Genomic DNA, 109,592 nt, shown 5'->3' on the forward strand with positions numbered 1-109,592 from the left:
GCCAGTCGTCGGCAAAGGTCTGCTGGTTGGCGTTCAGGCCCTTGCCGTATCCCTTGGTGCCGGTCTTGACCTCGACGAGGTAGTTTCTGCCGCGGAAGCCGCAGAGCAGGTCAACCGGCTGGTCGAGGCGGTAGACGCTGAAGCCGACGCGCTCGAGAACGGCGACTATCGCCGGCTCGGCTGCATCACGCTTGGCTTTGTGGCGTGGCATGCTCATTTCGCCCACTCCGCTGCTTGGAATGGCTCTCTGCCGGCGTAGCCGATCTTGTTGATCCGGCGCGCGTGCAGGCGCTCCGCGTAATCGGCATTCAGCCGAGCGCTGATGAGCCGGTCGGCCTCATGCTCCTTGATGTCCAAGGCAGCGGAGATGGCGATGGAATCGGGACCGAAACGGGCGTAGGCGTCGAGGAAGGTCGTCATGCGACACCTCCTGCGAACAGCGGTCCGTGATCGACAATCGTCTGCCGGCGCTTCACCTTCCATTCGGATTCCAATCGCCGGCAGGTGATGTCGGCATACTCGGGATTGAGCTCGATCAGCTGCGCAGCGCGGCCGTGGCGAAGAGCTACGAGCGCGGTGGTCCCTGCGCCGCCGAACGGATCAAGGACGACGCCCCCCTTCGGGCAACCGGCAATGATGCAGCGTTCGGCAAGCTCGGGAGGGAAGGTCGCGAAATGAGCTTCTGAAAACGCCTGCGTTGCCATTTCCCAAACGGTCAGAGGCGCAGGCTCGTAGTTGCGCAGGTAACGCCCCTCGCCGCGAGGAGTGTTCTCGATGCCGGTGTGGTTAATGTGACCAGCATGGCGTGGGGATGCAACGTCGGAAGCGCGGACCTTTTCGCGCCGTTCTGACACCGGGATTGTCTCACCAAGGGTGTGCCTCCCGTGCGTAGCTCTTCCACGCACGGCCTTCATGGGCCGATCGGCGCGTGTTCCACCGTTAGCGCGTGCACTCCCCACCTGAGCATCGATGTTCTGCGATAGCCGAACAACGGTCGCATCGGCCGGAGCTTTGCGCACTGCCTCCGCGTCATAGTATGCTCCCATCCGCATCCAGCGCGCGGCCATGCGTGACGGGTCGGTGACTAGCGGGCAGCGTTCTTCCAAGGCTGGGTAGAACGAAACCTCTCCGGTATCACGAGCGCGCCATACGTCCGCGTCCTCGCTTTTGGTGAGGAGAAAAATCTTCTCGTGCGATGTCGACGGGCGGTAGGCGCCGGAACTGTCCGGCATGGGGTTGGTCTTACCCCAAACGATCTCGGATCGAACCCACCAGCCAGCGTCCTGCAACGCGATGGCGAGACGGTTCGGGATCATGCATAAGTCTTTGGCCTTGATCGTCCCCCCGATTGTCGAGAACGGCTTATCGCGGAACGTGCGGTCGTCGAGGCCATCCGCCTTGTATTCGGCGGCAGACTTGCCGTTCGGCGTGGTCGCATAGCAATCGCCATAGTTGACCCAGCAAGTGCCGGTCGGCTTCAGGACCCGCCGCACTTCTTCGAACACACGGACCATGACCTCGATGTGTTCGGCGAGCGTCGGCTCAAGACCGATCTGGTGATCAACCTTCACCGCGCCGCACTTACCGCAAGCGGACCGGTGCGAGAGGCGAAGCTGATAGCTGTTCGTCGCCGCGCTGCCGGCAAGCGTTGATCGTTCCTCGTTGCGCCCTTCGCGCATGGTCGGCGAACGGTGGTCGCAATCAGGGTCGCCACCTTCCCATTTCGCCGTGCCATAGTCGCGAAGTCCCCAATAGGGTGGTGACGTGACGACGCAATCGACACTGTCGGAAGGGAGCTTCGCGAGGACAGCAAGGCAGTCGCCGACATGGATGGTGCAGCGTCCGTCGAGGATAGATCGGGTTTCGTGGGTCATGCCGCCGCCCCTTCCTGATTTCGCCGCTCAAGCGCCTTCAGGTACGCGGCCTTCCAGTTGCGACCTGAGTGGATGTCCGAGATCGTCCGAGGTGTGACACCGAACCTAGCGGCTATTTCTTTCCGCGGCTGTTTCCCGCGAAGGGACAGGATTTCTGAGACTTGCGCCTCAGTGAGCTTGGCCCTTCCGTTCTTCTCGCCCAACGCGAGAGTGCCGTGCAGCACCCGGTCGGCGCTGTTGTCTTTGGGCGTTTTCCAAGACAGATGTTTCTTGGCTACGCAGGCGAGATGGCCGTTGCCGCACGAGTGTGCAGCCTGATGCTCAGACGTCGGTGGAGGCCCATTGGCTGCCTCGCACACCAACCGAGAGACGAAGCAAGAGCCGACGTGGTCCTTTGCCTCCTTGCCAATGATTGCATACCCGTACTGGCTCACACCGTACGGCCATGTCAGGCAGGCATCACCGTCATAGGTGAGAACCACGTTCCGAAAATACTCTTCCGGTTCGCCCTTGCCGCTGGACTTGAGAGCCAAAGGGTCGCCATACTTTGCAAGGCGCTGGTAGTGCTTGCTGCAAAGGCCCTTTGCTTTTTTTGGCTGACGGCAGTTCTCGATGGAACAATGATTTGATCTCGCCGTCATGCTGCATCCCTCTTCGCGAGCGCTTTAAGGTATGCCGCTTTGATCTCTTCGAACCTCGCGACATCGTAGAGTTTGGTGCTGATCTCGTTTTCGGGGCGGGGCTTCTTGGAGCCGTGGCCGTGGTCTTTGAGCCAGGTCATGGCGCTGGCGATGCGGCGATCGAGCCATTGGATCATCTCGGCGGGATCGCTCATGCTGCAGCCCTCCAATCACTCGGCAGGCCATAGACATCGATGAAAGATGCGATCACTTCCGCCGCGGCTTCCGGTACGATTGCATTGCCGCCAACGCGCCAGAGATCCACTCGTCCGGGAACCCCATGAGCCAGAAGGCGAAGACCGGGTTTGGCGCGCCGCGCTTTTCCGTCGTGGCAGATGATCCATTCTGCATCAGACCAGTGAGTGCCGTTTCGACCATCACCCCCACGATGTTCTTCCCGTGTCCGCGCTCCGCGGTCGCCGGAGAGTTCATGTTGCTCCCGCCGTTGGAAGCCGTGATCGCGGGCCACGTCGATTGAGGTTCCTGCGCCATCTGCCGCGGTAATTGATCGATACGGTTCCGATCGCCCGAGCTTGTCGCCATGCCAGGACTGTCCTTCCAATCCCTCGCCGAAGGCGTCACCCAGGGTGACGCCTGATGCATCTGCGCCGGGAGCGGCTGTCCGCCCGCCGAAAATTTCTGGTTGGGGCTGCCCTTCGCACCGTCGGATGCCCGCGGCGTCGACCACGTTGCAGTTTCCGCAGATTGTTGAGATACCTCCGGGGAAGAATGGTCCGAGACGGCCGCGGCCGGCGCATGCTGGGCAAGCGCGATCACTGTCTGGAGAGACATTCCCGTTTTGCTTCTCTCCGTCTTCGCGAAGTCCGGACCCGCATTCGCCGCCTTCATCGTCGGCCATTGCGACCCAGTACTGCCTATTCCGTTGATGTGGCGCGTCGACACTGCAAGCCGGGAAATCGACCGACCGGCTGGCGTATCTTTCGCCCTCCAAATCAGAGCGGACTCCGTCGAACCAACCGTAGCCAGCCGCTCCCGCAACCTGCTCTCCCATGACGACAGCGGGCCGTCTGGCACGGATGAGGCGATAAAAGTCCGGCCACAGATGCCTTGGATCATCTGTTCCTGTGCCTTTTCCGGCCGCCGAGAACGGCTGACAGGGGCAACTTCCGGTCCAGAGGGGTTCGTTATCAGGCCATCCAGCAAGTCGAGCTGCAACGGACCAGAGACCGCCGCCAGCGAAGAAATGGCATTGCGTGAAACCAATGAGGTCATTCGGCTGAACATCCTTGATTGATCGGGTGTCGACGATGCCAGGCGCGATGACGTTCTCATCGATGAGCGCGCGCAGGATATGAGCCGCGGCCGGATCGATTTCGTTGTAGTAGGCGACCATCTAAGCGTCCCCTTCCTTCAACTCCGGGCAAATCCATTCCGCGAGAGACGAGCCGAGGCCGCGCAGCTTCTCAGCGATGATCAGCCGTTGCTTCAAGCTGAGCCAACGCACGAATACGGGCGGTTTTTTCGATGAAATCGGCATGGTCCCTCTTTGCTGCTCGCAGCAGTGCTCGTTCTTCCTTCGCGGCTTCAGCAGCCGCGTAGAGTTCCATCATCTGCCAGTGGCGAACGACGTCGGTTTCGTTGTTCCACCAAGCTTTGAGACGGCGTTCCGTCCATTGCTTCTTGGGTTCGCCCTTGTGCGGGAAGAGTTTTCGGAGGATTGCCGCAGCCTCGAAAAACATATCGCTGATCCGGCCACCGCCGCCGATCGATCTAATGAGGTAATTTGCAGTCGCAACGTCGCTCATGTGCTTGCATTTTCCCTGCTTCGTCTCGTCCAGAATTCTGGATTTCTTTTCCATGTTTTCGGTTCCCGCCTATGACACAGTGTCTTTGCTTAGGAGACACTGCAGATGAGCAGAAACCTTACTGACCAGTCCGAAGAGAGCCTGACCGCGCCAACGGTCGGCGCTCATTCGGAGGTCGAAAATCTCATTCCTTTCCGCAGAGGAACCCGGGCGCCGCACCCCGCCTCTGCCGCCGACGGCGATCCCCTGTCGCCGTCGGCCATTTCATTGGGATCCGCCGTGAATGCCGTCGTGATGAGGCTCTCGAACAAGCGGATCCGGTTGAGGGTGTCCGGTCCCGACCGGGAGGAGAAAGGCCGGGACCGGAGCTGATCGCGGTCAAGGAGGGAGGAACCCGCGATCAATCCAGGATGACGCCGCGGCGGAGGTCGGACAGGACCGCCGTCGCTATTTCGTCGTCTGTCATGGCGTTGAAATTCTTCAGAGCCGCCTCGCGCCGGAACTGCGCCTCAGCGAACCAAGCCACACCAGCCAGAAGCGGAAAGGCGAGAACCAATGTCGCGGCGAACAAGATCTGAACGGCAATCATCGTGCGCTCCTTCTGGTGAAATTCGTGCGTGGTGGCCGGCGCTCGACGTCGAGCATGACGGCTCTGTCGAATTGCTCTTCAGGAAGCTGGACACCGGTCGCGATCTCAACCGCGTAGACCTCTGCCCTGCTCGTCTCGATGTCGTGTTGGTGCTCGACGGCGTGGAGGTTCATGCGAACTCCTCGTGCTCGCGCATCGCCTTGGTGCAGGAGTGGCAATGAGTTCTTCCTACGCCCGCGCACATCTCTGGACGCTGGCAATTGGGCCGGAGCGGAGATGGCGGCTTGGTGAGGAAAGAAGGTGCAGGGACATCGACCGAGGTCAGATGCTCTACGCCGCCCTGCCGGCGCCCGTCAGTCGTTCCGGGCTCGGGCGACCGCTGACGGTCTTTATCGCCTTCGCCCCGATCCTCCGCGTCATCAGTTGCCGCGCCTTTGGCCTCAGCTTCCTCTTCGGGGTTCGTGGGGAATTTCGGTGCCTCTTCAGGCGAATTCGGTGCCCATTCTGCCACCGGGCCAGTGGGTTCAAGGTTGACGGGGCCTCCTTCGAGACCTGCGCGCTCCGCGCTGCTCTCTACATCGTCTCCTCCTTCGTTGGCGCCGACGCCAGTTGCCGCCGCCTCACGGTCGGTCTCGCGCTGGTCGCTGGGGATCTCGGATTTGGTGGGGAGGTCGACCGAAGCCGCCTCCCCGTCGCGGCGGCCCTCACGATCCGCAAGCGTCCCGGTCCCAGTCCCGGCGGGAGAGGCTTCGGCTTGCGGACCTGCCTCTGGGCATGCCTCATCGTTGTTCGAGGGCCTCTCTTGGGTTTCGTCGAGGAACTCGCCCGTCAGCGGGTCAAATTTCTCAATGTTTTCTCGTACGCGGGCGGGCGCAGGCGCATGACCGTCGTAAGCAGCGAGATAGATGTCGAAGATGGCGCCCTGCTCGGCGACCGTCTCGGAACCTTTCTTCGCGACCTTTCGCAGATGAGCAACGACGTTGCCCATGGCAGTCTTGTCGAAGCCCATGCCTTTGGCTTCCGCGTAGATGTCGCGGATGTCGTCGCCGATAACGTCCTGCTCTTGCTTGAGGCGCAGGATGCGGTCGATGAATGCTTTGATCTGACCTTCGGCGCTCATTGGGCCGGCTCCGCGGTCGGCAGGAAGTGTTCTGCCGTGATCGGCAAACCAGCTTCCTTTGCGTGGGCAATGAGCTTCAGAGCGTGCGGCGTCGGGATCATTCCCCCGGTACCGCCTTTCGATTTGGGTTGCGTCCACCGATACACGCGGGTCCTGCTGGCGCCCGTGATCTGCTGGACAGCATCGGGGCCGCCAAACCGATCAATGATCGTCGCAGCCGGTTCAAGTGTGGGAGTGGTCGCGTTCGTTTGCATGCGGTCACTATGCGATAATCGCACACATGCCGTCAAGAGTTTTATGCGATCTTCGCACACGACCGCGCATTTTCACTGTGCGAAAATGCCATATGCTTGAAGATCCTTACAAAAAGTGGGTTATCGAGAATCTCGAAAAGCCCGGCATGTCTCAAACTGGGCTGGCGAAGGTGCTCGGCGTGCATCCGTCGGCGGTCAATAAGATCGTCAGTGGGAAGCGTGGGCTGAAGTCTCACGAGGTCGCTTTGGCAGCCACGTACTTTGGCGAGGCTGCGCCGAGTTCCGAGCTCACGCCTTACAATGGCGCCCTGTCCGTCATCCCGATCATTGGCACGGTCGAAGCGGGCGCTTTCCGTGAGGTCGATGACTTCGACCAGTCGGAGCCGCGAACGCTGACACTGCCGCGCGACGATCGGTTTCCGAACGCGCGACAGATCGGCTTTGACGTCTCGGGAGACTCGATGAATGACCTGAAGCCTCGGCCGATACTGGCGGGAGACTGCGCGGTGTGCGTTGCCTATGAGGATGTCGCGGGCCAGGTCGTGCTGCGCGACGGCATGGTAGTGGTCGTCGAGCGCACCCGCGATTCCGGCCACTTCCGGGAATGGTCAGTGAAGCAGATAGAGATCTACGCCGACCGGACAGAGTTTCACCCTCGGTCCACCAATCCGAAGCACAAACCTATTGTCGTGCACCGGAACTTCGAGGCTGACGACGGCGTAAAGGTCGAGGTGATCGCCCTGGTACGCCGGATCGTCAACGAAATGCCGGGGTTCTAGGCGGCGCAGTGCCGCCTGCCCCGCAGGTCGAATTCCCGGCATGCCTGGTGGATATCAGCAACGAGCCAGCGTTTTGGCTCGTCGCATAGGCGGCTCTTGCCGTCATCCCCGACGTAACCCATCATCGGCACGACGCAGAAATCGCCCTCGTCACCGACGGGCGCGAACTGCGCAATGCGGAAGGTGTATCCGGGGAATCGGTTTTCCAGATAGTGCTTCATCCGCTCCTTAGCGGCTTCGACGAGGTGACGTTCCGCGTAGGGCGGGACAATGACAAACTCGGTGACTTCTCTCTCGATCATCGCATACCTCCACTGATCCCGAAGATTTGGCCGGCAAGCCCTTCGCAGCTGCCGCAGCGATATCGAACGCCATCGAGATAGGCGCTCTCCATCAGTTCATCCGTATCCAGCGGCGCATCGTCGACGACCGGCACCTCGATGCATTTCACGCTCTCCCGGTAACAATTCACGCACCGGATATGCAGCGTGAAGGGGACGTTCGATTTCGTAACCGCTAGACCCATTTTTGTTCTCCTTATGTTCTCATCGAAGCAGAACGAATGAACCGAGTCGAGTCGAATTTTTCGGACTGTTAATTCAAGCCGATAGCACAAATCGTGCTTTTTTCGCACAATCCATATTGACGGCAACTGTGCGATTATCGCATACTTCTTTCATCAGCAAGGCGCTGACGAGAGGAACGAAGCAAATGGCGATGGTCACCCGATACAGCATCCAAGACGAGGTTGGCCGGCTCCTGACGATCGACGGCTTCTTCTCTTACGACGACGCCGATGCAGTCGAGTTCTGGGACGAAGACGAGGCCTACGAAGAGTTGGCCACAAACCCCGAATGCCGTGGTTGCTCGGTCGAGACGCACCAGCGCCTCTCTGCTTTCCCCGATTTCACCGCAACGCCCTCGATCGAGAAGGAGGCCGCGTAATGTCCTTCAAGCCCCGCCGCGTGAAGCTGCACGAACTGTACCGCGAGATTGAAGCCCTTGGTGGCGGATCGTTCTCCGCAGAAGACGAGGCCTACAACCGGGCCATCCTAGATGCCTGCGCGATCCTGCGCGCCTCCGGTTTCTCCGAAGGGTCGTTCATCGACCAGCCTGAATACGACAACCGCGCCAGCCTCGCCCGTCGCGAATTCGCGCCTGTCATCGGAGCGGGCCTGTGATGAGGGCGCCTCTTGCATCCGACGTCAGCCTTGAACTGGCAACTCGTGCCCACGCCGGCACCAGCCATACTCCTGATCGCCGCGGCGAAAGCGAAGTCGCCGACTACGTCGCGTCTATCCAGAGCTTCAACGACAAGCTGGTCGCCGACGCTGACACCGAAGCTCGCATGAGTGAGGCGGTGGCGCAGGCCGAACGTTACCGCGAAGGGTATATCAAGCGCCTCTCTGCTTTGTGGTCGTCCCGTAGCCGCATGATATCGACGATGATCACCGGCCCCGCGAACTTCCCTGTCCGGCGCCAGGAGAAAATCTGGAACGCCTACGAGAACCGAGCGAAGGAATTCTACGCTTGGCAAGACCGCGCGCTTAAGTCGGCACTGAAGGCCATCAAGGCCGTTGGCGCCCCGGCTCCCGTCGTCGACCCCAACGCCAAGACCGGCTCGGAAAGCAAGAACATCGGCGGCGTCGAGATCGTCCAGAACTTCGATCTGGACCGCGTGCAGATCCTCTTCGAAGGGAAGCCCGACAGCGACACGATCGCGAACCTCAAGGGCTCCGGCTGGAACTGGTCGCCGCGCAACAGCGCTTGGCAGCGCAAGCTGACCACGAATGCAATCTACTCGGCTGATCGCATCGTCGCAAAGCTGGCGGCGGGTGTCCAATGACCCGCCCTATCCAATACGCGTGCGACCCGGCAGCCCGGTACTGCGAGTGCGGACGATGCAGCCTGCCGCCGGCCCGCCACATCGACCTGGACGGGCTCGCCGAGTTCAACCGCGCCACTTACGGCGTCGCCACCTTCATCATCCTCCTCGCCGCCATCCTCGCCTTCATGGCGATCGGCTTTGCGAACACCGAGGAGATCCACCGCAAAATCGTAGCCGAGAGGACCGTCTAACATGACCGCAGAAACAAGCATTTGGACTTGGTGGCAGAACGCGCTGGCGGGCAACGTCGGCCCGATGCACGAAGGCCAGCCTGAACAGGGCTATTACCGCACGCGCTTCAAGGGCGGCCAGTGGGAACCAGTGGCTATCTGGCTCGACGAGGCCGGCTCTTGGCTGGCGATGCGCGGCGAGCGAATGGTCGACGCTGGCGACGCTTGGAACTTCTGCCGCACGCACCCGGTCAGCTACGAAGCCTATCAGAAGGCTATCGAGGGCGCTGGCTGGGACGACGAGCCGCCCGCCCCGGCCGCTGGCCACAACCTGCCGACCGATCCGTTCGAAGCGTTGAACCTCGAATTCCTGTCCGAGAAAGAGCAGGCCGAGGCGTTCATGAAGACGCCGGTGAAAACGCAGGATCAGGCCGACAAGGCCGCGATTTGGGCGAAGCGCCTTACCGCGATCAAGAACCGGGCCACCGACTTGCACAAGGTCGAGAAGCAGCCGCACCTCGACGCCGGCCGCAACGTCGACAACAAGTGGCGCGGGCTCAAGGAAGATCCGGACACGCTCGCAAAGAAGCTGAAGGCGCACGTCACACCGTTCCTGCAGGAGCAGCAGCGCCTCGAATACGAGCGCCAGCAGCGCGAACGCGACGAAGCCGAACGCAAGCGCCGCGAGGCAGAAGCGCTCGCCGCCCAGGCCGACGTGAGCGACACCGCCGCGCAGGCCGAGGCAGAACGCCTGCAGCATGAAGCCAACCAGCAGGAACAGGCGGCTCAGGCCCAGAAGGCGCAGGCTGGCCGCACTGGCGCCCGCGTCTCGCTCCGGACCTTCGTCTCGGCTCGCATCGTCGACTACGACAAGGCCATCAAGGCCTTGAGCAACCATCCCGAAATGAAAGCGCTCGTCGAGACGCTCGCCAATCGCGCAATCCGCGCCGGCGTCGAGCTCGACGGTGTTGAGCGCTTCGAAGAGCAAAGGGCTGCCTGATGACCGACGCAACCACAATCTCGCTCGCCGTCGCTGCCGTGAAGTTCAAGTGGCAGAAGGACGAAAAGACCTACGATTACTTCATTCCCGAAGGGCTCACCGTGAACGTCGGCGACAAGGTCGTCGTCGAGACGGCCCGCGGTGAAACCACCGTCGAGGTCATGGCGATCAAGCCGGAATCCGAACTGGCGCAGAAGAAGATCGTTCGCGTCGTCGAGCCGGAAGCTGTCGAAGGAGAAGGCGCATGAACGCCCATATCCCAGCCCTCACGGCCGGCGGCCAGGTCATGGCTATCGTCCCCCAAACCTTCGAGGAGACGTTGCGGGTCGCGCGCGCCGTCGTCGCTTCCGGATTGGCGCCGTCGGCGCTGGTCGGCAAGCTCACCGGCGATGATGCGGCGGCCGCCGTCGCGGTCGCCATCATGTCGGGCGCCGAGCTCGGCCTGAAGCCGATGGTGAGCCTTCGCAGCTTCACTGTCATCAACGGCAAACCGGCCCTCTATGGCGACGGCCTGATCAACGTCGTCCGCATGTCGGGCAAGGTCGCGTACCTTCGCACCGGCTGCGACGAGCGCAATGGCAAGATGGTCGGCTACTGCGAGGCCAAGCGTCTCGATACCGGAGAAGACAAGCGGGTCGAGTTCTCACAGGTAGACGCGGAGCGTGCCGGCCTTTGGCAGACCGAGGCCATCGTCACCAAGTGGAACAAGTGGGACAAGAAGAACGAGCAGAAGCCGAACGATAGCCCGTGGTATCGCTTCCCTCAACGTATGTTGGCGTGGCGCGCCGCCGGCTACTGCCTGCGCGAACTGTTCGGAGACGTGCTCGGCGGCATCCGCGATGAGTTCGAGGTCCGCGAGATCGACGAAGTCGAGACGATGCGGGATATCACGCCCGAGAAGCCGGCTTTGCCGCCGAAGCCGCCGGCTCCTCCTGCCCCGCCAGCCAAGGCCGTTGAGACGGTCGAAGCTGCTCCGGTCACCGAGCAGACCGAATCCGAATTCGCCCTCGGCGATTTCCTGGAGCAGATCGAGACCGGCCTTGCCGGTGCGAAGGACGAAGTGGAGGTCGAGGAGATCTGGACCGACTTCGACGCGCCAGCCGTGCTCGAAAGCAACGGTCACGCCGACATGATCGAAGCCGCCGTTTCGATCAAACAACGCCGTCTCGCTCAACTCTCTCCGCTGAACGGGGGCTGATCATGGGCCGCGCGCTTCTGGTTCTGGCGAACGAAACGTTCCGCAGCAAGGCAATCGACTGGATCATGCGTGCGCCAGTCGACACGAGGGTAGAGTTTAAGGGACCGAAGCGCACGACGCCGCAGAACGATCGCATGTGGGCGATGCTCACCGACCTGTCGCTTCAGCTTGCCTGGCACGGCCAGCAACTCACCCCCGAAGATTGGAAGCTCGTCATGCTCGACGCGCTGCGCCGCGAGAAACACGACCAGCTTCGCCTCGTGCCGAATACCGACGGGACCGGCTTTGTCCCGCTCGGCACCTCTTCATCCGACCTCTCCAAGGAAGAGATGACCGATCTGATCGAGATCATCTTCGCCTTTGGGGCTCGTCACCACGTCATTTGGTCCGAACCGAAATCGAAGGCAGCAGCATGACCCACCCGCTTATCCCGCCTGCCCTGAAGGTCTGCGACGCTCTGCGAACGCAGTCCGAGCAGAAGCTCGCGCCTGAGGTCTTGGTTCTGGATTCCGCCAGCGTCGCGATCGTGACCGACATCGACGGCGTCGACTACGTCATGACGATGACGCGAGTTCCAAAGCAGCGCCAGCGCCCAGAGGTGAACTGATGGCCCGTCGCGAGTTCACCAAATGCTCCGTGCCAGGCTGCGACCGTCGGGTCACCGGGCAAGGCCTGTGCAATCTGCATTATCGTCGGATGAGGCGCCATGGCGATCCTCTTGGAGGTCGTCAGACATTCAAGGGAGAGCCTTTGGCCTTCCTTGAAGCGGCCCTCATCTCAAACACTGATGAATGCATTCTCTGGCCATTCAGCACGGGGAAAGGCGGCTACGGAACTATGTTCCTCGACGGGGAATACCATAACGTCCCGCGTCTCGCCCTTGAGAAATCGGAAGGCCCGCCGCCCTCTCCCGGAATGGTGGCGGCTCACAAGCCAGTCGTTTGTCACAACCGCGCGTGCATCAACCGACGTCACTTGCGGTGGGCGACCCACGCCCAAAATTCGGCGGACACGATCACCGACGGTACTCGGCTGCTCGGCGAAAAAACAAACTCGGCTCGGCTGACGGCTGAGCAGGTTCTGGAAATTCGCAAGGACGACCGACCTGCCGCAGATGTTGCGGAAGCATACGGCGTATCGCGCCGCAACATTGCCGCGATACGCGAGCGCAAGAGTTGGGGATGGCTGCATGGCTAAGCGTCGCGAATTCTCAAAGGCAGTTTACGTCCAGATCGTAAAACGCGCCATGCATCCGAAACACGGGATCGTTTGCGAGGGCTGCGGCCTCGTGCTCGGGAAAAAGGCTTGGCACGTCGATCACACGATCGCCGACGCCTTGCAGATCGATAAAAGCCGGAAGCTGACGGCCGACGACGGCAAGCTCCTCGGCGTCGAATGCTGCCACAAGCCGAAGACAGCCGAAGACGTTGCCGTGATCGCCGAGGCGAAGCGCCGAGAGGAAAAGCACCTCGGCATCAAGCGCCCGAAGCAGTCGATCAAATCGGCGGGGTTCCCGAAGTCCGAGAAGGCCGCGCGTCGGTCTCCGAAGCAGGATCTGCCCTACCGCCCGCTGTACCGCCCCGCTCTTAACGCTGGAGGGGAGAACTAAAATGGCAAACGAACAGATTTCACCATGCAGCCATTGCCGCGCGAAGAACCCGAGCGTCAAGCGTCAATCAGGTAGAGGCCGTGGCGCTATGCGCATGCCTTGGTATCGAGAGACCATTTCGTGCGGAAGCTGCAACATCAGCGTGACTGCCGGGACTCCCGGAAATGCAATCAAGTTTTGGAACCGCAGCTATCGCGCTGAGGAGGTAGCATGAACCAGATCACGAAGGAAGCAATCGAGGCCGCAGCCGACGCCTATTGGGGGCGAGACGTGCTGCACGGATCGACCGCGCTTGACCAGATGCGCATCGCCCTCGAAGCCGCCCTCCCGTTCCTCCCCATTGCAGTAGAGGGGAAGGTCAAGGCGCTGGAGTGGGTCGAAGGCGCGCCGGGGACTTACACAGAGATAGCTGAAAGCCCCTTCGGTCATTATTCCGTCTGGGAGATCAACGGGACCGCCTGCTGGTCTCCTTGGAAAGCTGGTAGCGGCTCCATCGTGGATGGAGGCTTAGCCGGTGCGAAGGCCGCCGCGCAGTCCGACTACCAGACCCGCATCCTCTCGGCTCTTGACGCAGGAGGGGAGTGAAATGGACAGCATCGAATATCGCGCGCGCCGCGACGCGCAGAAACAGGCGGAAGCCGAAGGCAAGGTTGCCGACAGCATGGAAGTGCGCAAAGCGCTCATGCAGCGATTTCACGACGGCGAAATCACGCTCGAACAGGCTCAGGCAGAGCTTGCCAAGATAAAGCGGAACGCCAAACGCAACGGACAGATCACTCGTGATCAAGCATTTACGGGAAGGCGCTGACATGTACGAATCTGTCTCTCTGCTGAAACGCATGTCAGACCTTCTGGATGATCTCTCGCCTGAGGACACCATTGGCTTCACCAACGGCGCGAGGTGGATTGACGTTGCGACCGTGGAAGAAATCCGCAAGGCCGCCTATCCCTCCTCCCCCGGCAAGGACGGCGGGCAGGAGGTGGAGGCGGTCGTCAAGCCGCTGGCATGGAAGCCGGAAAGCACTGACGAAGCAGGTTACTCATCCACGATCGCTAAGACACCGTTCGGCTTCATGTACGACGTGTGGCGGATCAAGGAAGGCGCATTGTGGAACGGCGTCGGACTGCCGAAGGTTGACGGAGAACCGCCGAAATTCGACAGCCGAGAAGCTGCGATATCCGCTGCCAACGAAGACTATGCCGCTCGCGTCCTCGATCTGGTCGACACCCAGCCCGCCAGTACGGCGCTGGTCGAGAGGCTGACGAAGGCGCTGCAACAGATCGCCGATGCCCGTTGCGACCACGATATGGGCTTCGATCGTGAAATCGGCCCGCTCGGTTGCTCACTCGGCGACAAATGCGTTTGCGTCGGCCTGTGCACGATTGCCAGTCGTGCCCTTCTGGAGCTTTGACATGAAAATCGAAATCGAAGGAAAGCTTTCGGACGATCCGCGTTCGGCCATTCTCGCGATCGAGGGCGTGACGCGCTCACTCTGCCAGCAGACGGGCAAAGACCCGGCGGAAGGCGTCATGATGCTGCTGACGGCAGCCGTGCATATGTCCAACACGTATTCAGCCAGCCCGATCGACGAAACGGTCACGGCGATGGCGACCGCACTCGGTTATGCCGTCGTTGCCGCTGACGACATGTTCAAGCTGCGCGCTGCCACGCAGGAGCCCCGCCAATGAAGCCAACACCGACACCCGAGAGGATCGAGCAGATCGCCAAGATCATCGACAAATCAGCATGGCAGGCGATTGAAGACGGTCGGGATGCTTTGCCGCATAGCCTGTGGGGCATCCGTCGTGATGGAGCGCGTCGGACAGCCGCCGAGGTTATCGCCGCCCTCTCCGTGCCAGCAGCGGCGGTAGTGGGGGAGCAAGTCGAATGGCTGAAGGCGCGGCTGGCTTGGTTTCATCTTCCGCCGGGTAAGCGAGACCACGACACCCGCGAGAAGTGGCTGATCCAGTGCGGTATGCCCGAGGCTAACGCCGCCCCTTCCGCGCCCGATGGCTGGCAGCCCGAAGGCGTACTGAAATTCGGCTTTGACCGGATCAGCGAGGAGATCACCGCCGGCAGGAAGCAGAACGCGCTGACTTACCTGTCTTGCGCTTTCGCTGAGTTTTCCAGCCGCCAGAATGAACTGCGCCGGCTCGGCGCCCAGATGTCCAATGTCCTCTACAACCTCGCTCAGAGTGCCGATTTGCCGACCGCAACCCGGGAAGCGATGAAGGAACTCACGAGCCAGTGGGACGCCGCCCCTGGAGGCAAGCCATGACGGATCTTGTCGAACGCCTGCACAGATACCGCCCGATCGATGAATGGGGAGCCGGTGTGCATCACACGATCTGTGACGAAGCCGCCGCCCGCATCTCTCAGCAGGACGCCGAGATAGAACGGTTGCGGCGGGAGGTGGCCGAACTTCGCGAGATATCGGTCGATAAGGCGCGTGCCTGGGATGCGCTTAACGCCACATTTGAGCGCGGGCGCCGCAAAGGGTTGAGCGAAGCGGCAGGGATCGCGGAACTTGACGCCGATTGGTCGGCCTTCGGCAAAAAGGACATCGAGCCTTGGGATACCGGCCCTGACGCTGTTCGCGACTATCGGCTCGGGATTGTCGCCGGCAGAGCAATTGCTGCTGCGATCCGCGCCAAAGCCGAGGATACGCGGACATGACCGGTTTCGGCTTCATCGCATCCCTCCTCCTCATCTGGGCCTGGCTTGAGCCGGAAAAGGTCGGCCGCTGGCTCGCCCGCGTGAAATCCGGCGCCGCGGCCGCCCGCCAAGAACAAGGAGCCGAACAATGACGGCACCCATGCTACTCGACAGCGAGCAAGCTGCCGAACTCCTCAACGTCTCTACCCGGACCTTGCGCGAATTTGTGAAGGCTGGCGATATAGCCTACGTGCCGCTCGGCGCCGGCAGGTCGAAACCGCGCCTCGGCTTTACCATGGACGACATCAACGAATTCATAAAAAGCCGGAGAACCCGCGAGTGTCCGTCTACAAGCCGCAAAACACCCCGTATTATCACTTCGACTTCCAAGTTGCAGGTGTACGATATTATGGATCTACGGGCACAGCGAACCGCCGCGAAGCAGAAGCCCGCGAGAAGGTAGAGAAGGACAAGGCCAAGGCGGCTGCGAAGGCCGCCAAGCACGCCAACGGCGCCGGCCCTCTCACCGTGGGCATAGCCACTGCCCGATACTGGACCGAGATCGGCCAGCACCACGCCAACAGCGAAACCACCTGGACCGACATCAACCGCCTCGTCGATTACTTCGGCGCGGCGAAGCTCATGTCGGCGATCGGCGACGACGATATCGCTAAGCTCGTCCAGTGGCGACGAGCCCAGACAGCATGGGGCAAGGCGGAGACGAAGGACGGCGAGCCTATGCGGCTCGTGTCGGCCGCGACCGTCAACCGATCGACGACGCTCGTCATCAAGAAGATTTTCACCAGGGCGAAACGCACCTGGCGCTACGACCTCCCGCTCGAGCCGAACTGGCGCGACCATTGGCTCAAAGAGCCGATCGAGCGGGTCCGCGAACTGAAGCAGACCGAAAGCTCGTCGCTCTACCTCGCAACCAGGAACGACTATCAGCCGATATTCGATTTCGAGCGCGCTACAGGCCTGCGCCTGCGAGAGTGTATCCTGAAATGGTCCGAGGTGGATTGGCAGACGGGATGGATCACCAAGCTCGGGAAGAACGACCGGCCGGTTAGAACGGCGATCACAAGCGAAATTCGGGAAATCCTGCTGCCCCTGCGCGGGCACCATCCCGAATTCGTCTTCACCTACCAGGCGGCACGCACGCGCACCGGCAAGGCTTCATACAAAGGGGATGGGGAAGGAAGGAAGAAAGGCGACCGGTACCCGATCACCTATAGCGGGCTGAAGACGCAATGGAAGCGTATTCGCGGCAAAGCCGGCGTCGAGGACTTCCGATTCCATGACTTTCGGCATGATCTGGCGACCAAGCTTTTGCGCCAGACCGGGAACCTGAAGACGGTGCAAAAGGCACTCAGCCATCGCGATATCAAGACGACGACACGCTACGCGCACGTGCTCGACGAGGAGGTCGCTGACGCCCTCGAATCGCTATCGAAGCAGCGGCGCAAACAAAGGAAGAACAAATGACCGGGGCGCTTCGGGACTTTTTCGGGACTATCCGTTCCCGAACCAGCGTTTTGAGCGCGATATGTTCCGGTTCTCGCCTCTCGCCGATTGGCGGTAGCGGGCCAAGATCATTGAAAATAAAGGAGAAAATGGTCGGAGCGGCGGGATTCGAACCCACGACCCCTTGACCCCCAGTCAAGTGCGCTACCGGGCTGCGCTACGCTCCGAACCGAGGAAACCCCTATATAACCAACGCTTAGAGCGCAAGCGGGAAAATGCGGCCTGGATCGAAAAAGGAACAAACGGCGTGGAAAAGTATGCTTGGGAGCCGAAAGTCCGACAGGACATTCGGCAAATTCACGGCATGGCATCGCCCCCCGCGACGCGACTGCGGACAGAGAAAGCCCCCACCATCCGCGCGCCACTGGATGCCTGCAAGGTCCGATGCTGCGTGGCGACGAAAACACCGACCGCACGTCCGGCTACGGAACCTTCACCAAAACGAGATCCCGTCGCTCGAAACTTGCTGCCTAACGCAACGTGAGCTTGCCATCATGGATGAATTGAGGGACAGTTTGATACTGGCCCTTGAGGCCTGGAGCGTCTCCCCTTCTAGGAGAAAACCATGCCTCTTAAGTCCCTTATGGCCCTCACCGCGCTTGCGCTTCTCACGCTCTCCGGCTGTGCGACCTCGGGTTCGACCAACACGACCTATGCGCAGTGGACGGGCCCCTACCCTGAGCCTGACGTCTCCGCGGCGAGCCCCGGCGGCTTCCGCATCTCCTACTGACGCTTTTTCAAACGCTGTTGAAGATGGTCGCGCGAACGTCCTGCGGATAGGCGCGCATATGCTCCTCGCCGTCGGGTAGCGCGCCGACGGCACAGACGCCGTCTTGGTGATCGTATAAAAGATAATTGCGCCGAGACGGCTCGGCCGACATTCAGTCGGCCGTCCGAAAACGGTCTTGATCGATCCTCCGGAATGGCTTTCTCAGCGCACCTGGTCGAGCAACCGCTTGCACTCCAGGAGGTCATAGAGCGCCTCCTGTAGCAGGGCGCGATCTTCCTTGCCCACGGACGAGGATTTTCCAAGAGAGATCTCGGGCACGTCGTCACTGCTGCCGCCGAAGGAGAAGAAGCGGCGGCTCGCGGGCGCCTTGGCGCGGCCAACGATCTGATCCTCCTCGGAAAGACCAGCCTTCGGCGGTGCCGGCTCTTCGTTGCTGGAGGCCGCAAGCGCCTCGACGGTCGCGAGATCGCCGCTCGCAATCGCCGCGACGAACTTGTTGCCGTTGGTCTTCAGGAGCTTCTGAACGCCCTTGATCGTGTAGCCGTGATCATAGAGCAGATGCCGGATGCCCTTCAAAAGGTCGACATCCTCCGGCCGGTAGTACCGCCGGCCACCGCCGCGCTTCATCGGCTTGATCTGCTGGAAGCGGGTTTCCCAGAAACGCAGGACATGCTGCGGCAGGTCGAGATCGTCAGCGACCTCGCTGATGGTGCGAAAAGCGTCCGGGCTCTTTTCCATATCGTTCCCAATCCATGCCATGCGACTCAGGCTCGAAAGCCGACAATGAGCCGATACCGTGCCAATGATGGCACGAATCGGCTCCATTTCAACGGCTTATGGATGGGTTTTCAACCACATTTGTGGCTGTCGTCTGGCGTTCACGAAACGGGAGACACCGGTTTCTGCTTGGCCCTGCGGCCGAGATGCGCCTTCAGCACGCGCTGCTTCAGGACGTTCGACGCCTTGAAGGTCATCACACGCCGGGGCGAAATCGGCACTTCCTCGCCGGTTTTCGGGTTTCTCCCGATACGTTCGTTCTTGTCGCGGACCTGGAAGGTCGCGAAAGAGGACAGCTTCACACTCTCGCCACGCACGATTGCGTTGCATATTTCGTCAATGACGGTTTCCACCAGCTCGGCAGACTCTGTCCTCGACAGACCCACCTTGCGAAAAACCGACTCAGCCAAGTCCGCCCGTGTTACTGTTTTTCCGCTCATCTTCCCCCACCAACGTCTGGTACGCCGATCAGCGTCCGAAGACTATTGCCCTTGCCTTTTGCGGTCAAGCGCCTGTTGCTTAAGCAATTTCTTTACCAGCGGAGGAGCACGGAGCCCCAGGTGAAGCCACCGCCCATGGCCTCGAGCAGGACAAGGTCACCCTTCTTGATCCGGCCATCACCCGCCGCCGCATTCAATGCCAGCGGAATGGAGGCTGCGGAGGTGTTGCCATGCAGATCGACGGTCACCACAACCTTGTCGAGAGGGATACCAAGCTTCTTGGCGGAACCGTCGATGATGCGGCGGTTGGCCTGGTGTGGGACCAGCCAATCCAGATCTTCGGCCGTCGTCCCGGTCGCCTCGAAGGCGGCCTCGATGACGTCGGTGATCATGCCGACCGCATGCTTGAAGACTTCGCGGCCTTCCATCTTCAGATGGCCGACCGTTCCCGTGGTCGACGGGCCGCCGTCGACATAGAGCTTGTCGCGATGCGCGCCATCGGAGCGAAGCTTCGCCGTCAGCACGCCGCGGTCGGCATTGGTGCCCTCGCCTTCCTGGGCTTCCAGGATGATGGCGCCGGCGCCATCGCCAAAGAGCACGCAGGTCGTGCGGTCGGTCCAATCGAGAATGCGTGAGAATGTCTCCGCGCCGATCACCAGCACGCGCTTGGCAAGCCCGCCGCGGATATAGGCATCCGCCGTGGTGACCGCGTAGACGAAGCCCGAGCAGACGGCCTGCATGTCGAAGGCCGCGCCATGGCGCATGCCGAGACGATCCTGGATATTGACGGCCGTTGCCGGGAACGTGTTGTCCGGGGTGGAGGTCGCCAGGATGATCAGGTCGATGTCATCAGGCGTAAGTCCGGCGTTGGCGAGCGCGGCGCGTGCCGCACCTTCGCCGAGCGAAGCCGTGGTTTCACCCTCGCCCGCGATGTAACGCTGCCGGATGCCGGTGCGCTGCACGATCCACTCATCGGACGTATCGACCTTGGATTCCAGCTCCTGATTGGTGACCACGCGTTTCGGCAAAGCCGCGCCGAAACCGCGAACGACGGAACGGATCATCTATTCAAACCTCATCATTCATGCCGGCGGAAAGGGCCTGTGGCGGCTCGCCGCCATGGTACTTCGCCAGATCGAGCTCGATCTTCGCCTTCAGGCCATTCTTCACCATGTCGTAGCCGACATCGATCGCGGCCGCAAAACCTTCGGCATCCGCACCACCATGGCTCTTGATCACGACGCCATTGAGGCCAAGGAACACGCCGCCATTGACCTTGCGCGGGTCCATCTTCTCCCGCAGGCGGTCGAAGGCGCCCTTGGCCAGGATATAGCCGAGCTTGGCAAGAAGCGTGCGCGACATGGCAGCGCGCAGATATTCGGCGATCTGGCGCGCGGTGCCTTCGGCAGCCTTCAGCGCAATATTGCCGGAAAAACCTTCCGTGACGACGACGTCGACGGTTCCGCGACCGATGTCGTCGCCCTCGACGAAGCCGTAATAGTCGAAGCCGTCGATATTGGCTTCACGGATCAGGCGGCCGGCTTCCTTGACCTCTTCCTGTCCCTTGATCTCCTCGACGCCGACATTCAGCAACCCAACCATCGGCCGCTCGATCTCGAACAGCGCGCGCGCCATGGCGCCGCCCATCAGCGCGAAATCCATCAGTTGCTGCGCGTCCGCACCGATCGTCGCGCCGACATCGAGCACGATGCTCTCGCCCTTCAGCGTCGGCCAGATGGCGGCGATCGCCGGCCGTTGAATTCCCTGCATGGTGCGCAGACAGAAGACCGACATGGCCATCAGCGCGCCGGTATTGCCGGCGGAGACGACCACGTCTGCCTCGCCGGCGTTGATCGCGTCGATCGCTTTCCACATGCTCGACTTGCCGCGACCACGGCGAAGCGCCTGGCTCGGCTTCTCGTCCATGGCGACTGCAATCTCGCAGTCGTAAAAGGTGCTGTTGGCCTTCAGCTTCGGATATTTTTCAAGGAGGCCCGCGCACTGCGCTTCGATGCCGAACAAAACGAACTTGATGTCCGGATGACGTTCAAGCGCTCTTGCGGCGCCGGGGATGACGACTTCAGGACCATAGTCGCCCCCCATCACGTCAAGTGAAATTCTGACCACGCGTGTCTTATCCTTTATTTCTGCCACACAACACGTGCCGCCGCGGCGCACTCAACGGAAACGCATTGACGAAACATATTGCTTCTGACGCTTGAGCCAAGCACGCGGCAGATCGCTTTGGCGGCTCTTCTGGCCGGTTTGGGGCCAAAATACTGCTTTTCCATTGCGTGACAACCGAATTGTAGATGACGCTTTCGCGACCTCAGTCCTTTTTCCAGTCCTTCAAGACCGCAAAGGGGTTCGGCTTCTTGTCATCGGCAGATGTGCTCTCGATGCGCTCGCCGAACGTCACGCCGGGCTTACGGGGATAAGGGTCGATCGCGAGCGCAACCTGCTCGCTGACGACGACGCCGGCGTCGATGGTGTCGCCGATAAAGGTATCGGGAATATCGGGGCCGTCAGGGTCGAGAACCATCTCGCCGCCATCATTGCTTGCCTGGCGGGCAAGCCGCGATCCCTCGGGCACGAAGATCGCCTCGACCAGCTCGTTGATATCGGCTTCGACCGGCTCAAGCGTGACAACACAGCTCTGCACGATGCGGGCCTTGACGTCGCCCTTGATCTTCACGCCATCCTTCTTCCAGCGCGCGATCTGCAGATCGGCCTCGAGCGACAGGACATCGTTAATGTTCCAAAGCTCGGCAAGCGCCTTGCGCTCGCGCTCATTGGCGGAGAGGTGAACGCTGACCGCGTTCGCCGAAATGTGCCCTACCTTCACCGGGTAAGAAAAGGCCGGCCGGCTTTCGTCTTTCATAATTGGATCCTTCCTCGCGCGGGCTTACCTGGCGCCCATCGCGAATGCAGCCGCCGACCGGCTGCCGGTGGCGACGCTCTTGTTTTCTATTACGCCCCAGCCGGCGGAATGTGCAACTGGCCGACTTCGACGACGTCTTCCGCGACATCGACGAGCTGCGCCTCGACCGCCAGCAGATAGCCAGCAAGCGCCACCATCGAAGGCGCGGCGTCTCCGCCATCCGGATGGAAGTTGCGCCTCAGCGCTGCCGCCAGAGCCTCGACGTCCTTCGTTTCCAGCGCCGCCGCGTACGATTCGAGCCGGCCGTAATACATGCCGGCCAGCTTCTTCATCTTCTTCGGCACGCCGGCGTCACCGACGCCGAGCTCGCGGATCGAATGATCCACGTCCTCGAAGAAGGCATCGATGATCTCCTGGGCGATTTCCTGGCCCGCCCTCGCCGAAGCGCGCGTACGGCGGAAATAGAGGATCAGCGTTGCCGAAAGCATCTCGAACCGGCCCATGACCGTGTCCGGCACATCGAGGTCGGTGTAGAGGTAAGGCTGGCGTGCGGCCGCCGTCAGCAATGCATATTGCCGCTCGACAATCGCGGTGTTGCCACTTTTTCTTTTAAACAGTCCAAAAATCATCACAAAGCTCGGGCTTGGCTTTCTCGAAATGCGCGCAAGCGCCCATGACGTTGTTGCATGACAGCCGAAGCTGGTTTACCGAAGCAGGCACGAATTGCAATGGCGGATCTGCCATCGTTTCTCCAAGGGGAGCTGTCGTTGACGAAGCGGTATTTGAGAAAAAACTTTAAGACCCTCGGCCGCGTGGCGGTCGTAGCCACAATCGCCGGTTTTACCCTTTCCGCCTGCCAGTCCGCCAATGTCGGTGAAGTTCTCCATCAGGGCTATGTGGTTGATCAGGAAACGCTAAACCTCGTTCCGGTCGGCTCCAGCCGCGAGCAGGTGCTGCTCTCGCTCGGCACGCCCTCGACGACGGCAACCTTCGACAACGAAGTGTTCTACTACATTTCGCAGACGCGCAAGCGCCCTGTCGCCTTCATGAAGCCGCAGCTGGTCGACCAGTCGATCCTGGCCGTCTATTTCGACAAGGAAGGCACCGTCAGCCAGCTGGCTCACTACACGCTGAAAGACGGCAAGGTCTTCGACATGCTGACCCGCACGACGCCGACAGGCGGCAAGGAAACAAGCTTCCTCGGCCAGCTGTTGACCGGCCCCGGTGCAGGCCAGGCCGCGGCACGCAGCCTGTTCAAGGACTTCGGCAACTAAGCCGCCCCATTCCAAGGAAAAGGCCCGCGGAACGATGTTCCGCGGGCCTTTTTGTTTGCTCGGCGATGCGATCAGGCGAGGATTGCCAGAAGCAGCAGCGCCACGATGTTGGTGATCTTGATCGCCGGGTTCACGGCCGGACCGGCCGTGTCCTTGTAGGGGTCGCCCACGGTGTCGCCGGTCACCGACGCCTTGTGGGCGTCGGAGCCCTTCAGATGGCGTTCACCGTTCTTGTCGACGAAGCCATCCTCGAAGCTCTTCTTGGCATTGTCCCAGGCGCCACCGCCCGAAGTCATCGAGATCGCCACGAAGAGGCCGTTGACGATGACACCGAGCAGAGAGGCACCGAGCGCCGCGAAGGCCGAGGCCTTCGAGCCCGAGAGCAGCAGCACGCCGAAATAGACGACGACGGGCGCCAACACCGGCAGCAGTGAAGGAATGACCATTTCACGGATCGCCGCCTTCGTCAGAAGGTCGACAGCGCGGCCATAGTCCGGCCGTTCCGTGCCTGCCATGATGCCGGGCTTCTCGCGAAACTGCCGGCGAACCTCCTCGACGATCGAGCCGGCTGCACGGCCGACGGCAGTCATCGCAATGCCGCCGAAGAGATAGGGAATGAGGCCGCCGAAGATCAGGCCGGCAACCACATAGGGGTTGGAGAGATCGAAAGAGATCTGCCCGACATCGGCGAAGTACGGATACTTGTCGCCGTTGGCGGCAAAGTAGCTGAGGTCGTTCGAGTAGGCAGCGAAGAGCACCAGCGCGCCGAGACCGGCGGAACCGATTGCGTAGCCCTTGGTGACGGCCTTGGTGGTGTTGCCAACGGCGTCAAGCGCGTCGGTGGATTTGCGCACCTCCGGCGGCAGATGCGACATCTCCGCGATACCGCCGGCATTGTCCGTCACGGGACCGAAGGCGTCCAGCGCCACGATCATGCCGGCAATGCCGAGCATGGCTGTAACGGCAATGCCGGTGCCGAAGAGGCCGGCGAGCTGGTAGGTCGCGATGATGCCGCCGACGATGACGATGGCCGGCAGCGCGGTCGATTCCAGCGAGACGGCAAGCCCCTGGATGACGTTGGTGCCGTGGCCGGTGACCGAGGCCTGGGCGATCGAATTCACCGGCCGCTTGTTGGTGCCGGTATAGTATTCCGTGATCACCACGATCAGCGCCGTGACCACCAGCCCGAGAATGCCGCAGATGAACAGGTTCCAGCCGGTGATGTCCTTGCCGGCGACGGTACCGATCGAGCCCCATCCGATGGTGAAGGACGTGGCCGCGCCGAGACCGAGGATCGACAGTACGCCAGTGACGATCAGCCCTCTGTACAGCGCTCCCATGATCGAATTGTTGGAACCCAGCTTCACGAAGAAGGTGCCGACGATCGAGGTGATGATGCAGGCGGCGCAGATTGCCAGCGGATAGACCATGACGGTTGCGAGCAACGGCGTCCCGGCAAAGAAGATGGCCGCCAACACCATGGTTGCGACGATGGAGACGGCATAGGTCTCGAACAGGTCGGCGGCCATGCCGGCGCAGTCGCCGACATTGTCGCCGACGTTGTCGGCAATGGTCGCAGGATTGCGCGGGTCGTCTTCCGGAATGCCGGCTTCGACCTTGCCGACGAGGTCGCCGCCGACGTCGGCACCCTTGGTGAAGATGCCACCGCCGAGACGGGCGAAGATCGAAATCAGCGATGCGCCGAAACCGAGCGAGACCAGGGCATCGATGACTTCGCGCGAGGCAGGCTCATGCCCCATGCCGGCCGTGAGGACGACGTAGTAGACCGAGACCCCGAGAAGGGCCAGGCCCGCAACGAGAAGGCCGGTGATTGCGCCGGATTTGAAGGCGATGTCGAGACCGGAGGCAAGGCTGACGGAAGCAGCCTGGGCCGTGCGTACATTGGCCCGCACCGAAACGTGCATGCCGATGAAACCCGCGGCACCCGAAAGGATCGCACCAATCAGAAAGCCGAAAGCGGCGGCGGGAGAAAGAAGAACCCAAGCGGCGATGAATACGACGACGCCGACAATGGCAATGGTCTTGTATTGACGCGTGAGATAGGCCTGCGCCCCTTCACGAATGTAGCCTGCGATTTCTTGCATGCGGGCGTTCCCCTGGTCGGCGGCAAGCACCGACTGTGTTGCCCAGATGGCGTAAGCCACCGCGAGCAACCCGCATGCGATAACGCCCAATAAAATGGTCATTTCGCATTACCCTCCGTTACAACCCGCGGACTCACTCCCGGCCGCAGGCCCCTCAAAACCGCGAATCACGCACCACCTCCTCAAGCAGCACCCCTCACGGCGCGGCCAGAGTGCGGTTGCAACGGGAGATCGTCAAGCCCCGAGAAACGCCACTGGCGGCGCCTCGTTCGCTTTAGATTTCAGGGGAATGGAGCGTTAGGCGGCGGCCTTGCGCGGCGCCCGCTTCAGGAGCAAGAGGAGGATAAGGCAAACGATCGTCACCGGCCACACGACCGCGTTCAGCATGTCCCAGCCATAGGCGGTGAGCACCTTGCCCGAGGCAAACGACGACAGCGCCACGGTGGTGAACAGGATGATGTCGTGGAAGGCCTGGACCTTGTCGGCTTCCTGCGGCCGGTAGCTGCTGGCGACGATCGCCGTCGAGCCGATGAAGCCGAAGTTCCAGCCGAGGCCGAGCAGCACCAGCGCACCCCAGAAGTTCCAGAGCTCGATGCCCATATGCGCGACTGCGGCGCAGGCCATCAGCAGGAGGAGGCCACAGCCGACGATGCGCTCCGCGCCAAAGCGGCTGATGAGCATGCCGGTGACGAAGCTCGGCGCAAACATCGCCAGGACGTGCCACTGGATGCCGAGCGTGGCGAGTTCGGTCGAGAAGCCGCAGCCGATCACCATGGCGACGGGCGCGCCGGTCATCATGAAGGTCATCAGCGCGTAGCTGGAAATGCCGCAGATCATGCCGGTGGCAAAGCGCTGGCTGCGGACGATCTCGCCGAGCGGACGAACGGACTGATCGTGGTGGGCACTCACCATTGCGCCCGGCTCGGGCAGCCGCAGCGGCGCGAAAAACAGGGCAGCGACGAGGCAAATCGGCATCAGGACGACGAAAGCCCCGGCAAAGGAAACCGGCGCGAACAGGTCGCCAGCGAAAATGACGATCTGCGGACCGAGAACGGCCGAAACGATGCCGCCGCCGAGGATCAGCGAAATTGCCTTGGGCTTGTAAAACGACGGCGAAGCGTCGGCAGCGGCAAAGCGCAGCTTTTGTGTAAAGCCGTTCGACGAGCCGAGCATCGCAAGTGCGAAGGCGAAGAGCCAGAAATTCTCGCGGAAGAGTGCGACGGCGGCGAGCGCCGCCCCGGCGGCCGCGATTGCGGTCCCGCTCATGAAGGCGAAACGGCGGCCGATCAGGCGCGACAATACCGCAACCAGCACAACGCCCAGCGCCATGCCGACGTTGAACGCGGTGAGCGGCGCGGTGGCCAGCGACTTGTCCTCCGCCAGCATCTGGTAGCCGGCGACACCGCCGACCGAAAAGCAGATGGGGCCGACGACGCCGAGCACGGCCTGCGCGGCGGTCAGGAGGTAAACGTTGCGGCGTGTTTCGCGAAGGGTGTTGCCCATGTCATCTGCAGCAGCCGCAACCATCGACCTTATTTCCTCGGTTCGCCGCGGACCTGTCGGGCAATGCGGTCGAGGACAGCATTGACCAGCTTGGGCTCGTCATCCGAGAAGAAGGCCTTGGCGATCTCGACATACTCCGTGACGATCACCGGAACCGGCACGTCCTTGCGCTCGAGCATCTCGAAGGTGCCCGCACGCAGGATGGCGCGCACGGTGGAATCGAGACGCGACAACGCCCAGTCGTCCTGAAGCGCCGAACCGATCAGCGGATCAAGCTTACGCTGGTCGCGCACGACACCGGCGACAATCGACCGGAACCAGGAGGGGTCGGCCTTCAGGTAGGTGTCGCCATCGACATCCTGTCCGAGGCGATGCGCTTCGTATTCAGCAACCACTTCGAGGACACCGGTGCCGCCGATGTCCATCTGATAGAGCGCCTGCACCGCGGCAAGGCGTGCTGCACCGCGCTGGTTGACCTGCTTCAGCGGTTGATCCGAGGGGGTTTTCGTCACTTTTCCGTGCCCAGTTTCTTCTTAAGTTCAATCATGGTCAGTGCCGCACGCGCAGCAAAGCCACCCTTATCGCCTTCCGACCGGCGCGCACGCGCCCAGGCCTGATCGTCGTTTTCGACCGTCAGGATACCGTTGCCGATCGCGAGGCTCTCGCTCACCGCAAGATCCATGATCGCGCGCGAGGATTCGTTCGCGACGATGTCGAAATGATAGGTTTCGCCACGAATGACCATGCCAAGGGCAACGAAACCGTCGTATTCGGTGCCGCCTTCATCGGCGCCGTCGAGCGCCATGGCGATCGCCGGCGGGATTTCGAGAGCACCCGGAACCGTTACGATATCATAGGTCGCCCCGGCTTCGTCCAGCGCATGTTTCGCTCCGTCGAGCAGAGCGTCGGCCATATCGTCATAGAAACGCGCTTCCACAATCAGGATGTGGGCTGCCGTGGTCTCTGCCATGGATCACCTGTCTTTGAGAATTCAGCGCCGGATGCGACCGGCCAAGGCGGCGGTCAAACCACGCCCGGCGTCGAATGGCAAGCAAATTCCATCGCAGACGGCCTTTTGCCGCGTCCGGCGGCCGCCAATAGCCACCATCCTAAGCTTCGCCGCTCCTCCAATTCGGTCCCACCGGAGGGCGGGCGAAGACGGCAAGCCTTACGCCTTATTCGCCCCAATACGCGGCCTCACAGCCCCTGGTGAAACCATCGCGCGATTGCGCCTAGATGGTCTCGCCGATGGATTGCAACACTAGGATGTATTCCTGTAACCATCGTCGCTAATTTTAGCGATCGCAGGTTGACGACGGGACGAACGCGCGACACGGATAGAACGTATTAGCGTTACCGCGACAACGGTGCGCCAGGGAGGACCATGTGACCGATACGAAAAAGCCGATCGTTAATCCCAAAAACCTGGAACTCGACCACTGGACTCAAGGCACTTTCTTCGAATCCCGCGACGCCGCCTTCGGCGCGCTGCTCGGCCTCAAGGATCTGGGCATCGGCTACGGTGAAGTGCCGCCGGGCAAGTCCGGCTGCCCGTTTCACAATCACCATGTCGAAGAAGAAATGTTCATTATCCTCGAGGGTGAAGGGACTTACCGCTTCGGCAGCGAGCGTTATGCGGTCGGCCCGGGCGACATTCTGGGCGCGCCCGCGGGCGGTCCTGAGACGGCACATCACCTGATCAATACCGGCACAGTGCCGCTCAAGTACCTTTCGATCTCGACCAAGGCGGCAACCGAAATCTGCGAGTACCCGGATTCGGGCAAGTTCCTCGCCAGGACGCGCGGCACCAAAGGCGAGCGGTCGTTCAGCTTCACCGGCCGACCGGAAAGCGCCGTCGACTACTGGGACGGCGAGCCCGGTGCCTGACATCATCACAGCATAGGATCGAATATGCATAGCGTTCCCATCATCGAGACCGATCGCCTTGTCCTGCGCCCCTATCGCCGTGACGATTTCCCCTCCTATTCCGCGCTGTTCGGCGATGCCGAGGTCATCCGCTACGTCGGCGGGGTGCCGTTTACGCGCGAACAGTCCTGGACCCGCTTCCTGCGCCAGGTCGGCATGTGGCACTATTTCGGCTTCGGCTTCTTTGCCATCCAGGACCGGGAGACCGGGTCCTTTCTCGGCGAGGCCGGTTTCCACGACGTGCATCGCGCCATCACGCCTTCGCTCGAAGGGACGATGGAAACGGGGTGGGCACTGTCGCCAAAAGCGCATGGGAAGGGGCTCGCGACCGAGGCCGTCAGCGCGGCGCTCAAATGGGCCGACCGCCAGTTTCCGACGTTGCGCAAGACCTGCATCATCGATATCGGCAACCACGCCTCGATCCGGGTCGCAGAGAAGCATGGCTTCAAGGAATTCTGGCGCACGACCTATCACGGCAACCATGTGATCATGTTCGAGCGCCACCAGAAGGCAGCGGCTGCGACAGGCGAAAGATGGGCTCGCGCGCACGCCGAAACATGAACAAGTTTTAATTGTTTTCCCGATGCCAATGCCTTGGAAAGGGCCACATTCCGGCCCAGTTTCCTAGTCGTTGGCACGACGCGCCCTCCCCAAGAAGGGAGCAAACGCCGACCAATCAGTCGAAACAGTCCAGCGCCTTTGCTTGTGGGTGACAACACCCGCAAACGAACCCTGCTGGCCGCCGCAACAGGCGAACCTCACCGGCCCGGAAACCCGCAAGGTTCCGCGTTCCCGTATCGGGCCGGCTTGCGCCTTGTTGTTGGCAAGCAAAGGAGCATGACCATGAACCGCATAGCCAAGCTTTCCGTCATCGCTGCTCTCTCCGCCCTCTCCTTCGGCGGTGTCTCCTACGCTGCGAGCGCAGCCATGAACTGGCCGGCCGAAATCGACCACACCGTTCGCGACTTCAAGGGCGATCATTTCAACGTCGTCGATGTGGATACGCTGAAGGAATCGAGCCAGACGCGCATGTGGATCAACGAAGCGACGCCGCAACAGATCTCGTCCCTGCACGCGGCCGTCGAAGGCAACAAGCCGCTTGCAGCCAAGCTCAAGGCGCAGAATGTCGAGATGAACAACATTGCCGGCGCCGAACAGGCGGCTGATGGCAGCCTGACCCTCTACGTGCGTTGAGTGTCAACACCTCGCGAAACCAGAACCGCCCCCGATTGGGGGCGGTGTGCATTCGGCAAAAGAGGAAATCGGCTTACTCCGGCTTTGGCGCCGGAAACTCCGCGAGGCGTGCCGCATAACGCGCCATGGTGTCGACCTCGAAGTTGACGAAATCGCCGGCCTTGCGCTCGCCCCAGGTCGTGACCTCCAGCGAATGGCGGATCAAGAGTACGTCGAACTCGGCGCCGGCCACCTTGTTGACTGTCAGCGACGTGCCGTCGAGCGCGACCGATCCCTTCGGCGCAACAAACTTTGCCAGATGCTCAGGCGCTCGCAGACGAAAACGCACGGCATCGCCTTCCGCCTCCACAGACAGAATTTCCGCCTTGTCGTCGACATGGCCGGAAACCAGGTGGCCGCCGAGTTCGTCGCCGATCTTCAGCGAGCGCTCGAGATTGATGCGCGTGCCCTTCGTCCAGCCGGCGATCGTCGTCAGGCGGAGCGCCTCTTCCCAGGCCTCGACCTCGAACCAGCGCTCGTTGCTGCCGGCGTCAGGCAAGGCCGTCACCGTCAGGCACACGCCGGAATGGGCGATGGAAGCCCCCATGTCTATCGTCTTTGGGTCGTAGCGCGTGGCGACACGCAGCTTGATGCCTTCCTTCAGCGGGGTGACGGAATCGACGGTGCCGATATCGGTAACAATGCCTGTGAACATCAGTTTTCTCTTTCGTATTCCTCGAACAAATCGTCGCCATACCGTGCCTCGGCGACGCGCCGGAAGCCTGCCGGCACGGACTTACGGTCAAATGGGGATGCAATGCCGTTTTCGCCAATGGTCCCCGGTCCGGTGTAGAGCTGGATACGGTCGACGAGGTCCGCATCGAGAAAGGCGCGTGCAGCCACAGCACCGCCTTCGACCATCAGCGAGGAGATGCCGCGGGAGGCGAGTGCCGCAAGAAGGTCGGCGATCGAACCGGCTTCGAGCACCTCGACACCGGAGGCCTCCAGGGCCGCCTTACGTGCTGCCCGGCCGTCATCGACGTCCGCATCCGCATCGCCGGAACCGTCGCTGGAGACCACGATAACGGGGACCTCCCGCGCCGTTAACACGAGCTTGGAGGAAGGCGGCAGGTCGAGCCGGCGGTCGAGAACGATGCGCAGCGGCGAGCGATGCTCAAGCCCCGGCAAGCGCACGGTCAATTCCGGATCGTCGGCGGCAGCCGTGCCGATCCCGACCAGGATCGCGTCGGTCTCCGCCCGCAGCATCTGTACTTGACCACGGGAGATGGAACCGGTGATGCGTACCTGCCCCTCGCCCTTGCGTCCGATCATGCCATCGGCCGAAACGGCAAGCTTGAGAGTCACATAGGGACGTCGGCTGACCTGGCGCATGAGGTAGGCTTCAAGCGCGTGATGCCCGTCCTCGGGGAGCACTCCGATATCGACGTTGATGCCGGCGTCGCGCAGGCGCACGACGCCGCGTCCTGCGACCCGCACGTCCGGATCGAGGATCGAGATCACCACGCGGGATATGCCGGAGGCGACGAGCGCATCGGCGCAGGGCGGCGTCTTGCCGTGATGGGAGCAAGGCTCGAGCGTCACGTAGGCGGTCGCACCCCTCGCCTTTTCGCCGGCCTCCGTCAGTGCCTGGGTTTCGGCATGGGGGCGGCCGCTTCGTGCGGTTACGGCCCGGCCGACGATAACACCGTCCCTGACGATCAGGCATGCGACCGAGGGATTAGTGGATGTCTGTCCGAGATGGTGGCGAGCCAGCCTCAGCGCCGCGGCCATGAACCTCTCGTCTTCACGGTTGGGCGCTGTCATGGCTCTATCCAGCGTGAGCTACTCGCCGGGATCGCGCGCGATCTTGGCGCTGATCTCGGTGATGACCTTCTCGAAATCCTCCGCATGGGAGAAATCGCGATAGACCGAAGCGTAGCGCACGAAGGCCACGTCATCGAGGCTCTTCAGCGCTTCGAGCACCTGCAGGCCGATTTCTTCCGAAGGGATCTCGGTCTCGCCGGAGCTTTCGAGGCGGCGCACGATGCCGGAAACCGCCCGCTCGATGCGGTCGCGATCGACCGGGCGCTTGCGCAGCGCAATCTCGAAGGAGCGCAAGAGCTTGTCCCGGTCGAAAGGAACCTTCCGACCGGTTTTCTTGATGATCATCAGTTCACGCAACTGCACCCGTTCGAAGGTCGTGAAACGACCTCCGCAATCCGGACAAATCCGGCGGCGGCGAATGGCATTCCCGTCCTCTGCCGGACGGGAATCCTTCACCTGACTGTCTTCAGAACCGCAATAGGGGCAGCGCATGGGCGACCGATCACATGTAGCCGTACATCGGGAAGCGGTCGGTCAGCTTGACGACCTTGTCGCGCACGCTCGCTTCGACGGCAGCATTGCCCTCGTCGGAGTTGGCGACCTTCAGGCCGTCGAGAACCTCGACGATCCGTTCGCCGATTTCCTTGAACTCGGCTTCCTTGAAGCCACGGGTCGTGCCGGCTGGCGTGCCGAGACGGACGCCCGAGGTGACGAAGGGCTTTTCAGGATCGAACGGGATGCCGTTCTTGTTGCAGGTGATGAAGGCGCGACCGAGAGCGGCTTCCGCGCGCTTGCCGGTTGCGTTTTTCTTGCGCAGGTCGACGAGCATCAGGTGGTTGTCCGTTCCGCCCGAGACGATGTCGAGGCCATTGGCCTTCAGCGTTTCGGCGAGCGTGCGGGCGTTCTTGACGACCTGGGCCGCATAGTCCTTGAACGACGGCTGCAGCGCTTCGCCAAGGGCCACGGCCTTCGCAGCGATGACGTGCATCAGCGGGCCGCCCTGGAGGCCCGGGAAGACGGCCGAGTTGATCTTCTTGGCGATATCTTCGTCGTTGGTCAGAACCATGCCGCCGCGCGGACCGCGGAGCGACTTGTGCGTCGTGGTCGTTGCCACGTGGCAATGCGGGAACGGCGACGGATGCTGGCCACCGGCGACGAGACCGGCGATGTGCGCCATGTCGACCATCAGCCAGGCGCCGACTTCATCGGCGATCTCGCGGAAACGCTTCCAGTCCCAAATGCGCGAGTAAGCGGTGCCGCCGGCGATGATCAGCTTCGGCTTGTGCTTGCGTGCCTGCTCGGCGACGTTGTCCATGTCAAGCAGGTGGTCGTCTTCACGCACGCCGTAGGAGACGACGTTGAACCACTTGCCGGACATGTTGACCGGCGAACCGTGCGTCAGGTGACCGCCCGAATTGAGGTCGAGGCCCATGAAGGTGTCGCCCGGCTGCAGGAGCGCCAGGAACACGGCCTGGTTCATCTGCGAACCGGAGTTCGGCTGAACGTTGGCGAAGTTGACGCCGAAGAGCTTCTTGGCGCGCTCGATCGCCAGTTCCTCGGCGATGTCGACGAACTGGCAGCCGCCGTAATAGCGCTTGCCCGGGTAGCCCTCGGCATATTTGTTGGTCATGATCGAGCCCTGGGCTTCGAGCACAGCGCGCGAAACGATGTTCTCGGAGGCGATCAGCTCGATCTCGTGGCGCTGACGACCCAGCTCCTTTTCGATCGCACCAAAGATGTCCGGATCGCTGTCGGCCAGAGAGCGGGTGAAGAAGGCGTCATTCGTCTGTTCAGTCATCGGCGCGAGGCTCCTCTCAAGGGTGGCAGTTCTTTAGCTTCCTCGCACGGCGAGAGCAATATCCGCTGTGCGGTTTGCGTCATTTCCCCCATCTGCCGCGCCGAAATATCGCGGGGTCCGGCGCATGAAAAAGCCGCGCTTCCAGGGGAAACGCGGCTCTTCGATTTCGTGTCGCAAATCTGCTTATTGCGGCAGGGCGTCCTGGTCGACCGAACCGGCCGACTGCTCGACGCCATAGGGCGTCTGAAGCGCGAGTTCGGTGGCACCGTCGCGCTGATAGATATCGTCGCGGAACTGCACCACGCCGTCCTTGGCGGACCAGGCGGTGATGTAGGTGAAGAAAACAGGCACTTCCTCGGCAAGCGTGATCGGCGTGTTGACGCCGGTCTTGATGGTCGCCTCAATCTGCTGGCGCGACCAGCCGGGGGTTTCCTTCAAGAGCCAGGTCGAAAGGTCGCGCACGTTCTGTACGCGTACGCAGCCCGACGATTCGAAGCGCATGAGCTTGTTGAACAGGCCCTGCTGCGGCGTGTCGTGCATGTAGACCTGATGCTCGTTGTGGAAGTTGATCTTCGTCGACGACATCGCGTTGATCTTGCCCGGGTCCTGACGGAACATCAGGTTCGGCGCCTTTTCGGCGTTCCAGTCGACGGTTTCCGGCGACACTTCGCCGCCGCTGCCATCAAACAGGCGGATCGAGTTGCGCGCCAGATAGGTCGGGTCCTTGCGCATCAGCGGCATGATGTCCTTCTGGATGATCGAGCGCGGCGCGGTCCAGTAGGGGTTGAGGATGACCTCGTAAATCTTCGAGTTGAGGATCGGCGACTGGCGGTCGATCTTGCCGACGATCGCCGTGTGGCGCAGCGCCACGCGGCCGTTCTCAACCGCTTCGATATAGGCGGCCGGGATGTTGACCATCACGTAGCGGCGACCGAGTCCGCCCGACATCGACTGCAGACGAACGAGGTTGGTCTGGAGCTGGCCGAGGCGGGTGTTGGCATCGACATTGATCGCCTTCAGCGTGTACTCGCCGATGACGCCGTCCGCCGGCAGGCCGTGACGGGCCTGGAAGCGCTTGACTGCGCCCTCGACGTAGCTGTCGAAGGACGAGGAGACACCGGCCGAGCGCGGCAGGTCGCCGGAAACCATCAGGCGCTGGCGGAGCTGCTGCACGGACGGGTCGGTGACGCCGAGTTCGAGCTTGACGCTGGTCTGAACCGACGGCCAGCCGCCCTGCGAAACGATGTTCTGATATTCGAAGATCGCCTGCTGCACGTGAGCGATCGTTTCCGGGCCGAAGACAGGCGTGTTCGAAACCACCGTCGTCGCGGTGCGCGATGCCCCCTTCGCGTCAAACTGGTCGTCCCAGGAGCCGCGGCGAGGCGAATTGATGATCTCGTTCAGGGCGTCCTGTGCGCTTGCCGCGCCGGCGACTGCCACGGCGCCGAAGGTTGCTGCCGAGCGCAAGAAGGCGCGGCGCGAGAATGCATCAATTCCATTCTTTTTCGACATAATCCTACCATCCCAATGCGTTGGCACGCGCCCTATGCGCTGACACGCACGTTGCCGCAGCCCTAACACGATCGTGGTTAACAAAGGTCAACCAACGAGCCACCCTGCCCTCACAAGATTTCACGATGCCGCGAGTGAGGACCCTCATCCGGCAGGCGAAACGCGAAACGAATCCACACACCAGAAAACATGTGGCCGCACCTACCGCATGTCGTCGTCGCTGTCATAGCAATATGGCCAATTCGTGTCTCGGCGAGGCTGAACCGCGACATGGCATGCCTTTTGCTTTTCGCTGGACGCGACGAGGCTGGAGCCGACGTGCAAACGGCAACATTCTGATTTGCTAATGTTTTTGGCTTGAAAAATCGCGCGAAGGCGCGGAAAGCGTGCCGCAGCTGTGCAGCTTTTCGGCAACAGGACAGGGTGCCGCAAATGGCAAAGGTCGGACACGCAGGGATTGCGCCCGACCCTTGAACTGGAGGTTTGCCTTGATCAGAGGCGGTACATGATCGAGTCGTTCCAGAAGCGATCGAGGCGCTGCAGGAGCTTGTTCATCTGGGTGAACTCGTCCGAACCGATCCCGCCGACCTTCTGGATCGAGCCGATGTGGCGCTCGTAAAGCTTGGCGACGGTTTCGGCGATTTCCTGGCCGTCTTCCGTCAGGCTGATGCGGACCGAGCGACGGTCGACGCGGGAGCGCTGATGGTTGATCAGGCCGAGGTCGACGAGCTTCTTGACGTTGTAGGAGACATTCGAGCCGAGGTAGTAGCCGCGGGAGCGAAGTTCGCCGGCGGTCAGTTCCGAGTTGCCGATGTTGAAGAGCAACAGAGCCTGAACGGCGTTGACGTCGCTGCGACCTTCGCGGTCGAACTCGTCCTTGATGACGTCGAGCAGGCGGCGGTGCAGACGCTCGACGAGGTGAAGGGATTCCATGTAGAGACCGCGGATGGTTTCTTCCTGGGGGTCTCTGGCCTGAACTGCCTGCGGCTTCATCTTGGTGTTCATTTGACTGCCTCACTGTTTTGTTTGGCGGTGTCTGTTTGTCTTCCCGCCTTGAGTGAGACCCTATCGAATACGTCTAAAATTCTACTTAAACCGCAGCCTTAACAAGAGCTTGCCATTTGGCGACCCTGTCTCAGGGTGAATCAACTCTTACCTGCCTGGCAAGCCGCCAGCGCTGATAGAAGATCGCCGCGCGGAAAAGAACGAAGGTAACGGCGACCGCCGCGTGCAGCACGACCAGCAGCGGACGGGTGCCGAAACTGGCCGGATAGAACTCGTACATCACGATCTCGATCGCTACCGCAACCACCCAGACGACCGGCCCCCAGGAGACCAGCAGCCACAGGCCGAGGGCAGCCACCGGATAGATCACGGCCAGTGCGGTTGCGGCCGCCCGCCACTCCGGCGTCAGGAGATCGAAGCGCCCGGCGCCGCCATGGGAAAAGCCGATCAGCATGGCCCAGTAGTTCAGCGCGAACCAGATACATGAAGCGGAGACCAGACGCAGGAAGAGACCGAAGAGGATCTCGGTCAGCGACGGTTTCGGCACATGGGCAGAATCATGAAGCATGGGCGGCAAGATAGGGCGGGTCTTTGCCATCCGCCAGCGGCATCACGGCCTCCCCTCCCCCGCGGCCACCCTTAAAGGGAAGAAATGCCGCAGCCCGTTCGCCGGCCGCCCGGTTCCCAATGACGGCCAGCCCATGATAAAGCGCTTGCCTATCGACGATTTTCACGGGAAAGGCGCGGCGCGATGAACGACAGGACAAATCTTGTGGACAGGGTTACCGGCCACCGCCGCATGCGCCGCAACCGCAAGGCCGACTGGACGCGCCGGCTGGTGCAGGAAAACCGCCTGACCATCGACGACCTGATCTGGCCGATCTTCATCGTGCCGGGAAGCAATATCGTCCAGCCGATCGATGCGATGCCGGGCGTCAACCGGATGAGTATCGACAAGGCGGTCGAAGCGGTGAAGGAAGCGGCCGATCTCGGCATCCCGGCGATCGCCACCTTCCCCAACATCGACCTGTCGCTGCGCGACGATACCGGCTCCAACAGCCTTGCCGCCGACAACCTGATCAACCAGGCGACACGCGCCTTCAAGAAGGCCGTGCCCGAAATCGGCATCATCACCGATGTCGCGCTCGATCCCTTCACCAGCCACGGCCATGACGGGATCCTGCGCAACGGCGAAATCGTCAACGACGAGACGGTCGAGACGATCGCCCGCGCGGCCGTCGCCCAGGCCGATGCCGGCTCCGACATCATCGCCCCCTCGGACATGATGGACGGTCGCATCGGCGCGATCCGCCAGGCGCTCGACGCGAGCGGCCACCAGAATGTCGGCATCATGTCCTATGCGACCAAGTTCGCTTCCGGCTTCTACGGTCCCTATCGCGAGGCGATCGGCACCGGCGGCCTTCTGAAAGGCGACAAGAAGACCTATTACATCGACCCGGCCAACGGCACCGAAGCGATCCGCGACGCAGCCCTCGACGTCGAGGAAGGCGCCGACATGCTGATGGTAAAGCCAGGCCTTCCCTATCTCGACATCTGCTGGCGGATGAAGGAAGCCTTCGGCCTGCCGCTCTTCGCCTATCAGGTGTCCGGCGAGTATTCGCAGGTAAAGGCCGCGGCTGCCAACGGCTGGATCGACGGCGAGAAGGTGATGCTCGAAACGCTGCTCGCCTTCAAGCGCGCCGGCTGCGACGGCATCCTCAGCTACTTCGCCGTCGAAGTGGCCCGCATCCTCGCCAAAGGCCGCTGAAACGCTCCGCTTGATCCGGGCCCAGATCCTTGTTTTGCAGGGAATGCCATCCCATATCCTTGCTGCAACCAAACGAGGCTTTTGACCGATGACCATGCACAACGAAGAACTGAGGCTGCCGAGCAATGACTGGCGCGCCTATCAGGGCGTGCTGTCGCGACGCGTCTTTGCCTTTCTGATCGATTACGCGATCATCGCGCTTCTGTGGATCCCCGCGGCGGTCGTCGTCTTCTTCCTCGGCATCCTGACGCTCGGCCTTGGCTTCATGCTGTATCCGGCGCTCTTTGCGATCGTCGCCATGCTCTATTTCGGCCTCACGGTCGGTGGCCGCGAACAGGCCTCTCCCGGCATGCGCGTGATGGGCCTGGCGATTGCCAGAACCGACGGGCGCCCGATGGACTTCCTGACGGCGATCGTCCACCTCGTCATCTTCTGGATCGCCAACGCGCTGTTGACGCCGCTGATCCTGCTGATCGGTCTTTTCACCGACCGCAGCCGCCTGCTGCACGATCTGCTGATCGGCACCGTCACGGTGCGCCGCGACATGTATTGAAACCGGCGCAGGCAACCGAGCTGAAAGCGTAAGGCGGCGTCTTCCGCCTTACCGCCGCCACCTATCGTGGTCACACCTAAAATATCGGCAGGCGCAGACGGAAGCGGCAAACGAGTGAGTTGACGTTTTCCATTCTTGCGCCATGCTATTGTCATGAACCACAGCGCGAAGAGTGACCTCCGCACTCGATGAACACACAGACCGCACCGTCTCCGCAATTTTACCTGACTGCACCGGCAGCCTGCCCTTATCTGCCGAACGAGATGGAGCGGAAGGTCTTCACCCACATGGTGGGTGAACGCGCGCCCGAGCTCAACGATCTCCTGACGCAAGGCGGCTTCCGCCGCTCGCAGAACATTGCCTACCGTCCTGCCTGCGAAACCTGTCGCGCCTGTATTTCGGTGCGCATCCTCGCCAACGAGTTCAAGCCCACCCGCTCCATGCGCCGGGTGCTTGCCGCCAACCACGACGTGATCTCTGCGGAGTATGCGGCCGAGCCGTCGAGCGAACAGTACAACCTCTTCCGCCGTTACCTCGACCGACGCCACCAGAAGGGCGGCATGTCGGACATGTCGGTGCTCGACTATGCGATGATGGTCGAGGACACCCATGTGCACACCAAGATCATCGAGTATCGCCTGAGGGTCGAAGGCGACGGCATCAGCGAGAAGGCGCGCGGGCCGCTGATCGCAGCGGCACTGACCGACCGCATGGGCGACGGTCTGTCGATGGTCTACTCCTTCTTCGACCCGGCGCAGGAAGAGCGCTCGCTCGGCACCTACATGATTCTCGATCACATTCGCCGCGCCCGGGAGCGCGGCCTTCCCCATGTCTATCTTGGCTATTGGGTCAAAGGCTCGCGCAAGATGGGGTATAAAACAAAGTTTCTGCCGCAAGAGCACCTTATGGCCCGTGGCTGGGAGCGCTATGAAGGCGGAGACACCACCCTGGAAGCCGCTCCTACGAAAACGGGTTAGAAATTGAGTTCATCTTCCGATGCCGCGATGCACCGGCGCGGCCTTGCCATCACCGGCCTCGGCGGCCTCGCCCTCTCCTTCGACATTCCGCTCATCCGATCCGCCGGCGGCGACGTCTGGTCGCTGCTTGCCGTGCGCAGCCTGTCGACCTTCGTGATCGCGCTGGGCGCCTGGTTTGTGCTCAACCGCATGCTCGGCCGGAAGATTTCGCTGATGCCCGGCAAGGCCGGCCTCCTGGTCGGCATCTTCTACGGCATCAATTCCTGCACGTTCCTGCTCGCCGTCTTCAACACCTCGACGGCAAATGTAGTCTTCATCCTCGCCTTCACCTCGATGTTCGCCGCCATCCTCTCGTGGATCTTCCTAAAAGAGAGGCCATCGAATGCGACGCTCGTGACCATGCTGGTGATGGTGCTCGGCGTCGGGCTGATCGTCCAGGACGGGCTGGAAAGCGGCCACCTCTTTGGCGACGCCATGGCGGCATCCTCCGCATTTCTGCTGGCAAGCGCGATCACGATCAGCCGCGCGAGCAAGCGCGACATGGCGCTGGTGCCGCTGGTGACGGCGATCTTTCCGGCAGCCGTCGCGCTCCTGATGCTGCCGGCCGGCGGCTTCACGATCGCGGCCCCCGGCTACATCCTGTTCAACGGCCTGGTGATGATCCCGCTCGCCTTCTTCTGCCTTGCGACCGGCCCACGTTATCTCTCAGCCCCGGAAGTGGGTATGTTCTATCTGCTCGAGACCATTCTCGCGCCGATCTGGGTGTGGATGGTCTTTGCCGAAACACCGACAACGCAGACGCTGATCGGCGGTTCGATCCTCATCTTCGCGCTGATCGGCCATTCGCTCTGGCAGATGCGCAGCCGGTCGCTGAAAGCGGCCGTCGCCTGCGCCGAATAGCACTATTGTTTAAGACTTGTCGTCACGCTGACCGCTCGGCCGCGGACGTCGCTGTTTGTGATCGACGCCGCGATCGCGCACCGGCAGCGGCTCCTGCGGCTGTCCGAGCGAAGCCGGGCGGACGCCGGGCATCTCTACGCGCATGACCCAGAGTTCGCGGTTGGTGTTGATCCAGGTGGCCGCGACGCTGAGCGGCGCCGGATTGCCGATCAAGGCGTCGCCGTCACGCCGCCTGAGGCGGGTGACAAGGCCCGCGGCCTCCAGAAGCGTTATGTGCGTTTCCAACTCTTCGCCGGTTACCGCGACAGCCACAGCTATGTCGGCGACGCGCGCTTCGCCGGCAAAAAGGATCTCGAACGTGCGGCGGCGAACCGGGTGGGCAAGCGCCAGCAGGACGTCATCAAGGGTTGTGGCATTCGGCATCGCTGTCATCCCTGTTGGATGCGCAGTGATCCATTATAGCCTTCTGGCTTACAAGCGCCAGTTGCGCTTGCGTTTCATTTGGATTTCCAATGATTTAAGAGCGCGCGCCAAACTGCGCCAGAACGAGACAGAAGCCACGCGGTCGTTAGACCGCATGGCTCTCGTTATCATGGTCAGCCGCTGAACTTGCCGCTGCGCGGGAAGCCCTTCGGAACGACGCGGCCGGCAGAGGCGCGGTCGCCCTGCCATTCGATCAGTTCGTCCTTGGTCTTGGTAAAGACGCGTCCGGCGCTGTCTTCCCAGACGAGACCGTCGGCGATCGTGAAGCAGCGGATGTCGGAGATGCCGCCATCCTTGTAGCGCTGCAGCCGCACGCCCTTGCCGCGCGCCATCTCGGGGATCTGCACGAGCGGGAAGACGACCAGCTTGCGGTTTTCGCCGACGACGGCAACGTGATCGCCCTTGACCGGAACGACCAGCTTCGCTTCGTCGCTGCCCGAGACGTTCATCACCTGCTTGCCCTTGCGGGTATTGGCGACGATATCGCTTTCGGTGACGACGAAGCCGTTGCCGGCAACCGAGGCGACGATCAGCTTGCGCGCCGGATCGTGAACGAAGGCCGTCAGAACGTCCTGGTCGGTCTCCATGTCGACGATGATGCGCAGCGGCTCGCCATGGCCGCGACCGCCGGGCAGCTTGTCGCCGCCGAGCGTGTAGACCTTGCCGCCTGTCGTGAAGACGAGGATCTTGTCGGTCGTCTGCGCCGGGAACGCCACCTTCAGCGCATCGCCCTCCTTGAACTGGAGTGACGACGTGTCGGAGATGTGGCCCTTCAGCGCGCGGATCCAGCCCTTCTCAGAGATGACGACGGTGATCGGTTCCTTCTCGATCATCGCCTGCTGGATCGCCTCTACGTCGGCTTCCGGCGCATCGGCAAAGGTGCTGCGGCGCTTGCCGATCTCGGTCGCCTTGGCAAACTTCTTTTTGACTTCGCCGATTTCCCAGGCGACGGTCTGCCACTGCTTTTCGTCGGAGGCGAGCAGCGCCTCGATCTCGGCCTTTTCCTTCGAGAGCGCATCGAACTCGGTGCGGATCTCGAATTCCTCGAGCTTGCGCAAGGAGCGCAGGCGCATGTTGAGGATCGACTCGGCCTGGAGATCGGTGAGCGAGAACCGCTCCATCATCACCGTCTTCGGCTCATCCTCTTCACGGATGATGCGAATGACTTCGTCGATGTTCAGGTAGGCGACAAGGTAGCCGCCGAGGATTTCGAGCCGGCGGTCGATCGCGGCCAACCGGTGGCGCGAGCGGCGCTGCAGCACTTCACGGCGATGCGCCAGCCATTCCGACAGCACTTCGTTCAGCGCCATGACCCGCGGCACGCGCCCCATGGACAGCACGTTCATGTTGAGCGGAATGCGGCTCTCGAGTTCGGTCAGCTTGAACAGCGATTCCATCAGGATGCCGGCATCGACCGAACGGCTCTTCGGCACGAGGACGATGCGGATGTCTTCGGCCGATTCGTCGCGGATGTCTTCGAGCAGCGGCAGCTTGCGGGCGATCAGCAGCTCGGCAATCTTTTCGATCAGGCGCGACTTCTGCACCTGGTACGGGATCTCGGTGACGACGATCTGGTAGCCGCCGCGCCCAAGCTCTTCCTGCGCCCAGCGGGCACGGACACGGAAACCGCCCCGGCCGGTGCGGTAGGACTCGGCCATGCTTTCCCGGCCCTCGACGATCACGCCGCCGGTTGGGAAGTCGGGCCCTTCAATACCGCCCTTTTGCGGGTTGGCCGGATCGTAAAGCAGATCCTCGACGGTCGCGTCGGGATGGCGGATGAGATGCAGCGCCGCGTCGCACAGTTCATGCGCGTTGTGCGGCGGGATCGAGGTGGCCATGCCGACGGCGATGCCGGTCGCGCCGTTTGCGAGCAGGTTCGGGAAAGCGCCGGGGAGCACGGTCGGCTCCTGGTCTTCCTCGTTGTAGGTCGGGCGAAAATCCACCGCGTCCTGGTCGATGCCTTCCAGAAGCAGCGAGCAGACGTCCGTCATCTTGGCTTCGGTGTAGCGCATCGCCGCGGCGTTATCGCCGTCGATGTTGCCGAAGTTGCCCTGGCCGTCGACCAGCGGATAGCGGATCGCAAATTCCTGCGACAGGCGCACCAGCGCGTCATAGATCGACGCGTCGCCGTGCGGATGGAACTTACCCATCACGTCGCCGACGATACGCGCGCATTTCTTGAACGAGGAGTTGGGGCGCAGCCCCATCTCGCTCATCGCATGCACGATGCGGCGGTGCACGGGCTTCAACCCGTCGCGAACGTCCGGAAGCGCGCGGTGCATGATGGTCGACAAGGCATAGGCGAGGTAACGCTCTTCCAGCGCCGCCTTGAGGTCAACCGGCTGAATGTGATCGTCCCCGCCTGACGGGGGATTGAGGCTTTGTCCCATAGGTTCTTGCTAGCGCAACAAACCCGGAACGGCAAGGTTTTCAGGGCTTGCGCTTGTGGAGAACCCCCGCGCCTCAAATAACCGGCCCGCACACCGATCCGCTTGCCCCGGCGCAATGTTCGTGCAACGGTCGCGCCGCTATGCGTCGGAGGCTGCCGCCAGGTAACGTCCCGGAAAGCATGCCCGAGCAGGAACATGTGCGGTTCGCCCAAGCGAATATAATTTCGCCCTGTTTCGTAATAGCTTCGGCTGGAGTTGATTTGTACGATTTGCAAGGGGGATCGCAGGACGCGCATTGGCAGATGGAAATGGCGGCAGCGCGCCGCCGACAAAGACGAATGCTGCCAAGCGCCTACAGTTGAAGCCCTTGCCAAGGGAACCAGATCAGCGACGCCTTATCTTCTTAAACAGCTACACAATCAAAGATTTTCACGAAGGAACTCGAAATGATGCACACGCGCAAGATCCGCCTGATGATGGCGAGCGCCGCGCTCCTCACGCTTACCGGCCCGGCCTTCGCGCTCGATGGCGCCGATCTGATGAAGAAGCTCGACGCAGCGACGAACGCGAACGGCACCTCGCTCACCTATGACAAGGCCGAAGTCGACGGCGACAAGGTGACGGTGACCGGCGTCAAGCTCAAGGTCGCAAGCCAGCCGGGCGAAGCGGTGGACCTGAAGATCGGGGACCTGACCTTCGAAGGCGTCGAGGAAACCGAAGGCGGCGGCTATTACGCCGAAACCGTTTCGTTCCCCGACGTCAATGTCAGCCAAGACGAGGGTGCCATTTCCGTCAAGGACATCCTGCTCTCCGGCCTGACGATCCCGGCCAATGCGACCGGCGGAACGATCAACGACATCCTTCTCTATGAAAGCGCCAGCACCGGCCCGATCGCCGTCAGCTCCAAGGGCAAGGAAGTCTTCTCGCTCGAAAGCACCGAAGCCAACCTCGCGCGCCAGGAAAATGACGCCGGCTTCGACTTCGACGCGACGGCGTCCGGCATCAAGGCCGACCTGTCGTCGGTCGAAGACGCCAAGAGCAAGGAGGCGATCGAAAAGCTCGGCCTCACCACCATCGACGGCGCCCTGACGATGAAGGGCAGCTGGGAAGTCGAAAGCGGCAATGTCGCACTCGAAGAATATGCCCTCGACTTCAAGAATGTCGGCCGGCTGAACTTCGCTCTCGACATCTCCGGCTACACGCTCGCCTTCGTCAAGTCGATGCAGGAAGCGATGAAGGCTGCCGAAGCCAACCCGAACAAGGAAGAGGCCAACCAGGCCATGGGTCTCGCCATGATGGGCCTCATGCAGCAGCTGACATTCAACAGCGCCGAAATCCGCTTCGACGACGCGTCGATCACCAAGAAGGCGCTCGACTATGCCGGCTCGCAGCAGGGTGTTTCCGGCGAGCAGATGGCGCAGTCGCTGAAGGGCCTGGTTCCGATCATGATGGCGCAGCTCAACGTGCCGGAACTGCAGAACCAGGTGTCGGCCGCCGTCAACGCCTATCTCGACGGCCCGAAGAGCCTGACGATCAGCGCCGCTCCGGAAAAGCCGGTTCCGTTCCCGATGATCATGGGTGCCGCCATGGGCGCGCCGAACACCATCCCGTCGGTGCTTGGCGTCAAGGTAACGGCGAACGACTAATCGTTCAGGTTTCTCCCGGCCTCAATCGAGCCCGGGAGAGACCAAGATGACGACCAGCCTTGCGCGCCGAGACAGGCGCGCAAGGTTTGATGGCGCTGCGACCCGCCTCCCATGTCGCCCACGGCATTCACTCGGCGGACTTCGCCAGCCGAAGCCCGCACCGCCGCCCCTCCCCTGAAAGAACAAGCTCCGCCTTTACTTGCGAACCGCAAAGTCGGATCACGTCGGGCGGCCTTGTGGAGCGCGCACCGGTTTGCGGGGCACGCTTCTTCCCGGTCGGCTATTGCTTGCACCAAGAAATTTTCACCGTAAGGCGATGGCGTTTTTCATCGAAATCGTGCATGCCAGCCTCAGGCAATTCAGAGTCCGACTTCCAGCGAACTTGAGAGCATATAAGCCTCGACCGGGACGTCTCGGACTTTGTCCAAAATATACAAATACATACCCGAATATCGTCTCCATGTTACGGCAGATCGGACGTAAATGCTCGCCTGGCTCCAGCAGTCTGTAAATTTCACTGAAGAATTGCTGGAGGGGAAATTCGCCCCCGTCCGAGCCGATTACTACACAGGCCCGCCGGGTAAGCCGCTGCGGCTGCTGCTCCAGGCACGGACGGATTTCCTGTCGATCTGGCGGGCGAGCGACTATACCGAAAAGGTCTCGCAGACCAAGATCCTCGGGCGACAGATCATCGTCGTCAATTCGCCCGACCTGATCCGCCAGGTCGTCGTCAAGCGCCACGAAAACTTCGAACGCAAGAGCCCGCAGATGCGCCGGGCACTCGAATTCCTGCTGGGCGACGGGCTGTTCATTTCGGACGGAGACACCTGGAAGCAGCGCCGGCCGCTGGTGGCAGACATCGTCCACGCCAAACGGGTCCCCTCCTTCGGGCCAGTCATGGAAAATACGACCAGCGAACTGGTCGAGCGCTGGAACCGCATGCCCGATGGCGCCGAGGTCAACGCTCTGCACGAAATGGCCGGGCTGACCGCCGAGATCATAGCGCGCAGCGTCTTCGGCAACCAGCTCGGCGACGACAGTGCCGCGGCCGTGACCGAGGGCTTCACCAGCTACCAGTCGCTGGTCGATTCCATCAACATCGGCTACTTCCTCGGCTTCGACGATGGCCTGCCGGTGCTGCGCACGCCGAGCCTGCGTCGTTCGGTCAAGCGCATCCACGCAACCATCGACAAGGTGGTGGAGGATCACCTGGCCGGACGCGGCGACCACAATTCGATGGTCGAGCTGCTGATCCGCCGCCAGCAACGAAACCCGGAACTGAAACTCGATGTCGTCGCCTTGCGCAACGAAGCCGCAACCATCTTCATGGCCGGGCACGAGACGACGGCGGCAACGCTGACCTGGACCTGGTACCTGCTCTCGAAGGCGGTCTGGGTCGAGAAGGCCGTTCACGACGAAATCACAAGGGTCTGCGGCGACCGGACACCGACGATCGACGACGTGCCGCAGCTCGAATGGTGCCGGGCTGTCATCGAGGAAACGCTGCGCCTCTATCCGCCCGTTCCGATCCTCGCGCGACAGACGCGCGAGGCGGACATGATCGGCGACGTCGCCGCCGAACCGGGCTCGCTCGTTCTGATCGTCCCCTGGCTTCTGCACCGCACTGAAAGCCTCTTCCAGGATCCGCACCATTTTCATCCGGAGCGATTTACCGAGGGTCGTCGGCCGACGCCCTACAGCTTCATTCCGTTTGCCAGCGGCCCCCGCGTCTGCCCCGGTCTGCATTTCGGGCTGACCGAAGCGATCCTGTGTCTAGCAATCATTGCCCAGCAGTTCCGGGTGCGCGTCGCCACGCGCCACGCAGTCGAGCCAATTTGCCGCCTGACATTACGACCGAAGCGCGGACTTCCAGTCACGCTTCACAGGCGCAGGAGCGAAGCGCATGGGTGATCCACGCCCGCAAGAGCCGATTGCCAAGCGCAAGGCCTGGACCTTCACGGAGGAAGGCGTCCCCGGCCTTACGGACGCGCTAGCAGGCGGTGATCGCCTGCGCGCTTTCCAGCGTTACTGGATTTCCGACAACCTGTGGAACCTCGCCAACCTCGCTGGACACTTTGGCATGAAAATGTTGCCGATGGACGCCTGCTCGCGCCTAGGAGCAGCACTCGGCCTCTTCGCGGTGCCACGATTCCACAAGGTCGCGGCTCAGCGCGCCCGTGCAACCATCCAGCATCTGCGTCCCGACCTGGACGCCTCGCAGCAGGAGGCGTTGTTTCGCGAAAACTGTCGAGCACAAGGGCGACTGATGACCGAGTTTTCGGTGATCAACCGGCTGCAGCGCTGTCCCGAGCGGCTCAAGGCCGATAGCCTCGCGCGGATCCGCGACGCAGCGAAGGAAGGGCCGGTCATCACCGTCGGCATGCACCTTGGCAACTGGGAGGCCGGGACCATTGCCATCCGGAGTTTTGGCCTTCAACCCTACGCCTCGTACGTGCCTCCCAAGGGCCGCGCAAAGGCCTGGATCGCCGAAAGGGTTCGCACCAAGGCCGGACTACGGTTCCTTCCTCCCGGGGCGGAAGGCATTCGGCCGGCGCTCAGGGTGCTGAAAAACGGCGGTGTCGTCAGCATGTTTTGCGACGAAGGCTTTGCCGGCATGATCAGGGGACCGTTCTTTGGCCGCAAGCCGCATCAGGAGGGCAACATTGCGGTGGCCATTAGACTGGCACGCATGACGGGCGCAACGATCTGCCCATGGTACTGTCTGCGCACAGACGACTTCCGCTTCGAGTTTGAAGCACTCGAGCCTATTCGGTTGCCGGCTGAGGATCGCCCGAATGCGCGAATTCTGGACGACATGCTGCTCTTGAATAACGCCATCGAGCCGGTCGTTCGCGCCCATCTCGACCAATGGTACTTCCTCGACAACGCGCTTCGGCCGCAGTGAGGCTTGCTCGCGCTTTTTGGTGCGCCCGCATGTCGGCCTTGCGATCGCCGCTTGATGCCGGCCGGGTCTGGCCTATTTATCCCGCCAAGGACCGAATTCCCTGTTCCTGACCGATAAAACGGAAGGAGATAGCCATGGGACTGAAGCAGGCGGACATTACAGCCATCCTTGGCCCGGTCGACGAGACGCTGATGGCCGAACTGCTTGCGACCGGCGCAACGGCCGGCGAGCTTGCAGAGGCGATCGCCTGGGTCAACAACGATGAAGCGCTGATCGGGGAAGGCCGCCATCTGCCGGCCGGCCGTGTTGCGGCGCTGATCGACATCTTGACCCCAGACAACGAAGAAGAGCGGAATTTCGAACTGTAGTCGAACACGACTGCTTGCCGGGTAAGTCCGATTGCAAGCCGCCTGCCGGGCGGCTGGGTGCGTGAGGCCATATGTTCGTGTCGAGGGAGGTCCACAATGGCTGCCAAGGAAGTCAGGTTCAGTAGCGATGCCCGCGATCGGATGTTGCGCGGCGTCGACATTCTCGCCGATGCGGTCAAGGTCACGCTCGGCCCGAAGGGCCGCAACGTCGTCATCGAACGCGCCTTCGGCGCGCCGCGCATCACCAAGGACGGCGTGTCGGTCGCCAAGGAAATCGAGCTCGACGACAAGTTCGAGAACATGGGCGCACAGATGCTGCGGGAGGTCGCGTCGCGCACCAGCGACGTGGCCGGCGACGGCACGACGACGGCCACTGTGCTCGCGCAGGCCATCGTCAAGGAAGGCGTCAAAGCGATCGCATCCGGCATGAATCCGATGGACCTGAAACGCGGCATCGATCTCGCCGTCGACGCGATCGTTGCGAAACTGAAGACCCATGCGCGCAAGATTTCCAACAATGAGGAGATCGCACAGGTGGGCACGATCTCGGCCAACGGCGACGCCGAAATCGGAAGCTATCTGGCAAAGGCCATGGAGCGTGTCGGCAATGAAGGCGTGATTACGGTCGAGGAGGCGAAAACCGCCGAAATCGAGCTGGAGATCGTCGAAGGCATGCAATTCGACCGCGGCTATCTCTCCCCCTATTTCGTCACCGACCAGGAGAAGATGCGGGTCGAATTCGAAGACCCCTACATCCTCATTCACGAAAAGAAGCTTTCCAACCTGCAGGCGATGATCCCGATCCTCGAAGCGGTGATCCAGGCAAGCCGGCCGTTGTTGATCATCGCCGAGGATGTGGAAGGCGAAGCGCTGGCGACGCTGGTCGTCAACAAGCTGCGCGGCGGGCTCAAGATCGCGGCCGTCAAGGCCCCGGGCTTCGGCGACCGGCGCAAGGCGATGCTCGAAGACATCGCCATCCTGACGGGCGGCACCGTCATCTCCGAAGACCTCGGCATCAAGCTCGATAACGTGACGCTCGCCAATCTCGGGCGGGCCAAGCGGGTGATGGTCGAGAAGGAAGACACCACCATCGTCGACGGCGCCGGCACCAAGGCTGATATCGACGGGCGTGTCGGCCAGATCAAGGCGCAGATCGAGGAAACGACCTCCGACTACGACCGCGAGAAGCTGCAGGAACGGCTGGCCAAGCTTGCCGGTGGCGTTGCGGTGATCCGGGTGGGTGGCTCGACGGAAGTGGAAGTGAAGGAAAAGAAGGACCGGGTCGACGATGCGCTGCATGCGACCCGGGCCGCGGTGGAGGAAGGCATTCTGCCCGGCGGCGGCGTCGCGCTGCTTCGGGTTGTGCACGCGCTCGATGGGCTCAAGCCCGAAAATGACGACCAGCGCGTCGGCGTCGAGATCGTGCGGCGGGCGCTGGAGGCGCCGGTGCGCCAGATCGCCGAAAACGCCGGCGCCGAGGGCTCGGTCATCGTCGGCAAACTTCGGGAGATGAGCGACTTCGCCCAGGGTTGGAACGCGCAGACCGGCGAATATGGCGATCTCTACCGCATGGGCGTCATCGATCCGGCGAAGGTCGTGCGGGCAGCGCTACAGGACGCGGCGTCCGTCGCCGGCCTGCTTGTGACGACCGAAGCCATGGTCGCCGAAAAACCGAAGAAGAACGGACCCACGCCAGCGCCCGGCCCGGGCATGGACTTCTGACGGGCGACAGATGGTTGGTCGCCTAGCCGGACAGCTGGCGGTGGCGCCCGACCTCGGCAATGGCAAGCTCAGCGATCGGCAGCAGGTCCGCTTCGCTGAAGCGACATCTGGAGCAGACAAAGAAAAAGCCCGGCGAGACGATCGCCGGGCTTTTTCTTTAGTGTCAGGTCGGTTCGACCTTAGTCCTTCTTCTGCGGGATCGGGCGGATCGCCAGTTCGCGCAGTTGGGCCGGCGTCGCTTCGGACGGTGCGCCCATCAGGAGGTCGACCGCCTGCTGGTTCATTGGGAAGATCGAGATCTCGCGCAGGTTCTTGGCGCCGACGAGCAGCATGACGATGCGGTCGATGCCGAAGGCCATGCCGCCATGCGGCGGTGCGCCGTACTGGAAGGCGCGGTAGAGGCCGCCGAACTGGTCTTCGACTTCCTGCTGCGACTTGCCGGTCAGTTCGAACGCCTTGACCATCACTTCCGGAAGCTGGTTACGGATCGAGCCCGAGGCGATTTCAAAGCCGTTGCAGACCATGTCGTACTGGTAGGCCTTGATCGACAACGGATCGTCGCCGTTGAGCGCTTCCAGACCACCCTGCGGCATCGAGAAGGGATTGTGGGCGAAGTCGATCTTCTTTTCGTCTTCGAGCCATTCGTAGAACGGGAAGTCGACGATCCAGCAGAATTCGTAGCGGTCGCGGTCGACAAGGTTCAGTTCCTCGCCGGCGCGGGTGCGGGCTTCGCCGGCAAACTTGTAGAACTTCGTGGGATCGCCGGCAACGAAGAAGCAGGCATCACCATCGTCAAGGCCAAGCTGCGTGCGGATCGCATCCGTGCGCTCTTCGCCGATGTTCTTGGCGAGCGGGCCGGCGCCTTCGAGCTTTTCGCCTTCCTTGCGCCAGAAGATGTAGCCGAGGCCCGGCTGGCCCTGGCTCTGCGCCCAGGCGTTCATGCGGTCGCAGAAGGCGCGCGAGCCACCGGTCTTGGCCGGGATCGCCCAGACTTCGACCTTCGGGTTCGACGCGATCATGTTCGCGAAGACCTTGAAGCCGGAACCGGCGAAGTGTTCGGTCACTGCCTGCATCTCGATCGGGTTGCGCAGGTCCGGCTTGTCGGAGCCGTACTTGCGGATCGCCGTGTCGTAAGGAATGCGCGGGAACTTCTCGGTCACCGGCTTGCCGTCGGCAAATTCGACGAAGATGTCGCGGATGACCGGCTCCATGGTCGACCAGACGTCTTCCTGCTCGACGAAGCTCATTTCCAGGTCGAGCTGGTAGAATTCGCCCGGCAGGCGGTCTGCGCGCGGGTCTTCATCGCGGAAGCACGGTGCGATCTGGAAGTAGCGGTCGAAGCCGGCAACCATCAACAGCTGCTTGTACTGCTGCGGAGCCTGCGGCAAGGCATAGAAGCTGCCCGGGTGGATACGCGACGGCACGAGGAAGTCGCGCGCGCCTTCCGGCGACGAGGCCGTCAGGATCGGGGTCGTGTATTCGGTAAAGCCGACGTCGCCCATGTGGCGGCGCATCGACGAGATGATCTGGGTGCGCTTGACGATGTTCTTGTGAAGCGTGTCGCGGCGCAGATCGAGGAAGCGGTACTTGAGGCGCACGTCTTCCGGATAGTCGGGCTCGCCGAAGACCGGCAGCGGCAGTTCCTTGGCGGCCGAGAGAACTTCGATCTCCTGGGCGTAGAGCTCGATTTCGCCGGTCGGCATGCCCTTGTTGACGGTGTCGTCCATGCGCGCCTTGACGAGGCCGTCAATGCGCACGACCCATTCGCCGCGCACGGTCTCGGCTGCCTTGAAGGCCGGGCTGTCGGGATCGGCGACGACCTGGGTGATGCCGTAATGGTCGCGCAGGTCGATGAAGAGCAGGCCGCCATGGTCGCGGACGCGGTGGACCCAGCCGGAGAGGCGTACGGTGGAGCCGACGTCCGACTTGCGGAGGGCGGCACAGGTGTGGCTGCGGTAACGGTGCATCGTCATATCCCGGAATTGCAAAGAGCCGCGCAGGCTCGTCAGAAACGGCGCACGGCAACATGGTCAAAATCGGGCGGAAAAGCGCATGACGCGTTGCCTTTGTCAAGCCGCGCGGCCGCTGTCCGCCCCCGATGGAGGTGCGTTGTAAACGAAGGAAAGGGCCAGTCCAAGGGCGCTCGTGACAAGAGCAGGCCGAAATGCCGCGAAAAGGACGGCAATCGTCACAATTCGGGGCTGTCGCCCGGCAGAATGCGGGGCTACACAATCACTGGCCGCACATTTGATCCCCGAGTCGTGGCCGATTTCCGGATGTCGCCTGCCCCATGTCCCAGATTCGCCCGCTCATCCCCCTTCTCGTCACCGCAGGCATCCTCATCGGCGGCAATGGCCTGCAAGGCACGTTCATCTCGTTGCGCGCGCTCGAAGAGGGTTTCTCGACCTCGCTGATCGGGGTGATCGGCGCCGGCTACAATATCGGCTTTGCGCTCGGCTGCGTCTATGTCACCCGCATCCTGCGTTCGATCGGCCACATCCGCACCTTCTCGGCGATGGCGGCGATCGCCTCTGCGGCCGCCATTTCCATGGTGCTCGTCATCAATCCGCTGATGTGGTTCCTGATGCGGCTTCTGGCCGGCATCTGTTTCGCCTGCCTGTTTGCAACGGTCGAGAGTTGGCTGAACGCCAGTGTCACCAATGCCAACCGGGCCCGGACGCTTTCCGTCTATCGCCTCGTCGACCTTGGCTCCGTTACGGCGGCGCAATATGTGATTCCAGGCATCGGGCTTGGCGGCTTCGAGCTCTTTGCCATCATCTCCATGGCGCTGACGCTGTCGCTGGTGCCGATCTCCTTTGCCGACCGTTCAAGCCCGGTGGCGCCGGAGGCGATCCGCTTCGACGTCAAGGCGCTCTGGAACATCTCGCCGCTCGCGACCGTCGGCTGCATCGTCGTCGGCCTGACCAACGCCGCCTTCCGCTCACTCGGGCCGATCTATGCGCAAGGCATCGGCCTTTCGGTGACCGCGATCGCCACCTTCATGAGCGCCGGCATCATCGGTGGCGTCGTGTTGCAATATCCGCTCGGCCACTATTCCGATCGGTTCGACCGCCGCCTGATCATCCTGATCGCCACCTTTGGCTCGCTGCTTGCCGGCCTGTTCCTCGCCTTCGGCGCCGGCAACGACGAATGGCTAAACTTTGCCGGCATCTTCCTGTTCGGCGCCTTTGCCATGCCGCTCTATTCGCTCTGTTCGGCCCATGCCAACGACCACGCGGCCGAGGGACAACATGCGCTCGTTTCGGCGGGCATGCTGTTCTTCTGGTCGCTCGGCGCGATCATCGGGCCGCTATTTGCATCTTTCCTGCTCGAAATCTTCGGGCCGCAGGCGCTGTTCATCTACACGGCAGCGATCCTCTTCCTGTTCATGCTCTACACGCTGCAGCGCATGACGGCGCGCGCACCGGTGCCGGCTGGCGAGCGGGCGATGCCGTTCCGCAACCTGCTGCGCACCTCGTCCTTCTTCAACAAGCTCGCCGCCGGCAACAACCACAAGCGCAAGGACCGCTGACCTGCGGCAAGATGCGCGCGATCAGGATAATTGCTGAACACAATAATCAGGTTTAGAACCGGCACACCTCAAACAGCAGCCGAGATCGCCGAAATGCCCGTCATCAGCCGCCGCACCTTCCTCCAAGGCTCCGCTGCTCTCGGAGGCGCCTTCACGCTTGGTGCCGGCATGGCAGCCCGCGCCGGCGCCGCACCCGATCCGCAGATCCTGATGGCGCAGCTAACCGACGCTCAGATCGCCAAGGATGGGCTTACGCCCAAGGTCATGACCTACGGCTTGGGTGAGACCTCAAGCAGCGCCATGCCGCCGGTCCTGCGCATGCGTAAGGGCGAACCCTATGCCGCCCGCCTCCTCAACCGGCTCGACGAGCCGACGACGGTGCATTGGCATGGACTGCGCATCGCCAACGCCATGGATGGCGTGCCGGAACTGACGCAGCCCTATGTCTATCCGGGTGACCGTTTCGACTATCTGTTCACCCCGCCTGATGCCGGCACCTTCTGGTACCACCCACATTGCAACACGCTGTCCCAGATGGGCGCCGGCCTGACCGGCGTGATCGTCGTCGAGAACCCGGACGATCCGACCTTCGATGCGGAGATCGTGCTCAACCTGCGCGACTGGCGCCTCGGCACGGGCGGCGCCTTCATCGACGCATTCAAGCCGCGCGATGCGGCCCGCGGCGGCACCTACGGCACGGTGCGCACCGCCAACTGGCAGCAAGAGCCTACCTATGATGCACCGGCAGGCGGCCTGGTGCGCGTGCGCATCGCAGCAACGGACGTCACCCGCATCTATACGATCGGCCTTGAGGGCGCGGACGCAATGGTCATTGCGCTGGACGGCAACCCGGTCGACAAGCCCTTCGCGCTTGACCGCTACGATTTTGCGCCCGGCCAGCGCGTCGATCTTGTCGTGCGCATGCCCGATGGCGAAGGCCAGACGGCCACGCTCGGCAACCTGCGTGGATCGCATCCCTGGACGATCGCGCGCTTCCGCTCAGCCGGCGCTTCGCTCAAGCGTGACCTTCGGGATGTCGGCCCCCTGCCCGCCAACCCGATCGCGGAAGCTGATCTCTCCACCGCCACCCGCGTGCCGCTCGAACTGACGGCGACGGCGGAGCACAAGGCGACGCCTTCGATCTGCGGCTCGCTCGGCTACACCTTCTGGGCGATCAACAAGGTTCCGTGGCCGGGCGACACGCCCGATCCGATCGCGCCGATCGAGGAGATGAAGCTTGGCAAGAGCTATGTGCTCGAGATCGCCAACCGGACGCCGCATGCCCATCCGATCCATCTGCACGGCCTGAGCTTCCGCATTATCAATTCCAACAAGCGGACTTTCCTGCCGCCGCCGACCGATACGATCCTGCTTTTGCCCGACGAACAGGCGGAAGTCGCGCTTGTGGCGGACAATCCGGGCGATTGGGTCGTGCATTGCCATATCATCGAGCACCAGAAGACCGGCATGACGGGTTATTTCAAAGTCGTCTGAGATTTCGATTGTGACAGATGCCGCGAAGAGTTACACGAAATTCCAAGCCGCATTTTCGCCACAGTGATTTAAATCTGATGATTGAAACAACAGCAGACCTTGAGGCCGCCTGCCAGCAGCTGGCCCTTTCAAATTATATTACGATTGATACCGAATTTCTTCGCGAGACGACTTTCTGGCCGGAGCTTTGCCTGATCCAGATGGCGAGCCCGGACCTTGCCGTGATTGTCGACCCGATGGCAAAGGGCATCGATCTTGCGCCCTTCTTCGCGCTGATGGCCAACCCTGAGGTCATCAAGGTGTTCCATGCTGCGCGTCAGGACATCGAGATCATCTTCCATCTCGGAAACCTTATTCCGCACCCGATCTTCGATACGCAGGTCGCGGCGATGGTTTGCGGGTTTGGCGACAGCGTTTCCTACGACCAACTGGTCAACCGCGTCACCGGCACGCAGATCGACAAGTCCTCGCGCTTTACCGACTGGAGCCGCCGTCCGCTGACCGAAAAGCAGCTCGACTACGCGCTGGCCGACGTCACGCATCTGCGCGACATCTACAAGTACCTAGCGGCAGAACTCGAGCGCGAAGGCCGTTCGCTCTGGCTGACCGAAGAGATGGCCATTCTCGAAGCCCGCGACACCTACGACCTGCACCCCGACGATGCCTGGCAGCGGCTGAAGATGCGGGTGAAGAAGCCGATCGAGCTCGCGGTGCTGAAGACGGTTGCGGCCTGGCGCGAGCGCGAAGCGCGCGCCCGCAACGTGCCGCGCGGCCGCATCCTCAAGGACGATGCCATCTACGAGATCGCCCAGCAGCAGCCGAAGGATGCGGAAGCACTCGCACGGCTCCGGACCATCCCCAAGGGCTGGGAACGCTCCACTGCTGGAGCGGCGGTCGTCGAGGCCGTCAACGAGGCGCTGGCGATCCCGAAGGCCGATCTGCCGAAGCTTCCACGCCAGAGCCATGCGCCGGAAGGTGCTGCAGCCGCCGGCGAGATGCTGAAGGTGCTTTTGAAGCTGATCGCCGAGAAGCAGGGCGTCGCCGCGAAGATTATCGCCAATAGCGATGATCTCGACAAGATTGCCGCCGAGGGCGAGAAGGCGGATGTCGCCGCGCTCAAGGGCTGGCGGCGCGAACTCTTCGGCGAAACGGCACTGAAGCTGATCAACGGCGACGTCGCCCTGCGCTTCGTCGACAAGAAGATCGAAGCAGTGGAAATCGGCGCCGAGATCACGTCCGCGTCAGCTTGAAAAAGGGATCGGGCGGAGACAAGTTTCCGCCCGAATCCAGCTCTAGCCAAGGGCCGGGCGGAACAGAATCACCATCGTTTCAAGCGAGGTGACGTGAGCCGGCGTGCTGGGCAGCGCCGACCGACACGGATGCCGCCTCTTCCGGTACCGGAGCTTTCTGCATGCGTTGGCGCTTTTCGACTTTCGAAGGACTTCTCTTGCTGCTGGTCATCGCCGGCGCCGGTGCGGTCTACGCATGGGTTTTCTACGGCAAAGGCGCCCTGATCGGCGCAACCTATGCGCTCTTCATGTGCCTTCCGATCATCGCGTTTGAGCGACGCATCATTTTTCGGCGCCTGCATCGGCGGATCCACGCCTTTTCCACGCCTGTCTTCTTCGTCGCGTCGCTGGTGATCTACTTCGTCCTTCTCGACGTCGGCTATGCCGCCGCCGGCCTGCTCATGCAGACGGGGGGCGTCATGAAGGACCACTGGATGGACGCGATGATGCCGTCGAAGACAGTCCTCGTCTTCGCGCTCGGCGTTTCGGGTTCGCTCGTCTTCATCCTCAGGGTTCGCGAACTGCTCGGGCGCGACGTCTTTTTGAGCCTGCTCACCGGCCGCTACCGCAGGCCGGTCGAGGAGGAACGCGTCTTCCTCTTTATCGACCTTGCCGGATCGACCGCCTATGCCGAGAAACACGGCGACCTCAGGATGCAGGAATATCTCGGCAGGCTGTTTGCAACGATCGCCGATCCGGTGATGCGCTACCGCGGCTCGATCGACGACTACATCGGTGACGCCGCCGTCATTACCTGGCCTTTCGATCGCGCCACCAACAATGCCGCCTGCATTCATTGCGTCTTCGACATCCTGGAGATGATCGATGCGGATGCGACCCGCTGGCAAAAGGAGTTCGGCGAAGTTCCGCGCCTGCGGGCAGCGCTTCATGGCGGCACTATCGTCGCGGCGGAGATCGGGCTCGACCGGCACAAGATCACCTATTTCGGCGATACGGTGAACACCACGGCCCGGCTTGAAGGCTTCTGCAAGACGCTTGGCCACCAGGTGCTGATCTCCACAGACCTCGCGCGTAAGATGCGCCTGCCGCATTATGTCCGGGTCGAGGATCTCGGCGAGCATGCCGTCAGAGGACGGGGGCAGAAGCTTGGCGTTCTGTCGCTGCGCGCAGGCAGCGCAGCGCCTCAGCTGGCATCGGCCGCGGCCGAGTGATCTCGACCGACCGGATCGTGATCGCCGTCAACCGTGCAGCTTGGCGCCCTTGGTGATCTTGTCGACCAGCTTCTTGTCCGCATGAATGGCAATGCCGGCGACCGCAGCGTCTTCGGGGCTGGTCTCGGCGAAGACCGCCCGGTTGGCGTGGTCGTGGCCGGTGGCGAACATGGCGTCGACATAGATCGAGGCTTTGACCTCTCTTTCGATCGCACGCCGTTGAATGTTGCCGAGCGTCTTCCCATCTGCGGCTAGCACGATGATCGGCTGGATGCTCAGGGCGTTGTAGACGTTGCCGGCGCCATCGCGATAATCTTCGCCGATGATGTCGGGCTTCTGTCCGGCGATCCCGGTGGCGAGGAAGGCGGTGACGTTGAGCTTCTGCCAGGTTGCCAGGTCCTCGCGCAAGACGATTGCAAATTTGGTATCGAACATGACGGCCATCTCCATTTCAGCCCGACAGGGCGTGCCGGAAGACGCATTATCGGACGGTGCCGCAATCGATCTTGAACGATTGTGCTGGGCACCCGGCGACGGCATCCGGGTGGCGCCTGCCGTCGATGGCATCGAGCGCATCGAGGCGCGCCTGCATGGAAAGTTCTTCGAGCCGCACCGCCACGATACCTACGCGATCGGCGTGACGCTCGGTGGCGTGCAGACGTTCCAGTACCGTGGCGAAAGTCGCTTCAGCAATCCTGGAAGCATCATCATCCTCCATCCGGACGAGATCCACGACGGCGGCGCGGGAACGGAGATCGGGCTTCGCTACAGAATGATGTACCTGCAGCCGGAGCGGCTGCTCGCAGCCCTTGACGAAACCGATCGTTCCCTGCCCTTCGTCGCGGCACCTGTCGTGGGCGACGAGGCGCTGCGGCAGGCGGTCGGCGAAGCCGTGATGGATCTCGACAATGGCATCGACGAACTGGCGCTCGACGATATCCTCGTGCGGATCGCCGAGGGGCTCTACCGTCACGCCGGCACCAAGGACGCCAAGCCCGCAAAGGTCGACAAGCATGCCGTCCTACAGGCGAGCGAATTCCTTCGCGCCAATCTCGAACGGCCCGTCGGCTCGCAGGAACTGGAGGCGGTGAGCGGGCTCGATCGCTTCACGCTCGCCCGGCAATTCCGCCGGGTTCTCGGCACCAGCCCCCATCGCTATTTGCTGATGCGCCGGCTGGAGCGTGCACGGCAGATGATCGCCCGGGGCGAAAGCCTTGCCGGTGCGGCACTCGAAACCGGCTTTGCCGACCAGGCTCATTTCACCCGTCATTTCAAGCGCGCCTACGGCCTGACGCCCGGCCGCTGGGCGAGCCTCGCCGTCGCCGGCCAATCCTGTCACCAAAGCTTCATCGGGTTGTAAAGCAAGCATCACCCAACCGTCATCATAGCCGCCTATCGGGGTTCGGACTGCAGCGCCGCGCGTCGTGGGACGCGCAAGGGTCGCTGCAGCACGTCGAATTTGCTGCACGTCTTTCTCCTTGGATCTACGGCGATCCAAGGCGGCAGGCAGAAGGCTCCAACCCAAGGTGAACTTCATGACGAAAACGCTTCTCGCCACTGCGGCTCTTTCCCTTTTGATGACGATGGCCGCCTCGGCCGAGGAAAAGTCCTTCACCGCGACCCTGAAGGGCCACGCGATCCTGCCGGCAAACACGATCGTCGCTGCCCCCTCGGACGCGCCTGAGTATCTCAAGACCTCCGGCAAGTTCACCACCGCGGACCGCAAGCGTGCCGAAGCGCTCGGCACCGTGCCGGGCAAGGACGGCGTGCGCCTGACCGGCCTGTCGCTTCCCTTCGACGGCCAGCCGATGCAGGGCTTTTCCGGCATCAAGGCGATGGAAGACGGCACCTTCTGGAGCCTGTCCGACAACGGCTTCGGCAGCAAGATGAACTCCAGCGACGCCATGCTGATGCTGCACCATGTGAAGATGAACTGGGACGCCGGCAAGGTCGAAGCGCTGAAGACGCTGTTCCTGACCGACCCGGACAGGAAAGCCCCCTTCCCGATCGTCATGGAAGGCTCCGACAAGCGTTATCTCACCGGCGCCGACTTCGACGTCGAATCGATCCAGCCGGTCGCCGACGGCTTCTGGATCGGTGAGGAGTTCGGCCCGTACATCCTCAAGTTCGACCTCGATGGCAAGCTGACCGATGTGATCGCGACCACGGTCGACGGCAAGCCGGTGATGTCGCCCGACAATCCGACGCTGACGCTGCAGGGCGACCCTTCGAAGAAGACGCCCGCTTTCAACCTGAAGCGCTCCGGCGGCTATGAAGGCATGGCGCTTTCCAAGGACGGCAGCAAGCTTTACGGCCTGCTCGAAGGCCCGATCTGGACCGACAGCGAAACGGTCGAGCAGGCCGATGGCCGCCCGGCGCTACGCATCATCGAACTCGATGTCGCAAGCAAGGCCTGGACCGGCCGTAGCTGGCTCTACCCGCTGGCTGAAGGTGGCGAGGCAATCGGCGACTTCAACATGCTCGACGACAAGACCGCACTGGTGATCGAGCGCGACAATGGCGCCGGCACGATGGACAAGGCCTGCGCCGATCCGAAGGACCCGAAGCCGGACTGCTTCGCAACGGGCTCCAAGGTCAAGCGCATCTACAAGATCGCCTTCGACGACAGCAATGCCGGCAAGGCCGTGCGCAAGATCGGCTACATCGACCTCTTGAAGATCGCCGACCCGGATAACAAGAAGCGCCAGGGCGGCGGCGAAGGCTTCTACGACATGCCCTTCGTCACCATCGAAAACGTCGACCGCGTCGATGCGACCCACATCATCGTCGGCAACGACAACAACCTGCCGTTCTCGGCCGGTCGCGCGCTCGACAAGGCCGACGACAACGAGTTCGTACTGCTCGAAGTCGGCGATTTCCTGAAGGCCGAATAAACAAGAAGGGCGCGCGAATTTCGGTTCGCGCGCCCTTCCTTTTTTAGTCCGGGATTTCTTCGGCGTCAGCTTTCGAAGTGGAAAGCGAGCCGCTTGCCGGTAAGCTTGCCAAGCTGCTGCAGGCGGCCATCCAGACGCTCTCCAGCAAACTCCGAATAGGCCGCCGGAACGACGATTTCCAGATCCACGTCCGGGAGCGACGACTTGCGGAACGTCAGGCTCCGGGCAATGCCGGGCATCGATGCCGAGAAGAGGTAGGCGACGCGCAAAAGGCCGCCGAGCAGCTTTGCCAGTTCCAGCAGGCGCGGCGTGGTGATGCCGGCAAGCGCGTTCGTGGCGCCGTCGTCGTTGAGCCCCTCGAAGCGGTAATAATTGGAAAGCGCGATATAGGCCCGGCCGGCGTGGGTAATGCCCGAGAAGGTCGAGTGGGCGATGATGTTCAGCGCCTGCAGGCCGCGATAATCCGGATGCGCGCGCCAGCTGATATCGGCGAGCAGGCAGGCAGCCTGGCGATACCGGCCCTCCTCTTCCGTCTCCTCGATGCCGAAGAACGGCACCATGCGGCCGGTCCAGTCGGCCAGCTCACGGGCGTGCTCGGGCGAGCGGGCGCGCAGGATGGCGATCTCGTTTGCCGCTGTCAGCAGTGGATCCTGGGCGCGCTCCTCGTCCTTCAAGAGCGAAAACAGATAGCCTTCGCGAACGCCGAGCGCCGAGAAGGAAATCCGCTCCGGCTTCATGATCTCAAGCGCTTCCTGCATGGCGATCGCGCCGAAGGGCAAAAGGCTGCGGCGGCTTTTCGAGATCGTCGAATAGGCAGATGGCTTGATGTTCTTCGGCTCGATCACTTCCGGCAGAAGCGCCATCGCCTCGTCGAAGGAAATCTCGTAGCCCTGCATCATGTGCAGCGGATAGTCGCGGATTTCCATGTGCAGCTTGGCGATCGAGCGCCAGGTGCCGCCGACCGCATAGAAGGTGCGCCCCGTGCCGGTCTTCAGCACGGCCGAGTTCTTCATGAACTTGCGCACCCAGGTGCGTGCCTTGGTGAGCGAGCCGTTGCTGTGCTCGAACAGGCGGATACCGCCAAGCGGCAGGGTGATACCCTTGCCGATCTTCGTGCCGGCGACGTCGACGAGTTCGAGCGAGCCACCGCCAAGGTCGCCGACGACACCGTCGGGATCGTGGTAGCCGCTGACGATGCCCATCGCGGAATAATAGGCCTCTTCCTCACCAGTGAGGATGCGGACCTTGTGACCGAGGATCGCCTCGGCCTTCTCGATGAAGGCCGGGCCGTTGCTCGCCTCGCGCGCGGCTGCCGTCGCCAGCACATACATCGAGGTCGCCCGTGCCTGTTTGGAGAGCGCGTGAAAGCGATGCAGCGCTCTCAGCGCGCGCTCGACGCTGTCTTCATCCATGCGTCCGGTCGCATCGATGCCTTTGCCGAGACCGCACATCACCTTTTCGTTGAACAGCATGGCCGGCGAGCGGCTCAGGCCTTCGTAGACGACAAGGCGGATGGAGTTCGAACCGATATCGATAACGGAAACCGGGCGGATGCCGGGCAGACGCCCCTGCGCTTCAGATTCGACCATGCAATTCCAGTTTATTTGTGCCAGCCGCTCTTCCAGCCGGCTATGAGCTTCGGTGCGCTGGACTTCAGGGCCTCGCCCCGGCCGGAGAGGCTGGGATTGGTCATGAAATAGTGCTGTGCGTTGAAAGGCTCGGCGTCCTTGCCGACTTCCATCCGGCGAGAGGTGCCATCGGGAAGAATTTCGTAGCTCTGCTGGTTGTCGATGAGATTACCCAGCATGATCTGCGACAGAACCTGTTCGTGCACAGTCCGGTTGATGAGAGGCACGAGCGTCTCGACCCGCCGGTCCAGATTGCGCGGCATCATATCCGCCGAGCCGATATAGACAAGGGCATTCTCCGATGGAAGCCCGTGGCCGTTGCCGAAGCAGAATATGCGGGAATGTTCGAGGAATCGACCGACGATGGACTTGACACGGATATTGTCGGAGAGCCCCGGGACCTGCGGCCGCAGGCAGCAGATGCCGCGCACCACCAGGTCGATTTCGACGCCGGCGCGGCTCGCCTTGTAGAGCGCGTCGATGATCTCGGGGTCAACGAGCGAGTTCATCTTCATCCAGATCGCAGCCGGGCGGCCGGCCTTGGCATGCTCGATCTCTTCGTCGACGTGCCTGAGGATGCGCGGACGCAGCGTGTGCGGCGAGACCGCCAGCTTCATGCCCGCCTCCGGCTCGCCATAGCCGGTGATGAAATTGAAGATGTTCGCCATGTCGTGGGCGATCACAGGATTGCAGGTGAAGAAGGACAGGTCGGTGTAGATCTTCGCCGTGACCGGGTGGTAGTTGCCGGTGCCGAGATGGCAATAGGTCCGAAGCTTGCCCTCTTCGCGCCGCACCACCATCGACATCTTGGCGTGGGTTTTCAGCTCGATGAAGCCGAAGACGACCTGCACGCCGGCGCGTTCCAAGTCGCGCGCCCAGCGGATGTTGGCTTCCTCGTCGAAACGGGCCTTGAGCTCGACCAGCGCCGTCACCGACTTGCCGGCCTCGGCAGCGTCGATCAGCGCACGCACGATCGGGCTGTCGTTCGAGGTGCGGTAAAGCGTCTGCTTGATGGCGACGACATCAGGATCGCGCGCCGCCTGCAAGAGGAACTGCACGACGACGTCGAAGGATTCGTAGGGGTGATGAACCACCATGTCCTTCTCGCGGATCGCGGCCAGGCAGTCACCGGCGTGTTCGCGCACGCGCTCGGGGAAACGCGGATTGTACGGCTCGAAGCGCAGATCGTCGCGCGGAGCCTTGGTGATTTCGGACAAAGTGTTGAGTGCCAAAAGTCCCGGCAGGACGGCGATCCGGTTTTCCGGGACGCCCAGTTCCTGGACGACGAACTGACGCAGCGACGCGGGCATTTCCGAATCGGTCTCGATGCGGATCACCGAACCGCGGCGACGGCGCTTCAGCGCGGTCTCGAAGAAGCGCACCAGGTCTTCGGCCTCTTCCTCCACTTCGATATCGCTGTCGCGAATGATGCGGAAGGTACCGGAACCCTTGACCTCATAGCCCGGGAACAGCCTGTCGATGAACTGGCTGACCATATCTTCGAGCGTAATGTAGCGGATGACGTTCTTGACGTCCGGCAGCCGGATGAAGCGGTCGAGCGCCACCGGCAGGCGCAATAGCGCCGTCATCGGCTCGCGGCCGGTCTTGCTGACCAGTTGCAGGCCCATCGAGAAGCCGAGGTTCGGAATGAACGGGAACGGATGGGCCGGATCGATGGAGAGCGGCGTCAGCACCGGGAAAATCGCCTGGTCGAACTCGTTGGCAAGCCAGCTCCTGTCCTGCGCCGACAGCGAGGCCGGGCGAACGATGAGGATGTCTTCCTTGGCGAGATATTGCTGAAGCACGGCGAGCGAGGCCTGCTGCTCCATCTGCAGATTGTCGATTTCCTTCAGAATGTCTTCGAGCTGCTCGACCGGCGTCTTGCCGTCGGGTGAACGCATCGAGAGGCCCTGGCGCACCTGGCCTTCGAGGCCGGCGACGCGCACCATGAAGAACTCGTCGAGGTTGGCGGCCGAGATCGACAGGAAGCGGACGCGCTCCAGCAGCGGATGTGCGGTGTTCAGCGTTTCCTCGAGCACGCGGCGATTGAATTGCAGCCAGGAAAATTCGCGGTTGATGAAGCGCTGCGGGCTCGTCAGCAGGTCGACGTCCTCCGCCGATGCCTGATTTTCGTTCACCGCAGATAGCGCGTTATCCATGCTTTTCAGATCCCATTGCTCCGGCTGCACCGGCTATCTCAGTTTGACGACGGTTATGTGACAGTCAATCGGACCGACGCTGATTTCCCAGTTCTTCAAGCACTTCGGAAGCGAGCGCGCGCGAAAGCTTGGTGCCGCGGGCGAGCGCCAGATGGTCGATGCGCTCGACGATCGTCTGCGCGGCTTCGAGCGACCGTTCCATGCGCTGGACGATGTAGCCGACCAGCCGCTCGTCGACGAGGAGCTGGCGATCGGCAAAGAGCTTGATCAGCACCTGCGTCAGCAATTCGTCGTCCGGCTCGCCGATCTCGACCACGGTCGCCGCCCTCAGGCGCGAACGCAGGTCCGGCAGCGTCACCGGCCAGGACATCGGCCAGAGCCGCGTCGTCATCAGCAGGCTGGTGCCATGCTGGCGCACGTTATTGATGACGTGGAACAGCGTCGTATCGTCGAAACCGCTGCGGTCGGCATCCTCGAAGAGAACGGGCCTTTCGGCCGCGATCAACGCGGCATCGGAGCCGGCGAGCGGATGGATGACTTCCGCCCCTGCCCGCTCCTTCCAGATGCTGGCGAGGTGTGATTTTCCGGAGCCGACCGGGCCGGCGATGATGACCACCGGCGCCGGCCAGTCCGGCCAATGGTCGACGATGGCGATGGCCGCGCTCAGCCTGTCAGAGACGAGCAGGTCCTCACGACCCGTCGCCGGGTCGTGGCCGAAGGCCAGGGGGATTTGTTCAAATGGGCGTTTTGTCATGCTGTACTCGGGACAATCGTCGGAAATCAGGCGGCCTTGTCGCTCTTCGCCTTCTTTTCCACGGCTTTGCCGTGCCCGTGATAGAGGTCGCTATCAAGGTAGCGCTGGATGCCGAAGCGGACAAGCACGCCGATGGCGGCTGCTGCCGGCACCGCGACCAGAAGGCCGACGAAGCCGAAGAGCGCACCGAAGGCAAGCAGCGCAAACATCAGCCAGACCGGGTGCAGGCCGACGCTTTTGCCCACCAGTTTCGGCTGGAGGATGTTGCCCTCCATGAACTGGCCGCTGAAGAAGACGGCAAGCACAAGGCCGATCCAGAGATAATCCGGCCAGAACTGCACCAGGGCGACGCCGACGGCGAGAACCAGGCCGACCATGGATCCGACATAGGGAATAAAGCTGATCATGCCGGCAAAGAGGCCGATCAGCAGGCCGAAGTTGAGACCGACCAAGGAGAGGCCGATACCGTAGTAAAGGCCGAGAATGACGCAGAGCGAGCCCTGCCCGCGCACGAAGCCGGCGATCGTCGCGTTCATGTCGCGGGCGATCTGGCGCACATCCGAGACGTAGTCGCGCGGCACCCAGCTGTCGACCTTCTCCACCATCCGGTCCCAGTCGAGCAGGATGTAGAAGGCGACGACGGGGGTGACCACCAGCAGCGAGATGACATCGAGCAGCGCCACGCCGGAGTTCCAGATCTGCTGGAAGAGCGTGCCGACGAAGGCGGCGCCCTGTTCGAGCAGCTTGCCGGAGCTTTGCTTCAGCGACGGCATCTGGCTTGCCAGCCAATCGGGGATCAGCCGCGCCTGCGCCTCGTTGACGAGCACCTGCAGCTTCGAGGCGTAGCCCGGAATATTGGCGATGAAGTCCGATGCCTGGCTGACGATGACGGGAATGATGATCATCAGCGCCAGCACGAAGACGACGACGAAGCCGACCAGGATCACCACCGTCGCCATCAACCGGCTGAGACCGAAGCGCTCCAGGCGGTCGGCGACCGGGTCGAGGAAATAGGCAAGCGCCATGCCGGCCAGGAACGGCAGCAGGATCGAGCTGAAAACCATCAGAAAGGCAATGAAGGCGGCAAGCACCAGCAGCCAGAAAATGACCTGACGCTGCAATCCGGAACCGCTGACCTTGATATCCATGACATTCCTCTTGAGGCGCCGCTCGCCACTGTTGCGTATCACAACCCTGTCAAGGAGATAGGGGGCGGTGCGCGTAACGGTCAAGTGCGACCGGTGCAGTCATCCAGTTTAAAGCCAAGCGGACTGGCTTGCGCCGTGGGATATGGGCAAAATGGTGAAAAAACGCCGCCAATGCCTGCTCTCGGCTTGCACTCCCTTGCCTGCCGTGCCAATCGCATCCGCAAAATACCTGTCGCACGACGAGCCTTGGAGAACGAGCATGAGCCAGTCGGGAAAGAACGGTCTCACCTATAGCGACGCGGGCGTGGATATCGACGCCGGTAACCTGATGGTCGAGAAGATCAAGCCGCATGTGCGCTCGACCCGGCGCCCCGGTGCCGACGGCGAGATCGGCGGCTTCGGCGGCCTCTTCGATCTCAAGGCTGCGGGCTTCACCGACCCGGTTCTGGTGGCCGCCAATGACGGCGTCGGCACCAAGCTGAAGATCGCGATCGACGCCAACAAACACGACACCGTCGGCATCGACCTCGTCGCCATGTGCGTCAACGACCTGGTGGTCCAGGGCGCCGAACCGCTCTTCTTCCTCGACTATTTCGCGACCGGCAAGCTCGACCCGGACCAGGGCGCCGCGATCGTCGCCGGCATTGCCGCGGGCTGCCGCGAATCCGGTTGCGCGCTGATCGGCGGCGAGACCGCCGAAATGCCCGGCATGTATTCGGGCGGCGACTATGACCTCGCGGGCTTTGCCGTCGGCGCTGCCGAACGCGGTCAGTTGCTGCCGGCTGGCGATATCTCCGAAGGCGACGTCATCCTCGGCCTTGCCTCCTCCGGCGTGCATTCCAACGGCTATTCGCTGGTGCGCAAGATCGTCACGCTCTCGGGCCTTGCCTGGGACGCCCCTGCCCCGTTCGGCGAAGGCACGCTTGCCGACCTGCTGATGACGCCGACGCGCATCTATGTGAAGCCACTCCTGAAGGCGATCCGCGAGACCGGTTCGATCAAGGCGCTCGCCCACATCACCGGCGGCGGCTTCCCCGAGAACATTCCGCGCGTGCTGCCGAAGCATCTCGCTGCCGAGATCGATCTCGATGCGATCAAGGCGCCGAAGGTCTTCTCCTGGCTTGCCCAGACCGGTGGCGTTGCCGCCAACGAAATGCTGCGCACCTTCAACTGCGGCGTCGGCATGATCGCTGTCGTTCCGGCCGACAAGGCTGCAGAGGTCGCGTCCGTGCTGACCGGCGAAGGCGAAACCGTCTTCACGCTCGGCCGCATGGTCGCCCGCGAAGAAGGGGCAGCCGGCACGATCTACAAGGGCAACCTCGCCCTATGACGACAGAAGTCTCGACGGGCAAGAAGCGGGTCGTCGTCTTCATTTCGGGCAGCGGCTCCAACATGCTGGCGCTCGCAAAGGCGACCGCCGAGCCGGACTTTCCGGCCGAGATCGTCGCTGTCATCGCCGACAAGGCGGATGCCGGCGGCCTTGCCAAAGCCGAGGCGCTTGGCATCCCCACCCGCGCTTTCCTGCGCAAGGACTTCGACAGCAAAGACGCCCACGAGGCGGCAATCCTTGCCGAACTCGACCGGCTGTCGCCGGACATCATCTGCCTCGCCGGTTACATGCGCCTGCTCTCGGCGACGTTTATCCAGCGGCACGAGGGACGCATCCTCAACATCCATCCGTCGCTGCTGCCGCTTTTCCCCGGCCTGCACACCCATCAGCGGGCGATCGACGCCGGCATGAAGGTCGCCGGCTGCACGGTGCACTTCGTCACCGAGGGCATGGACGAAGGTCCGATCCTCGCGCAGGCGGTGGTCCCGGTTCAGCCCGGAGACACATCCGACAGCCTTGCGGCACGGGTGCTGACCGTCGAGCACCGCACCTATCCGATGGCGCTTCGGCTGATGGCCGAGGGCAAAGTGCGCATGGAAGGCGGCCGCGCGGTGAGCGAGAGCGCCGCCGAAGCGAACGCCACGCTGATCTCACCGGCAGCCTGACTAGATCAAATGGTCACTTCGCCGACGCGAGCCGGCGATCGAGAGCGTCGAGCACGCGCCGTGTCAAAGCCGGATAATCCTCGTCGAAGTGGTGTCCGCCGTCGATGCCGATGACGTCGACGCCGGTGCCCTTCAGCTGCGGGCAGGCATCGTCCTCTTCGTCGGTGCCGTAGATGCATTGCACCAGCGCCGGATCGATGCGCTTGATGTCGTCGAGCGGATCACCGCCCTTGCCGTCGCCCGAAGCACCGAGCCAACCCAGCACCGAAACCTTGTAATCGACCATGTGCGAGAGGGCCATCAAGGTCACCTGGCGAACATGGGCCTTTTCGCCTGCCGGCAGCAGATTGAAGGTTCGCGGCAGGACGTCGGCACCGAAGGAATAGCCGATGAGGAGCACGTTTCGCACGTTCCAGTGCTTGCGGTAGTAGCTCATTACCTTGGCAAGGTCGTCCGCCGTTACCTGCGGATCGCGCTCGGACCAGAAGTAATGCAGGGAATCGAAGCCGACGACCGGAACGCCCTGCTGCTGCAGCACGTCGCCGACTTCCTTGTCTATGTCGCGCCAGCCGCCGTCGCCCGAATAGATCACCGCCATCGTGTCACGGGTCGGCTTTGCGTCGAGGATGGTCAAGGGCAGGCCGAACGGATTGCCGGCGTCGCGCTCACTGTCGATGATATCGGTGAGGTGATCGGACAGCGTCGTATAGGCGTCGTCTTCGCTGTCCTCCTGCTCAATGTCCGAGTGCTTGGCGATCAGCGCCGCCACATGGGCGCGCCCGTCCGCCGACGCTACGGGAGAAAAGACGACGGAGACCGGATCCGGCAAGACGCCGTCGGTCAGTCCATAGATCATGCGGTCGCCCTTCTTCACCTTTTCGGCCGGGGTGCAGAGCTGCTTTACAAGCGCGATCCCCTCCTCCGGGTCGACCGCTAGCGTCTGGCCAATGGTTGCCGGTGGCGTCTGGGCGGCGATCGCCAGTGCCAGCGCACCGCCGGCACCGACGCCCGCGACGACAGGCAGCTGATAGGCGTCCGTGCCGACCGCGCGCTGCACCTGCTGGCTGAGCGATTCGATATCGGAGACCATGTAGATGCAATCGCCATCATCCTTGGCGAGCGAGGCGAGATAGGCCTTGAGGTCGATGCCGATGACGACGGTCTTGTCATCCGTCAGTGTGTCGGCGATCGCCTGTTCCTTGTCCGTCCAGCCGGCGGCGTCCGACAGCAGCACGACGAGTGCAGCCGCCTTTTCCTTCGGCAGCATGATGCGTGGCGACGGGATCATCCCGGTATCATAGCTCTTCGGTGCGTCCTCGGCGAGTGCGGGGAACATTGATGCGGAGAGCAGCAGCGCCGCCGAAGTCAGGCATTTCCAGGCGTTCGCGACACGGATCATTTCTTCACCACTCCCTTGAGACCGCCGCCGATCAGGAATGTCGCATCCATCAGGGCGAGGATCGGATTGATGCCGCCACTGGCGACAAGATAGCGCGGTTGCCACTGCGGATGAAACTTCGACTTGAAGGCGCGCAAGCCTTTGAAGTTGTAGAAACGTTCGCCGTGCTCGAAGAAGGTGCGCCCGGCCCGATCCCAGACCGGCGCGATCTGGCGCGTGGACATGCCCGACAGGGGCGCCATGCCAAGGTTGAAGGTACGGTACCCCTCGGCCTTCAGATACTCCATCACCTGGGCGAAGAGAAAATCCATCGCGCCCTTCGGCGCATCCGGCGAGAAGCGCATGAGGTCAACGGTGCCCTCCTCCTTGGTCGCCGTCACCAGAATATTGGCGAATGCGACCGTACGCCCGCCACAGGTGAGGATTGCCACCGGCTGCTCGCAAAGATATTCGGGATCGAAGGCACCGAGCGAGAAGCCTTTCTCCTTGGCATTGTGATGCGCGAGCCAGGCATCGGAGACCGCGGTCAGGTCAGGCATGACGTCCGGAACGTTTTCGGGCGCTACGACACGGAATTCGAGCCCGTCGCGCTGTGCACGGCTCACCTGCTGGCGCAGGTTTGCCCATTTCCCCCCCTTCAGCTCGAAGCGGGCAAGATCGACGCGCGCCAGCTCGCCGAGCCTGAAGGCGCGCAGCCCGGCATCGGCATAATAGGCAAGCCCCTGCGGCGAGACTTGGTAGAAGACCGCCCGGCAGCCGGCCGCGCGCGCTTTTTCGATGAAGTGCCAGATCAGCTCCGGCCAGGCATCGACCGGACCGACGGGATCGAAAAGCGCGATCCAGGAACGGGCGCGCTGGCCATACATGATGAAGGCGCGGCCGTCGGCGGAAAACAACAGGCTCTTGTCGCCCATGCGCACCAGGTTGGCATCGGACATGTCCTGCGCCTCGACGATCGAAAGCGCCCGCTCCATCGCGTCGTCTGAGGCAGGCTCGGCGGATCCGGTTGCCGGACGCATCAGGCTCCAGATCGCAAGCATGCTCGCGCCGATGGTGACGCCGAGAAGCGCGCGAAGGCCGCGCGGCGCTTCGGCGGAGAATTCGAACTGCCACCAGAGTTCATGGCTGTATTCGACATCGCGATAGACGAAGAGCAGCACGACCAGTGCGCCCAGGCAGATGACGCCCAGCGCCGTCAGCCACGGCACCGTCAACGCCTGCCCGAACAGCGAGGCAGGCCGCACGAACAGGCGGCGGCTGACGATGAGACCCACCAGGAAGAAGGCCAGCATGCCGGCTTCCACCACGGCGATCGCCTTGATCAGCGACAGCAGCAGCGCGGCGACAGCAATCACGATCGAGGCCCACCAGGCACCGTCGAGCCTGAGCGCCAACCCGCGCGAGACGACGACAAGGGCGAGGCCGAGGAGGCTCGCCAGGAAGTGCGCGCCTTCGACGATCGGCAGCGGCAGCAGTCCTTCTAGGAATGCCAGGTTTTCGTCCGGCGTCGGCGTCACGCTGGAAAGCACCAGCATGATCGCCAGCACGATGCCGAGCGTCGCCAAGAGGAGCGGCGTCATGCGGCCGCCGATGCGCCGTACGCTCGATGCGACCGGATGGCCGGACAGCTGACGGAGTTCGATGCCGATGACGACGGCGATCGCGATCACCAGCGGCAGCACGTGGTAGATGACGCGGTAGAGCACCAGCGCGCCGAGAATGGTGTCGACATCGGCGTTATGACCGAGCGTCGCGATAATGATCGTCTCGAAGACGCCGAGGCCGGCCGGAACGTGGCTGAGGACGCCGACGCCGACGGCCAGCGAATAAACCGCAAGGAAGGCCGGCCAGCCGATCGTTCCGGCGGGCAGGAGAACATAGAGAACCGTCGCGGAGGCGGCGAGATCGAGCGCCGTCACCAGGAACTGGCGCGAAACCGTACGCGAATCCGGCAGCCGCAAGGTCAGCCGGCCGAGGCTCACCTCCCGCCCGTCCCGCGCCAGAAAGAACACGCTGAAGAGCCCGGCGAGGATGAGGGCGGCGATGATGCGCAGCACCAACGGATCCATGCCGGTCATCGGCGCCACATATTCGCCGACGGCAAGCAGGCTGAGACAGGTCACCGTCAGCAGTCCGAGCCCGAAGGCGAGCGTCACGAAGGCGATGATCCGGGCGATGTTTTCCGGCTCGATGCCGAGGCGCGAATAGGAGCGGTAACGGATGGCGCCGCCGCTAAGCGCCCCGAAACCCGCGGTATTGCCGACCGCGTAAGCCGAAGCCGCCGTCAACGCCACATCGGCATAGGGCAGCTTGCGCCTGATATAATCGAGCGCGCTGACATCATAGAAGGTGAGCGCGAGGAAGCTCAATGCGGTGAAGAACACCGCGGCTGCAACCGCCGTCCAGCTGGTGTCCGCCAATGCCTGGACGACTTCGTCGTACTGAACCTCGGATGTCAGGTGAAAGATCGCAAAGCCGAAAAGAGTGATCACAAGGAGCGTACCGGCAGCCGAAAGATAGCGACGGTTGCGGCGCAGGAAGGCGATCCAGCCTCCCTCCGCCTGCTGTTCGTCGTCGGCTGCACGTTCCGGTAGAGAGGGTGTCATGAAGCGCCCATGTCGATAATGAGGACATCAGCGCTTTAGCTTACCCGATGCGGATCAAAAAGTGAAATATCCGTAATAAATAATAGTCTTACAAAACAATCCCTTAGGCGAACAGTTCCTGCCGGTTCAGCTTCGCCCACTGCAGCAGCATGATCGTCTTTGCGTCGCGGATCTCGCCGCCAGCGATCATCGCGAAGGCTTCGTCGAAGGGGATCTCCAGCACTTCGATGTCCTCGCCCTCATGCGCAAGCCCGCCGCCGTCGCCGCGCTTCTCGGTGGCGTCGATGTGGCCGGCAAAGAAGCTCGTGCGCTCGGTCAGAGCGCCAGGGCTCATATAGACGTCGAAGAGGTGGATGACGTCCTGGACGTGGTAGCCCGTCTCCTCAAGTGCCTCGCGGCAAATCGCCTCTTGCGGGGTATCGCCGTCCAGAAGCCCGGCGGCCGCCTCGATCAGATAGGCCGGGTCGCCCTGGAGGAGCACGGGCACGCGCAGCTGCCGCACCAGGATGACGCTCTGCCGCCTGGCATCGACGAGCAGGATGGTCGCCGCATTGCCATGGTCGTGGATCTCCCGCTTCAGCGTCACGGTCGCGCCATCGGACATCTGCTGTTCGAACGTCACCTCTTCCAGGTGCGCAAAGCCCTTCCACAGCGTGCGGCGGCCAACGATCCTGACGCGTGGGTCATGGTGGGTGCTCATGCAACTTCCTTCTCCGGCGAGTGCGATCCCGCCATTTGGCCATCAGTGGATGTGTTCTGTCGCCGTGCGGTCTTCCCGCTCCATCTGCAGCGTCGTGTGGTGCAGGTCGAAGGTCGCGCGCAACCGGTCCTCGATCGCGCGGCGCACGGTCTCGGCATCGGCGCCGTCGGCAAGCACGGCGTGAGCGGTCAGCGACGGCTGGCTCTGGGTGATTGCCCAAAGATGCAGGTCATGCACGGAGGCAACACCGGGAACGGCGGCAATCGTCGCGTGGACATCGGCGAGGCGCATACCCGGCGGCACGCCTTCGAGCAGGATGTTGACGCATTCCCTCAGCAGCACCCAGGTGCGCGGAAAGACCATGAAGCCGATGCCGACAGCGAGCAGCGAATCCACCCATTGCCACCCGGTCAGCCAGATGACCACCGCTCCGACAATGACGGCGACCGAGCCCAGCATGTCCGACCAGACTTCGAGATAGGCGCCCTTGACGTTGAGGCTCTCGTCCTTGTGGCTGGTGAGCAGCCGCATCGAGGCGAGATTGACGAGAAGGCCGATGACGGCAATCACCAGCATGCCGCCGGACTGGATCTCCTGCGGCTCGGACAGCCGCTTCCAGGCCTCGTAGAGAATGTAGAACGCGACACCGAGCAGGAGCAGCGCGTTGAAGGCGGCAGCCAGGATCTCGAAGCGGGCGTAGCCATAGGTGCGCAGGAGGTCCGACGGGCGGCGGCCGACATGGATAGCGACGAGCGCGATCGCAAGGGCCGCCGTGTCGGTCAGCATGTGCATCGCGTCGGAGATCAGCGCCAGGCTGCCGGTCAGGATCCCGCCGACCACTTCGGCCAGCATGAAGCCGCCCGTCAGGCCAAGCGAGGCCCAAAGCCTTGAAACCGGCGTGCTCGTGACATCTGCATGGTTGTGATCGCCGCTCATGGGAGGTTCCGTCTGCCGTTCTACAACCTGATTTAGCGCGCCAACCTTACCCAGACCCTGTTGTCGTGGAAGGCGGCACCACCATAGGGCGCAACGGCATCGGCACCGGTCAGCACGTTGATGCCCTCCCCGTCGAGATGCGCGCCATTCGGCCACAGGCCCTCGGCGATGACCACGCCGCGGCGGGCGCCGCCACCGATCTTCGCATGCAGACGCACCTGGCCGCGGACGTTGCCGATCTGGACGATATCGCCATCGGCAATGCCGAGTTCTGCGGCATCTTCCGCATGAACCATCACTTCCGGGCGCACTTCCTTCTGGATCGAGGATGGCGTCTCGGCAAAGGTCGAGTTGAGGAAGGACCGAGCCGGAGAGGTCGCCAGCCGGAACGGGTGCTCGGCATCGGCGACCTCGATGAGGTCGACATGGTCAGGAAACTCCGGCAGCGCCTGGTGCGGCCCCTGAGTGCCCATCGACTTCGGCGGCCGGTTCGGCGCCGGCGTTCCCGTCCAGTCCGCCTTGAAGCGGAACTTGCCGTCGGGGTGGCCGAAGCCATTGAGGAAATGCGCCTCCTCGAAAGCCGGCTGACAGTCGAGCCACTTCTGGCGCTTCATCTCCTCGTAGCCGATGCCGTAGTTGGCGAGCAGCCGGTCGATGTGCTCACGCTCCGTCAGGCCGAAGCCGGCATGGTCGGCAACGCCAAGGCGCTTGGCGAGTTCTTCGATCACGAAAAGATTGGTGCGCACGGTCGAGGGCGGCTCCACCACCTTGGGGCCGATCAGGATGTGCTGGTGGCCGCCGCCGCGATAGAGGTCGTCATGCTCCAGGAACATGGTTGCCGGCAGCACTATATCGGCAACAGCCGCCGTATCGGTCATGAACTGCTCGTGCACGGCGACGAAGAGATCGTCGCGCAGGAAGCCGCGCTTCACCAGCCGCTGCTCCGGCGCGACATTCACCGGGTTGGTGTTCTGGATCAGCATCGCCGTCACGGGACCGCGATGGCGCAGCGCCTCGGCGTCGCCGGTCAGCACCCGGCCGATCTGCGACTGGTCGAGCATACGGACATCCGGATCTTGGAAGGCCGAGCCGATCAATTCGCGCTTGTCGAGCTTGAAGATGTCGTTGTTGGAGTGAAAGGCGCCGCCGCCTTCGTGTTTCCAGGAACCGAGAACGGTCGCGACCGATGCTGCCGCGTGGATGGCGACGGCACCGTTGCGCTGGCGCGTGAACCCGTAGCCAAGGCGGAAATAAGTCCGCGGCGTCGTGCCGACCAGTCTTGCGAAGGCCTCGATTTCCTCGACCGACAGGCCGGTGATCGCCGACGCCCATTCCGGGCCGCGCGACGTCAGATGTGCTTCAAGGCCGGCCGGATCATCGGCGAATTTCGCCATGTAGGCCCGATCGGCGTAACCGTCGCGAAACGCGATGTGCATCACGGCGCAGGCCAGTGCGGCGTCGGTGCCCGGCTTCAGCACCAGGCCCATGTCCGCCTGCTTGACCGTCGGATTGTCGTAGATGTCGATGACGACGATCTTCGCGCCGCGATCCTTGCGTGCCTTCACGGCATGGGTCATCACGTTGACCTGGGTGGCGACCGCGTTCGTACCCCAGATCACGACGCAATCGGCCTTGGCCATTTCGCGCGGGTCGGGGCCGCGCAGGGCGCCGGTCGCCATGCTCAAACCGGTCCAGGCCATGTTGGTGCAGATCGAACCGAAGAAGCCGGAATAGCGCTTGGCGTGACGCAGCCGGTCGATCGAGTCGCGCTGCACCTGGCCCATGGTGCCGGCATAGAAGTAGGGCCACACGGTCTCGGCGCCATATTTCTGCTCGGCGCGAATGAACTGATCGGCGATCTCGTCGAGCGCCGCCTCCCAGCTCACTTCCTGCCAGCCGCCCTCGCCCTTGGCGCCCTTGCGACGCTTCGGCGCCATCAGACGCTCGGGATGATAGATGCGCTCGGAATACCGCGCCACCTTGGCGCAGATGACGCCGGCGGTGTAGGTATTGGCGGCTGCGCCGCGCACACGGCCGATCCGCCCTTCGGCGGTCAGGTCGACTTCCAGGGCACAGGCCGAGGGACAGTCGTGCGGACAGACCGAGTGGCCGATGGTTTTTTCTGCTTTGATGGGGGTCGCAACGTTCATGGCTTTTCTATATGGCATCGGCATTTCGGCTCAAAGAGCCAATCGCCCACCCATCGCAACTATTGATCACAGCCATCGGCGGCGCTCATGAACTATCGGCACATCTATCACGCAGGCAATTTTGCCGACGTCCTGAAGCACGCGGTGCTGGCGCGGCTCGTCACCTATCTGCAGCAGAAGGAGAAGGCGTTCCGCGTTCTCGATACCCATGCGGGTATCGGGCTCTACGACCTCTCCAGCGAGGAAGCGCAGAAGACCGGCGAATGGCGCGACGGCGTCGGACGGCTGCTCGACGGCGAGTTGCCGCCGGAGATCGCGGCGATCCTTGCCCCTTACCTCTCCTCCATCCGCGCCCTGAACCCCGGCTCCGAGCTGACGCTCTACCCCGGCTCGCCGAAGCTCGCGCGCATGCTCTTCCGCCCCCAGGACCGGCTTTCGGCTATGGAGCTGCATCCGGACGACTACGAGACCCTGCACCGGCTGTTCGACGCCGATTTCCAGAGCCGGGTCACCGAGCTCGACGGCTGGCTGGCGCTGGGCGCCCACCTGCCGCCGAAGGAAAAGCGCGGATTGATTCTCGTCGACCCGCCCTTCGAAAAGGAAGGCGAATACGAGCGGCTGGCCGATGGCCTTGCGCGCGGCTACCGCCGATTTACCGGCGGCGTCTATTGCCTGTGGTATCCCCTGAAGCAGGGCGCGCCGATCAAGGCGTTTCATGAGGCGCTGAAGGCGCTGGACATCCCGAAGATGCTCTGCGCCGAGCTGTCGGTCAGAAGCGACCGGGAAACCACCGGGCTTTCCGGTTCCGGCCTCATCATCGTCAACCCGCCCTTCACGCTGAAGAGCGAGCTCGACCTGCTGCTGCCGTTCCTGAAGACCCGGCTGGGGCAGGATCGTTTCGCGTCCAGCCGCTGCTTCTGGCTGCGCGGCGAAGAACAGACAACCCGAGGGGCTTGACGGACGGGCGCGACGCACCGCAATCTCATGTGACGACATAGGGAGACGCCCATGACTCGCACGCTCGCCGCCACGCTTCTCATTTCGCTTTCCCTCGCGGGCGCTACGGCGCCGGGCGCCATCGCCGCCGACTACATCGGCAGCAGCCAGGCGCAATCCTACAACGCCGGGGTCTGCAGCGAATCCTCAGTCCTCGGCTTCATCACATCCCGGTTCGCGTATCGGGATGCAAACTACCTTCACGCCAACCTCTCGATCGCCGAAATCCGCAACATGGGGCAGAACCGGCAGGAGTTCCGCGACGAGACGCATCTCGTCGAGCGTGAATACTGCTACGGAACCGCTGTGATGACCAACGGCGAACAACGGTCGCTCTATTACCTCATCGAACGCCCATGGGGCTTTGCCGGCGTCGGCAGAAGCATCGAGTTCTGTGTCGGCGGCCTCGATCCCTGGTATGTCTACGGCGCGTATTGCGCCTCGCTTCGCTAATCATGAAGGCATTCCGGAATGTGCGCCGGCTTTTGCCGGCGCTTTTTATTGTCACCGCCCTTGCTGCCTGCAGCGACCAGAGCACCGAGAAGGCGCCGACAGCGACGGGGCAGCAGACGACAAAGGCAGCCGCTGCGGTTCCGCTCGGCAGCGGGTTCGATTTCTACGTGCTTTCGCTTTCCTGGTCGCCGACCTGGTGCGGCGACAACGACCCCAAGGGAAAATCCAGCCAGTGCGAAGTCGGCGGCAATCGCGGCCTGATCGTGCATGGCCTGTGGCCGCAGAACGAACGGGGCTATCCGGACTTCTGCCCGACACGGCAGTCCGATCGCGTGCCCTCGTCGCTCGGCAAGCAATATCTCGACCTCATTCCATCGATGGGCCTGATCGGCCACCAATGGCGCAAGCACGGGACCTGTTCCGGCCTCAGCCAGGAGGATTACTTCGCTGTCACACGCGCGGCCTGGGAGCGGCTGACGCTGCCATCGGAGCTCGCACCTCCCCCGCAGGAAAAAGGCCTGCGTGTTGCCGCCGTCGAAGACGCGCTCGTCGCCAAGAACCCCGGCATGACGAAGGACGCCGTCGCCGTAACCTGCGAGGGCAATCGGCTCGAGGAAATCCGGATCTGCTTCGACAAGTCGCTCAATTTCCGCGCCTGCCCGGCGGTCGATCGCCAGGCCTGCCGAAAGGAAAGCGTGTCGCTGCCCCCGGCGCCTTGACCAGCCGGAGAAGGCGCGCCTGTTAGAAACCCATCTCGCAATCCCTGGAAGGAAAGACGCTCGATGAAGATCTTGTATTCGCCCGCCTCGCCCTATTCGACCAAAGTGCGCATGGCGGCGCATTATGCGGGCTATGCGGCCGAAAGTGTCCTGACCGACACCAATGCCAACCCGCCGGAGCTGATCGACAACAATCCGCTCGGCAAGATCCCGACGCTGATTCTCGACGACGGTCGGGCGCTCTACGACAGCCGTACGATCATGCATTTCATCGACCGGGAAACCAAGGGCAAGCTCTATCCGAGGAATGCCGGAAAGCGCACCGACGTCGAGCTGCTGGAGGCGCTGTGCGACGGCATCTGTGACAGCCTGCTGTCGATCGTCTACGAGAAGCGCTCCCATCCGCCGGAAAAGGTGCATCAGCCCTGGATCGACCGGCAATGGGAAAAGGTCGAGCGCAGCCTCGACTATCTGAATGCCAACCTGCCGAAGACCGGGGCCAAGCTCAATGCCGGCCATTTCGCGCTCGCCGCGATGCTGCGCTACATCGAGCTGCGCTTTGCCGGCGAATGGCAGAAGGGACGCGCCAAGCTGAAGAACTGGCCGGCGAAGTTCGAAAAACACTTCCCCGATTACCCTAAGTTCAAGGCCTGAACAGAAGGCACAAAAAAAGGCCGGGGTGACCCGGCCTTTTTCGTTGATCTGGCGAAGCCGATCAGAACTTCACGCCCATACCGACGCGAACGCTGTGCTCGTCGTAGCCCGACGAAACGTTGGTGCCGCCCATGCGGAAGTCCTTCGAGCCGTAGTCCGTGTAACGGTATTCGACGCGTGCGGTGATGTTGTCGGTGACGAAGGTTTCCGCGCCGACACCTGCGGTCCAACCGACCATGGTGTTCTTGTCGGAAGCGCCGCCGACGGTGCCCTTGGTCTGGCCGACGGCGAGACCTGCGGTACCGTAAACGAGGACCGGGTTCAGATCGACACCGACGCGACCGCGGAGCGAGCCGTTGACGCCCTGCTTCATGCGCAGGTTGCCCTTGGTCGAATCCTGGCCGGAGTAGCCGATGTCGGCTTCACCGCCGTATACCATCTGGCCGTCCTGAACGTTGTAACCGCCATAGAGGCCGCCGCCGAAGCCGGCTGCGGTGTTGCTGCCGGTCGCATCGTGCTGGCCATGCTTCCAATCGGCGGTACCACCGACATAGGCACCCGACCAGTTCTTGGCTGCCGGCTCGGTGTATTCGGCCTGCGGAGCTGCCGGAACTTCGTCGATCGCGTCTGCAGCCTGGGCGGCCTGGAAGGCGATGAGGGTCATAGCCGAAGCCATGAGGGTGGTGGTGAGCGTACGCATAAACATTCTCCTTTTCGTACCGATGCCCCTCGGGCTTGGGGTCCCGCAGTGGAACATCGGACAACTTTTAATTAACCCGCCCGGTTGAGCTGAAATTGGCCAGCAATTGCGGATTCACAAGAGCCAAATTGTGAAATTTTGGTGGCACAAACGCGCCCAAAATTTGATGTTGCTTTGGCGCCACAGGAGATTTGTTAACCATGATTCAAGATTAACGAAAGCTATACTATAAGTACGCAAAATAATACAATTTACGCCAATTCCATTAATTTTTGGGCAAGGAATCGTCAGGGAGTGTTTCAGCCCCACGTTTCTTCCCTATATCTTCGTCCGCTGACGCGAAGATTCGAAAAAGCGGGATGAAACGTTGAAGAAAGCACTGAAGGCGGCACTCGTAACCGGGGGCGCCAAGAGGATCGGCAAAGCTATAGTGGAGGACCTGGCCGCCCACGGCTTTGCGGTCGCCATTCATGCCGATGCCTCATTTGACGAAGCGCAGGCCCTGGCCGAAACCCTCGTAAAGGCCGGAACGAATGCCGTCGCGATTCGAGCCGACCTTACGGATACGGGCGCGACATCGACACTGATCAAGCGCGCGACGGCAGCGCTCGGACCGATCGACCTGCTCGTCAACAATGCGTCGCTGTTCAAGAAGGACAGCCTCGATTCCTTCGACGAAGAGGTCTGGGACCAGCATTTCGCGCTGCATGTGAAAGCCCCGTCCCTGCTGGCGCGCGATTTCGCCGCGCTACTGCCCGCCGATGCCAGCGGGCTCATTATCAATGTCATCGACCAGCGCGTCTGGGCTCCCAATCCGCGCTTTTATTCCTATATGTTGTCCAAGTCGGCGCTTTGGACGGCAACCCGGACGATGGCGCAGGCGCTCGCCCCGCGCATCCGCGTCAACGGCATCGGCCCCGGGCCGACGCTGCCGAACGAACGGCAGGACCCGAAAGATTTTGAGGCGCAGGTCGATGCGCTGATCTTGAAGCGCGGGCCGACGCTCGACGAATTCGGACGCACGATCCGCTTCCTGTTCGACACGCCGTCGATTACCGGGCAGATGATCGCACTGGACGGGGGCCAGCACCTCGCCTGGGAAACGCCCGACATCAGGGAGATAGTGGAATGAATGGACGCGTGCCGGCCGACGGCGGCATCCTTTATGACGGCAACGAAGCGGAAGACGACGACGACCTGGTCGAAGTGTCTGACGCGAGCAGCGTTGCGCCCGTCGTCGAGTGGCACGAGAATCACTCGGAGACCGAGGGGCTGAAGGGCGCGGAACTGATCCAGGCCTTCGTCAAGCTGCTGCCGAACGGCCCCGGCGTCTACCGCATGTTCAACGAGGCCGGCGACGTTCTCTATGTCGGCAAGGCGCGCAGCCTGAAGAAGCGCGTCAGCAACTATGCCCAGGGACGCGGCCATTCCAACCGCATCGCCCGCATGGTGCGCGAGACCGCGAACATGGAGTTCGTGACGACGCGCACGGAGATCGAGGCGCTGCTGCTCGAAGCGAACCTGATCAAGCGCTTACGCCCTCGCTTCAACGTGCTTTTGCGCGACGACAAGTCGTTTCCCTATATCCTGGTCACCGGCGACAGTCGGGCGCCGGCGCTCTACAAGCATCGCGGCGCACGCAGCCGCAAGGGCGACTTTTTCGGTCCCTTCGCGTCCGCGGGCGCCGTCGGCCGCACGATCAATTCGCTGCAGCGCGCCTTTTTGCTTCGGACCTGCACCGACAGTGTCTTCGAGACGCGCACGCGCCCCTGCCTGCTTTACCAGATCAAGCGCTGTTCGGCGCCCTGCACGGGCGAGATCAGCGATCAGGGCTATGCCGAGTTGGTGCAGGAGGCCAAGGACTTCCTCTCGGGCAAGAGCCAGGCGGTGAAGGCGACGATCGCTGCCGCCATGGGCGAGGCAGCCGAGAACCTCGACTTCGAAAGGGCGGCGCTTTACCGCGACCGTCTGGCCGCGCTCAGCCACGTCCAGAGCCACCAGGGCATCAACCCCTCCGGCGTCGAGGAAGCGGACGTTTTTGCCATCCACCACGAGGGCGGGATCTCCTGCATCCAGGTCTTCTTCTTCCGCACCGGACAGAACTGGGGCAACCGTGCCTATTTCCCGAAGGCCGATCCTTCGCTGCCGACGGCCGAGGTGCTCTCGCAGTTCCTCGCGCAATTCTATGACGACAAACCCTGTCCCCGGCAGATCCTGCTTTGCGAAGCGGTGGAAGAGCAGGAATTGCTCGGCCAGGCACTCAGCGAGAAATCCGGCTACAAGGTCGCGATCCAAGTGCCGCAACGCGGCGAGAAGAAGGATCTCGTCGATCACGCGCTCGCCAATGCGCGCGAAGCCCACGGCCGCAAGCTGGCCGAAACGGCCTCGCAATCGCGCCTGCTTGAAGGCTTCTCGGAAACCTTCAAGCTGGAGCGCACGCCGCGCCGCATCGAGATCTACGACAACTCGCACATCATGGGCACCAATGCCGTCGGCGGCATGGTGGTCGCGGGCCCGGAAGGCTTCGTCAAAGGCCAGTACCGCAAGTTCAACATCAAATCGACCGACATCACCCCGGGCGACGACTTCGGCATGATGCGCGAAGTGATGACACGACGGTTCTCACGGCTGCTGAAAGAGGAAGGCAAGCCGGACCGGAGCGTGGACGTCGGTGACGATGCCGCCTTCCCCGCCTGGCCCGACGTCATCCTCATCGACGGCGGTCAGGGCCAGATGACGGCGGTGCGCGCCATTCTCAAGGAGCTCGACGTCGAGGACTGCGTGACGGCGATCGGCGTCGCCAAGGGTGTCGACCGTGACGCCGGCCGTGAACGCTTCTTCGCGCTCGGCCGCGAGAGCTTCACGCTGCCGCCGCGCGATCCGGTGCTCTATTTCATCCAGCGGCTGCGCGACGAGGCGCACCGTTTCGCGATCGGCTCGCATCGGGCCCGCCGCAAGAAGGAGATGGTCAAGAATCCGCTCGACGAGATCGCCGGCATCGGGCCGACGCGCAAGCGCGCGCTGCTCACGCATTTCGGCACCGCCAAGGCCGTCTCGCGCGCCGGCATCAACGACCTGATGGCCGTCGCCGGGATTTCCGAAACGGTGGCGCGGCTGGTCTACGAACATTTCCACGACGATGCGGGGAAATGAAAACCTGATGTCACAATTCACCCGGCGTTCACATGCGATAGGGCAAATATGACAGTTGACGACGATGACCTGTTGACCTCCGGCCAGCAAAGTCATTTCTGTACCTGACGAACCAGAGAACACGAATCCATGCCCACGCCCGTCGCCTACAGCATCCCGAACCTGCTCACCTATTTCCGCATCCTGATCGTGCCGCTGATCGTGCTTTGCTTCTTCGTCGAAGGACGGCTGCACAGTTCGGACTTCGCGCGCTGGACGGCGGTTACGCTCTTCGCGATCGCGTCGATTACAGACTTCTTCGACGGTTATCTCGCGCGGATCTGGAAGCAGACCTCGAACATCGGCAAGATGCTCGACCCGATCGCCGACAAGCTGCTGGTCGCCTCGATCCTGCTGCTCGTCGCGGCAGACGGCACGATTGCCGGCTGGTCGATCTGGGCCGCCATCATCATCCTGTGCCGTGAAATCCTGGTCTCGGGCCTGCGCGAATATCTGGCGGCGCTGAAGGTCAGCGTGCCCGTCACCCGTATCGCCAAGTGGAAGACGACGATCCAGATGGTGGCGATCGTCTTCCTGCTGGCCGGCCCTGCTGGTGACAAGATCCTGCCCTATACGACGGAAATGGGTATCGGCCTGCTGTGGATCGCTGCGGCGATCACGCTCTATAGCGGCTACGACTATTTCCGCGCCGGCCTGAAGCACGTGGTCAACGAATGAGCACCGTCAATCTCGTCTATTTCTCCTGGGTGCGCGAGCGCATCGGCAAGGGCGGGGAAACCCTCGACCTTCCCGCCGGCGTCGTCACCATTGCCGATCTGCTTCAGCACCTGAAGACGCTCGGTGAGGAATACGAGGCGGCGCTCGAACATGAAAACGTCATCCGGGCGGCAATCAACCAGGAACATGTCGACCACAGGGAGCCGATCGCCGGCGCCCGGGAGATTGCCCTGTTTCCGCCAATGACGGGTGGTTGAGGCCATGCGCGCGCCGGTGACCGTGCGCGTCCAGCGCGAGGACTTCGAGCTCAATGCCGAGGTCGCAAAGCTTTCGGCCGGGCGTGCCGACATCGGCGCTGTCGTCACCTTTTCCGGGCTTTGCCGCGACGAAGCGGGCGCGCTTGCCGCCCTCGAACTGGAACACTATCCCGGCATGGCAGAGGCGGAGATCGAACGCATCTGTCACGAAGCGGTCGAGCGCTTCTCGCTCCAGGCCGCCACCGCCATCCACCGCTACGGCAAGATCCTTCCCGGCGAGAACATCGTGCTTGTCGTTACCGCTTCGCGGCACCGGCAGGCTGCCTTCGACGGCGCCAACTTCATCATGGATTTCCTGAAGACCTCGGCGCCCTTCTGGAAGAAGGAACACCTGGGCGACGGCACGACCGGCGGCTGGGTCAGCGCCAAGGACGCCGACGATACGGCCAGGGACCGCTGGTCGAAGTAAAAGCGGCCGTCCCTCGAGGTCAGGGAATGGCCTTTTCCTTGCGCGTCACCGCCAGCACGATCACCAGAAATCCGAAGATCGCGAAGTCTCGCCAGAGGATCGGGCCATAGGCGCTCCACAGCGTTTCCAGCAGGCCGACCGCAGCCGCGCCAAGCGCGGCATAGAGCGGTGAAGCCTGACCGCCGATCGCGGCGATGAACAGCACCTTGACGCCGAAGGTCAGCCCCGTGCCGAAATCCATGTTGCCGTAGTAGGACGCGGCGAGAATGCCGCAGACGGCGGCAATCAGGGACGCCGCGCCATAGGCGACGATGTAGACGGTGGCAGCGTCCACGCCGCAAAGGGCCGCAGCCCCCCGGTCCTCGGAGACGGCCCGCCAGAATCGCCCTGCCCGCGAATGCGTCAGGAACCAGTGGCCGGCCGCCACCAGCGCCGCCATCAGCGCGGTGTTGCCGAGCTGGATGACCGTCAGTGTCACCGGAAACCGCGGATCATCCCAGAAGACGATGTTGGCGTTGAGGAACGGCGGCAGCCACAGGCTGCGGGTCTCCGAGGCAAGCCGTGCCGTTTCCATCAGCACCAGCAGGCAGCCGAGCGAGGCGACGACGACGGTATTGGCCGACGAGAAAGCCAACGGCCGCATGACATACCGCCCGGCAACTAGCCCGGCCCCAACGCTGAAAGTCAGGGCTGCCGCCGCACCGAGACCAAGGGCGGCCGGAAGCACCAGCCACAACCGGTCCCAGCCGAAAGCGGCAAACAGCACAAAGATCTGGCCCGAGAAAGCAAAGAGCGCACCATAGGTGAGATCGGCCCTACGCGTCACGGCGAAGGCGATGGCATAGCCAAAGGCAAGCGCCGCGTAGAGCGCTGCAATGGGAACGGCATTGGCGAGCTGCTGCAGAAAGTAGAGCATGGCGCATCCGGAGCGTGACAAGATCAATATAACTGGTAAAATCAATTTTGCCAGTTAGGATTTTAGCATGACCTTCACCTGGACAGCCCATCGATTTGCCGGCGGCGCCCTGGCACTGGATGTCGCCAATTCCATCGTCCTGCGCTTCGACCCCGAGCGCCGGATCGACCGTTTCGCCGATGTCGGAGCGCTCGATTCCTTTGCGGACGCGGCCAACCGCTTTGGGGCGGAGAATCTGCGCTTCGGTACTCTTGCGCCTGTCGCCGAGGAGAACCGTGGCCGGCTCTTACTGCTGCGCGAAGCGACCGACCGGCATTTTCGCGCGGAGATTTCGGATGCAGGGCGGCCGGAACTGTTGGCTGATCTGCTGGAGGCCATCGCCGGCGTCCTGCGCGGCCCGACGAACCAGCGCGGCCGGCTTTCGCTTGACACCGCGACGGCGCAATCGGCGCTCACGCTTGCCGCCAACCCGGAGCCCGACCGGCTGAAGATTTGCCCGAATTGCGGCTGGCTGTTTCTCGACCGCAGCCGCAACCGCAGCCGGACCTGGTGCGACATGGCCGTCTGCGGCAACCGCAACAAGGCCAAGCGCCACTATCACCGCAACAGGGAAGAGGCAGCCTCATGACAAGGACATTCGGGATCATGGCCACGCTTGCCATCGCACTCGCCGCCAGCGGATGCCAGCGCGAGAGCGGCCCCGATCCGCTGAAGCTGACGGGCAAGATGTTCGTCTTCAACTACCGCCTCGCCTATGCGACCTACATGGTCACGCTGACCAAGGCGGAGGCGGTGCCCGACGGCAGCGTCGTCGTTGCCCGCTTCGAAAACCCAGCTGGCGGCGACGCGCTGACGCTGGAGCGCAAGCTTTTTCCGAAGCTGGAAAAAGTGGTGCTGGAAAGCCCCGATATTACCTGCGTGAAGAAGGACCGCCCCTATACGGTGTCGATCGAGGTCAAAGGCCCAGAAGGTCAGTCGCTGCAGAAACTGGAAACGACCGTGGTCTCCGATGTCGACCAGGACATCATGCCGGCCAAGCCGCTGGTCGAGGGCCCGGCCTACGATAAGAACCCGGCGGTCTTCAGCGGCGGCAAGGCACCGGCGCACTTCGAGACCGCAAAATGCCCCGTCTGAGAGACCGGGCAACAAAAAACCGGAGCGTTTCCGCTCCGGTTCAAATCTCGAGTCAATTCAAGCCGCTACGGCTTGAACCGAAGATTTTGAATCAGCCGACGATCTCAGTGCCCGAGAACCAGTAAGCGATTTCTTCAGCAGCGGTTTCCGGAGCGTCCGAACCGTGAACCGAGTTTTCGCCGATGGAGAGAGCGTGAACCTTACGGATCGTGCCTTCGTCAGCGTTTGCCGGGTTGGTGGCGCCCATGACTTCGCGGTTCTTGGCGATTGCGTTTTCGCCTTCGAGAACCTGAACGATCGTCGGGCCGGAGGACATGAACTCAACCAGTTCGCCGAAGAACGGACGTTCCTTGTGAACGGCGTAGAAGCCTTCGGCTTCGCGACGGCTCATCCAGACGCGCTTGGAAGCGACGACGCGCAGGCCGGCATCTTCGAGCATCTTGGTGATGGCGCCGGTCAGGTTGCGCTTGGTCGCGTCCGGCTTGATCATCGAGAAGGTACGTTCAATAGCCATTGGCTCAAATCCCTTGTTTCTTGAGAAGTGGCGGTTCATTAGCCGCCAATTCCGCGCAAAACAAGGGGGTTCACCGATGATTCGGCTTGGGCCAGGCGGGTTTCACGCAGCCGTCACACTGCGCCCGAGCCCGTCATGGAGATCGAGGCAGCGTTCGAACCAGGCGGTGACGGCGTCACCCGGCTGAAGCAGGCGTTGCGGCGAAACGATGCGCGCCCACTGAAACGCCCCGAAGACGATGTAGTCGGCGAAAAGCGGCGTTGCACCACCCAGAAAATCCTGAAACTTCAGCAGATGGCGCAAAGGCTCGAGCTTTTCCGAGAAGGTTGCGAGCGAGGGTCCGCCGCTTTCGGCCACCGCTTCGAGCGACGTGCCGAAGCGCTTTTCCCGGCTCTCGCGGAAATAGGCCTGATCGACGGGATCCAGCCGGTCGTGAATATCCCTTATGATGATGCGGGTGATGGCCGGGTGCAGGGTCGTCTGCGACCAGCCTTCCACGAAGCGGGAGATCGCCTTCGCCCCCTCGCCGGCGAAGAGCGCCGGCCGGTCCGCATAGGTCCGTTCGAGATAGAGGGCGATCTCGAAGCTGTCCTTCACCAGCGTTTCACCGTCCCGCAGCAACGGCACCAGGTTCGTCGCCCCGTCCTCGACCGCCCGGATTTCGGTGAACCCGATCGGCACGGTGTCGAAGTCGAGCCCCTTGTGGGCCAGCGACATCGCGATCTTCCACACATGCGGCGAGAAGGGACGCGCCCTGTCGGACCCACACAGCGAATAGAGCTTTCTTGTCATGCGAACCCTCCGGGACGATTGTCATTCCCTTGAACGACATATCCGCCGCGTCATCAAATCAGTAAATTTCATGAATGATATCAGCCACAGGAATGCGGTTCCGGGTTAGCGTCGCCACCCGCAAACCGCATCCACCAGAAAGGTAGCCGATGCTCGATCACTTTCGCATGCTCGCCGACTATAACCGCTGGGCGAACCGCCTCGTCTATGCCGCCGCTGCGGAACTGACCGATGCCGAACTGCGGGAAAACCGCGGCGCCTTTTTCGGCTCGCTGCTTTCCACCCTCAATCATATCCTCGTTGCCGACCGCATCTGGATGAAGCGCTTCACGGGCGAAGGTGATACCCCGGCTTCGCTCGATACGACCCTGCACGAGGACCTCGCCGCCCTCACCGCCGCGCGGGCGGTCGAGGACGAACGCATCATTGCCTGGATCGATAGCCTCAGCGACGCGCGCCTTGGCGCTGTGCTCAGCTACAAGACGCTCACCAATCCGACGGCCGTCACGCAGAAGCTGGCGCCGACGCTCGGGCACTTCTTCAACCACCAGACCCACCATCGCGGTCAGGCGCACGCGACGCTTACCGCGCTCGGGCGCCCGTCGTTGATACTGGACCTCGCCCAGTTTCTAAGGACACAAGGGTCACAGTGGGCGTAGCGGCGAGCGCAACGCCTCGATGCCGAACAGCCGCAGTGGCCGGATCTCACGCCCTCGCCACGCGGCGAGCGCCTTCAGGAGCTGGCGCTGGCCGAACCACGCGGCAAGGCCGAGCGCGACGCCGCCAACAATCGACAACAGCGAAAAAGCAGCCGGCGGCAAGGCAGGCTGCAACGGCAAGATCAGCAATTCCGGCACGAAGCGGTGCAGGATGTAGATGTGGAAGCCCGCCGCCGACAGGGGCAAGATGAGCTGGGCCGACCAGCGCGGCAGACTGACGCGCGGAAGGTAAAGCAGCGCTGCCAGGACGCAGATCTGCAGGAGATACTTGATCTTCGTGCCGATCCAGACCCCTTCGTAGAGACCGAAAAACAGGAAGGCGGCGGTCCCAGTCAGCATCAGCAGCAGCCGCTGCCTGGCTGTTTCGGCAACGGCAGTGCACCAGCCTATTACAGCGAGATAGAAGATCCATGGCAGCGTGAAGATCTGGCGGTTGCCGATCGGCCAGACGAGCGGCAGCGCCAGCCGGGCGACAAGCGCGGCCAGCAGCAGGGCCATGCCGGCAGCGAATGGTCGTGCCGACACGAACCGCCGGAACTGCGGGATGGCAAAGAGCCCGACGAAGACGAGCATCATCTGGCAATAGGCTTCGATGAACCAGTAGAGATAGGGCACCATGCCGTGTGTCTCCGGCAGGGCCAGGCCGAAATTGCCGACGAGGAAGACCGAGGCCCAGGGCACCTCTCCCCAGGCAACCGCATAGGCCGCAACGATCAGGTAATAGGGGATCAGCACCTGCGTGAGCGGCCGCAGGATCGCCCAGCCGTCGCCTGCAAGCAGCGGTCCCATCTGGAAGCGTGCGAGGCTGAAGCCGGCGAGGACGACCATGGCCGCCGACCCGCCGGGGATCGGCCACAGGAGCTCATGGTGCAGGACGACCAGAAGAATGGCAAGCGCGCGGACCAAGAGGTCCGTGCCGATCCGCCGCGTGGTGGTCTCGCGCCGTTCCTGGAGCGATAGCGTGGCGATCGGCAAGGTCTCCCAGGCATCTGGAACTTGTCCGAGCGCCTTTTCCAGGCCGATCGACAGCTGAACGAAGCGCAGGGAATCGCCACCGAGCGAGACAAAGCTGTCGGAGCGTTTCACCCGCTTCGGATAGAAGACCTGGGCAAAGAGCCCTTCGATCCCGCCGCTGTGGTCGTCGTCGCTGGCAGCCGCCTGGCGGGCCGCCATGTTCAGCGCGTTGTAGTCGATCTTGCCGCTGGCAAGCCGCGGCATCTCGGCAAGGGGCGTCGCCTTCAGGTGAGCCAAGGTCAGCCCGCTGGCCTGCGCCAGGTACCGCCTGATCTCTTCGGCATCGCGGCTGCCGGCGTAAAAGGCGTGAAGGCCGGCATCGTCGCCGACGACGGCAGCGGTAATGCCGCGCGCTTCGAGCCCCGCTTCCAGCACGTCGTGCGCGATCCTGAGCCCGGCGATCTTGGAGATGCGCTTCATCCGGCCAACGATCTGGAACAAGCCGTCGGCATGGCGCATCGCAAGATCGCCGGTGCGCAGTTCGGCAAGATCGGCACCGCGGCTAAGATCGTTCCGAGACGTGGCATAGCCCATCATGACGTTCGGGCCACGATAGACGAGCTCGCCGGCCACGCCGTCGCTTTCGATCGGCGCGCCGCTCTCGTTTTCGATCAGAAGGCGTCCACCGGGAATGGCGACGCCGATCCTGTCCTCGTTGCCGGCAAGCTCAGCCGGCGGCACATAGGCGATGCGGGCGGTGGCTTCGGTCTGGCCGTACATGGCGAAGAAAGCCGCCCCCTGGGTGCCGAGATGCTCGTTGTAGAGACGGATGACACCAGGGCTCATACGGCCACCGGCAACGGTCATGAAACGCAGGTGCGGGAACCGCCGATCGCGGAAGCCCAGCTTTTCCAGCAGCTCGTAGGAATAGGGTACGCCCGAAAGGTTCGTGCTGCCGCTTTCCGCCAGGCCATCGAGAAAACCGGCATCGAGGATGGAGCCGCCGGGAATATAGAGGCTGGCGCCAACGGCGAGGTGAGAATTCAGCACCGACAGGCCGTAGGAATAATGGAGGGGCAGGATCAGGCAACCGCGATCTTCCGCCGTCAGGCCCAGATAGTCCGCGATCGCCACCGCGTTGGCCGAAACGTTTTCCCGAGAGAGGCGCACAGCCTTGCCGCAACCGGTACTGCCCGAGGTCGAGAGCATGACGGCGAGTTCGTCATGGGGCGCCCTGTCGCCTTGTCGCAGATGCTCCGTGCGCCAGCGGCCATCGATGCGACGGAAGCCGAAGTCTGGCTCGAAGGCATCGACCCAGGACCCGGCTGCACCTTTCTTCGGGGCCTGCATGGCGACGGCATGCCCGGCCGCGAGCGCTGCCAGATAGGCGACGATCGCGTGTTCGCAAAGCTCGGCCTCGATCGTCACCAGCCCGCGCGGGCCGCGAAAGGCAAGCGCCTGGCGGGTCACCCGCTCGAGGAGTTCGCGATAGGTGACGATCCGTTGCGCGGAAAACACCAGCGCCGGCCGATCGCCCCATTTTGCCAGATCCGCAATGAACGAGAGGGACATGCTTGACCGTCGCTGTTTGCCCGGGCTCGATGCCCGATTTAGCAGCGCCGAATATAATTGGTGACTAAAGGCGTCAAGTATAAAGATGGCGACGGTTGATGACCATCCAGTGCCCTGCGACATGCGGTTGCGAACCACCGCGGGCGGATGGAATTTAGCAACCATACCGGGCGGGAATCGCCCGCGGTCCAAAATCTTCAGACTCCCTTAAATGCGGCCTTCTCATAGTGGCAGCTTATCGAGCGAGAGATCGAGACGGCAGCGGGGGCCAAGACAGAATGAACAGGCAAGTTCCAGCGGATGCCAGCCGAACGCAGGCGAGGCAGGCGGCGATCATTCTGAAGGTGGCGCATGCGATGTCGGCGCACGGGATCGCGGCCCTGCCCCGCAACTACGAGCTTTTCTACGAGGCACTGTCCGGCCGCCTGCCGCAGCTTTCCCGGGAACTCGCCGCGCTCGGAAACAATCCGCAGCAGGATGCACTGGATGCCGTGGGCCTGAGGCATCACCTCGTCTCCCATGCTGCACTTGCTGCGGACCGGGCAAGAGCCGCCGGCCAGCAAGCGCTAGCCGAGATCGCCGAAAAGCTCAGGCTCTCCCTGTTGCAGAAGCAGAGCTTCAAGGATGAACTCGATCATTTCGCTGGGCGCCTGGCCACTGACCCCGTTGCTGGCATGTCCGAATTCGCCGACGACGCCGCGCGACTGCGGGAAGCGGCCGGTCGTCTGACCAATGAAGAAGGCGCTCTCCAGCAGGCGCTGGAAACCAGCATGACACATCTCGCCGAACTCGAAGGCGAGCTTGCCGAAAGCCGGCGATCCCTGACCCGCGACCCGGCCACGGGCCTGCCAAACCGCGTGGCGCTGACGACCAAGCTCGACTCGATCCTCGAAACGGAGCGGACGGACCAGCCGGTCGCCCTGCTTCTCGTTTCGGTGGAGGGGCTGCGCGAGGTGGCGGAGCACCACGGCGGCACGGCCGCCGCCAAGGCGCTTGCCAAGCTCTCGGCGCTGTTTCGCAAGTCGATCAAGAAGGACGATTTCGTCGCTCGCGTTGGCCAGCAGGAGTTTGCCTTCCTGTGCCGCGATGTCAGCGCCGAAAATGCCGAGGCCATTGCCCGGCGGCTGCGGCAGTCCGTGCAGGAGCTGACAGTCACCCTCCCCGGACGGGCGCACACCGCCGAGACGCTTTCGCTTGCGGCCGGTATCACACTTGCGCAACCGGCATCGACCAGCGCCGATCTGCTGTCCCAGGCGGAACAGGCCCTTACCGGCGCACGCGATGGCGCCGGCATCCTCTGCTATTCGGCGGCCCTCGGCCGCGGCAGGGGCTACGGCCAGAGCGCCGCTTGATGCTTGCGAATCACGCGGCGACCGGGTGACGGCTGTCGTCGATCTCCGACGCCTTCTCGCGCAGACAGCCGAGCAGGCGAAAGAGTTCGGTGCGTTCGCAATCGTCGAGCGCCGAGAACAGTTCATCGATCGTGCGATGGCGCGGCTGCAGTGCCGCCTCCAGCGCCAGCCGGCCGCGATCGGTGATCGAGATGATCTTCGCGCGGCGGTCTTCCGGATCCGGTTCGCGCAGGACCATCCCGTCCCGCTCCAGGCCATCGATCGCTTCGGTGACGGTTCTGGCCGCAAAGCCGAGCGCCGAGGCGATATCCGCGCAGCGACAGGGGCCGAGCGTGTTCAGATAAAACAGGAATTTGCTGCGCGCGAGCGAAACGCCTTCCTCCGACATCGACGCATTCACCAGGCGATGAACGCAGTGGTAGAGCTCGAAGAGCCGCTCGGCGACTTCGACTTTTTCTGTCATGGCAATGTACCTCATTTGGCAACGCCAAAAACGAAACAACCCGGCCCCGCGTGGCGGGACCGGGTTGTTCGGTCAACCGTCTGGCGTGACTTACTGCTTGTTTTCGTCGGCTTGGCCGAAAGCCTTGGCGCCGCCATTGGCGATCGCGCCGGTTGCCGTCGTGTCGACGGCTTTGTCTTCAATGCCGGCATAATAGTCGCCGCGGCTTGCGGTCGCGGACGCACCGGCGCCGGCGGAAGCCTCGGCGCGACCGGTAAAGAGCGGCGTGGAGCTCACACCCTCATAGTAGCTGCCGCCGGCAACGGCCGCAGACGCGCCGCCGAGCATGGCGGCCGCAACGAGGATTGCGGCAAAGGACTTCTTCATCGATCTGTTCCTTGGTGGAGATTTAAGGTTGGGGCTGAGCCCCTCTAGGCGCTTGGGATCGCCTCATAGGATCATCACGGTGATCCATCAAATCCCTTGAAATGGGGTGCGGGCGAAAGCCCGCGCCCCCTCATTCATCGCGGTTAGCGCGAAATGCCCTGGTAGTATTCGCCTTCGCCGCCGATCACGCTCTTCGGCGCGACGCTGAAGTTTGCGACCGAGCCGGTGTTGGTGCGATCGACATAGCCGGCTTCAGAGCTGCCGATGGTGAAGGACGACTTGCCGGTAACGGCAGGCGTGCGCTCAGTGTAGAGCGGCGTCGGGCTGACACCTTCATAGTAGCTGCCGCCGGCGAAGGCAGCGGAAGCGCCACCGAGGATAGCGGTTGCAACGAGAGCGGCGGAAAGAGCGGTCTGGATTGCGGTTTTCATGGTCTTCACTCCTGGGAGGCTCGTTCGGCTGAACGAGGTTTCATCAAAATGTCCTTGGCCGGATCGGTCGTCCCTCGGAACGCGGGGCCTCTGCCACTGGCGTTCGGTCGATCGAGGCGGTCAGAAGAGCGTTCCCCGCCCTTCCGTTATTGAAATGGTCCCTCACGATGAGGATGTGTAGTATCGATAGTCGGAACGCCTTGTTCAAAAATCGATAACAATGGCCTCTTGAATTCCCGGACCGCCACAGCGGTGGCAGCAGCACGCCGACGCCTCTTGCCTTCAAGGCCAAGTCCGGGCAAAAGGCCGCAATGATCCAGATTTCCGGCCTTTCCGCCCGCATCGCGGGACGTCTCCTCATCGAAAACGCATCCGTGACGCTTCCGGCGGGCACGAAGGCGGGGCTCGTGGGCCGAAACGGCGCTGGCAAGTCCACGCTGTTTCGCATCATAACCGGCGAATTCGCGTCGGAAGCGGGCACGATCGCGCTACCGAAGAACGCGCGCATCGGCCAGGTCGCGCAGGAGGCGCCCGGTACCGAGGAGCCGCTGATCGAGATCGTGCTCAAGGCCGACAAGGAGCGCACTGCGCTGGTCGCCGAAGCCGAGACCGCGACCGATCCGCACCGGATTGCCGAGATCCAAACCCGGCTTGCCGACATCGGCGCCCACTCGGCCGAAGCGCGTGCTGCGAGCATTCTCGCCGGCCTCGGCTTCGACCACGAAGCACAGCTGCGTCCGGCCTCGTCGTTTTCCGGTGGCTGGCGGATGCGGGTGGCGCTTGCGGGCGTGCTCTTTTCCGAGCCGGATTTACTGCTGCTCGACGAGCCGACCAACTATCTCGACCTCGAAGGCACGCTGTGGCTGGAGGATTACATCCGCCGCTATCCGCACACCGTCATCATCATCAGCCACGACCGCGACCTCTTGAACACCGCGGTCAACGCCATCGTGCATCTCGACCAGAAGAAGCTCACCTTCTATCGCGGCCCCTACGACCAGTTCGAGCGACAGAAGGCGGAAGCCGACGAACTGCAGATGAAGGCGAAAGCCAAGAACGACGCGGCTCGTAAGCACCTGCAAAGCTTCATCGATCGCTTCAAGGCCAAGGCCACCAAGGCACGCCAGGCGCAAAGCCGCGTCAAGGCGCTGGAGCGTATGGGAACGATTGCGGCTGTGATTGAAGACCATGTTCAGGGCTTCTCCTTCCCTGACCCCGAGAAAGAAGCCGCTTCGCCGATCATTGCCGTCACCGGCGGCACCGTCGGCTACGAGCCCGGCAAGCCGATCCTCAAGCGTTTGAACCTCCGGATCGATACGGACGACCGCATCGCCCTGCTCGGCTCGAACGGCAACGGCAAGTCCACCTTCGCCAAGTTCATCTCCGGTCGCCTGGCGCCGGAATCCGGCGAACTGAAGATCGCACCCAACCTCAAGGTCGGCTTCTTCGCCCAGCATCAGCTCGACGACCTGATCCCGACGCAAAGTGCTGTCGAGCACGTGCGCCGGCGCATGCCGGAAGCACCCGAAGCAAAGGTGCGCTCGCGCGTCGCGCAGATGGGGCTTGCGACGGAAAAGATGGAAACGCCGGCCAAGGATCTCTCTGGCGGCGAAAAGGCGCGGCTGCTGATGGGCCTTGCCGCCTTCGATGCGCCGAACCTGCTGATCCTCGACGAGCCGACCAACCACCTCGACATCGACAGCCGCAACGCACTGATCACCGCGCTCAACGACTATTCCGGTGCCGTGATCCTGATCTCGCACGACCGGCACCTGATCGAGGCGACGGCAGACCGGCTGTGGCTGGTGCGCGACGGGACCGTGACGAGTTATGACGGCGACCTTGAGGACTACCGCAGCCTGATCGTCGGCGGGCCCAAGGCGAAGGACGAGAAGCCGAGGCCGACGGGCGTCGATGACAGTCTTTCGAAGGCGGACCAGCGCAAGGTCAATGCCGACAAGCGTGCCTCGCTGGCACCGCTCCGCAAGAAGATCAATGAAATCGAATCCTTGACCGGAAAGCTGGAGAAACTGATTCAGGCACTTGATGTGGAACTTGCCGATCCGGCGCTCTACGAAAAGTCGCCGGCCAAGGCAGCGCAGAAGGCCAAGGAACGCTCCGACGCGGCAGCAAAGCTCGCGCAGGCCGAAGAGCAATGGCTTGAGCTTTCCGCAGAATATGAAGACGCGATGGCCGGCTGATAAGCCGGCCCGGTGGTCGCCTCGCCTCTGTCACCCCAGCTCGAAGGTGGTGATTCCGTAGATCCGCGCCAGCGGTAAACCGGGATCCGGTCCACGATACATACGCGCGGTTTCAAACACGGGCTTCAGATTGTAGCGATCGCAAAGTGCCTTGGCCGAGGCATTCGGTTCGGGGATGTCGAGATAGACGTCGCTGCCGTTGACGCCGGCGGCGAGCTTGCGAAAGACCAGATCGGCACCGGTCTCGGTGTCGGAAAACAGCGGCCCGATCTTGAAGCCGTTGCGGCAGGCCCGGATCGTCCCGTAGGCCGCAACCGCGCCGTCGCGCAGCAGCAAGACGCTGCGCCGCCCGTCGCTCGACTTTAGCCACTCGCGCAGAAAAACTTCGCGACGCGCCGGGACGAAACGTCGATCATAGTCGACGAGGAGCGGCATGTGCACCGGCGCGACCTCCAGGAGATCCGCGCCCGGCGGCTCGACCACGTCGATGATGCCGCCGTAGCGGATATTCGCGTGGGCGTAGGCGAAGCCCGACCGGCTATAGCCCTCCTGCTGCGCGACCACACCGTCCAGGCCGACGATGCGCCGATCGGCAGCCGAGATCGCCTGTTGCCACAGCTGCCGGCCGATGCCCCTGCCGCGGTGATCCGGCCGGGTGATGTAGAAGCCGAGGAAGCCGTAATTTTCGTTGTATCGCACCAGCGAGATCGCTGCGACCGGCCCCTCCTCTCCATCCGCTACCCAATACCCCTCCGGGTCGGCCGCCCAAAAAGGCCCTGCGTCGCCGAGACCGGGGTTCCACCCCTCCTCCGCGGCCCACTCGATCATGACGTCGAGGTCGGCTCGGCTTGCCCGACGGATCTGCTGCTGCATCGTTCACTCCCCTTTCAAGCGGTGAGACCGCCCCATCGTCCGTTCGGCTGACGCAAGGGCACCGCATGTCCGCCGGTAAAGTTAGTGCGGCGGCGTTGAGAGGGAATGACAATCTGTCGATTTCGTCGACATAGATGTCTTCGTCTGGTCGGTGGGCGGCCGCTTGCTCCCGGTGCGCAATCTGCTACAAGAACCGACAATAAGTCATACAAATCGAGCGGAACACCATGGCCCCCATCAAAATTGCGCTTGTCGGTATCGGCAAGATCGTTCGCGACCAGCACCTGCCCGCGATCGCCAAGAACGGCGACTATCAGCTGATTGCCGCCGCGAGCCGGCATGGGACGGTCGATGGCATCGACAATTTCAAGTCGATCGAGGCGATGCTCGAGGCCGTGCCTGCCATCGAAGCCGTGTCGCTCTGCATGCCGCCGCAATATCGCTACGAGGCGGCGCGCGTCGCACTCGACGCCGGCAAGCACGTGTTCCTCGAAAAGCCGCCGGGCGCGACCCTCAGCGAGGTGGCGGACCTCGAGGCGCTGGCCGCATCGAAGGGGCTGTCGCTTTTTGCAAGCTGGCACTCCCGCTACGCGCCGGCGGTGGAAGCGGCAAAGTCCTTCCTGGCAAGCACGACGATCAAGGATGTCCAGGTCATCTGGAAGGAAGACGTGCGCCACTGGCATCCAAACCAGGAATGGATCTGGGCGGCCGGCGGCCTCGGGATCTTCGATCCGGGCATCAACGCGTTGTCGATCGTCACCCACATCCTGCCGCGGCCGCTGTTCGTAACCTCGGCTGTGCTCGAATTCCCCGAGAATCGCGATGCGCCGATCGCCGCCAGCATCACCTTCACCGACGGCCAGAAGCTGCCGGTCGTAGCCGAATTCGACTGGCGCCAGACCGGCAAGCAGAGCTGGGACATTGTGGCCCGCACGGCGGCTGGCGAGATGGTGCTGTCCGAGGGCGGCGCCAAGCTCTCCATCGACGGCAAGCTCGTGCATGACGAACCGGAGCAGGAATATCCGATGCTCTACCGGCGCTTCGCCGAGATCGTCAAAGCCCGGAAATCCGACGTCGACCTGGCGCCGCTGCGCCACGTCGCCGATGCCTTCATGCTCGGCAAGCGCAAGTTCGTCGAGGCCTTTCACGACTGACCTTCCGGACAGGCCGGAAACAAAAAGCCCGCGGTCTCGGCCGCGGGCTTTTTTGTCGTAACGCTTGTAAACTCAGGCCTTCTTTTCCCAGCGGCCGTCGCGGTTCTGCTGCCAGTAGGTCAAGGTGTGCCCCTCGCCCTTCAGCCGCTTCCAATGACCGCGCGCGCCTTCGAGCTGCTCCTGGTCGTAGCCGTCAAACATGAAGACGATGCGCTCATAGGCCGAGACGTCAGGCGGAGCTGCGCCATCGATGACGAAACGCACCGTCGCCGCATTGGCGTTACCGTCGTCAGCGACGAGCAATACCGGCTGGTCCGCCGCAAAATCGCCGGCGTCCGTGCCATGCGGCAGGAAGCTCTCGTCGCGATAGACCCAGAGATGCGTGTCGAGCGCGTCGCGCCGCTCGGCATCGATCGTCTGGACGACCACCCGCCAGCCACGCTCGACACTCTTGTCGAGCAATGGCGGCAGCGCGTCTTCCAGCTTCGATTCCGTCAGGTGATAGAACAGGATCTCGGTCATGCCGACTTCTTCCCGCCTTGCGTCACGTCCGGCATTGGCGATCAGGCCTCGTAGCTCGCCCGCACCAGTTCATCGAGCAGCCGTACGCCGAAGCCCGAGCCCCAGGACTGGTTGACCTCGTCGGTCGGCGCGCCCATGGCGGTGCCGGCGATGTCGAGATGCGCCCAGGGCGTGTCCTTGACGAAGCGCTTGAGGAACTGCGCCGCGGTCACCGCGCCGCCGTGGCGGCCGCCGGTGTTCTTCATGTCCGCGAACTTGCTGTCGATCATCTTGTCGTATTCTCGGCCGAGCGGCATGCGCCACAGGGGCTCATGCGTCGCAATGCCGGCAGCAAGGAGCTGCCCCGCCAGGCGGTCATCGTTGGAGAACAGGCCGGCATGATGCGTCGCGAGCGCCACCATGATGGCGCCGGTCAGCGTTGCAAGGTCGATGATCGCCTGCGGCTTGAAGCGATCGTTGCAGTACCAGAGCGCATCGCAAAGCACGAGACGGCCCTCGGCGTCGGTATTGATCACCTCGATCGTCTGGCCGGACATGGAGGTCACGATATCGCCAGGGCGTTGGGCGCTGCCGTCGGGCATGTTTTCCACAAGGCCAATGATGCCGATGGCGTTGACCTTCGCTTCGCGGGCGGCGAGCACGTGCATGAGGCCGGTGACGGCCGCGGCGCCCCCCATGTCGCCCTTCATTTCCTCCATGCCGGCTGCCGGCTTGATCGAGATGCCGCCGCTGTCGAAGACGACGCCCTTGCCGACGAAGGCGAGCGGACGATCCTTCGACTTGCCGCCCTTCCACTGCATGATGACAAGCCGCGGCGGGCGGTTCGACCCTTGTGCGACGCCGAGCAGCGCGCCCATGCCGAGCTTCTTCATTTCCTTTTCGGTGAGGATCTCCACCTCGACGCCGAGCTTTTCCAGCTCCTTCGCCTTGGCGGCAAACTCGACCGGGCCGAGCACGTTTGCCGGTTCGTTCACCAGATCGCGGGCGATAAACACGCCTTCGGCAACGGCCTGCGCCGCCGTGAACGCCTTTTTCGCCGCTATGACCGTGCCGGTGACGATCGTCACCTTGGTCGGCTTGCCGGACGATTTCGCGTCGTCCTCGGCCTTCTTGGTCTTGTAGCTGTCGAAGGCGTAGGCATTCATTTCCATGCCGAGCGCGAAGTCGGCGGCCGCCTTGCCGGTCACGTTGACGTCGTCCGCGTCGATAAAGACCGTCACCCTGTCGACCGAGCCGAGCTTCGCTGCAACGCTACCGCCGGCCTTCAGCCAGTCATGGTCCGTCAGCGCATCCGCGTCTCCAAGACCGAGCACGACGATTCGATCGGCGGGCGAGCCATGCGGCGCGACGATGTCGAGGGTGGAGAACGCCTTGCCGGTAAACTTCTTGATCTTGGCCGCCTTCGCCACCACGTTCTCGGGGTCGGCGACATCGGCGCCGGCAGCCGCCGACGCGCTCGCGGTCTTCAGCAGAACGGCGACGCCGCCGCTCGGCTTGTGGGACTTGGCAAAGGTGAACTCAAACTTCATCGACATTGAAAACTCCGGGTATTTCCTGTCTGGACGCAACCCTTTGGATCGAATGGATCTTTCCGAGGGATCGAGCGCCAGCCCAAGGGGATCGAGGCCGCACAACGCATCCGGGCGACACGGCAGGGCTCATGGCAAGCCGGCCTGTTACCGGGCGGTTACAGTGGCAAATATTCGCATCGTTCGCCACCGTCAAAGCTGTGGCCGGCACCCTTCTCGCTTTTCAACCGCTTGGCAAGATGCCCGCAGATGTTTACATGCGGTTAACCGAGGTTCTTCGCCTTAAATTATCCCTGTTGCTACACAATTCGAGCAGCAGGGATGGCTGGCAAAGGACCGGGCCTCGGTTTACGGACATGGGCGGGACCCGGTTCGACAATCGCCGCCGGAACAGAAACATGAGCAGGATTTTGGACCGGACACGGGCATGAAGCTGATCGAACGCTACATATTCCGGCGTGCCGTGATCATGTTCCTCGCAACGCTCCTGCCGTTGCTCGGCATCGTCTGGACGACTCAGGCGCTGACCAACGTCAACCTCGTCACCGACAACGGCCAGTCCGTCTTCGCCTTCGCCAAGGTGGCGACCCTCATCCTGCCCTCCGTCATCACGATCATCCTGCCCTTTGCGCTGGTGATCGGCGTCACGCAGACGCTGTCGACGATGAACACCGATTCGGAGCTGACGGTGCTCAATGCCGCCGGCAGCTCGCGCATGGCGATCATCCGGCCGGTGATCTACCTGGCCTTGGGCCTCAGCGTGCTTTCCTTCGTGGTCGACAATTTCGTCGAACCCTATTCGCGCACGGCGCTGCGCAAGATGCTGGCAACCGCCAACGCCGACCTCCTGTCATCCGTCGTCCAGGAGAACACATTCCGCAAGGTCGCCGACAATCTCTACGTCCAGGTTGGCGCGCGGCGGGGCGGCGGCGTGCTGCAGGGCATCTTCGTCGCCGATTCGCGCAATCCGAGCTTCGAACTCGTCTACTACGCCCGCGAAGGCGCCATCGACGACAAGAGCTCGGCGCTGGTGATGAAAGACGGGGAAGTGCAACGCAAGCTCCCCGACGGCAGTGTGTCGATCATCAAGTTCGACTCCTACGCCTTCGACCTCGCCGACATGACCAAGACGACGCGCGAGGCAACCATCCGGGCTAAGGACCGCGACCTTCCCGGCCTGATCAATCCGGACCCGGAGGATCATGTCTACAAGAACAATCCGCTTGCGTTTACAGCCGAGCTCAACCGTCGCTTCACGGAATGGACCTTTCCCCTGCTGTTTGGCCTGATCGCGCTCGTCTTTAGCAGCGACGCACGCTCCCACCGCGAAGCGCGGCTTCATCCGATGGTCAGCGCCCTCGGTATGGCGCTGCTCATCCGCTGGATGACGTTTTACGCCGGTAACAGCGCCGAGGACTCCGTTTGGTTCGTACCTTTGATGTATGCGGTGCCGCTGCTTGCGGGCGCGCTCTGCATTCACCAGCTCGTCAGCAACAGGCGGCTGGACATTCCGATGACCGGGCAAGAAAAGCTGCAGGAGCTCCTGGTTCGCCTGCGCCTGATGCGGCCCGATGCCGAGAAAGGGCAGCCGTCATGATGGGCACGCTCGGCCGCTACTTCTTCATGCGCTATGTGATCACGACGTTCTGGTTCCTCGTCGGGATCTTCTCGCTGGTCTTCATCATCGACTTCAGCGAACAGGCGAGCCGGTTGGCGAACCTGCCGCGCTACAGCATCTCCGGCGCCCTTTTGATGACCGCGCTTCGCATCCCGCTGATCCTTCAACAGACGATACCCTTCGTCGCGCTGTTTTCGGCCATGGCGGCGCTGATCTCGCTCAACCGCCGCTACGAGCTGGTCGTGACCCGCGCAGCCGGCATTTCCGTCTGGCAGTTCCTGCGGCCCTTCATCCTCGGCTCCTTCCTCTTCGGCGTGCTGGCGGTCGTAGCGCTCAACCCGCTCGCGGCTTGGGGAACCAAGCGCGGCGAGGCACTTTTGGCCGAATGGGGCTCCACGCGGAACGCCGATGCCGGCTCGATCCCGTGGCTCCGGCAGATCTATAACGGCACGGACACGATCATCGGCGCACGCTCGGTTCAGGACAACGGCACGACGCTTCTCAACGTCACCGTCATCCACTTTGATCCACAGGGCACGATCATTCTGAGACAGGATGCGGCGTCGGCGAAACTCGAAGATGGTTACTGGCTTCTTAACGAGGTCACGGAAACGCGCAACGGACAGCTTCCGCAACGTTTGAAAACAGCACAGCTGGCCACCAATCTTAAGCCGGAGTTTGTTCAGGAACGTCTTGCAAAGGCTGATTCCATTCAGTTTTTCGACCTGCCGCGCAAGATCGAAGTGGCCCGCTCCTTCGGTTTTTCGACCAACGGCATGGAAACCCAATTCCACTCAATGTTGTCGTTGCCGCTACTGCTCGTCGCCATGACGCTGATCGCCGCATGCGTGTCGCTGAAATTTAGCCGGTTTAACCAATCGCGCTCCGTAATTCTCGGTGGCATCCTTTCAGGCTTCGTGCTTTATGTCGTCACCGTGCTTGTCAAAGCATTCGGGAGCAGCGGCATTGTGCCTCCTTTCGTTGCAGCCTGGTTGCCAGTTGTTGTAGCGATGGCGCTGGGCTCGACGATTCTTTTAAATCAGGAGGATGGCTAGTGGCGGTAGTGAACCGCAAACGTATAAGGCTGATCAACGCCGCCCTGCTCGCAGGCGTGGCGCTGCAGACACTTGCCATGGGAATGAGTGCGCCAGCGATGGCGCAGCAGGCTTCGGAGCGCCTCGATTCGTTGCGCCCGAACATGCCGGAAGACGCCAAGCTGCTTCTGTCCGCCAATGAGCTCGTCTACAACAAGGACGCCGAAAAAGTGATCGTGCGCGGCAACGTGCAGATCGATTACGGCGGCTACAAGATGGTGGCCCGCCAGGTCGAGTACGACCAGAAGAAGGGCCGCATCTATGCATCCGGGGAAATCCAGTTCGTCGAGCCGGGCGGCAATGTCGTCTACGCCGACAAGATGGATATCACCGACGATTTCGGGGACGGCTTCCTCGATCAGATGCGCATTGAAACCACCGATCTGACGCGGCTTGCTGCCACGAGCGGCGAGCGCCGGAACGGTGAGGAATTCATCCTGAACGAGGCCGTCTACACGGCCTGCACGCCCTGCTCGACCAAGCCGGAACATCGCTCGCTGTGGCACATCAAGGCCCAGCGCGTCATCCAGAACGGCCGTACGCGGACAATCCGCCTGGAGAACGCCCGCTTCGAACTGTTCGGCAAGCCGATCGCCTATATTCCGGTGATGGAGCTGCCCGACCATACGGTCAAACGCAAGAGCGGCTTCCTGTTCCCGACATTCCGCTCGGCCCAGAAGCTCGGCGTTGGCGTCGGCGTCCCCTACTACTGGGCGATCTCGCCCTATATGGACGCAACGGCAACGCTTACCGGCCTGACGCGACAGGGCTTCCTGCTGGAGGGTGAATTCCGCCAGCGGTTCCACAACGGCTTCCATACGCTGAACTTCGCCGGCATCAGCCAGCTCGACAAGGGCAAGTTCACGCCTGGCACCGTCGACGCGATGCACACCAACCGTGGCATGATCGCCTCGAAGGCGGAGTTCGAGATCAACCCGCGCTGGACCTTCGGCTGGAACGTGCTCGTCCAGTCGGACGCCAACTTCGCCAAGACCTACGAACTGTCGAATTTCGACGGAACGACCTACGTCAACCAGGCGTATCTGAGCGGGCTCGGCAAGCGGAACTACTTCGATCTGCGTGCCTTCTACTTCGACATTCAGGACGCCGACCCCAACAGCATCGAGGAAAACCAGCAGCCGGCGGCGCAGGTGCTCGACTATTCCTACAAGGCACCGGACCCGGTGCTTGGTGGCGAACTTTCCGCGACGTTCAACTTCACCAATGTCAAGCGCAACCGCCTCGACGAGTTTACGCAGGGGGGCGTGTCCCGCTTCCGTGGCCTCGAAGGCACTTCGCATCGCCTGACGGGCGAACTTGAGTGGAAGCGCACCTACATCGCCCCGGGCGGCCTCGTCCTTACGCCGCTGCTGGCGGCGCGCGGCGATGTCCTCGGGCTGAACATGGACAATCCAGGTCCGGCCTACACCGGCGACTTCAACACCAGCGACGCGGCAACGCGGCGCATGTTGACCGCAGGTCTCGAAGCCCGCTACCCGATTCTGTTCGTCGGCGAGGACAGCAGCCACGTGCTCGAACCGATCGCGCAGCTCTATGCACGCCCGAACGAGCAATATGCCGGCGGCCTGCCAAACGAAGACGCGCAGAGCTTCGTGTTCGACGCGACCAACCTCTTCGACCGCGACAAGTTTTCCGGCTTCGACCGGATCGAGGGCGGCACGCGCGCCAATGTCGGTTTCCGCTATACCGGAACCTTCGACAGCGGCTACGGCCTGCGCGGCATCGTCGGCCAGTCGTTCCATCTGGGCGGCCTCAACTCGTTTGCGACGGACGACCTGGTCAAGGCCGGGGCGAATTCCGGTCTCGAGACCAGGAGTTCCGACTATGTTGCCATGTTCGGCATCGATGCACCGTCCGGCCTGATGGCGAGCATTTCCGGCCGCCTCGACGAAAAGGACCTGTCGCTGCGCCGCGCCGACACCACCGTCGGCTATCTCGGCACGACGTGGCAGGCGGCGATGACCTATACGCGCATCGAAGCGCAGCCGCTCTACGGATCTCTGTCCAACCAGGACGAAATCCAGACGGCTGCCGCCTACCGGTTCCATGATTACTGGTCGGTGTTCGGCGCGATCACCTATGACATCAACAAGGATGTCATCTCGCGCAACGGTTTCGGCATCACCTACGACGATCAGGACACGCTGTTCTCGATCGTCTACAAACAGGAACGCGATACCGACGCCAATGTGGCGAACGACTGGTCGATCGGCGCGAGAATCAGCTTCCGTACGCTCGGCGACGTGAACGTCGGCGACACCAAGTTCGAAGAGCTGGACTATTATTGATATCGTCAAGCGAGTGGGCGGGCCAAAAGTTCGCCCATTCGTCGATATCGGCACGGTCAAACGGTCTTGTCATCGTTTGGCCGCATGTATTATGCATTCCCTCCGACAAGATAAGGCAACGGCGCAAGGCCGACAGGCGGACAAAGCCTGTCGACGGTGATAGTCCGGGATATAGGAAAAGATAATGGGCGGGAAAATGTCGATCTTGAGGACACTGTCGGTGCTGGCTTTGGCCGGCACCTTGAGCGTTGCCGTATGCTCCGGAGCTCAGGCAGCAGCGAGCACGGTCAAGGTAACGGTCAACAACACGGTGATTACCTCCGGCGACATCGCCAAGCGCGTGGCCTTCCTTCGCCTGCAGCGCCAGAAGGGCGGCAACGACGAAGCCAAGAAGCAGCTCGTCGACGAAGTTCTCAAGCGGGCCGAGATCGCACGCATCGGCCAGTCCGTCAGCACCCAGGAAGTCGATGCCGCCTATGCGCGCTTCGCCTCGGGCAACAAGCTTTCGACCGAGCAGCTCGGCAAGATCCTCGATCAGGCCGGCGTCGGCGCCGAACATTTCAAGCAATTCATCGCCGTGCAGATGAGCTGGCCGCGTGCGGTCAACTTCCGTTACGGCAGCTCTAACCGCCTCCAGGGCGCCGACCTCGTCAAGCGCATGATGGCAGGCGGCGGACAGAAGCCGGTGACCACCGAGTATTTCCTGCAGCAGGTGATCTTCGTTATTCCCGAGAAGAAGCGCGGCGCGATCACCGCGAAGCGGCAGGCGGAAGCCAACGCCTCGCGCGCTCAGTTCCCCGGCTGCGAAACCTCCAAGGTGTTTGCCGCCAACTATCGCGACGTGTCGATCCGCAGCCTCGGCCGCATGCTTGCCCAGCAGCTGCCTGACGAATGGAAGCCGCTGATCGAGAAGGCCGGCGAGAACGGCACCACCGGAACCCGCGTGACGGAAAAGGGCGTCGAGTACCTGGCGATCTGCAAGAAGCGTGAGGTCAACGACGACACGGCCGCCGAAATCGTCTTCCGCGCCGAGGATATCGGCAAGAAGAAGGCCGGTGGCGAAGACCCGAACAGCGAGAAGTACCTCGAGGAGCTGCGCAAGAAGGCGCAAATCGTCAACAAGTAATCACGACGGAACCATGCGCGAAACAACCGGCGGGCCCCTCGCCCTGACCATGGGCGACCCGGCCGGTATCGGGCCGGACATCAGTCTTTCGGCCTGGCTCGGCCGCCGCGACCGCGCGACGGCCCCCTTCCTCTTCATCGGCGACCCCGCGGTTCTTGCCGCACGCGCCTCGATGCTCGGCTACACAGTGCCCATCCGCGAGACCGATTGCGCCGGCGCGCGCTCCCTCTTCGATACGGCGTTGCCCGTGCTGCCGCTTACCTGCCCTGCCCCGGTCAAGGCCGGTGATCCTGACACGGCCAATGCCAGCGCCGTCATCGGTGCGATCGACACGGCCGTGCGACTGGTGAACGCCGGTCAGGCGTCGGCCGTGGTCACGAACCCGATCGCCAAGGCGGTTCTCTATGACGCCGGCTTCCGCTTTCCGGGCCATACCGAGTATCTCGCCGATCTTGCCGAAAAGGCGACGGGACAGCCGGTGCTGCCGGTGATGATGCTGGCCGGACCGAAGCTGCGCTCCGTTCCAGTCACCATCCATATCCCCTTGAAGGACGTGCCGGAGCAACTGACGCCGGACCTCATCTATCGCACCTGTGCGATTACTGCGGCAGACCTTCGCAATCGCTTCGGACTTCGGCAGCCGCGGCTCGCAATCGCCGGCCTGAACCCGCATGCCGGCGAAAACGGTGCGCTTGGGCTCGAGGACGACGCCGTGATCCGACCGGTCGTCGACCGGCTGCGCGCTGAAGGCATCGATGCCGTTGGACCGCTGCCGGCCGATACGATGTTCCACGATCGCGCACGCGCCACCTACGACGTTGCCATCTGCATGTATCACGACCAGGCGCTGATCCCGGCCAAGGCGCTCGGCTTCGACGACAGCGTCAACGTCACGCTCGGTCTTCCCTTCATCCGCACCTCGCCCGACCACGGCACGGCCTTCAGCCTTGCCGGCAAGGGCATCGCCCGCGACGACAGCCTTCGGGCGGCCCTCGACCTTGCCGCATCGCTTGCGGCCAATATGCCAGGAGATACCCGCTGATGGCCGCCCTTGACGGTCTTCCTCCGCTACGCGACGTCATCCAGCGTCACGGCCTCGATGCCAAGAAGGCGCTCGGCCAGAACTTCCTGCTCGACCTCAACCTGACGCAGAAGATCGCGCGGACCGCCGGTTCGCTCGAAGGCGTGACGGTCATCGAGGTCGGCCCCGGACCGGGCGGCCTCACCCGCGCCATCCTCGCACTCGGCGCCAAGAAGGTCATTGCGATTGAGCGGGACTCGCGCTGCCTGCCGGCACTTGCCGAAATCGGCGCGCATTATCCCGATCGGCTGCAGGTCATCGAAGGCGATGCTTTGAAGACGTCGTTCGAGACGCTTGCCGACGATGGGCCGGTCAAGATCATCGCCAACCTGCCCTACAATGTCGGCACGCAGTTGCTCGTCAACTGGTTGCTGCCCGATCGCTGGCCGCCCTTCTGGCAGTCGCTGACGCTGATGTTCCAGCGCGAAGTGGGCCTGAGGATCGTCGCAGATGCTGATGACGACCACTATGGCCGCCTCGGTGTGCTCTGCGGTTGGCGTACGAAGGCACGGATGGCGTTCGACGTGCCGCCGCAGGCCTTTACGCCACCACCGAAGGTGACGTCGTCCGTGGTCCATCTGGAGCCGGTCGAAAACCCGATCCCCTGCTCGGTCGCAGCCCTCGAGAAGGTGACGCATGCAGCCTTCGGCCAACGCCGCAAGATGCTGCGCCAGAGTCTGAAGCCGCTCGGCGGTGAAGCTTTACTTGCCAAGGCCGACATCGACCCGCAGCGACGTGCCGAAACACTTTCGGTGGAAGAATTCTGCCGGCTGGCAAACTGCCTCTGAGCAGGCATGTGGATCGCAAGGCGCGCGCTACAAACGGACATGAATCAAAAATGGCTCCTCACGGAGCCATTTCTTTTTTGAGCCTTAGAACGGGTTTTCGGTCAGCAGCCCGTTGACGAAATCGAATAGGCCGGGACGCCGGTCGCGGCGCAGGCGTTCGGCCTCGACGATCGCCCGCACGGACGCAAAGGCGCGGTCGAGGTCGTCGTTGAGCACGATGTAGTCATACTCCCGCCAGTGCTCGATCTCGGCGCGCGAATTGGCAAGGCGCGTGGCAATCACCTCTTCACTGTCTTCGGCCCGGCGATGCAGGCGCGACTGCAACTCGGCCATCGACGGCGGCAGGATGAAGATCGAGACGACGTCTCCCGCCATCTTTTCCTGAAGCTGCTGGGCGCCCTGCCAGTCGATATCGAACAGCATGTCCCGGCCTGCGGCCATGGCCGCCTCCACCGCGTCGCGCGGCGTGCCGTAGAAATTGCCGTGCACCTCCGCCCATTCGAGCAGCGAGTCTGTGGACCTCAGCGCCTCGAATTCGCGGATGGACTTGAAGTGATAGTGCCGTCCGTCAATCTCGCTTGGGCGCCGCTGACGCGTCGTCACGCTGACCGAAATGCTCATCTCCGGATCGGCTTCCAGGAGATTGCGCGCAATGGTCGACTTGCCTGCGCCCGACGGCGAGGAAATAACGAGCATCAGCCCACGACGGGCGATCTTGATGGGCGAAGGGGTCGCCGGGTTCATACCTTACTCCAGATTCTGGACCTGTTCGCGGAACTGGTCGATGACGACCTTCAACTCGATGCCGGCCGCAGACACAGCGGCCGCGTTCGACTTGGAACAGATCGTATTTGATTCTCGGTTAAATTCCTGTGCGAGGAAATCGAGCTTGCGCCCGACCGGGCCGCCCTTCGACAGAAGCTCCCGGGCGGCAACGATGTGGGAGCCAAGCCGGTCGATCTCCTCGCGAAGATCTGCCTTGGTGGCGAGCAAAGCGACTTCGGCATGGAGCCGGTCCCGGTCGAGCGACGAGCCGTTGTCCATCACCAGAGCCACCTGCTGCGCCAGCCGGTCGGCAATCGCCGCGGCGCTACGTGACGGGTCGGCCTCGACCGTCGCCGTTAGCCGCTCGATCGTCTCGACCTGCGCCAGCAGGATCTGACAGAGCGCCGCGCCCTCGTCCTCTCGCATCTTGCGCAGATCGGCGAGCGCGCCCGCCAGCCCGGCCAGGATATCGGCGTCGAGCGCCGAGCGCTCTTCTTCGCTCTCCTCCGGCTCGCGGAAGTCGACGATGCCGCGGATCGAGAGAAGCGTGTCGAACCGGAGCGGCGCGGGATCGACGAGATCACCGAGCTGGCCGCGCAGGTTCAGCACCGCCGTCAAGGCTGCCTGGTTGACCACCGCCTCGACGGCCGCCTCGCCGCCACTGACGGAGAGGCCGATCTGAAGATTGCCGCGGGAAAAATACTCTGCTGCGAGCTTGCGCACCTCGGGCTCGAAGCGCTCGAGCCCCTGCGGCAGGCGCAGCCTGAGATCCAGGCCCTTGCCGTTGACGGAGCGCAGCTCCCAGGCCCAACGACGGCGGCCGCTGCTGCCTTCTCTCCGGGCAAAGCCGGTCATCGATTGGAGCGGCATCATCACCTCCGTTGCGGTTTCAGCAGAAGCAATAAGGCGACGGCGCGGCATCCCGCAAGGGATATCCGCGCCGTGATTCGTCCGTCCACAGTGCAAGCATCGCTAGGCGGCGCTGCCGCCCGCGAGAGCGCCGGCCTATTGCGGCTGCGTAGCTGCCGGTTCAGCAGTGCCGGCGTCAGACGCAGCCTTCGCCGCTTCGGCTGCCCGCTCCGCCTCAACCTTGCGCCAGCGGCGGACATTGGCATTGTGTTCGTCGAGCGTTTCGGCAAAGACGTGGCCGCCCGTGCCGTCGGCAACGAAGTAAAGCTCCGGCGTGCGTGACGGATTGGCGACCGCTTCCAGTGCTGCACGGCCAGGGTTGGCGATCGGCGTCGGCGGCAGGCCCTTGATGATATAGGTGTTGTACGGCGTCTGCTTGTCGATATCCGACTTCAGAATCGGCCGGTCCGCCGGCTTTCCGTCACCGCCGAAAATGCCATAGATGATCGTCGGGTCGGATTGCAGCCGCATGCCCTTGTCGAGCCGGTTGATGAAGACCGAAGCGACGCGCGGGCGCTCGTCGGCGCGGCCGGTTTCCTTCTCCACGATCGAGGCAAGCGTCACAAGTTCTTCCACCGTCGAAACCGGCAGATCGGGATCGCGCTTCTCCCAGATCTGGCCGACCAGGATCTTCTGGGCTGCGGCCATCTGCTGGACGATCTCGCCGCG

120 protein-coding genes, 1 tRNA gene and 1 pseudogene (2 of these 122 only partly in view) are annotated in these 109,592 nt (G+C 62.7%); 65 read left to right on the plus strand and 57 right to left on the minus strand.

From position 1 onward, the window contains the following. The 7 genes from M2267_RS15170 to M2267_RS15200 form a co-directional block, all read right to left on the minus strand. Positions 1–217: the 5' portion of a hypothetical protein gene (locus M2267_RS15170; RefSeq protein WP_429115211.1), read on the minus strand. 83 nt of this gene lie to the left of the window's left edge; 217 of the gene's 300 nt are visible here — the first part of the coding sequence; its start codon is at positions 215–217; the stop codon falls past the left edge of the window. Beyond that, complete coding sequence (locus M2267_RS15175) at positions 214–420, minus strand: hypothetical protein (RefSeq protein ID WP_429115212.1); 207 nt, start codon at positions 418–420, stop codon at positions 214–216. The genes M2267_RS15170 and M2267_RS15175 overlap by 4 nt, the downstream gene beginning before the upstream one ends. Continuing rightward, positions 417–1,874 (minus strand): DNA-methyltransferase, encoded by a 1,458-nt coding sequence (locus M2267_RS15180; protein WP_429115213.1) that lies wholly within the window; start codon positions 1,872–1,874, stop codon positions 417–419. The genes M2267_RS15175 and M2267_RS15180 overlap by 4 nt, the downstream gene beginning before the upstream one ends. Next, positions 1,871–2,515 (minus strand): hypothetical protein, encoded by a 645-nt coding sequence (locus M2267_RS15185; RefSeq protein ID WP_429115214.1) that lies wholly within the window; start codon positions 2,513–2,515, stop codon positions 1,871–1,873. Before M2267_RS15185 ends, M2267_RS15180 begins: the two co-directional genes overlap by 4 nt. Then, positions 2,512–2,709 carry a hypothetical protein gene (locus M2267_RS15190; protein ID WP_429115215.1) on the minus strand — a complete coding sequence of 66 codons (198 nt, stop codon included), beginning with the start codon at positions 2,707–2,709 and terminating at the stop codon, positions 2,512–2,514. The genes M2267_RS15185 and M2267_RS15190 overlap by 4 nt, the downstream gene beginning before the upstream one ends. Beyond that, the gene (locus M2267_RS15195; RefSeq protein WP_429115216.1) at positions 2,706–3,908 is read right to left on the minus strand and encodes a DNA cytosine methyltransferase; all 1,203 of its coding nucleotides are present in this window, start codon (positions 3,906–3,908) and stop codon (positions 2,706–2,708) included. The genes M2267_RS15190 and M2267_RS15195 overlap by 4 nt, the downstream gene beginning before the upstream one ends. 70 nt (positions 3,909–3,978) lie before the next feature. Continuing rightward, positions 3,979–4,374, minus strand: a complete 396-nt coding sequence (locus tag M2267_RS15200) for a hypothetical protein (RefSeq protein ID WP_429115217.1) — start codon at positions 4,372–4,374, stop codon at positions 3,979–3,981. A 51-nt stretch (positions 4,375–4,425) separates the two neighbouring features. On the opposite strand from M2267_RS15200, the gene M2267_RS15205 reads away from it, so the two are divergent. Next, positions 4,426–4,692 (plus strand): hypothetical protein, encoded by a 267-nt coding sequence (locus tag M2267_RS15205; protein ID WP_429115218.1) that lies wholly within the window; start codon positions 4,426–4,428, stop codon positions 4,690–4,692. A gap of 28 nt (positions 4,693–4,720) precedes the next feature. Here M2267_RS15205 and M2267_RS15210 read toward each other — a convergent pair whose 3' ends face one another. The 3 genes from M2267_RS15210 to M2267_RS15220 are packed head-to-tail and all read right to left on the minus strand — an operon-like array spanning position 4,721 to position 6,029. Next, on the minus strand, positions 4,721–4,909 hold the full coding sequence (locus M2267_RS15210; protein ID WP_429115219.1) for a hypothetical protein: 189 nt from the start codon (positions 4,907–4,909) through the stop codon (positions 4,721–4,723). After that, on the minus strand, positions 4,906–5,082 hold the full coding sequence (locus M2267_RS15215; RefSeq protein WP_429115220.1) for a hypothetical protein: 177 nt from the start codon (positions 5,080–5,082) through the stop codon (positions 4,906–4,908). Before M2267_RS15215 ends, M2267_RS15210 begins: the two co-directional genes overlap by 4 nt. Further along, positions 5,079–6,029 carry a DUF2312 domain-containing protein gene (locus M2267_RS15220; protein WP_429115221.1) on the minus strand — a complete coding sequence of 317 codons (951 nt, stop codon included), beginning with the start codon at positions 6,027–6,029 and terminating at the stop codon, positions 5,079–5,081. The genes M2267_RS15215 and M2267_RS15220 overlap by 4 nt, the downstream gene beginning before the upstream one ends. Positions 6,030–6,375: 346 nt before the next feature. Here M2267_RS15220 and M2267_RS15225 point away from each other — a divergent pair, with 346 nt between their 5' ends. Further along, positions 6,376–7,062, plus strand: a complete 687-nt coding sequence (locus tag M2267_RS15225) for a LexA family protein (protein ID WP_429115222.1) — start codon at positions 6,376–6,378, stop codon at positions 7,060–7,062. Here the strand turns inward: M2267_RS15225 and M2267_RS15230 are convergent. After that, entirely contained in the window at positions 7,059–7,364 is a 306-nt protein-coding gene (locus tag M2267_RS15230; RefSeq protein WP_429115223.1) for a hypothetical protein, read from the minus strand. The genes M2267_RS15225 and M2267_RS15230 overlap by 4 nt on opposite strands. Continuing rightward, entirely contained in the window at positions 7,361–7,588 is a 228-nt protein-coding gene (locus M2267_RS15235; protein WP_429115224.1) for a hypothetical protein, read from the minus strand. The genes M2267_RS15230 and M2267_RS15235 overlap by 4 nt, the downstream gene beginning before the upstream one ends. A gap of 185 nt (positions 7,589–7,773) precedes the next feature. On the opposite strand from M2267_RS15235, the gene M2267_RS15240 reads away from it, so the two are divergent. The 20 genes and pseudogenes from M2267_RS15240 to M2267_RS15335 all read left to right on the plus strand — a co-directional run bounded on the left by M2267_RS15240 (position 7,774) and on the right by M2267_RS15335 (position 17,068). Continuing rightward, a complete protein-coding gene (locus M2267_RS15240; RefSeq protein ID WP_429115225.1) occupies positions 7,774–8,007 on the plus strand; it encodes a hypothetical protein in 234 nt (77 codons plus the stop codon). Continuing rightward, positions 8,007–8,243 (plus strand): hypothetical protein, encoded by a 237-nt coding sequence (locus M2267_RS15245; RefSeq protein ID WP_429115226.1) that lies wholly within the window; start codon positions 8,007–8,009, stop codon positions 8,241–8,243. The genes M2267_RS15240 and M2267_RS15245 overlap by 1 nt, the downstream gene beginning before the upstream one ends. After that, a complete protein-coding gene (locus M2267_RS15250) occupies positions 8,243–8,908 on the plus strand; it encodes a hypothetical protein (RefSeq protein ID WP_429115227.1) in 666 nt (221 codons plus the stop codon). The genes M2267_RS15245 and M2267_RS15250 overlap by 1 nt, the downstream gene beginning before the upstream one ends. After that, positions 8,905–9,141 carry a hypothetical protein gene (locus M2267_RS15255; RefSeq protein WP_429115228.1) on the plus strand — a complete coding sequence of 79 codons (237 nt, stop codon included), beginning with the start codon at positions 8,905–8,907 and terminating at the stop codon, positions 9,139–9,141. Before M2267_RS15250 ends, M2267_RS15255 begins: the two co-directional genes overlap by 4 nt. Position 9,142: 1 nt before the next feature. Next, positions 9,143–10,120 carry a hypothetical protein gene (locus M2267_RS15260; protein ID WP_429115229.1) on the plus strand — a complete coding sequence of 326 codons (978 nt, stop codon included), beginning with the start codon at positions 9,143–9,145 and terminating at the stop codon, positions 10,118–10,120. Continuing rightward, entirely contained in the window at positions 10,120–10,368 is a 249-nt protein-coding gene (locus M2267_RS15265; RefSeq protein ID WP_429115230.1) for a hypothetical protein, read from the plus strand. The genes M2267_RS15260 and M2267_RS15265 overlap by 1 nt, the downstream gene beginning before the upstream one ends. Beyond that, the gene (locus tag M2267_RS15270) at positions 10,365–11,318 is read left to right on the plus strand and encodes a hypothetical protein (protein ID WP_429115231.1); all 954 of its coding nucleotides are present in this window, start codon (positions 10,365–10,367) and stop codon (positions 11,316–11,318) included. The genes M2267_RS15265 and M2267_RS15270 overlap by 4 nt, the downstream gene beginning before the upstream one ends. A gap of 2 nt (positions 11,319–11,320) precedes the next feature. Continuing rightward, positions 11,321–11,734: a recombination protein NinB gene (locus M2267_RS15275; RefSeq protein WP_429115232.1), complete on the plus strand. Its 414-nt coding sequence runs from the start codon at positions 11,321–11,323 to the stop codon at positions 11,732–11,734. Next, positions 11,731–11,925, plus strand: coding sequence for a hypothetical protein (locus M2267_RS15280; protein WP_429115233.1), 195 nt, complete (start codon positions 11,731–11,733; stop codon positions 11,923–11,925). Before M2267_RS15275 ends, M2267_RS15280 begins: the two co-directional genes overlap by 4 nt. Before the next feature lie 143 nt (positions 11,926–12,068). Next, positions 12,069–12,515: a hypothetical protein gene (locus tag M2267_RS15285; protein WP_429115234.1), complete on the plus strand. Its 447-nt coding sequence runs from the start codon at positions 12,069–12,071 to the stop codon at positions 12,513–12,515. After that, a complete protein-coding gene (locus M2267_RS15290; protein WP_429115235.1) occupies positions 12,508–12,927 on the plus strand; it encodes a hypothetical protein in 420 nt (139 codons plus the stop codon). Before M2267_RS15285 ends, M2267_RS15290 begins: the two co-directional genes overlap by 8 nt. Positions 12,928–13,137: 210 nt before the next feature. Next, positions 13,138–13,512, plus strand: a complete 375-nt coding sequence (locus M2267_RS15295; protein WP_429115236.1) for a hypothetical protein — start codon at positions 13,138–13,140, stop codon at positions 13,510–13,512. A 1-nt stretch (position 13,513) separates the two neighbouring features. Then, positions 13,514–13,735, plus strand: a complete 222-nt coding sequence (locus M2267_RS15300; protein ID WP_429115237.1) for a hypothetical protein — start codon at positions 13,514–13,516, stop codon at positions 13,733–13,735. Further along, positions 13,707–14,339 (plus strand): hypothetical protein, encoded by a 633-nt coding sequence (locus tag M2267_RS15305; protein ID WP_429115238.1) that lies wholly within the window; start codon positions 13,707–13,709, stop codon positions 14,337–14,339. Before M2267_RS15300 ends, M2267_RS15305 begins: the two co-directional genes overlap by 29 nt. A 1-nt stretch (position 14,340) precedes the next feature. Beyond that, positions 14,341–14,616: a hypothetical protein gene (locus M2267_RS15310; protein WP_429115239.1), complete on the plus strand. Its 276-nt coding sequence runs from the start codon at positions 14,341–14,343 to the stop codon at positions 14,614–14,616. Continuing rightward, the gene (locus M2267_RS15315) at positions 14,613–15,206 is read left to right on the plus strand and encodes a hypothetical protein (protein ID WP_429115240.1); all 594 of its coding nucleotides are present in this window, start codon (positions 14,613–14,615) and stop codon (positions 15,204–15,206) included. The genes M2267_RS15310 and M2267_RS15315 overlap by 4 nt, the downstream gene beginning before the upstream one ends. Next, complete coding sequence (locus tag M2267_RS15320; protein WP_429115241.1) at positions 15,203–15,604, plus strand: hypothetical protein; 402 nt, start codon at positions 15,203–15,205, stop codon at positions 15,602–15,604. The genes M2267_RS15315 and M2267_RS15320 overlap by 4 nt, the downstream gene beginning before the upstream one ends. Beyond that, positions 15,601–15,735: a hypothetical protein gene (locus M2267_RS15325; RefSeq protein WP_429115242.1), complete on the plus strand. Its 135-nt coding sequence runs from the start codon at positions 15,601–15,603 to the stop codon at positions 15,733–15,735. Before M2267_RS15320 ends, M2267_RS15325 begins: the two co-directional genes overlap by 4 nt. Positions 15,736–15,743: 8 nt before the next feature. Beyond that, positions 15,744–15,902, plus strand: a pseudogene (locus M2267_RS15330) (helix-turn-helix domain-containing protein); the annotation flags it as partial. A 20-nt stretch (positions 15,903–15,922) separates the two neighbouring features. Further along, positions 15,923–17,068: a tyrosine-type recombinase/integrase gene (locus M2267_RS15335; RefSeq protein WP_429115243.1), complete on the plus strand. Its 1,146-nt coding sequence runs from the start codon at positions 15,923–15,925 to the stop codon at positions 17,066–17,068. Positions 17,069–17,197: 129 nt separating this feature from the next. On the opposite strand, the gene M2267_RS15340 is transcribed toward M2267_RS15335, so the two are convergent. Next, a tRNA-Pro gene (locus M2267_RS15340) sits at positions 17,198–17,274 on the minus strand. Positions 17,275–17,672: 398 nt separating this feature from the next. Between M2267_RS15340 and M2267_RS15345 the strand changes: the two genes are divergently transcribed. Then, a complete protein-coding gene (locus tag M2267_RS15345) occupies positions 17,673–17,837 on the plus strand; it encodes a hypothetical protein (RefSeq protein WP_089043959.1) in 165 nt (54 codons plus the stop codon). Between the two features lie 201 nt (positions 17,838–18,038). Here the strand turns inward: M2267_RS15345 and M2267_RS15350 are convergent, their stop codons facing one another. The 6 genes from M2267_RS15350 to M2267_RS15375 all read right to left on the minus strand — a co-directional run bounded on the left by M2267_RS15350 (position 18,039) and on the right by M2267_RS15375 (position 22,564). Beyond that, positions 18,039–18,575: a MerR family transcriptional regulator gene (locus tag M2267_RS15350; protein WP_034803717.1), complete on the minus strand. Its 537-nt coding sequence runs from the start codon at positions 18,573–18,575 to the stop codon at positions 18,039–18,041. Between the two features lie 140 nt (positions 18,576–18,715). Continuing rightward, positions 18,716–19,054: an integration host factor subunit alpha gene (locus tag M2267_RS15355; protein WP_034803721.1), complete on the minus strand. Its 339-nt coding sequence runs from the start codon at positions 19,052–19,054 to the stop codon at positions 18,716–18,718. A gap of 92 nt (positions 19,055–19,146) precedes the next feature. After that, positions 19,147–20,118, minus strand: a complete 972-nt coding sequence (locus M2267_RS15360; protein WP_192447304.1) for a beta-ketoacyl-ACP synthase III — start codon at positions 20,116–20,118, stop codon at positions 19,147–19,149. A gap of 4 nt (positions 20,119–20,122) precedes the next feature. Then, the gene (plsX, locus tag M2267_RS15365; protein WP_043611454.1) at positions 20,123–21,181 is read right to left on the minus strand and encodes a phosphate acyltransferase PlsX; all 1,059 of its coding nucleotides are present in this window, start codon (positions 21,179–21,181) and stop codon (positions 20,123–20,125) included. Between the two features lie 202 nt (positions 21,182–21,383). Next, complete coding sequence (locus M2267_RS15370) at positions 21,384–21,935, minus strand: YceD family protein (protein WP_043611453.1); 552 nt, start codon at positions 21,933–21,935, stop codon at positions 21,384–21,386. 89 nt (positions 21,936–22,024) lie between these two features. Further along, positions 22,025–22,564 carry a ubiquinol-cytochrome C chaperone family protein gene (locus tag M2267_RS15375; protein ID WP_043611452.1) on the minus strand — a complete coding sequence of 180 codons (540 nt, stop codon included), beginning with the start codon at positions 22,562–22,564 and terminating at the stop codon, positions 22,025–22,027. A 138-nt stretch (positions 22,565–22,702) separates the two neighbouring features. Here M2267_RS15375 and M2267_RS15380 point away from each other — a divergent pair, with 138 nt between their 5' ends. After that, positions 22,703–23,209, plus strand: a complete 507-nt coding sequence (locus M2267_RS15380) for an outer membrane protein assembly factor BamE (RefSeq protein WP_043611497.1) — start codon at positions 22,703–22,705, stop codon at positions 23,207–23,209. Positions 23,210–23,280: 71 nt separating this feature from the next. On the opposite strand, the gene M2267_RS15385 is transcribed toward M2267_RS15380, so the two are convergent. From M2267_RS15385 to ribH, 4 genes are all read right to left on the minus strand, one after another. After that, positions 23,281–25,416 carry a sodium-translocating pyrophosphatase gene (locus M2267_RS15385; RefSeq protein ID WP_043611451.1) on the minus strand — a complete coding sequence of 712 codons (2,136 nt, stop codon included), beginning with the start codon at positions 25,414–25,416 and terminating at the stop codon, positions 23,281–23,283. 195 nt (positions 25,417–25,611) lie between these two features. Then, positions 25,612–26,841, minus strand: coding sequence for an MFS transporter (locus M2267_RS15390; RefSeq protein WP_043611450.1), 1,230 nt, complete (start codon positions 26,839–26,841; stop codon positions 25,612–25,614). A gap of 5 nt (positions 26,842–26,846) precedes the next feature. Then, entirely contained in the window at positions 26,847–27,329 is a 483-nt protein-coding gene (nusB, locus tag M2267_RS15395) for a transcription antitermination factor NusB (protein WP_043611449.1), read from the minus strand. Continuing rightward, positions 27,326–27,787, minus strand: a complete 462-nt coding sequence (gene ribH / locus M2267_RS15400; protein ID WP_043611448.1) for a 6,7-dimethyl-8-ribityllumazine synthase — start codon at positions 27,785–27,787, stop codon at positions 27,326–27,328. The genes nusB and ribH overlap by 4 nt, the downstream gene beginning before the upstream one ends. Positions 27,788–28,203: 416 nt before the next feature. Here ribH and M2267_RS15405 point away from each other — a divergent pair, with 416 nt between their 5' ends. From M2267_RS15405 to M2267_RS15415, 3 genes are all read left to right on the plus strand, one after another. Next, positions 28,204–28,704, plus strand: a complete 501-nt coding sequence (locus M2267_RS15405; RefSeq protein WP_043611447.1) for a cupin domain-containing protein — start codon at positions 28,204–28,206, stop codon at positions 28,702–28,704. A 24-nt stretch (positions 28,705–28,728) separates the two neighbouring features. Beyond that, complete coding sequence (locus M2267_RS15410) at positions 28,729–29,304, plus strand: GNAT family N-acetyltransferase (protein WP_429115247.1); 576 nt, start codon at positions 28,729–28,731, stop codon at positions 29,302–29,304. A 282-nt stretch (positions 29,305–29,586) separates the two neighbouring features. Continuing rightward, positions 29,587–29,937 carry a hypothetical protein gene (locus M2267_RS15415; protein WP_034803749.1) on the plus strand — a complete coding sequence of 117 codons (351 nt, stop codon included), beginning with the start codon at positions 29,587–29,589 and terminating at the stop codon, positions 29,935–29,937. A gap of 73 nt (positions 29,938–30,010) precedes the next feature. Here the strand turns inward: M2267_RS15415 and M2267_RS15420 are convergent, their stop codons facing one another. From M2267_RS15420 to M2267_RS15450, 7 genes are all read right to left on the minus strand, one after another. Next, the gene (locus tag M2267_RS15420; protein ID WP_192447312.1) at positions 30,011–30,631 is read right to left on the minus strand and encodes a riboflavin synthase; all 621 of its coding nucleotides are present in this window, start codon (positions 30,629–30,631) and stop codon (positions 30,011–30,013) included. After that, positions 30,631–31,740, minus strand: coding sequence for a bifunctional diaminohydroxyphosphoribosylaminopyrimidine deaminase/5-amino-6-(5-phosphoribosylamino)uracil reductase RibD (gene ribD / locus M2267_RS15425; protein WP_429115249.1), 1,110 nt, complete (start codon positions 31,738–31,740; stop codon positions 30,631–30,633). The genes M2267_RS15420 and ribD overlap by 1 nt, the downstream gene beginning before the upstream one ends. Before the next feature lie 18 nt (positions 31,741–31,758). Then, positions 31,759–32,232, minus strand: a complete 474-nt coding sequence (gene nrdR, locus M2267_RS15430) for a transcriptional regulator NrdR (RefSeq protein WP_034803756.1) — start codon at positions 32,230–32,232, stop codon at positions 31,759–31,761. 10 nt (positions 32,233–32,242) lie between these two features. After that, complete coding sequence (gene glyA, locus M2267_RS15435; RefSeq protein ID WP_429115251.1) at positions 32,243–33,538, minus strand: serine hydroxymethyltransferase; 1,296 nt, start codon at positions 33,536–33,538, stop codon at positions 32,243–32,245. Between the two features lie 183 nt (positions 33,539–33,721). Then, positions 33,722–35,050, minus strand: coding sequence for a L,D-transpeptidase family protein (locus tag M2267_RS15440; RefSeq protein ID WP_429115252.1), 1,329 nt, complete (start codon positions 35,048–35,050; stop codon positions 33,722–33,724). Between the two features lie 492 nt (positions 35,051–35,542). Continuing rightward, positions 35,543–36,055 (minus strand): transcriptional regulator LdtR, encoded by a 513-nt coding sequence (gene ldtR / locus M2267_RS15445; RefSeq protein WP_043611441.1) that lies wholly within the window; start codon positions 36,053–36,055, stop codon positions 35,543–35,545. A 130-nt stretch (positions 36,056–36,185) separates the two neighbouring features. Then, positions 36,186–36,623, minus strand: a complete 438-nt coding sequence (locus tag M2267_RS15450; RefSeq protein WP_429115254.1) for a DUF6163 family protein — start codon at positions 36,621–36,623, stop codon at positions 36,186–36,188. A 183-nt stretch (positions 36,624–36,806) separates the two neighbouring features. Here M2267_RS15450 and hemB point away from each other — a divergent pair, with 183 nt between their 5' ends. From hemB to M2267_RS15470, 4 genes are all read left to right on the plus strand, one after another. Continuing rightward, positions 36,807–37,823 carry a porphobilinogen synthase gene (gene hemB / locus M2267_RS15455; RefSeq protein ID WP_429115256.1) on the plus strand — a complete coding sequence of 339 codons (1,017 nt, stop codon included), beginning with the start codon at positions 36,807–36,809 and terminating at the stop codon, positions 37,821–37,823. Positions 37,824–37,911: 88 nt separating this feature from the next. Beyond that, a complete protein-coding gene (locus M2267_RS15460; protein WP_043611437.1) occupies positions 37,912–38,376 on the plus strand; it encodes an RDD family protein in 465 nt (154 codons plus the stop codon). A 188-nt stretch (positions 38,377–38,564) separates the two neighbouring features. Beyond that, positions 38,565–39,353, plus strand: coding sequence for an arginyltransferase (locus M2267_RS15465; RefSeq protein WP_429115258.1), 789 nt, complete (start codon positions 38,565–38,567; stop codon positions 39,351–39,353). Positions 39,354–39,356: 3 nt separating this feature from the next. Beyond that, a complete protein-coding gene (locus M2267_RS15470) occupies positions 39,357–40,253 on the plus strand; it encodes a DMT family transporter (RefSeq protein WP_043611435.1) in 897 nt (298 codons plus the stop codon). Positions 40,254–40,262: 9 nt separating this feature from the next. Here the strand turns inward: M2267_RS15470 and M2267_RS15475 are convergent, their stop codons facing one another. Together M2267_RS15475 and parC are read right to left on the minus strand one after the other, a co-directional pair. After that, entirely contained in the window at positions 40,263–40,676 is a 414-nt protein-coding gene (locus tag M2267_RS15475) for a transcriptional regulator (protein ID WP_429115260.1), read from the minus strand. A 173-nt stretch (positions 40,677–40,849) separates the two neighbouring features. Continuing rightward, a complete protein-coding gene (parC, locus tag M2267_RS15480; protein ID WP_429115261.1) occupies positions 40,850–43,126 on the minus strand; it encodes a DNA topoisomerase IV subunit A in 2,277 nt (758 codons plus the stop codon). 446 nt (positions 43,127–43,572) lie between these two features. Between parC and M2267_RS15485 the strand changes: the two genes are divergently transcribed. The 5 genes from M2267_RS15485 to groL all read left to right on the plus strand — a co-directional run bounded on the left by M2267_RS15485 (position 43,573) and on the right by groL (position 49,767). Then, positions 43,573–44,772, plus strand: coding sequence for a hypothetical protein (locus M2267_RS15485; protein WP_402316428.1), 1,200 nt, complete (start codon positions 43,573–43,575; stop codon positions 44,770–44,772). Positions 44,773–45,255: 483 nt separating this feature from the next. Next, entirely contained in the window at positions 45,256–46,683 is a 1,428-nt protein-coding gene (locus M2267_RS15490) for a cytochrome P450 (protein WP_429115263.1), read from the plus strand. Further along, positions 46,676–47,677 (plus strand): lysophospholipid acyltransferase family protein, encoded by a 1,002-nt coding sequence (locus M2267_RS15495; RefSeq protein ID WP_429115265.1) that lies wholly within the window; start codon positions 46,676–46,678, stop codon positions 47,675–47,677. Before M2267_RS15490 ends, M2267_RS15495 begins: the two co-directional genes overlap by 8 nt. A 134-nt stretch (positions 47,678–47,811) precedes the next feature. Beyond that, the gene (locus M2267_RS15500) at positions 47,812–48,045 is read left to right on the plus strand and encodes a hypothetical protein (protein WP_043611430.1); all 234 of its coding nucleotides are present in this window, start codon (positions 47,812–47,814) and stop codon (positions 48,043–48,045) included. Between the two features lie 96 nt (positions 48,046–48,141). Further along, positions 48,142–49,767, plus strand: a complete 1,626-nt coding sequence (gene groL / locus M2267_RS15505; protein ID WP_429115267.1) for a chaperonin GroEL — start codon at positions 48,142–48,144, stop codon at positions 49,765–49,767. A 179-nt stretch (positions 49,768–49,946) separates the two neighbouring features. On the opposite strand, the gene aspS is transcribed toward groL, so the two are convergent. After that, positions 49,947–51,734, minus strand: coding sequence for an aspartate--tRNA ligase (aspS, locus tag M2267_RS15510; RefSeq protein ID WP_429115269.1), 1,788 nt, complete (start codon positions 51,732–51,734; stop codon positions 49,947–49,949). 323 nt (positions 51,735–52,057) lie between these two features. On the opposite strand from aspS, the gene M2267_RS15515 reads away from it, so the two are divergent. The 4 genes from M2267_RS15515 to M2267_RS15530 all read left to right on the plus strand — a co-directional run bounded on the left by M2267_RS15515 (position 52,058) and on the right by M2267_RS15530 (position 57,254). After that, a complete protein-coding gene (locus M2267_RS15515; RefSeq protein WP_205239160.1) occupies positions 52,058–53,299 on the plus strand; it encodes an MFS transporter in 1,242 nt (413 codons plus the stop codon). 93 nt (positions 53,300–53,392) lie between these two features. Then, a complete protein-coding gene (locus M2267_RS15520) occupies positions 53,393–54,793 on the plus strand; it encodes a multicopper oxidase family protein (RefSeq protein WP_429115271.1) in 1,401 nt (466 codons plus the stop codon). 77 nt (positions 54,794–54,870) lie between these two features. Next, positions 54,871–56,043 (plus strand): ribonuclease D, encoded by a 1,173-nt coding sequence (gene rnd / locus M2267_RS15525; RefSeq protein ID WP_429115273.1) that lies wholly within the window; start codon positions 54,871–54,873, stop codon positions 56,041–56,043. Positions 56,044–56,204: 161 nt separating this feature from the next. Then, complete coding sequence (locus M2267_RS15530) at positions 56,205–57,254, plus strand: adenylate/guanylate cyclase domain-containing protein (RefSeq protein ID WP_429115274.1); 1,050 nt, start codon at positions 56,205–56,207, stop codon at positions 57,252–57,254. 27 nt (positions 57,255–57,281) lie between these two features. Here M2267_RS15530 and M2267_RS15535 read toward each other — a convergent pair whose 3' ends face one another. Beyond that, entirely contained in the window at positions 57,282–57,689 is a 408-nt protein-coding gene (locus M2267_RS15535) for a DUF2000 family protein (RefSeq protein ID WP_402316399.1), read from the minus strand. Here M2267_RS15535 and M2267_RS15540 point away from each other — a divergent pair. Both M2267_RS15540 and M2267_RS15545 read left to right on the plus strand, forming a co-directional pair. Beyond that, positions 57,688–58,614, plus strand: coding sequence for an AraC family transcriptional regulator (locus tag M2267_RS15540; protein ID WP_429115276.1), 927 nt, complete (start codon positions 57,688–57,690; stop codon positions 58,612–58,614). The genes M2267_RS15535 and M2267_RS15540 overlap by 2 nt on opposite strands. A 175-nt stretch (positions 58,615–58,789) precedes the next feature. Beyond that, positions 58,790–60,148 carry an esterase-like activity of phytase family protein gene (locus tag M2267_RS15545; protein ID WP_429115277.1) on the plus strand — a complete coding sequence of 453 codons (1,359 nt, stop codon included), beginning with the start codon at positions 58,790–58,792 and terminating at the stop codon, positions 60,146–60,148. Between the two features lie 65 nt (positions 60,149–60,213). Here the strand turns inward: M2267_RS15545 and ppx are convergent, their stop codons facing one another. The 4 genes from ppx to M2267_RS15565 all read right to left on the minus strand — a co-directional run bounded on the left by ppx (position 60,214) and on the right by M2267_RS15565 (position 65,837). After that, entirely contained in the window at positions 60,214–61,737 is a 1,524-nt protein-coding gene (ppx, locus tag M2267_RS15550; RefSeq protein ID WP_429115278.1) for an exopolyphosphatase, read from the minus strand. Positions 61,738–61,748: 11 nt separating this feature from the next. Then, positions 61,749–63,935, minus strand: a complete 2,187-nt coding sequence (locus tag M2267_RS15555) for an RNA degradosome polyphosphate kinase (protein WP_043611421.1) — start codon at positions 63,933–63,935, stop codon at positions 61,749–61,751. A gap of 64 nt (positions 63,936–63,999) precedes the next feature. Beyond that, the gene (gene hdaA, locus M2267_RS15560) at positions 64,000–64,689 is read right to left on the minus strand and encodes a DnaA regulatory inactivator HdaA (protein ID WP_429115280.1); all 690 of its coding nucleotides are present in this window, start codon (positions 64,687–64,689) and stop codon (positions 64,000–64,002) included. Positions 64,690–64,715: 26 nt separating this feature from the next. Next, a complete protein-coding gene (locus tag M2267_RS15565) occupies positions 64,716–65,837 on the minus strand; it encodes an AI-2E family transporter (protein WP_043611419.1) in 1,122 nt (373 codons plus the stop codon). 259 nt (positions 65,838–66,096) lie between these two features. On the opposite strand from M2267_RS15565, the gene purM reads away from it, so the two are divergent. Beyond that, complete coding sequence (purM, locus tag M2267_RS15570) at positions 66,097–67,167, plus strand: phosphoribosylformylglycinamidine cyclo-ligase (protein ID WP_043611418.1); 1,071 nt, start codon at positions 66,097–66,099, stop codon at positions 67,165–67,167. Further along, a complete protein-coding gene (gene purN / locus M2267_RS15575) occupies positions 67,164–67,832 on the plus strand; it encodes a phosphoribosylglycinamide formyltransferase (protein WP_429115283.1) in 669 nt (222 codons plus the stop codon). Before purM ends, purN begins: the two co-directional genes overlap by 4 nt. A gap of 13 nt (positions 67,833–67,845) precedes the next feature. Here purN and M2267_RS15580 read toward each other — a convergent pair whose 3' ends face one another. From M2267_RS15580 to M2267_RS15600, 5 genes are all read right to left on the minus strand, one after another. Beyond that, positions 67,846–69,231, minus strand: a complete 1,386-nt coding sequence (locus M2267_RS15580; protein WP_429115285.1) for a virulence factor family protein — start codon at positions 69,229–69,231, stop codon at positions 67,846–67,848. Next, positions 69,228–71,837 (minus strand): bifunctional lysylphosphatidylglycerol flippase/synthetase MprF, encoded by a 2,610-nt coding sequence (mprF, locus tag M2267_RS15585; protein WP_429115286.1) that lies wholly within the window; start codon positions 71,835–71,837, stop codon positions 69,228–69,230. Before mprF ends, M2267_RS15580 begins: the two co-directional genes overlap by 4 nt. A gap of 103 nt (positions 71,838–71,940) precedes the next feature. Further along, positions 71,941–72,537, minus strand: coding sequence for an NUDIX domain-containing protein (locus M2267_RS15590; protein ID WP_429115288.1), 597 nt, complete (start codon positions 72,535–72,537; stop codon positions 71,941–71,943). A 42-nt stretch (positions 72,538–72,579) separates the two neighbouring features. Next, positions 72,580–73,473 carry a cation diffusion facilitator family transporter gene (locus M2267_RS15595; protein WP_043611413.1) on the minus strand — a complete coding sequence of 298 codons (894 nt, stop codon included), beginning with the start codon at positions 73,471–73,473 and terminating at the stop codon, positions 72,580–72,582. 32 nt (positions 73,474–73,505) lie between these two features. Continuing rightward, positions 73,506–75,641 carry a molybdopterin-containing oxidoreductase family protein gene (locus M2267_RS15600; protein WP_429115290.1) on the minus strand — a complete coding sequence of 712 codons (2,136 nt, stop codon included), beginning with the start codon at positions 75,639–75,641 and terminating at the stop codon, positions 73,506–73,508. 69 nt (positions 75,642–75,710) lie between these two features. Here M2267_RS15600 and M2267_RS15605 point away from each other — a divergent pair, with 69 nt between their 5' ends. From M2267_RS15605 to M2267_RS15620, 4 genes are all read left to right on the plus strand, one after another. After that, positions 75,711–76,580, plus strand: a complete 870-nt coding sequence (locus M2267_RS15605; RefSeq protein ID WP_429115292.1) for a 23S rRNA (adenine(2030)-N(6))-methyltransferase RlmJ — start codon at positions 75,711–75,713, stop codon at positions 76,578–76,580. 51 nt (positions 76,581–76,631) lie between these two features. After that, entirely contained in the window at positions 76,632–77,072 is a 441-nt protein-coding gene (locus tag M2267_RS15610; RefSeq protein WP_043611411.1) for a hypothetical protein, read from the plus strand. Between the two features lie 2 nt (positions 77,073–77,074). After that, on the plus strand, positions 77,075–77,791 hold the full coding sequence (locus M2267_RS15615) for a ribonuclease T2 family protein (RefSeq protein WP_429115294.1): 717 nt from the start codon (positions 77,075–77,077) through the stop codon (positions 77,789–77,791). 63 nt (positions 77,792–77,854) lie between these two features. After that, a complete protein-coding gene (locus M2267_RS15620; protein ID WP_402316361.1) occupies positions 77,855–78,445 on the plus strand; it encodes a glutathione S-transferase in 591 nt (196 codons plus the stop codon). A 61-nt stretch (positions 78,446–78,506) separates the two neighbouring features. Here M2267_RS15620 and M2267_RS15625 read toward each other — a convergent pair whose 3' ends face one another. Further along, positions 78,507–79,145 (minus strand): outer membrane protein, encoded by a 639-nt coding sequence (locus M2267_RS15625; protein WP_043611409.1) that lies wholly within the window; start codon positions 79,143–79,145, stop codon positions 78,507–78,509. A gap of 367 nt (positions 79,146–79,512) precedes the next feature. Between M2267_RS15625 and M2267_RS15630 the strand changes: the two genes are divergently transcribed. The 5 genes from M2267_RS15630 to M2267_RS15650 all read left to right on the plus strand — a co-directional run bounded on the left by M2267_RS15630 (position 79,513) and on the right by M2267_RS15650 (position 83,741). Continuing rightward, positions 79,513–80,277 (plus strand): SDR family oxidoreductase, encoded by a 765-nt coding sequence (locus tag M2267_RS15630; protein WP_429115298.1) that lies wholly within the window; start codon positions 79,513–79,515, stop codon positions 80,275–80,277. Continuing rightward, positions 80,274–82,298 (plus strand): excinuclease ABC subunit UvrC, encoded by a 2,025-nt coding sequence (uvrC, locus tag M2267_RS15635; RefSeq protein WP_429115300.1) that lies wholly within the window; start codon positions 80,274–80,276, stop codon positions 82,296–82,298. The genes M2267_RS15630 and uvrC overlap by 4 nt, the downstream gene beginning before the upstream one ends. 129 nt (positions 82,299–82,427) lie before the next feature. Further along, complete coding sequence (pgsA, locus tag M2267_RS15640) at positions 82,428–83,015, plus strand: CDP-diacylglycerol--glycerol-3-phosphate 3-phosphatidyltransferase (protein ID WP_043611406.1); 588 nt, start codon at positions 82,428–82,430, stop codon at positions 83,013–83,015. After that, a complete protein-coding gene (moaD, locus tag M2267_RS15645; protein ID WP_429115302.1) occupies positions 83,012–83,272 on the plus strand; it encodes a molybdopterin converting factor subunit 1 in 261 nt (86 codons plus the stop codon). The genes pgsA and moaD overlap by 4 nt, the downstream gene beginning before the upstream one ends. Before the next feature lie 4 nt (positions 83,273–83,276). After that, a complete protein-coding gene (locus M2267_RS15650) occupies positions 83,277–83,741 on the plus strand; it encodes a molybdenum cofactor biosynthesis protein MoaE (protein ID WP_043611404.1) in 465 nt (154 codons plus the stop codon). Between the two features lie 19 nt (positions 83,742–83,760). Here M2267_RS15650 and M2267_RS15655 read toward each other — a convergent pair whose 3' ends face one another. Next, positions 83,761–84,657, minus strand: coding sequence for a branched-chain amino acid ABC transporter permease (locus tag M2267_RS15655; RefSeq protein ID WP_043611402.1), 897 nt, complete (start codon positions 84,655–84,657; stop codon positions 83,761–83,763). Positions 84,658–84,724: 67 nt separating this feature from the next. Here M2267_RS15655 and M2267_RS15660 point away from each other — a divergent pair, with 67 nt between their 5' ends. Beyond that, positions 84,725–85,285, plus strand: a complete 561-nt coding sequence (locus M2267_RS15660) for a CGNR zinc finger domain-containing protein (RefSeq protein ID WP_429115305.1) — start codon at positions 84,725–84,727, stop codon at positions 85,283–85,285. Beyond that, positions 85,282–85,791: a hypothetical protein gene (locus M2267_RS15665; protein ID WP_043611400.1), complete on the plus strand. Its 510-nt coding sequence runs from the start codon at positions 85,282–85,284 to the stop codon at positions 85,789–85,791. Before M2267_RS15660 ends, M2267_RS15665 begins: the two co-directional genes overlap by 4 nt. A 91-nt stretch (positions 85,792–85,882) precedes the next feature. Here the strand turns inward: M2267_RS15665 and ndk are convergent, their stop codons facing one another. Next, entirely contained in the window at positions 85,883–86,305 is a 423-nt protein-coding gene (gene ndk, locus M2267_RS15670; protein ID WP_034803877.1) for a nucleoside-diphosphate kinase, read from the minus strand. A 102-nt stretch (positions 86,306–86,407) separates the two neighbouring features. Continuing rightward, complete coding sequence (locus M2267_RS15675; RefSeq protein ID WP_043611399.1) at positions 86,408–87,097, minus strand: glutathione S-transferase family protein; 690 nt, start codon at positions 87,095–87,097, stop codon at positions 86,408–86,410. Positions 87,098–87,246: 149 nt separating this feature from the next. Here M2267_RS15675 and M2267_RS15680 point away from each other — a divergent pair, with 149 nt between their 5' ends. Then, entirely contained in the window at positions 87,247–87,756 is a 510-nt protein-coding gene (locus tag M2267_RS15680) for a DinB family protein (protein WP_429115308.1), read from the plus strand. Here M2267_RS15680 and M2267_RS15685 read toward each other — a convergent pair. Next, the gene (locus tag M2267_RS15685; protein WP_429115310.1) at positions 87,742–90,342 is read right to left on the minus strand and encodes an AMP-binding protein; all 2,601 of its coding nucleotides are present in this window, start codon (positions 90,340–90,342) and stop codon (positions 87,742–87,744) included. The genes M2267_RS15680 and M2267_RS15685 overlap by 15 nt on opposite strands. Positions 90,343–90,620: 278 nt before the next feature. Between M2267_RS15685 and M2267_RS15690 the strand changes: the two genes are divergently transcribed. Beyond that, positions 90,621–91,694 carry a GGDEF domain-containing protein gene (locus M2267_RS15690; protein ID WP_429115313.1) on the plus strand — a complete coding sequence of 358 codons (1,074 nt, stop codon included), beginning with the start codon at positions 90,621–90,623 and terminating at the stop codon, positions 91,692–91,694. 10 nt (positions 91,695–91,704) lie between these two features. On the opposite strand, the gene M2267_RS15695 is transcribed toward M2267_RS15690, so the two are convergent. The 3 genes from M2267_RS15695 to M2267_RS15705 form a co-directional block, all read right to left on the minus strand. Next, positions 91,705–92,157, minus strand: coding sequence for a MarR family winged helix-turn-helix transcriptional regulator (locus M2267_RS15695; RefSeq protein ID WP_429115314.1), 453 nt, complete (start codon positions 92,155–92,157; stop codon positions 91,705–91,707). Between the two features lie 90 nt (positions 92,158–92,247). Further along, positions 92,248–92,523 carry a hypothetical protein gene (locus tag M2267_RS15700; RefSeq protein WP_429115316.1) on the minus strand — a complete coding sequence of 92 codons (276 nt, stop codon included), beginning with the start codon at positions 92,521–92,523 and terminating at the stop codon, positions 92,248–92,250. A 143-nt stretch (positions 92,524–92,666) separates the two neighbouring features. Continuing rightward, positions 92,667–92,954 (minus strand): hypothetical protein, encoded by a 288-nt coding sequence (locus M2267_RS15705; protein WP_034803904.1) that lies wholly within the window; start codon positions 92,952–92,954, stop codon positions 92,667–92,669. Positions 92,955–93,265: 311 nt separating this feature from the next. On the opposite strand from M2267_RS15705, the gene M2267_RS15710 reads away from it, so the two are divergent. Next, positions 93,266–95,155, plus strand: a complete 1,890-nt coding sequence (locus tag M2267_RS15710; protein ID WP_429115318.1) for an ABC-F family ATP-binding cassette domain-containing protein — start codon at positions 93,266–93,268, stop codon at positions 95,153–95,155. A gap of 30 nt (positions 95,156–95,185) precedes the next feature. On the opposite strand, the gene M2267_RS15715 is transcribed toward M2267_RS15710, so the two are convergent. Then, positions 95,186–96,028 (minus strand): GNAT family N-acetyltransferase, encoded by an 843-nt coding sequence (locus tag M2267_RS15715; RefSeq protein ID WP_429115319.1) that lies wholly within the window; start codon positions 96,026–96,028, stop codon positions 95,186–95,188. Positions 96,029–96,255: 227 nt separating this feature from the next. Here M2267_RS15715 and M2267_RS15720 point away from each other — a divergent pair, with 227 nt between their 5' ends. Continuing rightward, a complete protein-coding gene (locus M2267_RS15720) occupies positions 96,256–97,182 on the plus strand; it encodes a Gfo/Idh/MocA family protein (protein ID WP_429115321.1) in 927 nt (308 codons plus the stop codon). A 72-nt stretch (positions 97,183–97,254) separates the two neighbouring features. Here the strand turns inward: M2267_RS15720 and M2267_RS15725 are convergent, their stop codons facing one another. Together M2267_RS15725 and M2267_RS15730 are read right to left on the minus strand one after the other, a co-directional pair. Further along, the gene (locus tag M2267_RS15725; RefSeq protein ID WP_429115323.1) at positions 97,255–97,704 is read right to left on the minus strand and encodes a DNA polymerase III subunit chi; all 450 of its coding nucleotides are present in this window, start codon (positions 97,702–97,704) and stop codon (positions 97,255–97,257) included. Between the two features lie 41 nt (positions 97,705–97,745). Beyond that, the gene (locus M2267_RS15730; RefSeq protein ID WP_429115324.1) at positions 97,746–99,239 is read right to left on the minus strand and encodes a leucyl aminopeptidase; all 1,494 of its coding nucleotides are present in this window, start codon (positions 99,237–99,239) and stop codon (positions 97,746–97,748) included. Between the two features lie 421 nt (positions 99,240–99,660). Here M2267_RS15730 and lptF point away from each other — a divergent pair, with 421 nt between their 5' ends. The 6 genes from lptF to rsmA all read left to right on the plus strand — a co-directional run bounded on the left by lptF (position 99,661) and on the right by rsmA (position 107,249). Further along, on the plus strand, positions 99,661–100,830 hold the full coding sequence (gene lptF / locus M2267_RS15735) for an LPS export ABC transporter permease LptF (RefSeq protein WP_043611379.1): 1,170 nt from the start codon (positions 99,661–99,663) through the stop codon (positions 100,828–100,830). Then, positions 100,827–101,906 carry an LPS export ABC transporter permease LptG gene (lptG, locus tag M2267_RS15740; protein WP_429115326.1) on the plus strand — a complete coding sequence of 360 codons (1,080 nt, stop codon included), beginning with the start codon at positions 100,827–100,829 and terminating at the stop codon, positions 101,904–101,906. The genes lptF and lptG overlap by 4 nt, the downstream gene beginning before the upstream one ends. Beyond that, positions 101,906–104,254 carry an LPS-assembly protein LptD gene (locus M2267_RS15745; RefSeq protein ID WP_429115328.1) on the plus strand — a complete coding sequence of 783 codons (2,349 nt, stop codon included), beginning with the start codon at positions 101,906–101,908 and terminating at the stop codon, positions 104,252–104,254. The genes lptG and M2267_RS15745 overlap by 1 nt, the downstream gene beginning before the upstream one ends. A gap of 184 nt (positions 104,255–104,438) precedes the next feature. Next, positions 104,439–105,380 carry a peptidylprolyl isomerase gene (locus M2267_RS15750; RefSeq protein WP_429115330.1) on the plus strand — a complete coding sequence of 314 codons (942 nt, stop codon included), beginning with the start codon at positions 104,439–104,441 and terminating at the stop codon, positions 105,378–105,380. 13 nt (positions 105,381–105,393) lie between these two features. After that, positions 105,394–106,422, plus strand: a complete 1,029-nt coding sequence (gene pdxA, locus M2267_RS15755; RefSeq protein WP_429115332.1) for a 4-hydroxythreonine-4-phosphate dehydrogenase PdxA — start codon at positions 105,394–105,396, stop codon at positions 106,420–106,422. Continuing rightward, the gene (gene rsmA / locus M2267_RS15760) at positions 106,422–107,249 is read left to right on the plus strand and encodes a 16S rRNA (adenine(1518)-N(6)/adenine(1519)-N(6))-dimethyltransferase RsmA (protein WP_429115334.1); all 828 of its coding nucleotides are present in this window, start codon (positions 106,422–106,424) and stop codon (positions 107,247–107,249) included. The genes pdxA and rsmA overlap by 1 nt, the downstream gene beginning before the upstream one ends. 84 nt (positions 107,250–107,333) lie before the next feature. Here rsmA and gmk read toward each other — a convergent pair whose 3' ends face one another. The 3 genes from gmk to mltG all read right to left on the minus strand — a co-directional run. Then, on the minus strand, positions 107,334–107,993 hold the full coding sequence (gmk, locus tag M2267_RS15765; protein WP_034803935.1) for a guanylate kinase: 660 nt from the start codon (positions 107,991–107,993) through the stop codon (positions 107,334–107,336). A 3-nt stretch (positions 107,994–107,996) separates the two neighbouring features. After that, positions 107,997–108,884, minus strand: coding sequence for a YicC/YloC family endoribonuclease (locus M2267_RS15770; protein WP_043611489.1), 888 nt, complete (start codon positions 108,882–108,884; stop codon positions 107,997–107,999). Positions 108,885–109,019: 135 nt separating this feature from the next. Continuing rightward, positions 109,020–109,592, minus strand: partial view of an endolytic transglycosylase MltG gene (gene mltG / locus M2267_RS15775; protein WP_043611372.1) — the 3' end only. The gene runs 627 nt beyond the window's last position; 573 of the gene's 1,200 nt are visible here — the last part of the coding sequence; the start codon falls outside the window, past its right edge — the gene reads right to left on this strand; its stop codon occupies positions 109,020–109,022.

The sequence above is a fragment of the Ensifer sp. KUDG1 genome, assembly GCF_050434285.1.
Lineage (GTDB): Bacteria > Pseudomonadota > Alphaproteobacteria > Rhizobiales > Rhizobiaceae > Ensifer.

Bases quoted from the DNA above. Each gene is read 5' to 3' on its own strand.
- M2267_RS15175 (WP_429115212.1), bottom strand. From the start codon at position 420: ATGACGACCTTCCTCGACGCCTACGCCCGTTTCGGTCCCGATTCCATC.
- M2267_RS15180 (WP_429115213.1), bottom strand. From the start codon at position 1,874: ATGACCCACGAAACCCGATCTATCCTCGACGGACGCTGCACCATCCAT.
- M2267_RS15185 (WP_429115214.1), bottom strand. From the start codon at position 2,515: ATGACGGCGAGATCAAATCATTGTTCCATCGAGAACTGCCGTCAGCCA.
- M2267_RS15190 (WP_429115215.1), bottom strand. From the start codon at position 2,709: ATGAGCGATCCCGCCGAGATGATCCAATGGCTCGATCGCCGCATCGCC.
- M2267_RS15195 (WP_429115216.1), bottom strand. From the start codon at position 3,908: ATGGTCGCCTACTACAACGAAATCGATCCGGCCGCGGCTCATATCCTG.
- M2267_RS15200 (WP_429115217.1), bottom strand. From the start codon at position 4,374: ATGGAAAAGAAATCCAGAATTCTGGACGAGACGAAGCAGGGAAAATGC.
- M2267_RS15205 (WP_429115218.1), top strand. From the start codon at position 4,426: ATGAGCAGAAACCTTACTGACCAGTCCGAAGAGAGCCTGACCGCGCCA.
- M2267_RS15210 (WP_429115219.1), bottom strand. From the start codon at position 4,909: ATGATTGCCGTTCAGATCTTGTTCGCCGCGACATTGGTTCTCGCCTTT.
- M2267_RS15215 (WP_429115220.1), bottom strand. From the start codon at position 5,082: ATGAACCTCCACGCCGTCGAGCACCAACACGACATCGAGACGAGCAGG.
- M2267_RS15220 (WP_429115221.1), bottom strand. From the start codon at position 6,029: ATGAGCGCCGAAGGTCAGATCAAAGCATTCATCGACCGCATCCTGCGC.
- M2267_RS15225 (WP_429115222.1), top strand. From the start codon at position 6,376: ATGCTTGAAGATCCTTACAAAAAGTGGGTTATCGAGAATCTCGAAAAG.
- M2267_RS15230 (WP_429115223.1), bottom strand. From the start codon at position 7,364: ATGATCGAGAGAGAAGTCACCGAGTTTGTCATTGTCCCGCCCTACGCG.
- M2267_RS15235 (WP_429115224.1), bottom strand. From the start codon at position 7,588: ATGGGTCTAGCGGTTACGAAATCGAACGTCCCCTTCACGCTGCATATC.
- M2267_RS15240 (WP_429115225.1), top strand. From the start codon at position 7,774: ATGGCGATGGTCACCCGATACAGCATCCAAGACGAGGTTGGCCGGCTC.
- M2267_RS15245 (WP_429115226.1), top strand. From the start codon at position 8,007: ATGTCCTTCAAGCCCCGCCGCGTGAAGCTGCACGAACTGTACCGCGAG.
- M2267_RS15250 (WP_429115227.1), top strand. From the start codon at position 8,243: ATGAGGGCGCCTCTTGCATCCGACGTCAGCCTTGAACTGGCAACTCGT.
- M2267_RS15255 (WP_429115228.1), top strand. From the start codon at position 8,905: ATGACCCGCCCTATCCAATACGCGTGCGACCCGGCAGCCCGGTACTGC.
- M2267_RS15260 (WP_429115229.1), top strand. From the start codon at position 9,143: ATGACCGCAGAAACAAGCATTTGGACTTGGTGGCAGAACGCGCTGGCG.
- M2267_RS15265 (WP_429115230.1), top strand. From the start codon at position 10,120: ATGACCGACGCAACCACAATCTCGCTCGCCGTCGCTGCCGTGAAGTTC.
- M2267_RS15270 (WP_429115231.1), top strand. From the start codon at position 10,365: ATGAACGCCCATATCCCAGCCCTCACGGCCGGCGGCCAGGTCATGGCT.
- M2267_RS15275 (WP_429115232.1), top strand. From the start codon at position 11,321: ATGGGCCGCGCGCTTCTGGTTCTGGCGAACGAAACGTTCCGCAGCAAG.
- M2267_RS15280 (WP_429115233.1), top strand. From the start codon at position 11,731: ATGACCCACCCGCTTATCCCGCCTGCCCTGAAGGTCTGCGACGCTCTG.
- M2267_RS15290 (WP_429115235.1), top strand. From the start codon at position 12,508: ATGGCTAAGCGTCGCGAATTCTCAAAGGCAGTTTACGTCCAGATCGTA.
- M2267_RS15295 (WP_429115236.1), top strand. From the start codon at position 13,138: ATGAACCAGATCACGAAGGAAGCAATCGAGGCCGCAGCCGACGCCTAT.
- M2267_RS15300 (WP_429115237.1), top strand. From the start codon at position 13,514: ATGGACAGCATCGAATATCGCGCGCGCCGCGACGCGCAGAAACAGGCG.
- M2267_RS15310 (WP_429115239.1), top strand. From the start codon at position 14,341: ATGAAAATCGAAATCGAAGGAAAGCTTTCGGACGATCCGCGTTCGGCC.
- M2267_RS15315 (WP_429115240.1), top strand. From the start codon at position 14,613: ATGAAGCCAACACCGACACCCGAGAGGATCGAGCAGATCGCCAAGATC.
- M2267_RS15320 (WP_429115241.1), top strand. From the start codon at position 15,203: ATGACGGATCTTGTCGAACGCCTGCACAGATACCGCCCGATCGATGAA.
- M2267_RS15325 (WP_429115242.1), top strand. From the start codon at position 15,601: ATGACCGGTTTCGGCTTCATCGCATCCCTCCTCCTCATCTGGGCCTGG.
- M2267_RS15345 (WP_089043959.1), top strand. From the start codon at position 17,673: ATGCCTCTTAAGTCCCTTATGGCCCTCACCGCGCTTGCGCTTCTCACG.
- M2267_RS15350 (WP_034803717.1), bottom strand. From the start codon at position 18,575: ATGGAAAAGAGCCCGGACGCTTTTCGCACCATCAGCGAGGTCGCTGAC.
- M2267_RS15355 (WP_034803721.1), bottom strand. From the start codon at position 19,054: ATGAGCGGAAAAACAGTAACACGGGCGGACTTGGCTGAGTCGGTTTTT.
- M2267_RS15360 (WP_192447304.1), bottom strand. From the start codon at position 20,118: ATGATCCGTTCCGTCGTTCGCGGTTTCGGCGCGGCTTTGCCGAAACGC.
- M2267_RS15370 (WP_043611453.1), bottom strand. From the start codon at position 21,935: ATGAAAGACGAAAGCCGGCCGGCCTTTTCTTACCCGGTGAAGGTAGGG.
- M2267_RS15375 (WP_043611452.1), bottom strand. From the start codon at position 22,564: ATGATTTTTGGACTGTTTAAAAGAAAAAGTGGCAACACCGCGATTGTC.
- M2267_RS15385 (WP_043611451.1), bottom strand. From the start codon at position 25,416: ATGACCATTTTATTGGGCGTTATCGCATGCGGGTTGCTCGCGGTGGCT.
- M2267_RS15390 (WP_043611450.1), bottom strand. From the start codon at position 26,841: ATGGTTGCGGCTGCTGCAGATGACATGGGCAACACCCTTCGCGAAACA.
- ribH (WP_043611448.1), bottom strand. From the start codon at position 27,787: ATGGCAGAGACCACGGCAGCCCACATCCTGATTGTGGAAGCGCGTTTC.
- M2267_RS15410 (WP_429115247.1), top strand. From the start codon at position 28,729: ATGCATAGCGTTCCCATCATCGAGACCGATCGCCTTGTCCTGCGCCCC.
- M2267_RS15415 (WP_034803749.1), top strand. From the start codon at position 29,587: ATGAACCGCATAGCCAAGCTTTCCGTCATCGCTGCTCTCTCCGCCCTC.
- M2267_RS15420 (WP_192447312.1), bottom strand. From the start codon at position 30,631: ATGTTCACAGGCATTGTTACCGATATCGGCACCGTCGATTCCGTCACC.
- ribD (WP_429115249.1), bottom strand. From the start codon at position 31,740: ATGACAGCGCCCAACCGTGAAGACGAGAGGTTCATGGCCGCGGCGCTG.
- nrdR (WP_034803756.1), bottom strand. From the start codon at position 32,232: ATGCGCTGCCCCTATTGCGGTTCTGAAGACAGTCAGGTGAAGGATTCC.
- glyA (WP_429115251.1), bottom strand. From the start codon at position 33,538: ATGACTGAACAGACGAATGACGCCTTCTTCACCCGCTCTCTGGCCGAC.
- M2267_RS15440 (WP_429115252.1), bottom strand. From the start codon at position 35,050: ATGTCGAAAAAGAATGGAATTGATGCATTCTCGCGCCGCGCCTTCTTG.
- ldtR (WP_043611441.1), bottom strand. From the start codon at position 36,055: ATGAACACCAAGATGAAGCCGCAGGCAGTTCAGGCCAGAGACCCCCAG.
- M2267_RS15450 (WP_429115254.1), bottom strand. From the start codon at position 36,623: ATGCTTCATGATTCTGCCCATGTGCCGAAACCGTCGCTGACCGAGATC.
- hemB (WP_429115256.1), top strand. From the start codon at position 36,807: ATGAACGACAGGACAAATCTTGTGGACAGGGTTACCGGCCACCGCCGC.
- M2267_RS15460 (WP_043611437.1), top strand. From the start codon at position 37,912: ATGACCATGCACAACGAAGAACTGAGGCTGCCGAGCAATGACTGGCGC.
- M2267_RS15465 (WP_429115258.1), top strand. From the start codon at position 38,565: ATGAACACACAGACCGCACCGTCTCCGCAATTTTACCTGACTGCACCG.
- M2267_RS15475 (WP_429115260.1), bottom strand. From the start codon at position 40,676: ATGCCGAATGCCACAACCCTTGATGACGTCCTGCTGGCGCTTGCCCAC.
- parC (WP_429115261.1), bottom strand. From the start codon at position 43,126: ATGGGACAAAGCCTCAATCCCCCGTCAGGCGGGGACGATCACATTCAG.
- M2267_RS15485 (WP_402316428.1), top strand. From the start codon at position 43,573: ATGATGCACACGCGCAAGATCCGCCTGATGATGGCGAGCGCCGCGCTC.
- M2267_RS15490 (WP_429115263.1), top strand. From the start codon at position 45,256: ATGCTCGCCTGGCTCCAGCAGTCTGTAAATTTCACTGAAGAATTGCTG.
- M2267_RS15495 (WP_429115265.1), top strand. From the start codon at position 46,676: ATGGGTGATCCACGCCCGCAAGAGCCGATTGCCAAGCGCAAGGCCTGG.
- M2267_RS15500 (WP_043611430.1), top strand. From the start codon at position 47,812: ATGGGACTGAAGCAGGCGGACATTACAGCCATCCTTGGCCCGGTCGAC.
- groL (WP_429115267.1), top strand. From the start codon at position 48,142: ATGGCTGCCAAGGAAGTCAGGTTCAGTAGCGATGCCCGCGATCGGATG.
- aspS (WP_429115269.1), bottom strand. From the start codon at position 51,734: ATGCACCGTTACCGCAGCCACACCTGTGCCGCCCTCCGCAAGTCGGAC.
- M2267_RS15515 (WP_205239160.1), top strand. From the start codon at position 52,058: ATGTCCCAGATTCGCCCGCTCATCCCCCTTCTCGTCACCGCAGGCATC.
- M2267_RS15520 (WP_429115271.1), top strand. From the start codon at position 53,393: ATGCCCGTCATCAGCCGCCGCACCTTCCTCCAAGGCTCCGCTGCTCTC.
- rnd (WP_429115273.1), top strand. From the start codon at position 54,871: ATGATTGAAACAACAGCAGACCTTGAGGCCGCCTGCCAGCAGCTGGCC.
- M2267_RS15530 (WP_429115274.1), top strand. From the start codon at position 56,205: ATGCGTTGGCGCTTTTCGACTTTCGAAGGACTTCTCTTGCTGCTGGTC.
- M2267_RS15540 (WP_429115276.1), top strand. From the start codon at position 57,688: ATGACGGCCATCTCCATTTCAGCCCGACAGGGCGTGCCGGAAGACGCA.
- M2267_RS15535 (WP_402316399.1), bottom strand. From the start codon at position 57,689: ATGTTCGATACCAAATTTGCAATCGTCTTGCGCGAGGACCTGGCAACC.
- M2267_RS15545 (WP_429115277.1), top strand. From the start codon at position 58,790: ATGACGAAAACGCTTCTCGCCACTGCGGCTCTTTCCCTTTTGATGACG.
- ppx (WP_429115278.1), bottom strand. From the start codon at position 61,737: ATGGTCGAATCTGAAGCGCAGGGGCGTCTGCCCGGCATCCGCCCGGTT.
- M2267_RS15555 (WP_043611421.1), bottom strand. From the start codon at position 63,935: ATGGATAACGCGCTATCTGCGGTGAACGAAAATCAGGCATCGGCGGAG.
- hdaA (WP_429115280.1), bottom strand. From the start codon at position 64,689: ATGACAAAACGCCCATTTGAACAAATCCCCCTGGCCTTCGGCCACGAC.
- M2267_RS15565 (WP_043611419.1), bottom strand. From the start codon at position 65,837: ATGGATATCAAGGTCAGCGGTTCCGGATTGCAGCGTCAGGTCATTTTC.
- purM (WP_043611418.1), top strand. From the start codon at position 66,097: ATGAGCCAGTCGGGAAAGAACGGTCTCACCTATAGCGACGCGGGCGTG.
- purN (WP_429115283.1), top strand. From the start codon at position 67,164: ATGACGACAGAAGTCTCGACGGGCAAGAAGCGGGTCGTCGTCTTCATT.
- M2267_RS15580 (WP_429115285.1), bottom strand. From the start codon at position 69,231: ATGATCCGTGTCGCGAACGCCTGGAAATGCCTGACTTCGGCGGCGCTG.
- mprF (WP_429115286.1), bottom strand. From the start codon at position 71,837: ATGACACCCTCTCTACCGGAACGTGCAGCCGACGACGAACAGCAGGCG.
- M2267_RS15590 (WP_429115288.1), bottom strand. From the start codon at position 72,537: ATGAGCACCCACCATGACCCACGCGTCAGGATCGTTGGCCGCCGCACG.
- M2267_RS15595 (WP_043611413.1), bottom strand. From the start codon at position 73,473: ATGAGCGGCGATCACAACCATGCAGATGTCACGAGCACGCCGGTTTCA.
- M2267_RS15600 (WP_429115290.1), bottom strand. From the start codon at position 75,641: ATGCCATATAGAAAAGCCATGAACGTTGCGACCCCCATCAAAGCAGAA.
- M2267_RS15605 (WP_429115292.1), top strand. From the start codon at position 75,711: ATGAACTATCGGCACATCTATCACGCAGGCAATTTTGCCGACGTCCTG.
- M2267_RS15610 (WP_043611411.1), top strand. From the start codon at position 76,632: ATGACTCGCACGCTCGCCGCCACGCTTCTCATTTCGCTTTCCCTCGCG.
- M2267_RS15615 (WP_429115294.1), top strand. From the start codon at position 77,075: ATGAAGGCATTCCGGAATGTGCGCCGGCTTTTGCCGGCGCTTTTTATT.
- M2267_RS15620 (WP_402316361.1), top strand. From the start codon at position 77,855: ATGAAGATCTTGTATTCGCCCGCCTCGCCCTATTCGACCAAAGTGCGC.
- M2267_RS15625 (WP_043611409.1), bottom strand. From the start codon at position 79,145: ATGCGTACGCTCACCACCACCCTCATGGCTTCGGCTATGACCCTCATC.
- uvrC (WP_429115300.1), top strand. From the start codon at position 80,274: ATGAATGGACGCGTGCCGGCCGACGGCGGCATCCTTTATGACGGCAAC.
- pgsA (WP_043611406.1), top strand. From the start codon at position 82,428: ATGCCCACGCCCGTCGCCTACAGCATCCCGAACCTGCTCACCTATTTC.
- moaD (WP_429115302.1), top strand. From the start codon at position 83,012: ATGAGCACCGTCAATCTCGTCTATTTCTCCTGGGTGCGCGAGCGCATC.
- M2267_RS15650 (WP_043611404.1), top strand. From the start codon at position 83,277: ATGCGCGCGCCGGTGACCGTGCGCGTCCAGCGCGAGGACTTCGAGCTC.
- M2267_RS15655 (WP_043611402.1), bottom strand. From the start codon at position 84,657: ATGCTCTACTTTCTGCAGCAGCTCGCCAATGCCGTTCCCATTGCAGCG.
- M2267_RS15660 (WP_429115305.1), top strand. From the start codon at position 84,725: ATGACCTTCACCTGGACAGCCCATCGATTTGCCGGCGGCGCCCTGGCA.
- M2267_RS15665 (WP_043611400.1), top strand. From the start codon at position 85,282: ATGACAAGGACATTCGGGATCATGGCCACGCTTGCCATCGCACTCGCC.
- ndk (WP_034803877.1), bottom strand. From the start codon at position 86,305: ATGGCTATTGAACGTACCTTCTCGATGATCAAGCCGGACGCGACCAAG.
- M2267_RS15675 (WP_043611399.1), bottom strand. From the start codon at position 87,097: ATGACAAGAAAGCTCTATTCGCTGTGTGGGTCCGACAGGGCGCGTCCC.
- M2267_RS15680 (WP_429115308.1), top strand. From the start codon at position 87,247: ATGCTCGATCACTTTCGCATGCTCGCCGACTATAACCGCTGGGCGAAC.
- M2267_RS15685 (WP_429115310.1), bottom strand. From the start codon at position 90,342: ATGTCCCTCTCGTTCATTGCGGATCTGGCAAAATGGGGCGATCGGCCG.
- M2267_RS15690 (WP_429115313.1), top strand. From the start codon at position 90,621: ATGAACAGGCAAGTTCCAGCGGATGCCAGCCGAACGCAGGCGAGGCAG.
- M2267_RS15695 (WP_429115314.1), bottom strand. From the start codon at position 92,157: ATGACAGAAAAAGTCGAAGTCGCCGAGCGGCTCTTCGAGCTCTACCAC.
- M2267_RS15700 (WP_429115316.1), bottom strand. From the start codon at position 92,523: ATGAAGAAGTCCTTTGCCGCAATCCTCGTTGCGGCCGCCATGCTCGGC.
- M2267_RS15705 (WP_034803904.1), bottom strand. From the start codon at position 92,954: ATGAAAACCGCAATCCAGACCGCTCTTTCCGCCGCTCTCGTTGCAACC.
- M2267_RS15710 (WP_429115318.1), top strand. From the start codon at position 93,266: ATGATCCAGATTTCCGGCCTTTCCGCCCGCATCGCGGGACGTCTCCTC.
- M2267_RS15715 (WP_429115319.1), bottom strand. From the start codon at position 96,028: ATGCAGCAGCAGATCCGTCGGGCAAGCCGAGCCGACCTCGACGTCATG.
- M2267_RS15720 (WP_429115321.1), top strand. From the start codon at position 96,256: ATGGCCCCCATCAAAATTGCGCTTGTCGGTATCGGCAAGATCGTTCGC.
- M2267_RS15725 (WP_429115323.1), bottom strand. From the start codon at position 97,704: ATGACCGAGATCCTGTTCTATCACCTGACGGAATCGAAGCTGGAAGAC.
- M2267_RS15730 (WP_429115324.1), bottom strand. From the start codon at position 99,239: ATGTCGATGAAGTTTGAGTTCACCTTTGCCAAGTCCCACAAGCCGAGC.
- lptF (WP_043611379.1), top strand. From the start codon at position 99,661: ATGAAGCTGATCGAACGCTACATATTCCGGCGTGCCGTGATCATGTTC.
- lptG (WP_429115326.1), top strand. From the start codon at position 100,827: ATGATGGGCACGCTCGGCCGCTACTTCTTCATGCGCTATGTGATCACG.
- M2267_RS15750 (WP_429115330.1), top strand. From the start codon at position 104,439: ATGGGCGGGAAAATGTCGATCTTGAGGACACTGTCGGTGCTGGCTTTG.
- pdxA (WP_429115332.1), top strand. From the start codon at position 105,394: ATGCGCGAAACAACCGGCGGGCCCCTCGCCCTGACCATGGGCGACCCG.
- rsmA (WP_429115334.1), top strand. From the start codon at position 106,422: ATGGCCGCCCTTGACGGTCTTCCTCCGCTACGCGACGTCATCCAGCGT.
- gmk (WP_034803935.1), bottom strand. From the start codon at position 107,993: ATGAACCCGGCGACCCCTTCGCCCATCAAGATCGCCCGTCGTGGGCTG.
- M2267_RS15770 (WP_043611489.1), bottom strand. From the start codon at position 108,884: ATGCCGCTCCAATCGATGACCGGCTTTGCCCGGAGAGAAGGCAGCAGC.